This window comes from Collimonas arenae, from assembly GCF_000786695.1.
In the GTDB taxonomy this organism is placed as follows: domain Bacteria; phylum Pseudomonadota; class Gammaproteobacteria; order Burkholderiales; family Burkholderiaceae_D; genus Collimonas; species Collimonas arenae_A.
In genome coordinates this window covers 1,266,971-1,382,313 of record NZ_CP009962.1, presented here as the reverse complement: position 1 = coordinate 1,382,313, position 115,343 = coordinate 1,266,971, and the positions used below count along the sequence as shown (strand labels likewise).

The following is a 115,343-nucleotide window of genomic DNA, read 5'->3' as shown; positions in this document are numbered from 1 at the left end:
CTTCGTCGCCGTGGCGGCGGTGGCCGACTGGCGCGTAGCCAATGCCAGCAGCCAGAAATTGAAAAAAAATGCCGACGGCAGCGCGCCGGAATTAATCTTCGAACAGAATCCCGACATTTTGGCAACAGTTGCGGCGTTGCCAAAACCGCCGTATTGTGTCGGCTTTGCCGCCGAATCGGAGAACTTGCTGCAGTATGGCGAAGCCAAGCGCATCCGGAAAAATGTACCGCTGCTGGTTGGGAATATCGGCCATGACACATTCGGCAAGGACGATAATCAATTGGTATTGTTTGACGCCAACGGCCACACCGATTTGGCGCGCGCCAGCAAGCAGGAACTGGCGCGCCAGCTAATCGCCGCCATTGCTGCCCGCCTTGGCAACGGACCCCGGGTTTAGGTCTTACCTGCATCTTTTAGCATCAGCCCGTCGTCGCCCGCTTGATAGCCGATGACGGGCGCCGAAAACCAGAATCACCTGTGCTTTTGAATACCGGACGGGATTGCTCCCGTCATTTTTTTTCATTTGTTACGCTTGTTTTGTTAAGTTCATCCGCACAATTTTCATTCTTCACTTAATAGATTGTTACAACCTCAATGAACATCATCGACGTCAAAATTCTCGACCCACGCATGCAAGATCAACTGCCGGCCTACGCCACCGAAGGCAGTGCGGGCCTGGACCTGCGCGCCTGCCTGGACGTTCCGCTGACGATCAAACCTGGTGAAACCCATCTGATTCCTACCGGCCTGGCAATTCATATCGGCGACCCGGCTTATGCAGCCATGATCCTGCCACGCAGCGGCCTCGGCCATAAACATGGCATCGTTCTGGGGAACCTGGTGGGCTTGATCGACTCTGATTACCAGGGTCAGTTAATGGTTTCCACATGGAACCGCGGCACGACCGAATTTACCCTCAACCCGATGGAACGGCTGGCGCAATTGATTATTGTGCCGGTAGCCCGTGTCCGTTTTAATGTCGTAGCAGATTTCGAGAGCAGCGAACGCGGTGCAGGCGGCTTCGGCAGCACCGGAAAACATTGATGGAGAAAATAATGAGATTGACGAGCGGCCTCAGATGGCAGGGACTCAAACGCTATACTGCGATAACCTTGCCCATATTATTACTGGCAGCTTGCGCCAACACAGAAACGGCATCACCCGAGGCAGCAAAACCCACCGCGACGGTTTCCCCCAAGCCGGCGGCAGTCGTCGTGCCGCCGCAGCAGGCAGAATTGAAAACCCTGATCGGCTTGCAGGACCGCCTGTATGACGTGGCTGCCCCATTGCTGGTGAATAACGCGTTGCTATGCCGTAACAATGCCCGCAACCTGCTCGGCTTCACAGCAAAAACCAAATACTCCTTTACGGCGGAATTCCTCGCTGCAGCAAGCTCCCTCGGCTTTACCGATCAGTTGCAAATCACAGGCGTGCTGGCAGGCAGCGGCGCTGCCAAGTCCGGCCTGCAGCGTGGCGACCTGCTGGTCGCCATTCAGGACAAACCGGCGCCGGTCGGCGCCGATGCGGAACGTCAAACCGCAATGATGCTGGGTCCTCTGGTCAACGGCCGCAACAACATCAAGGTCACCGTTGCCCGCAGTGGCAGCAACCTGACCATGAACGTGCCGCTAACGCGCGCCTGCGCCTTCGGCATCGAACTCGGCAACACTGACAATGTAATCAGCTATGCCGACGGCCGCCGCGTACTGGTCAGCGCCGGCATGATGAAGTTCACCCAAAACGACGATGAACTGGCGCTGGTGATCGCCAAGGAAATGGCGCATAACTCGCTGACCCATGCTTCGCGTCAGCGCAATACTGCGACCATGACCGGCGTTATCGACAATCTGATCCGCCTGCGGCCGGATGCCACCCCACTCAGCGGCGCTGCCGGCGTCAAGCCATTCCCGCAGCAGTTGGATGCCTCCGCCGACCGTCTGGCGCTCTATATGGTTGCTCGCGCCGGCTACAAGGTCGACGACGCAGGCGCATTCTGGCAACGGCTGGCGACGCAGTATCCTGCAACTGTCCTGAACGGCTATACGGCGATCCACCCCGCCACCGACTATCGCATGAAAGCGATCGATCAAACCGTCTCGGATATCCAGGCAAAACAAGCCACCGGAACCACCATCCAGCCATAGGCAGCATGAACCATCGTCGTAAGACAATGGTTCTGCTATCAAACACTGTTCCACGGCCATTTACGGCTAAATGCAAAAAAGCCTGAATCACTTACATGATTCAGGCTTTTCGCTTTTGCGAAGCCGGCAGCTTTTACATCAGCGACCGCTTGTTCCCCTCTTATTCCACTTCAACCGTTTCCTCAGGGGCAGGCGGCGTCGACGCATCTTTTTCGGCAAAATCCAGGCTAATCTGGTCCTTGTCGTCAAGATCGACAGTCACGCGACCACCGGTCACCAGCTTGCCGAACAACAGCTCGTCGGCCAGCGCCTTGCGGATCATGTCCTGGATCAAACGAGACATCGGACGCGCGCCCATCAACGGATCGAAGCCCTTCTTGGCCAGGAATTTCCGCAAATTCTCGGTAAAGATTGCTTCCACTTTTTTCTCGTGCAACTGCTCTTCCAGCTGCATCAGGAACTTGTCGACCACGCGCAAGATGACTTCTTCGTCCAGTGCATGGAAGCTGATGATGGAATCGATACGATTGCGGAATTCAGGCGTAAACATGCGCTTGATATCCGCCATCTCGTCACCGGCTTCCTTCTTGTCGGTGAAACCAATCGAACGTTTTTGCAGGCTTTCCGCACCGGCATTGGTAGTCATGATAATGATCACATTGCGGAAATCCGCCTTGCGTCCATTATTGTCGGTCAATGCGCCGTGATCCATCACTTGCAGCAGGATGTTGAAAATATCCGGATGGGCTTTTTCAATTTCATCCAGCAGCAACACCGCATGCGGCTTCTTGGTCACTGCTTCAGTCAGCAAGCCGCCTTGGTCGAAACCAACATAGCCCGGTGGCGCGCCAATCAGGCGGCTGACCGCATGACGCTCCATGTATTCCGACATGTCAAAACGGATCAGGTCGATGCCGAGGATGAACGCCAGCTGTTTCGCCACTTCAGTCTTGCCGACTCCGGTAGGGCCTGAGAACAGGAAGGAGCCGATCGGGCGGTCGGTCTTGCCCAGACCTGCACGCGCCATCTTGATCGCCGATGCCAAAGCATCGATTGCAGGATCCTGGCCGAACACCACGTTACGCAGATCGCGATCGATGGTTTGCAGCTTGCTGCGGTCGTCCTGATTGACCGACTGCGGCGGAATCCGCGCAATCTTGGCGATGATGTCTTCGATCTCGCCCTTGCCAATGGTCTTTTTCTGCTTCGACTTCGGCAGGATGCGTTGCGCTGCCCCCGCTTCGTCGATAACGTCGATCGCCTTGTCCGGCAGATGGCGGTCATTGATGAAACGCGCCGCCAGTTCAGCTGCACTGGTCAGTGCGGAAGCCGAATATTTGACGCCGTGATGTTCCTCAAAACGCGACTTCAAGCCGCGCAGGATCTGCACGGTTTGCTCGACTGTCGGTTCGTTGACGTCGATCTTCTGGAAGCGCCGCGACAAAGCATGGTCTTTCTCGAATACGCCACGGAACTCGGTGTAGGTAGTTGCGCCGATGCACTTCAGCTGACCGCTCGATAAAGCCGGTTTTAGCAGATTGGATGCATCCAGCGTGCCGCCCGAAGCCGAGCCGGCGCCGATAATCGTATGGATTTCATCGATGAACAAGATGCCGTGCGGGCTGTCTTTCAATTGCTTGAGCACGGCCTTGAGACGTTGCTCAAAGTCGCCGCGGTACTTGGTGCCAGCCAGCAGCGAACCCATATCCAGCGAGTAGACAATCGCGTTTTGCAGGATTTCGGGGACTTCACCCTGCGTGATACGCCATGCCAAACCTTCGGCAATCGCGGTCTTGCCAACGCCAGCTTCGCCGACCAGCAAGGGATTGTTTTTACGGCGGCGGCACAAGGTCTGGATCACGCGCTCGACTTCATACTCGCGTCCGATCAGCGGATCGATTTTTCCTTCAGTCGCCAGCTTGTTCAGGTTTTGCGTGAACTGGTCGAGCGGACTTTCCTTGGCTTGGCCTTCGGCTTGCACTTCTTCAGCGCCTTCCGAGGATTTCTGCGCATCGGTTTGCTGATCCTTGCGTACGCCATGCGAAATGAAATTGACCACGTCGAGACGCGTTACGCCCTGCTGGTGCAGGTAGTACACCGCATGCGAATCTTTCTCGCCGAAGATCGCCACCAGCACGTTGGCGCCAGTGACTTCCTTCTTGCCGTTGGAAGCCGATTGCACATGCATGATGGCGCGTTGGATGACGCGCTGGAAACCAAGGGTTGGCTGGGTATCCACCTCATTTGAACCCGGCACCGTCGGTGTGTTGTCGCCAATAAAGATGGTCAGCGTTTTGCGCATATCATCGATGTTGACCGCACACGCACGCAGCACCTCTGCTGCGGACGGGTTGTCGAGCAAGGCCAGCAGCAAATGTTCCACGGTGATGAACTCGTGTCTTGCTTGCCTTGCTTCGACAAACGCCATGTGCAAACTTACTTCCAGTTCCTGCGCAATCATGCTTCCTCCATCATGCATTGCAGGGGATGCCCTGCTTTGCGTGCGTGCGTTAATACCAGTTCAACTTTTGTGGATGCAATATCTTTAGGATACACACCACACATGCCTTTGCCATCGCGATGCACCTTCAACATAATCTGGGTTGCGGCTTCACGATCCTTGTTGAAGTACTCTTGCAGTATAGCCACCACGAACTCCATTGGAGTGTAGTCGTCATTGAGCAAAAATACCTGGAACATGGAAGGCGGCTTGAGCTTTTGCTCTTGCCGCGTCGCTACTGTGCCGTCTTCGTGCTTGGTTACCATGCGCTTATTCTAAAACCTTCCGACAATTGCAGTAACATCATTAGCGCCACACTGAATTAAATAACGTTTATATCGATATTACGCGTTTTCCGATTGCTATGCAGATGACGTTGGATGAGATTAAATCAAGAGCAAAAAATAGAGGAAAACCTGAAATTTAATTGCTTTTTGGAAATTACTTGACTTTTTTATTTTTTGCGCAAAGAATGACATTCATTGGTGAGCATGTTTCCGCTTATTAATAGAAGTGAGCAAGTTCTAGAAGGGGCAGCGTTACGCGAGGCTTCTTGCTTTTACGGCTCGTGTGATTGGTCATTATTTGAAAGACGCTATTTTATGGCAACAGGTACAGTCAAGTGGTTCAACGATTCTAAGGGCTTCGGCTTTATCACTCCGGATGACGGCGGTGAGGATTTGTTTGCTCACTTTTCGGCAATCCAGATGAACGGCTTCAAGACCCTCAAAGAAGGTCAAAAAGTCCAGTTCGAAGTCACGCAAGGCCCTAAAGGCAAGCAAGCTTCTAACATCCAGGCTCCTTAATTTCGCTCCGGCGTCATTAAGCGGTTTTTGTGAAAAACCTCACTGCGGTGAGGTTTTTTTATAGCCTGTTGTTAGCGCTAACCGAGACGCCGGCGTAAAAAAGCCAGAACAAGTTCTGGCTTTTTTATTTTGCTCGCAGATTTACATGTTTTCGATCAGAACGCCGCCGAAACCCGAGCAGGAAACCTGGGTTGCGCCTTCCATCAGGCGGGCGAAGTCGTAAGTAACCCGTTTCGAGGTGATCGATTTCTGCATCGCGTCGATGATCAGGTCAGCCGCCTCCACCCAGCCCATGTGGCGCAGCATCATTTCCGCCGACAGGATCAGCGAACCTGGGTTCACATAGTCCTTGCCTGCATATTTCGGCGCTGTGCCGTGGGTCGCTTCAAACATGGCCACCGAATCCGACAGGTTGGCGCCAGGTGCGATGCCGATGCCGCCGACTTGTGCTGCCAGCGCATCGGAGATGTAGTCGCCATTCAGATTCAAGGTGGCGATGACGCTATATTCATTCGGACGCAACAAAATTTGTTGCAAAAATGCATCAGCGATCGAGTCCTTGACGATAATTTCGCGACCCGTTTTCGGGTTTTTGAATTTCGCCCATGGGCCGCCATCGATCAGCTCTGCGCCAAATTCCTTTTGCGCCAGGGCATATGCCCAGTCACGGAAACCACCTTCGGTGAACTTCATGATATTGCCCTTGTGGACAATCGTCACGGATGGCTTGTCGTTGTCGATGGCGTACTGGATCGCCTTACGCACAAGACGTTCGGTACCTTCCCGCGACACCGGCTTGATGCCGATACCGGACGTGTTCGGGAAACGGATCTTCTTGACGCCCATTTCCTTGACCAGGAACTCGATCAGCTTCTTGGCGCCTTCGCTGCCTTCTTGCCATTCGATACCGGCATAGATATCTTCCGAATTTTCGCGGAAGATCACCATGTCGGTCTTTTCCGGCTCACGCACTGGCGAAGGCACGCCCTTGAAATAACGTACGGGGCGCAGGCAGACATACAAGTCCAGCTCCTGGCGCAGGGCGACGTTCAGCGAACGGATGCCACCGCCGACCGGCGTCGTCAACGGACCTTTGATCGACACCACATAATCCTTGATTGCGGCCAGCGTTTCTTCCGGCAGCCAGACGTCAGGACCATATACTTTGGTCGACTTTTCGCCGGCAAACACTTCCATCCAGCTGATCTTGCGCTTACCACCGTACGCCTTGGCCACAGCCGCATCCACCACCTTGATCATGACCGGGCTGATATCCACGCCGGTGCCGTCGCCTTCGATGTATGGAATGATTGGATTATCTGGGACGTTGATAGAAAAATCAGCGTTGACGGTGATTTTCTTGCCTTCAGCAGGCACTTTGATATGTTGGGACATCTTTATCTCCGGAGTTGGGAGGTGAAAAGCAACGAGATGGGGATATAAAACACCTTTTAGTCTTATATAAGACATAAGACAAGCGTTTTGTATTATGCACTAGTATTTTACTAGCCGCTATGTTTTTGCGACACCTGGAGGCTGGCGGACTTAGGCTGATCGGCTGCACAAATAACTGAACTGTCTCTCTGGACCGGGCCATATTTCACCAGCGTCTTGGTCAATAGCTCGCTATTGACACTGCGAATCTGGCAAAATCTGTTCTCGCTCAATTATTTTATCGCTTCGATCCCCTAAGTCCGCCAGCCTCCTAGCGACATGCCTCTGATCCTATTCAATAAACCCTTCCAAGTCATGTGCCAGTTCTCTGCACATCCCAGCCGCCCCACCCTCGCCGACTATATCAAAATCCCCAACATTTATCCGGCGGGACGTCTTGATGCAGACAGTGAAGGCCTGCTGCTGCTCACCGACGACGGCAAGCTGCAACATAATATTAGCCATCCTGCGTTGAAACAGCCGAAGACTTACCTGGCCCAGGTTGAAGGAATTCCAGACGAAGCGACACTGGCACGGTTGCGCAACGGCGTGAACCTTGGCGATTTTGTCACCCAGCCTTGCCAGGCACGCCTGGTACAGGCGCCGGACTGGCTGTGGCCGCGCAATCCGCCGATTCGCGAACGGCTCGACAAATCCACCAGTTGGCTGGCACTGACCCTGACCGAAGGAAAAAATCGCCAGGTGCGGCGCATGACGGCGGCGGTCGGTCTACCGACCTTGCGCCTGGTCAGAATAGCCATTGGTCAGGTATCGCTGCAAAGCCATCCTTTGTGGCCGGGCGACATGCAGGAAATCGATCCGTCCGATTTAAGCACATTGATGACATTGCGCTGATACAAATCGATACATATTTACGCGTTTTTTAAAAAAAACTGTCAACCATCCGTTTACCGGCGTCGTTAATTGCAGTGATTCAAGTGAATCATCAACTGATTAACTCGCTAAAGAATGGATTTTAAAATGAACAAACTGATCGCTGCTCTGGTTGCTGGCCTGTTCGCTACTTCTGTTTTCGCTGCTGACGCAGCTCCAGCTGCACCTGCAGCTCCTGCTGCTGCCGCTGCTGAAGCATCGGCTCCTGTTGCCAAGAAGACGACACACAAAGTCAAGAAAGCTAAGAAAGCAACTAAAGCTAAAGCTGAAAAAGCTGAAGCCCCAGCTGCTGATGCTCCTGCAGCACCAGCTAAGTAATTCAAGCATCAGCTTCAAGACATAGGCAGGCTAGTCCTGCCTTTTTTACGTCCTGAAACAATTAATATCCAGCCGCAACGCCGCCAACGCCCCTCTGCCGATTTAGCTCTCTGTATAATCCTCCTACCCTACAGGAGCTTTAATCACATGAGAAAAATCCGCGCCATTTCCCTCGCAACAATCGCTGCAAGCATCGCCGCCTTCGCCGCCCTGCCAGCAAGCGCGCAGGAAAGCCAGCAACTCCCGACTACTTCCCTGAACATCGGCATCCACGTCATCAAGGCGGAAGTCGCGCACAGCGAAGACCAGCGCGAACAAGGTCTCATGTTCCGCAAAAGAATGGGCGCCAACGAAGGCATGGTATTTGTGTTCGATACGCCTGCAGGGATCTGCATGTGGATGAAGAACACATTGATCCCGCTGTCAGTTGCCTTTATCGATAAAAAAGGCGCGATCCTGAATGTCGAAGAAATGAAAGCGCAAACGCTGGATTCGCATTGCGCACAGGGCGCCGCATCTTATGCGCTGGAGATGAACAAGAACTGGTTCAAGGACAAGAATATCAAACCAGGCTCTGTGATTGAAGGCTTGCCCCAGTTATAAGCTAAGGTCTTGAAAACGGCGCGGCGGCGCAGTTGCCGCGCTGATAAGCATAATAATTAAATAATTAAAAATAAAACAGAAAAACCCTGCATAAGCGATCTTATGCAGGGTTTTTCTTAATCCAACAACAAGCTAGTAAATAGTAAAATCACCGCCGGCAAGCCGACGGATAAATACTAATTAAGCAGCCAGCGCTTTCAGAGCAGCGTTCAAACGGCTCTTGTGGCGTGCAGCCTTGTTCTTGTGGATGATCTTTTTGTCCGCGATACGGTCAATAACCGAAACGGATTTTTGCAGTACCAGCGCTGCTGCAGCTTTGTCGCCACCAGCATCGATTGCCTTGCGAGCAGCTTTGATCGCTGTGCGCAGGGTCGAACGCTGACTGGAGTTGTGCAGGTTTTGCTGAACTGCTTGACGAGCACGCTTACGTGCTTGTGCGGTATTTGCCATTTATATTTCCTAAAACGAGGTCGGGAATGCTTACGCGGCAAACCTGACCGCGGCGCAGAATTCTGTAAAGCCACGGATTATAACCAGTTTTTAAGAAACAGGCAAATATCTCTTGCTTCCGAGGCAATTCTGTCGCAAGAAAACAAACATACCAGAATGGCAAGCCAATATTGCGCCTGACTGAGGAACGTTCCGGCGGCGACTGCATCACACATGGCTTTTATCGGCAGCAGCTCATATATAAACGCATGGAGAATAGCACTACGGCAAATATGACAAAAAATCCTGACCTGTTCTACATCCCCAGAAAGCTGCGGCAGTCGGTCCGCCCCAGCTATAATGCCGCTCCATGAACTTGCATAAAACGCTTGCCACCGTCTCTGGCATGACCATGGTGTCGCGTGTGACGGGGCTGATTCGCGAAATTTTGTACGCACGCGCTTTCGGCGCTGACGGTTATACCGATGCCTTCGCCATCGCCTTCCGCATTCCCAACCTGCTGCGCCGGCTATTTGCCGAAGGTGCGTTTTCGCAAGCCTTCGTACCGATTCTGGGCGAATACAAGAACCAAAAGGGCGAAGCTGCGACCAAGGAACTGGTCGACCATGTGGCAACTGTACTGACGTGGGCCATGCTGCTTACCTGCATCATTGGCATTCTCGCCACGCCGGCGCTGGTCTATTTCATTGCCCCAGGCCTTGGCGACAATAAAGATGTGCTCGGCGCGTCGATCTTCATGACGCGGGTCATGTTTCCCTATATCGGTTTCATGTCGTTCGTGGCCTTGGCCGGCGGCGTGCTGAATACCTGGCATGAATTCAAGATCCCTGCCTTCACCTCTGTCTTGCTGAACCTGGCTTTCATCGTCGCCTCGCTGTTCGTTGCGCCCTATATGCAACATCCGATCTATGCCATGGCATTTGCAGTGCTGGTCGGGGGCATATTGCAGGTAGCGATCCAGATACCTGCGCTGATCAAGGTCGGCATGCTGCCGCGGATTGCTCTGAACCCGGCGGTCGGCTTGCGCGATCTCGGTGTGCAGCGGGTGCTCAAGAAAATGGGACCAGCCGTATTTGCCGTATCAGCGGCGCAAATCAGCCTGTTGATCAATACCAATATCGCCTCGCGCCTGGGCCATGGCAGCGTGTCCCTGCTGACCTACGGTGACCGCCTGATGGAATTTCCCACGGCCTTGCTCGGCGTAGCGTTGGGCACTATTTTGCTGCCGAGCCTATCGAAAGCCAACGCCGACAAAGACCTGCACGAGTACTCATCGTTGCTGGACTGGGGCTTGCGCCTGACCTTTCTGCTGGCGCTACCGTCCGCAGTCGGACTGGCGACCTTGTCGGTGCCACTGACCTCGACCCTGTTCCAGCACGGAAAATTCGACGCTGCCTCGGTAGCCGTCACCAGCCAGGTCCTGATCGCCTATGGCGTCGGCCTGATCGGCTTGATCGTGGTGAAGATCCTGGCGCCGGGGTTTTACGCAAAACAAGACATCCGCACGCCGGTCAAGATCGCCGTCGGCGTCCTGATCGCCACCCAGTTGATGAACTATGTATTCGTACCGATCTTTGCTGTGGCCGGGCTGGCGCTTTCGATCAGTATCGGCGCCTGCCTCAACGCTGGCTTCCTGCTGTGGAGCCTGATGCGGCGCGGCATCTACAAACCCGAAAAGGGCTGGGTCCGCTATTTCCTGCGCCTGCTTGGCGCCCTGTTCCTGATGGCTGGCGTGGCCCTCTGGGGTTCCCAGCAATTCGACTGGACCGGCGCGCATACCAGCTCGCTGATGCGGATCGGCGCCCTGTTCGCCGTGATGGCGGCTTGCGGTACGACTTACTTTGGAGCATTACTTGCCATGGGATTCCGCTTCCAGGATTTCAAACGGATTGCGCGTTAACTCACCGAGATAATCGCATCTGCGAAAATAGTTTGCTAGGATAGAGACTATGACGATCACATCTCTGGAATATTTTAGCGCGCTGGTGCAGCAAGCCAGCGACGTTCTCTTGTTCGAGGCGGCGCTGGCGATAGCGCAGGATGTCTATCCCAAGCTGGATTTCGACGCCCCGCAGAACGAACTCGACCGGATGGCCAACACCTTGCGCCAGCGCCTGGCGACGGACGCCACCGCAATTCAGAAATTGCGTTCGCTGAATCATTTCTTCTATGAAGAGCTGGGATTCGCGATCAACGTCAATCATTATTACGATACCGACAACAGCTATCTTCACCGCGTCATCGCCAAGCGCCGCGGGATTCCCATCTCGCTGGCGCTGGTCTATATGGAGCTGGCGCAGCAAGTCGGCTTGCCAGTACAAGGCGTTTCATTCCCTGGCCATTTCCTGATGAAACTCACCGTGCCATCCGGCGACATCATGATCGATCCCGCCAACGGCACCAGCCTGTCGCGCGAAGAGCTGGAAGAGCGGCTGGAGCCTTACCTGCCGACTGCCACCAATGAAGAGCGCGCCGCCAGCCGGCTATCGCTGATCAACTATCTGCAGGTAGCCCATCCGCACGACATCCTGGTGCGCGTGCTACGCAATCTGAAAGCGATCTACCAGCAAGGAAATCATTGGCAACGGCTACTGGAAGTGCAACAAAGGATTTTGATTTTACTGCCGAGCGATGCTGTCGAAAGGCGCGACCGCGGATTGGCGTTTGCACAACTGGATTGTCCGCAAGCGGCTCTGGAAGACCTGGAATATTATCTGGCGCAACGGCCACATGCAGCAGATGCGCCAGCCTTGCAGCAGCAAGTCATCGAATTGCGTGAGGCGAGCCGGCGCTTGAATTAAAAAATGCGTTACATCTCGCATTACTTGAGATCGTTGGCCGGCCACTCGCTGCGTAATAGCGACAGTTGCAGCATGTCGTGATACTGGCCCTGCCAGTATCCGGCCTGACGTGAACGTCCTTCGTCGACAAACCCGAGTTCGCGTAACAACTTCAAAGATGCAAGATTATCGGGATGGACCATCGCCTCGATGCGGTTGAGTTCCATATGCTTAAAACCCCAGCTCATGACAGCAGACAGGGTTTCTCGCATGAAGCCCTGCTTCTGCGCATGCACTGCCAGCTCATAGCCGATCATGCATTTGCGCCAGGCAGGATTCCACCGGAACAAGCCGCAGGTGCCAAGCAGCCGGGCATGTTGCCGGGTCTGAATGCCCCAGCGCGTACCGGGGTTTTCGTCCAGGCGCCAACTGGCGAATTTCCTGATCAGGCCGCGCGCGGCATCGAGGTCCGGCAGCGGATCGGTGCCGAACCAGCGCATCAACTCAGGATCGCCGTGCATGGCAAAAATATCGTCAGCGTCTTGCTCAACCGTCTCGCGCAGCAACAGGCGCTCGGTTTGAATCACTGGAAACGTATATTCTTCGCTCATTGCCTGATCATCCCGTGTTGGTGTGTTAGCCCTTGCTACGCGCCTCGATCACTTCCCACTTTTCCAGGCTCTCCAGCAGCAAGCCGTCGATTTCCGCGAACCGCTCATTCAACCGTTTCACTTCATCCGGCTTTTGCTTGTACAGATCCGGATCTTCCAGCTGGCTGGTAATGGTCTTCTGCTCCGCTTCCAACTTGGCGATCAGGGCTGGCAACTCTTCCAGCTCGCGCTGCTCCTTGTAGCTGAGTTTTTTCTGCTTGGCCACGACAAGCGCCGGCTCCGCTGCCTTCACTTCCACTTTGGCGTCACTCTTGGCCTTGGCGATCACAGCCGACTGGCTAGGACGAACGCGCTCCCAATCGGTGTAGCCGCCGACGTATTCACGCCACATGCCATCGCCTTCAGCGGCAATCACCTGGGTGACGACATTATCAAGGAAGGTGCGGTCATGGCTGACCAGGAACACGGTGCCGTTGTAATCTTCCAGCAGTTCTTCCAGCAATTCCAGAGTGTCGATGTCCAGATCGTTGGTCGGTTCATCCAGCACCAGCACGTTGGCCGGCTTGGCGAACAAGCGCGCCAGCAGCAGGCGGTTACGTTCGCCGCCTGACAGTGACTTGACTGGCGAGCGGGCGCGTTCCGGCGCAAACAGGAAGTCGTTCAGATACGTCATCACATGCTTGCGCTGGCCGTTGATCTCGACCCAGTCGCTACCCGGCGCGATGGTGTCGGCCAAGCTGGCGTCTTCGTTCAACTGCGCGCGCATCTGGTCGAAGTATGCAATCTGCAGTTTGGTACCCTGTTTGACTGTGCCGCTGTCCGGCTGGTCGACGCCGAGAATCAGCTTGAGCAAGGTGGTCTTGCCGGCGCCGTTCTGGCCGATCAGGCCAACCTTGTCGCCGCGCAGGATGGTAGCGGTGAAATTGTTGACGATCACCTTGTCGCCGTAAGCCTTGTTGACATCCGTCAGCTCGGCGACGATCTTGCCGGAACGTTCACCGGACGAGACGTCCAGCTTGACCTGGCCTTGTTGTTCACGGCGCGCACTGCGCGCCAGGCGTAAAGCTTCGAGACGCCGGACACGGCCTTCGTCGCGGGTACGGCGCGCTTGCACGCCTTTGCGAATCCAGATTTCTTCCTGCGCCAGGAATTTGTCGAACTTGGCGTTCTCGACTTCTTCGTTTTCCAGCTGCTCGGCCTTGCGTACCTGGTAAGCCGTGAAATTACCCGGGAACGACAGGATGCGACCGCGGTCCAGTTCGATGATGCGCGTGGCGACGTTATCCAGGAAGCTGCGGTCATGGGTAATGAACAGCACGCTGCCCTTGTAGTCGCGCAGCAAACCTTCGAGCCACATGATCGAACTGAAATCCAGATGGTTGGTCGGCTCATCGAGCAGCAAGACATCGGGCGTGCTGACCAGCGCGCAAGCCAGCGCCACACGCTTTTGCATACCGCCGGAGAGCTGCCCCATCAGCAAATCTTTATCCAGGTTCAAGCGGTCCAAGGTCGTCTCGACCTTGTTGGTCAGGCTCCAGGCATCGGCTGCATCGAGCTTGCTTTGAATCTCGTGCATGCGCTCCATGATGGCGTCGTCGTTGTCGCCACCGAACTGGCCGGTCAGCGCATCGTATTCGTTGAGCAAGGCTTGCATTTCGCCCATGCCGGCGGCGACAGCGTCGAATACCGACATATCGGATTCAAAATGCGGCTCCTGGTCGACATAGGCGATCTTGATCCCCTGCTGCATCACCATCAGGCCATCGTCCAGTTTGGAGACGCCGGCAATGGTTTTCAGCAGAGACGACTTACCGGTGCCGTTGCGGCCGATCAGGCCGACGCGCTCCCCGGATTCGATGGAAAACTCCGCGTGGTCCAGCAACGCGACGTGACCAAATGCGAGTTGCGCATTGGAGATAGAAATGACAGCCATAATTTGGATGAGACCAGAAAAAGAAAGACCTGCGGCAGAGTCGACACGCAGGCAATTGGATGAATGAACCGCACATTGTACCCATACTGGCGCGCCAGGTTGTAGATTTGTCGCTTTCGCCCCTTTGGGCCGTGTGTATTTGAGCACAGCGGCTGCAGCACATACTCGACTCGCCGCCCCCTTTCGGCTCGCCATCGCTCCCCAACATTACGTTACCAAATTATTCTTCCGGCAGCATTGCCAGCAGGAAATTTAAACTCTATATTGTTTCGTGGTGGAAACAATTATCCGGGTAGAGATATACGCCACTGCGTTATGCATTTGACTCGCGTCCAAAGCAATATTGTTGCAAAAAACATTGGCAACAGGCGCGTTATCGCGTCGATTGCCGCTTATATTCAAACAGGGAGAAAACCATGGATCCATTGCTAGGCCAGTTATTAACGCCCAGATATGATGCCGCGCTGGTATTGCTGTCATATCTGATTTCATTCTGGGGCGCTTTGCTGGCTCTGCAATGCGCTAAATCCATGTTCCGCAAGGACGGCACGCTGGACCTGGGCATGACGGTTTGCGCCGCAGCTTCGCTGGGCGGCATCGGCATCTGGTCGATGCATTTTCTTGCCATGCAAGCCTACCGCCTGGCCGTGCCGATTTCCTATGACGTCTGGCTTACCGCGGCATCGCTGGTGGCCGCCATCGTCATTTCCGGCATTGCGCTGTACCTGGCCGGTAGCCATGGCAAGTTCAAGGTCTCCGGCTGGCTGGCCGGTAGCCTGCTGGCCGGCGTCGGCGTTTGCGTCATGCATTACATGGGCATGTATGCAATGAACCTGCGCGCCACTATGTCTTTGAATCTCACCACAGTGTTCATCTCGTTGGTGATCGCCATTGTCGCGGCAAGCGCAGCGCTATGGCTTGCCTTTAACTTGACCCAGCTACTGCACCGGATTGTAGCGGCGCTGGTGATGGCGCTGGCGGTGTGCAGCATGCATTACGTCGGCATGTTCGCCGCCAATATGATCTGCACTACCGATGCACCGCTAATCCCACTCAAAATCGGTGGCAACTATCTCGACGTCTCGGTCTATTTCGTGGCGGGCCTGCTGTCCTTATGCATTTTCTGGGTGGTGCTGGGGCGCAGCATGGATGACAACAAGCTAGCTGATTCACTACACTGACCAGCGCAGCATAAAAAAACCGGGTGCCAGGCACCCGGTTTTTTATGGCAGTAGCGTTCAAGGTTTCGCAGCCGGCTTGCCCGGTCCGATATACGTTTCCAGCCAGCGGTTCGATTCCGCCAGCATCTGCATGATCGACTCACGCGCACGATAGGCGTGTGCTTCGTTCGGTAGCATCACCAGCCGCGCAGTCCCTCCCAGCCCCTTGATCGCAGCATACATGCGCTCGCTCTGCACCGGGAACGTACCAGGATTATTATCCTGTTCGCCATGGATCATCAGCAAGGCATCTTTGATCTGGTCGGCATAGTTGAAAGGCGACATGGCTTCATACACGTCTTTCGCCTGCCAAAAATTGCGTTCCTCGGCCTGGAAACCGAAAGGCGTAAGCGTGCGGTTATAGGCGCCGCTGCGGGCGATGCCGGCCTTGAACAGGCGGGTATGCGCCAGCAGGTTGGCAGTCATGAAGGCGCCGTAGGAATGGCCGCCGACCGCGATGCGATCACGGTCGGCGACGCCCAGCCGCACGACTTCATCCACCGCCGCCTCGGCGCTGGCGACCAGTTGCGCTACATAGGTGTCGTTCGGTTCCTTGCTTCCCTCACCGACAATCGGCACTGAAAATTCATCGAATACCGCGTAGCCCATGGCCAGGAAAGCCTGCGGCCGCCAGAAGCCGATGCGGTTGAAGCGATACGGCGAATCGGTGGTCTGGCTGGCCGCTTCCGCAGATTTGAATTCAGCCGGATAAGCCCACATCAGCATCGGCAGCGGGCCATCGCGCTTGGCGTCGTAGTTCGGCGGCAGGAACAGCGTACCGGTGAGCTCAACGCCGTCCTTGCGCTTATAGCGGATCAATTGCTTGCTCACGCCGTCAAGCTGCGGCGTCGGATGCGGGAAATGCGTCAGTGCGCGCGGCGTCGACTGTACGTCTGCGCTCAGGTCGCGCACGAAGAAATTACCGGGCTCGGTCGGCGATTCGCGCGACGTCAGCAATCGCTGGCCGTTATCGTCCAGTAGAATTTGCGGCGCTTCGTAGTACGGCGCTTGCGAATGGAACAGCCGTGTGGCCTGCCGCGTCTGCAAACTGACCTTATCCAGAAACGGCCGGTCACCCTCTGGAGATGCACCGCTGCCGATCCGGAAAATGCTATCGCCATCAGCGCCAATCAGCAAACGTGCCTCGCCGTGTTCATCACGCACCATGACTGGCCGGCCTGGGTCCTTGTAACGATCTTCAGAAGACGCTTCGCGAATCAATTGCGGCGGACGATCGGGATGATCCGGCGCGATGCGCCACTCCTTGACCTGGCGCGTCTTCCACCAGAACTCGTTGAGCAGCGCCAGTTCGCCGTTACCCCAAGAGATGCCTGCATAACGCGAATTCAGGCGCGCCAGTGTGATCGGCGCCTGCTCGAATGGCGCCGCCTGCATCAGCACCAGATCGCGCGTCTCGACCTTGCGTGCAGGATCGCCGCCGTCCTGCGCCTCCGCCCAGACCAGAGTCGCAGGCGCATCGTTTCGCCAATCGATACGACGTACGCCGACCGGCACCGCATCGTTACCAGTTGGCAGCCCCTCGACCAGCGGCAGGCTGGCAATCTGCTTCACCAGCTTGCCGTTGCGATCCAGCACCTCAATCCGGCGTGGAAAACTGGTCACCGGAACCTGATAGGAAAATGGCCGTTCGATACGCTGGCGCAGCACGTAACGGCTGTCAGGCGACGGTTCCAGCCCCAGCGTCAGCGACGGCTCGCCCAATTTGACGAGCTTGCCGTCCAGATCGATCAGCGCCGCCTGCGCGCGCAAATAATGCTCAAGGGTGAGCGCGTCATTCTCGTTCTTCAACAGATCCTGAAAAGTAGGATTGCTCTTCACGCCAGCGCCCGGCTGCGTCATCTGTACATTGGGGCCGCGTGGAATACCATCCGCAACCGGCGCTGTAGCAGACTCGTCGGCACGCAATTGCACCAGCAGTTGCCGGCTATCGGGCATCCAGCGATAACCGTTACCAGCGACCGTATTCAACGGCTTTGCAGTCAGCCGCCGCGCACGGCGCGCAGCAACATCGACCAGCCATAGCTCGTTAGTGCCGGTCTTGGCATCGACCTGATTGAAAGCGATATAGCGTTGGTCCGGCGACCAGCTTGAGCTGGCGATCGACAACGGTTGCGGCAATCCCTGCAAACGGATTTCCTTGCCGCTGGCGATCTCCATCAAAAACAAATCGTTGCCAAATGAAAAGCGGCTCTGCGCATAAGTGCGCGGGTTAATCCGCAGGCCGGCCAGTTTCAGCTCCGGCTGTGCGACAGCGTCGATGCCCGGCAATGACGGCGTCTGCGTCAACGCCAGCAAATCGCGGTGCGGACTGACAGACAGCTGCGGCGGCAGCGGCGCATCCACCACAGCTTGCAGGGGCAATGGCGGCAGTTCATAGCTTCCTGCCGTTTTCGCGGGAGTTTGCGCTTGAATCGCTGGCGGTTGCACAACCAGCAGAGAACCGATGAGGGCGAGGCCTTTGGAAGACAATTTCATATCGATTAGTAACTAAGTGAATGAAGGCGGTTATTAACGAGCGCGCCCAATACAACAGGGGCCGGATCAAATGCAATGTGATGACTACCTATTCTTTTGGCTGGCAAACACCAAGTCGGTCATTATGACTGGACTTTGCCAAACAACAACACGTACAGCATGTAAACCTGCCGTGACCATCGGCGCAGATTCGATTTCCTTACACAAACAATTCCATATTTCGATAATTATTGAATTAATTTAATGTTTCCACTAATATGCAAGCATCATGGAAAACAAATCCGCCGTTATCGCCCTTGCCGCCCTTGCCCAGGAATCGCGCCTGCAAACCTTTCGCCTTTTGGTACAAGCAGGACCTGAGGGCCTGGTTCCTACGCAGATCGCCGAAAACCTCGGCATTGCTCCATCATCCCTCTCTTTTCATTTGAAGGAGCTTGCGCATGCCGGTTTGATTACATCCGAAAAAAACGGCCGCTCCATCCTCTATGTCGCCAATTTCACTGCGATGAACGGATTGATCCAGTTCCTGACCGAGAACTGCTGCGGCGGCAATCCATGCACGCCGGTTTGCACCCCGGCCTGCGTGACTGTCGCGACTTCTACCTGAAGCACATCCGCAATCAGGAAAACTTGAACATACGTCGATATGACACAGTCTCGTCAATTAACAGGTGAATTCCTCGGTACGGCATTTCTGCTAGCGATCGTCGTCGGCTCCGGCATCATGGGAGAACGGCTGGCGGCAGGCAACGTCGCCATAGCGCTATTGGCAAACACCCTAGCGACCGGCGCCGGTCTGGTCGCGCTCATCCTGACATTTGCGCCGATCTCGGGCGCGCATTTCAACCCGGTCGTGACCTTGAGCGAAATGTGGCTCGGACACATTCCGGGGAAGCTGGCGTTACTTTATATCGCGGTCCAGATCGCGGGAGCTTTTTCCGGCGTCGCTGCGGCGCACGGCATGTTCGGCGATGCGGCCTTCTTTGCTTCACACCATGCGCGCAGCGGACCTGCCCAGTGGTGGAGCGAGTTCATCGCCACCTTCGGCCTGCTGGCTGTCATCATCAGTTGCTCTCGCAACCGGCCGGCATACACGCCATTTGCCGTAGGCGCCTACATCACCGCAGCCTACTGGTTCACATCGTCGACATCGTTCGCCAACCCGGCCGTCACCTTGGCCCGCGCCGCATCGGATACGTTTGCTGGCATCCGGCCGCAAGACGTGCCGGGCTTTATCGTCGCGCAGCTGCTCGGCGCTGCGGCCGCCGCGATCCTGTTCAAATGGTTATTCACACCAAACAAAGAGGGCTCCCATCATGGAAATCAAGATTTATCACAATCCGGCTTGCGGGACATCCCGTAATACCCTCGCCCTGATCCGCAATACGGGAATAGAACCGCACATCATCGAGTACTTGCAAACGCCGCCCAGCCGCGCTGACTTGCGTCAGATCATTCAGTTGGCGGGCCTGACGGTGCGCGCTGCAATGCGCGAAAAAGGCACGCCTTTTGCCGAGCTCAAACTGGACGATCCGTCGCTGAGCGACGACGAACTGCTCGACGCCATGCTTGCCAATCCGATTCTGATCAACCGTCCATTCGTCGTAACGCCAATCGGCGTGCGGCTATGCCGACCATCCGAGCTCGTGCTGGACATTCTGCCCTTGCCACAGTTGGGTGCTTTCACCAAAGAAGATGGCGAAGCGGTGATTGACGCCAATGGAAAAAGGATAAAGAGCAATGACTAGCAAACTCAACAATCTGCCCAACATCAGCGCACCGCATCTGGATATGCCGACGCTGCAAAAACTGGACACGCCGACAACATCGACACATGCCCCGCGCATCTTGCTGCTATACGGCTCTCTGCGCGAGAAGTCGTACAGCCGCTTCCTCACACTGGAAGCCGAGCGCATCTTGCAGCATTTCGGCGCCGAAACACGCGTATTCGATCCGCACGGTTTGCCGATGGTTGACAGCTGTACGCCAGACCATCCAAAAGTGCAGGAATTACGACATCTCTCGGAATGGTCGGAAGGCCAGGTCTGGTGCAGCCCCGAACGACATGGCGCGATCACAGGCGTGTTCAAGTCGCAGATCGACTGGATTCCATTGGAAGTTGGCAGCACCCGCCCGACCCAAGGCCGAACGCTGGCAGTAATGCAAGTATCTGGCGGCTCGCAATCATTCAACGCCGTCAACGGCCTGCGTGTCCTCGGACGCTGGATGCGCATGGTCACCATTCCCAACCAGTCTTCGGTCGCCAAGGCGTATCAGGAATTCGACGACAACGGCCGCATGAAGCCGTCGCCTTACTATGAACGCCTGGTCGACGTGATGGAAGAACTTTACAAATTTACGCTGCTGGTGCGCGACCGCTCGGCATACCTGACCAGCAGGTACAGCGAACGGAAGGAGGCCGCTCCCGAGCTGGCTATCAGCCTGACTGAGGCGGCGATGAATCATGAGATGACTTAGAGGCTGTTGCGAACACAGTTGGCTAGGCTCGCCGACGAAGACAGTACGAGCAGTACGGCTAGGAGGGTGTAGCAGGGGTTTCGGACGACACTGTCGTCTGCCTGCGGAACGACCCGGGCTTGCAAGTCCGGGCGCGCCCTGCAAGGGCAACAACGCTAGATTAATTTCACAACAGCCTCTTAGCAAGAACAGGAACCGGTCATTCAGCGAACTACTGAGGAACTCGACAAACCTAGTGCGACACCGGCGGAGACGGCGCCATGACAAGCCAGTCCCGCACTTGTTCGGCCACCCAGCGCCCGGCATCCAGGGTGAGGTCATGGCCGGCGGCGGCCTGCGTCGCCAGCGGCGCTTGCCATTGACGCGCGAGCGCTTGCGAACAGCGCGGATTGATCAAGCGGTCCGATCCGCCCGCAAGCAGCAATAAGTGGGGTAGCGGCGCATGTCTCGGCGCACAATAACGCGCTGCTGCACATAGCTGGCGCAAAGCGTTGCCCAGCGTAACCGGCTGATCACGCTGATAGCCAATCCACTCTTCCAATACAGCGGTTTTCTCAGTTCCCTGACTGCTGGTCAGCCGCAACAACAGGCGCTCCTGCCTGGCGATATTACGATTGACAATCCCCAGCAAGCCAACTGCCAGCAGCGCAGGATAGTTGCGCGGCCTGAGACGGTGGTAAAACGGGCTGACTGGCCGCAAACTGGTATTGAGGAGAACACAGCCATCGACTTCTTCCGGATAGCGGGTTGCCCAATCGGTTGCGACCATGGCGCCCAGCGACAAGGCGAACAAATTGTAAGGCGGCAAAAGATCCTGGCTTAGCAGCTGCCGACGACAGTAGTCCGTCATGTGCTCCACGCGCGCCGGGCTTCTTTTGTCGTGCAGCCTGCCGTTACCGGGCAGGTCGAGAAGTATGGTGTCGGCTTCCGGCACCACCGCGCGGAACACATCTGGAAACTGTCCCCAGTGCCGCGTCTCTCGCATCAAACCGCGCAGAAATATCCATTTAGCCATGGTAAGTACCATTATGCGGAACACTCACGGAATTGGCGGGCATCCAGTTTTTATGGGCGCCGGCAGCATGCGTCAGGAATTCCAGCCAGACCAGGTGGCTGCGCAACACGCGATGCAGCCGGCTGGTCGATTTTGGATTGAACATCCCGTGCCTGGAAAACAGCTGGCGCGGATTTTCCCTGACCCATAGCCAGGATCCCATTTCCAGCGTGAGCGGCAGAAAAACCTGTCGGCTGCCGGCCGGCATCTGCAAATAGAGGTAATCCCACAAATCGCCATGTGTCAGATACTGGCAGTTTTGTGCTTCAAATAAATAATTATTTTCGCGATAAGTCTGGTTGAACAGATCCGCCAGGGCCATGATTTCCGGCAAATGGCGAATCGGCTCCCGGCTGTGCGCGTAAGGAAACCAGATGCGGTCTTTGACGCCGAAGCCAGAATGACAATCCAGCGCAATGCTGAATTCACGACTCATCAGCTCTTCCTGCACCACGCTGCAGAGCGCCTGGGCTTCGGCCTCCATCGGCGCATCGGATCGTCCGCGATACCATGGCAAGCGGGCGCTGATCCGCTGCCCGCCAACCAGAAAATGCGCCTTCTCGCTAGCGTTGAGCGGCGCATTGCGCATCAGGTCCACGCCGCGCGGATTGCAACGCGTGCTGTCCCACATACCGGCGGGATTTACCAGAGGCATGAAAACCAGGCGTACCGACGCCAGTTGGTGATGCAGCACCGTGTCCCATTTCAGGCGGGATAGCAGGCTACGCAGAAAGGCCAGCAGAACCCGGGTGCCGATCCGCTCCAGGCCGTGAACGCCGCCGAAGAAGCCGACTGCCGGCGCCGCAGGGTCTTTGCTGCCGATGGTCAGGACATAGACCGGGAAACAATGTCCCTTCATTTCAATGTCGCATATGGTCCGGCTTTCCAGATAAGGCTGCCCATCCTGGATGATGCGTTCCAACTCGATCAGCTCGGGTAAATCGAAGTCCATTTTTGGCGCCTCCTCTGACCGGCGAATGATCGCTCGGCACAGGGTAAACTTTTGCGCCATGTTCCGGATATTGTCAAGGGAATATCTGAAAAGTGTGCGTTACATAAGGTAGGATAACGCTTTGCCAATGCGTGAATGGCACGGCACTTTCACTCCACCACAGAATCACAGGACTTCCATGAGCACCTATGCCTACCGGCTCCTCAATGTCTTCGCCGAATCCACTTTCGGCGGCAACCAGCTGTGCGTATTTGAAGATGCCCGCGGCATGGACGACGCCACCATGCGGGCTTTGGCGCTGCAGTTCAACCTGTCGGAAACCACGTTCATCCTGCCCTCTGAGCGGGCTGATGCACGCGTACGTATCTTCACACCCGATTATGAAATGCGCTTTGCCGGTCATCCGACTCTCGGCACTGCCCAGGTAGTGCGCGAACTGGCGCACACCGGCGATACGCTGTCTCTGGAGTTCACCGCCGGCGTGGTGCCGGTCAGTGCCGCAGGCGATGTCTGGACCTTGATCGCACCCCAGCCAGGCGGTCTGAAGACCGCATCGGAAAAAATGACGACGGTAGACATGGCCGCGCTGCTCGGTTTGCAGCAAGACGATTTGCTGGACGCGCCCTTGTGGGTAGATACCGGCAGCGACCAGTTGCTGGTAGCCCTGCGCAACATCGATGCGGTGCGCCGCACCCGTCCGGATGCTGCGCGGCTTGAGGCGTGGCCGGAAAGCAGCCTTGAGCGCAAGACCGTGTATGTGTTCGCTTTCGATCCCGATTTTCCGGGTCGCATCGTTTCACGCTATTTCTTTGTCAAAACAGGCGGTGGCGTGGTGGAAGACCCCGGCACCGGATCGGCTTGCGCCAACCTGGGTGGCTGGCTGATCGCCAAAGGCTATGCTTTGCCTGCACGGTACCGTATCGAACAGGGCGAAGCAGTCAAACGCCCGTCCGTGCTGCACCTTCAGGTCAATCCTGACGGTGCGATTCAGGTCGGCGGCAAAGTCATCGAACTCGGCCGCGGCAGTATAAATGTGTAAATAAATTTATAGATACGTTTGCAAATCAGCTTTTAGAACGCGAATACGCATAAACGCTTGTCGCTTCTTGTCGCTTCACACCCGCGCTTGCGACCAGCGCCGATAGCGCTTTGTCAGCCGCCTGGTGCGCAGTTGATCGCCGACCAGGCTCCACAGCGCTGAATGATTGCCTCTCGCGGTACGGCTGTCGCCCAGCAGACGTAAGCGGCGCTTGACCAGCGCCATGCGCGCCACAGCCGCCATGACCTGATCTTTCCAATCGACTTGCGGACTGTGTGCGACCTGGTCGCCACCCGCCTGCCATTGCGCCGGCAGGTCAGGGGCAATCGCCAACGCGGTAGCCATGCCGACCACTGCCACGCCACCGGCCAGTACCTGTTCCGCGACAGCCTTGCGGCGAATCCCGCCGGTGGTCATCAATGGCATTTGGGCGACTGCGGCCAGTTCTTTCGCGAACTCCAGGAAATAGGCTTCGCGCGCCAGACTACGGCCGTCTGCAGTGCGTCCTTGCATGGCGGGGCTTTCATAGCTGCCGCCAGACAGCTCAACCAAGTCTACCGGCATCTGGTTCAGCCAAAGTATCACCTGCCTGGCATCGTCTTCGGTGAAGCCGCCGCGTTGGAAATCGGCTGAATTGAGCTTCACCGCCACGCAAAAGCCGGCAGAAACTCTTGCCCTCACCGCGCGTACAACATCCAGCAACATGCGCGCCCGGTTTTGCAAGCTGCCGCCCCATTCGTCCTTACGCTGATTGCTCAGTGGCGACAAGAATTGCGATATCAGATAACCATGCGCAGCATGAATCTCGACGCCTGTAAAACCGGCCCGCTCGGCCGCTTCGGCGGTAGCCGCAAAACGTGCGATGACCTCCCGGATTTCAGCACTATTCATGGCTTTCGGTTGCACAAACAGCTTGCTGTGCTTACCCATATCCAGCGCCACCGCCGATGGCGCCCATGCGCGGCCACCCATGGCTGCCATTACCTGGCGTCCCGGATGATTAATCTGCATCCATACTTGCGCACCTTTGTGCTTTGCTGCATCAGCCCATTGCATAAAGGGCGCCAACGGCGTATCCGCCTCCAGCACAATGCCGCCCGGGCCGGTCAGCGCCGCGCCGTCGATCATGACATTGCCGGTGATGATCAAACCCGCTCCGCCTTCGGCCCAAGCATAATAAAGACGCTGGATGGCCGGGCCCGGCAATTGTCCTGCGTCAGCCATATTTTCTTCCATCGCCGCCTTGGCCAGGCGATTGGGCAGCACGCTGCCATTGGGGAGTTGCAAATTTGAAAACAAGGATGATTGCATGGCAAAACCGTTGGCAGGTGATGGAAATACTGTATCCTAAGATTAAAGTCAACTTGAAGGTCAAGCATAATGAAGATCGGGGAACTGGCGGAAAAAGCTGGCGTAGCGCCTTCAGCCATCCGCTATTACGAGCAAAGTGGCCTGCTGCCCAAACCCGGGCGTGGCGCCAACGGCTATCGCGAATATGCCGATACCGCCCTGGAACGCCTGCGACAGATCCAGATGGCGCAAGGCCTGGGATTTTCGCTGGATGCAATACGAAGCGTATTCGCCAGCCATCAAGAACTGTCCAAGGATCAGCTTTTGCACAAACTGGACGGCCGCCTACATGAAATCGATCAACTGATGAACACGCTGCGCGAGCAGCGGCAACATTTGCAAGCCTTGCGCTCAACGCTGCATGAAACCTGGGCCGCAGGTGAGTGCGCCAATGTCGCTAGCCTGGAACATGGCAGGATTGCAAAATCCGCTCAAGCGCGTCGAGCGGAAGACAACGCAGACAACTGACTGCGCAGCAATCACGGTTAATCACCGCGCATGAACCTTTACCGATTCTTGTATTCGTCATATTTGCGCGCATCTCCACGCACTATGTCTGCGGGATACTTGGCGCGATTGAGGACCATTTTTTCGGACACCGCTGCGCTCAGGTCGACATTCAGTTTATCGGCAAGGCGAATCAGGTAAGTCAGCACATCTGCCATCTCGTGCCTGACCTGCTCCAGCTTGACCGGACCGAGTTCGTCGCTGCTGCCGTTTTGAAGCCATTGAAAATGCTCAAGCAGCTCGGCGGCCTCGACACACAATGCGGAAGACAGGTTTTTGGGCGTATGAAACTGATCCCAGTCACGTTCTTCGACGAAAGTGCGTATTTCTTCGCGCAATTTGGCAAATTCTCCGCTGTCTTGTTGGCCATTCATACTGAAACTCCAAATTGAATTTCTTAGCATCTTATATGCTACCGGCGTAAAACGGGATTCACGTTACCCTGCATAAAATGACAGTTTCTCAATTAAATCTACAAAAATCCTATCGAAACTGGAAAATGTTTGTTACCTTGCTTGTAAGAATCTGTTTTTAATTGTCATATTGCGAGCTGACAAATCGCCGCCAAGCGACGGCGCCATCATCTGAGCCAAGGATGCATATGGACATGAGCGTAACTATCGGTGAGCGGCCGGAATCCATTCGCCGCGCGACCAAAATTTATGCAGCATTCCTGATCGCCGGTTTCGCCCTGTCCCCGGTCGCTTTGATTGCCTACCTGTATTTTTTCCAGGATCCGGCGCTCAAATTTGAAAACCACCTGTTTCACGAAATCGCGATTGCAGGCGCCACTATCGAAGGCCTGTTCGTGGCCTATGTGAGCTGGCGCTGCTATCTGTCGTCGGGAGAGCCGCTGTTGCGCTGGCTCACATTGGGCTTTCTTGGCTTTACCCTGATCTATGCTCCACACGGCGCCTTTACCGGCATGGCGCACCACAATATCTGGCTATTCCTGCTATACGGCCCGGCCTCTCGACTGGCTATGTCTATCCTGCTACTGATAGGACTGTTATCGTTCAACCAGGAGCCCGACACACCGGAACAACGAGTTAATCCGCGGCCATGGCTGGCCTGGATCGCGGTGTTTCTGGTCGTCGACGTTGCGGTAGCGATACTTGCTTATTCCCCGATCGCAAGCAGCCCGGCAGTACGCCTGGCGATGGAAGGTGGCGCCCTGCTGTTTTCGGCAGTCGATCTCAGCCTCATGCTGATCGGTCGGATCCGCTCGCCGCTGATGACCGTTTTCGGTATTTCGATCGCCTTGTTCGGCTTGTCGTCGCTGGCGTTCATCCTTGGCAAGCCGTGGAACCATATGTGGTGGCTGGCGCATGCGATCTTTGCCGGCGGCTTTTTCATCCTGAGCTACGGCATCATCAAGGCATTTCACACTACGCGTTCGTTTGCTAATATCTACAACCAAGAAGAAATGGTGAACCGTCTGGCGATGGCTATGGTGAGGACCGAAAGCGCCCTGCAGGAACTGCAGCGCAGCAACCAGATGCTGGAGCACCTGGCGTCAACCGATCCACTGACCGGCGCATCTAACCGGCGCCACTTCATTGAACGCGTGGATGCCGAAATCGCCAGGGCCAAGCGCGACGATCTGTCATTCGCGATGCTCGCTCTCGATTTGGACAACTTCAAGGCGATCAATGACCGCTACGGCCACCAAGTGGGCGATCAAGTCTTGCAGGGTTTCGTACAAAAATGCTCGGAAGAGATCCGCCCCTACGACAGCGTGGCGCGCATGGGCGGCGAAGAATTCATGGTGCTGCTGCCGCAGGCGACAATGGAATTGGCAGTGACGATAGGTGAACGCATCCGGCAAGCCACTGAAAACGCCGTATTCGAAAGTATCCTGGTACCCAAGCTGATACTCACGGTGAGTATCGGGGTTTCGCAGTTCGGCCAGGACGGCACGACCATCGACACGATTTTCCGTGCCGCCGACGAGCGTCTTTATCGTGCCAAAGACCAGGGCCGGAACTGCGTGATTACAGTATAGAATCCGCCGAAGCGCAATTCCTCAGGGCGAGCTAATTAGCCGGCGCCGGTATTCCGGTATTTACCGATACCGATACCGAATATGCTGGTTTGATGCGTCTTGTTCTTCACTACCCGCAGTTTTTTGGTCGGATCCAGCAAGGTGAAGCGTTCTCGGATATCGGCTTCGCTGGGCAACGAATTTGCACGCCAGCGGATGATGTCTATACCTGCATTTTTCAGCGCCTTATATTTCCGCTCATCCTCTTTACTGATGGTTTTGACGTTGTGGTTCTTATTATCAATTTCAATGACCGCAACCACTTCGCTGGCTTTGTCGCACACCACGAAATCCAGGTTCTTCGATGTCAGGGTATCCAGTCCGCCGCTGTCCTTGGTGCCAAGGCAACGACCCAGGCTGACTTGCGCCAGCACCATATGATCCGGCAAGGCGCCCACCAGCCGCCAGTACATGACCTGATCGTTATTCGACAATGGTTTTTTCCTGATGTATTCGCGGCGTTTTTGTTGTGTCGCCTGCTTCTCTCTGGTGACCACGGCTATGACAGCCAAGATGATCATCGTCAGCACGGTCAGTGCGATGACTGCTTTCATTATTCTGTTCCCCTGGTTGAACGCAGCGGCCATTATATTTCCATATAGAAATATAATGAAGATAAAATTGGTGAGTTTGGGAGGTAAAACCAGGGAATGCGAGGAGAAAACGCTGAATCACGTCATCAGGAACGGCGCAGGAATGTGATTTTTCTACAGCAATGATGCTGTCAGCTCATCGAGCAGACAGCATGGAGAGGCCAATAAAGCTGTTCAGTTATGTGTTCAAACCGAAAATCGCATCATAGCCATTCTTGGCGCGATCGATTTCATCCAGTTCGTTGCTCAGTTCCAGATCTTCCAGTTCCTCCACCGCGTTGATGAACTGCTTGCGATCAGCCGCGCCGATGACGCGGTAGATTTCCTGCTTCGCATTCACTACGGCGATCAGCATCTGCTCTTGTCGCACGAGCTTCTCTTCCACGATCGTGATCAGCAGATTGGCCATGATATCTTTGTCGAACTCGGGGATATCCTTATCTCCGACTAGTGCTGTTTTCAATCTATTCCTCTTGTGTCTATTGATGGGTATTGCCGTAAAGCGTTTGCTGTAGAGCGATTGCCGACAAGGCGCAATTTTACAACGTCTGGCATTTTACCGTTGCGCAAGGGCTGGTCTTCTGACCTGACCAGCGCCCCCGCAGCGGGCTTCCTGTCCTACTCCAGATTACGCCTGATTTACGCCTGATTACTCCTGGTGATAGCGCGTCACCAGTTCGACTTCACTCTTGGAGCCGAGGAACACAGGCACTCGCTGGTGCAGCTTCTCTGGCTGGATATCCATGATCGCTTGCTTGCCGTCGGTAGCTGCACCACCGGCTTGCTCGACGATAAAGGCCATCGGATTGGCTTCATACATCAGACGCAGCTTGCCTGGCTTGTCCGGTTCACGCGCATCGGCTGGATACATGAAAATGCCGCCGCGATTGAGGATACGATGGACGTCCGCCACCATCGAGGCGATCCAGCGCATGTTGAAATCCTTTTGGCGCGGGCCGGTGCTGCCAGCCAGCATTTCGTTGACATAACGCGTGACCGGCGAATGCCAGTGGCGAGCGTTGGACGCGTTGATTGCAAATTCCTTGGTCTCGGCCGGAATCTGCATGTCGCGTTGGGTAAGTACCCATGAACCCATTTCGCGGTCCAGGGTAAAGCAATGCACGCCGTTGCCAGTGGTCAGGACCAGCATGGTTTGCGGGCCATACACCGCGTAGCCAGCCGCAACCTGCTTGCGGCCGGATTGCATGAAGTCTTGTTCGGTCGGTGTTTTCATGCCGTCCGGCGCTTTCAGCACCGAAAAGATGGTGCCGATCGAGACGTTGACGTCAATGTTGCTGGAGCCGTCGAGCGGATCGAACAGTAGCATGTATTCGCCTTGCGGATAACGGTTCGGGATCGGATGGATCGACTCCATTTCTTCCGATGCCATGGCTGCCAGATGGCCGCCCCATTCATTGGCTTCGAGCAGGATTTCGTTGGAAATGATATCCAGTTTTTTCTGCACTTCGCCCTGCACGTTTTCGCTATCGGCGCTGCCCAGGACTTCGCCCAGTGCGCCCTTGCCGACCGCGTGGCTGATGGTTTTGCAGGCGCGGCCCACCACTTCGATCAGCAAGCGCAATTCCGCCGGAATGCTATTGTGCAGCCGTTGTTGCTCGATCAGGTGCTGCGTAAGACTAATACGTTTCATAGTGCTCTTTCTTCGTTACGGCTCTTCGCCGCCAATCATGGCATACCACTCCCTGATCCGCGGCGAATCGACAAAAATCAATTGGCGAGTGCTTTGCCAATTACCTCCAGTACATCCTTCGACAAATTAGGCGCCGCCGCCACACGTTGCAAGGCGCTACGCATTTTTTCCTGCAGTGCTGGCGCATACTTGCGCCAGCGGTCCAGGCTGCGCGACAAGCGTGCGGCAACTTGCGGGTTGACGCCATTGAGCGCGATCACCTGGTCGGCCCAGAATTCATAACCGCTGCCGTCGACCGCATGGAAATTGGCTGGATTACCGCTGCAGAAACTGAAAATCAGGCTGCGCGCGCGATTCGGGTTTTTCAACGTGAACGCCGGATGCAGCGCCAGTGCGCGAATGGTGGCGACGTCGGCAGTATAAGCTGTGGCTTGCAACGCAAACCATTTGTCGATGACCAGCGCTTCCTGCTCGAAGTCCTGATAGAACTTCTCCAGCGCAGCGGCCTTGCCAGGCGCACTGCTGTTGGTCAGCGCCACCAATGCAGCCAGGCGGTCAGTCATGTTGTTGGCGTTGTCGTACTGCTGCTGCGCCAGCGCGTGCGAGCCAGCTTCGTCGGCCTGGATCAGATACGACAAGGCGACGTTCTTCAACGCGCGCTTACCGGCAGCGTCAGCATCCGGACTATATTCGCCAGGCGTCTGGTTGGCGTGATAAGCAGCCAGCAAATCATCCTTGAGCGCTTGCCCCAGTTTGCCACGCAAATATTGGCGCGATGCATGGATCGCTTGCGGATCGATGACGTCGGTCTGTTCCGCCAACAGCAATTCCGACGGCAGCGTCAGGGCCTGTTCGCGGAAAGCGGCGTCGAGCGTGCTGTCGTTAAGGATCAAGCCCAGTGCGTTGCCCAAGGCCGCGCTATTGGAGGCAGCGTTGTTCAATACATCTTCCAGCGCCACCACATTGCCGGCTTGCGATGCTTCTTGAACAGCTGTCGTCAGCGTCAGCAAGCTGCGCGTCGCCAAACGTTGGCCTGCTTCCCAACGGTTGAACGGATCGCTGTCGTGCGCCAACAGGAAAGCCAGTTCGGCATCGGTATAGGCGACATCCAGCACCACCGGTGCGGAAAAATTACGCAAGATCGACGGTACAGGTTGTTCGGCGACATCGATAAAACGGAAAGTCTGCTGCGCCTTGGTCAGTTCAAGTACGCGGGTGGTGTCATCGTTGACTTTGCCTTTGCCGTCGCTGCTCAGACGCAGTGTCATGTCTTTGCCGCTGCTGTCGAGCAGGCCGACCGCCACCGGGATATGGAAAGGCAGTTTCTTGGTTTGCCCCGGTGTCGGCACGCAAGTTTGCGACAGCGTCAGCTCGTAAGTCTTCTTGTCCGCATCGTACTTGCTCTGCACTTGCACCCGCGGCGTGCCGGCCTGGCTGTACCAACGTTCGAACTGGCTCAGATCGCGGCCGTTGGCATCGACCATAGCAGCGCGGAAATCGTCGCACTCGACTGCGTGGCCGTCATGGCGTTCGAAGTACAAATCCATGCCTTTACGGAAGCCGTCGCGGCCAAACAAGGTCTGGTACATGCGCACTACTTCTGCGCCCTTTTCGTAAATCGTGACGGTGTAGAAATTATTGATTTCCACATACGAATCAGGACGTACCGAGTGAGCCATCGGACCGGCATCCTCAGGGAACTGGGCCTGGCGCAAAACGCGTACATCATCGATGCGCTTGACGGCGCGGCCGCTGTCGGTGCCGATCATGTCAGCCGAGAACTCCTGGTCGCGGAAGACTGTCAGGCCTTCTTTCAGCGACAACTGAAACCAGTCGCGGCAGGTGACGCGATTGCCGGTCCAGTTGTGGAAGTATTCGTGACCGACCACCGCTTCGATATTGGCGTAATCGACGTCGGTGGCGATGCGCGAATTAGCCAGCACATACTTGGTGTTGAAAATGTTCAGGCCCTTGTTTTCCATTGCGCCCATGTTGAAGTCGCCGACAGCAACGATCATGAAACGGTCCAGGTCCAGCTCCAAGCCGAAGCGTTCTTCATCCCAACGGATACTGTTGATCAACGAATCCATGGCGTGCTGGGTCTTATCCAGATTACCGTCTTCGACCCAGACTTGCAGCAAGACTTCACGGCCGGATTTCAAGGTGTATTTTTGTTCCTGACAGACCAGGTTGCCGGCCACCAGCGCGAACAGATAAGAAGGCTTATTGAATGGGTCTTCCCATTTGGCATAATGCCGGCCATCCGGCAGGTCGCCCTCTTCGATCAGGTTGCCGTTCGACAGCAATACCGGATATTTCTTTTTGTCGGCGCGCAACATGACGGTGTACTTGGCCATCACATCCGGACGATCCGGGAAATAGGTGATCTTGCGGAAACCTTGGGCTTCGCACTGGGTGAAAAAATTACCATTGGAGACGTACAAACCCATCAGCGAAGTATTCTTTTCCGGGCTGGTCAGCGTTTCAATTTCCAACACCACCTTGGCGGGCGCGGAAGCGATGCGCAATTTGCCAGTTTCCAGCTTGTACTGGCTGGCCTTCAGTTGCTTGCCGTTGAGGCGCAACTGCACCAGTTCCAGCTCTTCGCCGAACAAAACGATTTCCTTGCTCGTACTGGCCGGATTACGGCGCATCGTGATGCGAGTAGCAATACGGGTCGCGGCAGGATCGAGATCGAAACCCATGTCGACGGTGTCGACCAGAAATGCAGGGACGGTGTAATCCTTACGATGAATGGTTGGTGGTGTAGCGGAAGTATCGGTGCGCATAGGAAATGGTCGCTAAGGTGACGGGTTAATTGTAATAACTTCGATTGGCAACTATGGCTGGTAACTACAGTCGGCAACTAAGCATGTCACTACGAGCGATAGCTCGGTGACTAGCTTAGAGGCTGTTGCAAACACACCTGGGCTGTTGCTCCTCCTAGCCATCTGTGTTTGCGCAGCCTCTTAAAACCTGGCTGGTCAGTCTTAATCAGTGTAATTGGTTCTTAAAATTGCAGGCAGGCAGTGATTCTACCAATCAAAGCGAAAAGGATCATCCAATTTGAGGCAGATATGCACTACAACCGCCAACAATAGATGTCGAATTGAAAACATGGCAATAATTGGAATAAATTATCATCAAGACATCGCTCATTTGTTTTGCCGGGAAATCAAATCTCGTTAGTTACAGATAGAGACAAAGCGATAGAGCAACACTATCAAGATTTGGCTAAAATGCTAAGATCATGCAGTTCTTTCAGCCGCCAAGCCAAAAAGAACGCAAGCTCCATGCATCCGCTGCCGCCGACGCCTATCAGGTAAAACCAGGAAATGCGCCGCGCATCCCCCCACGAAGAGGAATCATAATGAATCGCATCATCAGTCTATGTATCGCCTCGCTGTTATTGTTGCTAGGCGGTTGTGCCACTGTCATTCGCAGCAATGTCACGGCCTTTAACGAATGGCCTGCGGACCTGCCGAGCAAATCCTTCGTATTCGAACACACGGACGCGCAGAACAATGACCTGGAATATCGCAACTATGAAGGCCTGGTGCGCGCGGAATTGCAGCGCCTGGGATTTGTGCAGCAGGACAATACCGCCACCGCACAATTGAAGGTTGCCCTGAACTACAGCATCGCCGCGCGCGACGTCCACGTTGTGGAGCCGGTTGTCGCTGATCCAATGTGGTACGGCGGATATGGCCCTTATGGCTGGGGACGGCCGGGATTCTATGGCCCCAGGTTTGGCGATCCGTTTTACGATCCGTTCTGGTACGCACCGCAAGTGGTCGGTCAGCGCGAATATGACTATCAACTATTCCTGCGCCGCCTGAATATCATCATCACGCGCGCCGCCGGCGGCCAAAAACTGTATGACGTCACTGTCAACAGCGAAGGCAAGATGAATTCGTTACCGGCCGTGATGCCATATCTGGTGCGTAGCGCCTTTACCGATTTCCCGGGAAAGAGCGGCGTGCCGCATGTGGTCAAGCTAAAGGTTGAGGACCAACAATAAAGCCCGGCCAAGGTAAAACAGCCTGTGCCCTCACTACGGTGAGGGCACAGGCTGTTTTTTTGCGGCTGTGACAATCAGCTATAAAACCATTCGCTGGCAAACGTGATGAAGCCTATCAGAATCACCACCAGCACCAGCACAATCAGCAGTCGTCCGAATTTAGGCGAGCCGTCGCTGCCGGTCGGTTGCTCTGCCGGATGATGCATCGGATTTTCCAGTTGGTCGTCCGGCTGCTCTTTCAAGGGGTCGTTCATTCATTCCTCTGGGGATAAACTCATGGGGAAAATTCAAGGAATCAAGACAGTGGAACCAGTGGTCTTGCGCGCCTCCAGATCGGCATGTGCCTGCCCCACATCTTTCAAAGCATAGCGCTGGTTGATTTCAATCGTGATTTTCTTGCTGTCCACCATCTGGAACAAATCCGCAGCAGCAGCATCAAGATCGGCCCGGGTCGATATGTAACTTGGCAGCGAAGGCCGGGTAATCGTCAGCGAGCCGCGCGACGCCAATTCGTTCAGGCTGAACGGTGGCACCGCACCGGAGGCATTGCCGAAACTGACCATGGTGCCCAAAGGCGCAAGGCAATCCAGCGAACCGATGAATGTATCTTTGCCGATCGAATCATACACAACCGGCACGCCTTTGCCACCGGTGATTTCACGCACCCGTTCGACAAAATTCTCGGTCTTGTAATTGATCACATGGGTGCAGCCGGCCGCTGTCGCCAGCGCCGCTTTTTCTGCCGAGCTGACGGTGCCTATCATGGTCACGCCCAGCGCTCGCGCCCATTGGCTGGCGATCAGGCCAACACCGCCCGCGGCAGCATGGAACAAGATGGTTTCACCGCCGCGCAAGGGGAAGGTGCGGCGAAACAGGTATTGTGCAGTCAGGCCCTGCAAAGTCATTGCAGCGGCCGTATCGAAACTGATGGAATCAGGCAATGTGATCAGGAACGCTGCCGGCATCACACGCGCTTCGGAATAAGCGCCATTAGGACGGGTCGCATAAGATACCCGGTCACCGACCTTGACGTGCGTCACCCCCTCGCCCACCGCTTCGATCACGCCTGCAGCTTCCTGGCCCAAGCCACCCGGCAACGGTTGCGGGTACAAGCCGGTGCGGAAGTAGACGTCGATAAAATTCAAGCCGCAGGCAGCGTGCCGTATCCGCACTTCGCCCGGGCCTGGATCGCCAACCTCCACGTCTACATAATCCATGACCTCCGGGCCGCCGGTTTTCGATATCCTGATTGCTTTTACCATGATTGCTTTCACCTCCTAATAATCCTCGATAGCTAATACTTAGATAGCTACAACTTACATTGCATGAAATTGCAAAAATTTTTATCTGACCGCGTTTCTTTTCTGCTTTTTATTTTCTATGTCTTCTTTTTCGAGATCAGATAAATCCCCACCAACACCAGACTGGTGCCCGTCAGCTGGATCGCCGTAACTGGCTCGTCCAGAATCAGCGCACCTAAAAACAAGGTCGAAACCGGCCCGACCATACCGGCTTGCGCCGCAGTCGCGGGACCAATGCGCGCCACCGCAATCATCGTCAAAAACACCGGCAGCACCGTACAAAACACGGCGTTAATCATCGACAAGCCATATACCGGCGCCGACTGTTGCAACAAAACCGGCCACGGCCGCAACACCATGAACTGCACAATGCAGGCAACGCAAGAAACACACATCGCATACGCCACCAGCCGCATCGCACCGACCCGGCTCACCAGTTCGCCCGATAGCATCAGATACAGCGCATAGCTGATTGCCGCCCCTAGCACCAAGGTACTTCCCAGGCCGATATTGGCGCCGCCCAGGCGCACATCATGCAAGAACACCAGCACCGTTCCCAGATAGGAAATCAGCAATGCAGCCCACTCCAGCCATGTCACCCGGCGCCGGTAAAACAGAAATGACATCAGCAACACGAACGACGGCGTCAAAAACAAGATCAAACGTTCCAGCCCGGCCGAAATATACTGCAGGCCGAGAAAGTCGAGAAAACTCGACAGGTAATAGCCGATCAATCCCAGCACCACTATCCGGGCCCGGTCGCGGTTCGACAACGGCGTTTCGCTACGCGCCTTCCACAAGGCCACGGCGGCAAACAACGGCAACGAAAACAGCATGCGAAACGTGATCAGCATGACCGCATCAACCGGATAGCGATAGATCAGTTTGGCGACAATCGCCTTGGCTGAAAACAGAATCGCGCCGGCAACGGCAATTGCCAAGCCGCCAAGAAAGAGTTGGCGACCGGCCGGGTATAACTTGCTGCTCATTGATTGCCCATGGGGGAATTGTAATGGGTATAGGAAGATCGCGTTGTTAAGGGATCGGAGCAAGAAAAAAACTGCTCAGCCGATCCCTCTGACAACGCCATCATGCGGTGATACGGCGTACGATTATTTGTTTACTTTTTTTTCAGCAAAGATCCCAGCACGCCGCGAATCAATTCGCGTCCAACCTGAGAACCGATGGTGCGCGCAGCGGACTTGACCACTGCCTGTACCACGCTGTCTTTATGCCCCGAACCGCCGCCCAGCAAGCCGCCCAACGCGCTGCCCCACGAACTGACAGTGGCCCCAATCGACGAATCCGTACCGGCTTGCGCGCCATCTTTGGCTGCTGGCGTAGCGCTGCGTCCCTTCAATATTTCGTATGCCGATTCGCGATCCACTGCGGCCTCATACACGCCGGCGACAATCGATGTCGCCATCAGTTGCTTGCGCTCTTCATCTGTGATCGGTCCGATCTGCGATGCCGGCGGCAGGATGAATGCACGCTCGACGATAGTCGGACGTCCCTTCTCGTCAAGGAAGGACACCAGTGCTTCGCCGACGCCAAGTTCGCCGATGACTTCTGCCGTGTTCAAGGCCGGATTGGCGCGGAAGGTATCGGCGGCGGCTTGCACGGCTTTTTGATCGCGCGGCGTATAGGCGCGCAGCGCATGCTGCACGCGATTACCCAACTGGCCCAGCACGGTATCGGGAATATCCAGCGGATTTTGCGTGACGAAGAATACGCCAACACCTTTGGAACGGATCAACCTCACCACTTGCTCGATTTTCTGCAGCAAGGGCTTGGGCGCTTCGCTGAACAGCAAATGTGCTTCGTCAAAGAAAAACACCAGCTTCGGCTGGTCCAGGTCGCCCACTTCGGGTAAATGTTCAAACAGTTCCGACAGCATCCACAGCAAAAAGGTGGAATACAGGCGCGGCGCGTTCATCAGCTTGTCAGCCGCCAGAATATTCACCACACCCTTGCCACTGCCATCGGTCTGGATCAGGTCGTCGATATTGAGCATCGGCTCGCCGAAGAACTGTTCGCCGCCTTGCTCGCCAATGCCGATCAGGCCGCGCTGGATAGCGCCGATGCTGGCGGCGGAAATATTGCCGTATTCGGTCTGGAAACTGGCAGCATTGTCACCGACGTGTTGCAACATCGCCCGCAAATCCTTCAGGTCCAGCAACAGCAGGCCGTTGTCGTCGGCGATCTTGAACACCAGCTGCAACACGCCTTGCTGGGTATCGTTCAGATTCAGCATACGCGCCAACAGCAACGGCCCCATGTCGGAGATCGTAGCGCGCACCGGATGGCCCTGTTGGCCATACACATCCCAGAAAGTGACCGGCGTCGCCGCCCACTGCGGCTCTTCGATTCCCAGCGCCTCCAGCCGCTGCTTCAACTTACCCGAAGAGGCTCCAGCCTTAGCCATGCCGGACAAATCACCCTTGACGTCGGCCATGAAAACCGGTACGCCGCGATCCGACAAAGCCTGTGCAATCACTTGCAAGGTGACGGTCTTACCGGTGCCGGTGGCGCCGGTAATGCAGCCATGGCGATTCACTAATGCGGGCAGGAGCACCAGGTCATGCTCGGCGTTTTTGGCAATCAGGAGAGGATTTGACATGGTTTGGGGTCGATTTCAGTGGATTTCAAGAAAGTGCAATATGGTAAAATTGCGCTTTGATTATAGCTAACTAGAGCAAGAAAGAACCATCATGGCTGGACACAGCAAATGGGCCAATATTAAGCATAAGAAGGCCGCAACCGACGCCAAGCGCGGCAAAATCTGGACCCGCTTGATCAAGGAAATTACCGTTGCGGCCCGTATGGGCGGCGGCGACATTGACGCCAACCCGCGTTTGCGACTGGCAATCGACAAGGCGTCCGACGCCAATATGCCCAAGGACAACGTCACCCGCGCCATCCAGCGCGGTAGCGGCGGCCTGGACGGCGTCAACTACGAAGAAGTGCGCTACGAAGGCTATGGCATCGGCGGCGCCGCCATCATCGTAGATTGCATGACTGACAACAGAATTCGCACGGTCGCCGAAGTGCGCCACGCCTTTTCCAAATACGGCGGCAACATGGGCACCGAAGGCTCTGTGGCGTTCATGTTCAAACATTGCGGCCAGTTGCTGTTCGCGCCAGGCACCAATGAGGACGCTTTAATGGAAGCGGCATTGGAAGCAGGTGCGGAAGATGTCGTCACCGACGATGAAGGCGGCATCGAAGTTATTTCGGATCCCCATGATTTTTCCGCACTCAAGGAAGCCCTGGAAAAAGCCGGCTTCAAGGCAGAAGTGGCTGAAATCATCATGAAGCCGGCGACTGAAACCGTGTTCACCGGCGACGACGCCGTCAAGATGCAAAAGCTGCTGGACGCGCTGGAAAACCTGGACGATGTACAAGAAATTTATAGCAACGCAGTAATCGAAGACTGATACACGGACTCATATGAAAATTCTGGTAGTGGGCTCTGGCGGCCGCGAGCATGCCCTGGCGTGGAAAATCGCCCAATCCCCGCGCATTCAAACGGTCTTCGTCGCACCCGGCAACGGTGGCACTGCGCTCGACCAGCGCCTGGAAAACATCAACATCACCGATCCGGCGGCGCTGGCGGATTTCGTTGAACGCGAACATGTCGCGCTCACCGTGGTCGGTCCGGAAACTCCGCTGGCAGCAGGCATCGTGAATATTTTCCGTGCCCGCGGCCTGAAGATTTTCGGCCCGACCAAGGAAGCGGCGCAGCTGGAAAGCTCGAAGGATTTCGCCAAGTCCTTCATGCAACGTCATCACATCCCTACTGCCGAATATCAAACCTTCTCCGACGTCGGCGCAGCGCATCAGTACATCGACCAAAAAGGCGCACCGATTGTCATCAAGGCCGATGGCCTGGCTGCCGGCAAGGGCGTTGTGGTTGCCATGACTCTGGAAGAGGCGCACGGCGCGGTCGACATGATGCTGTCCGATAATCGTCTCGGCGATGCAGGCGCGCGCGTAGTGATCGAAGAATTCCTCGCCGGCGAAGAAGCCAGCTTTATCGTCATGGTCGATGGCAAGAACATCCTGCCACTGGCCACCAGCCAGGATCACAAGCGCCTCAAGGACGACGACCAGGGGCCGAACACCGGCGGCATGGGCGCCTATTCGCCAGCCCCTATCGTCACCCCGGCGCTGCACGCACGCGTCATGCGCGAAATCATCACGCCGACAGTGCAAGGCATGGCCAAGGACGGTATTCCGTTCAGCGGCTTCCTGTACGCTGGCCTGATGATCGACGACAAGGGCAATCCGAAAACGCTGGAGTTCAACTGCCGCATGGGCGACCCGGAAACCCAGCCGATCATGGCGCGCCTGAAAACCGATTTGCTGATGGTAATGGAGCATGCTGTCAGCGGCACCCTGGATACGATTGAACTGGAATGGGACCGTCGCACCGCGCTGGGCGTGGTGATGGCTGCGTCCGGTTACCCGGACGCGCCGCGCAAGGACGACCTGATTTCCGGGATTCCGCCGGAGAACGCCGATACAGTGACGTTCCATGCCGGCACCACCCTCACCGGCGAACGTTTGACCACATCCGGCGGCCGCGTACTGTGCGTAGTGGGCCTGGGCGACAGCGTCAAGATGGCGCAGAAACAGGCTTACGGCGTGGTCGACCTGATTCATTTCGACGGCGCGCAGTTCCGCCGCGATATCGGCTGGCGGGCACTGAAGAAACATGCCTGATCGGTTTATCGGCTAGCTGCGTCGGTACTAAACAAGTCGGGGTCAGGGGTTTTCGTCATGCAAGACGAAAAACCCTGACCCCGATTTGAATAAACAGTTTATGCTTTTAGCGTTGCCAGACTAGCAAATTGATAGATACCTCCTTTAGCACGATGATTTCAAACACCTCTCCCGATAGTCCAGCCAATCCGGCCAGCGCGGTCAAATCCTACTTGCTCGATCTGCAAGCGCGCATCGTTGCAGCGCTGGAACAGATTGACGGCAAACCTTTCGGCAGCGATCAATGGCAACGTGCCGAAGGCGGCGGCGGCAATTCGCGGATTATCGAAGAAGGCAATGTGCTGGAACGCGGTGGCGTCGGTTTTTCGCACGTAATGGGCAGTAGCCTGCCGCCATCTGCAGCGGCTGACCGACCAGAACTGGCCGGCCGCAAGTGGGAGGCCATGGGCGTCTCGCTGGTCATGCATCCGCGTAACCCGTTCGCTCCGACCGTCCACATGAACGTGCGCTTTTTCATCGCCAGCGCCGAAGGCCAGGAGCCGGTCTGGTGGTTTGGCGGCGGCATCGATCTCACCCCTTATTACGGTTTTACCGAAGATGTCGAACATTTTCACCGTACTTGCCGTGATGCGCTGACGCCGTTTGACAGCGATACAGTGCAAGGGCCGGCGCTCTACCCGCGCTTCAAACAATGGTGCGACGATTATTTTTATTTGAAGCACCGCAAGGAGCCGCGCGGCGTCGGCGGCATTTTCTTCGATGATTTCAATGCCTTGGGCTTCGAAAAAAGCTTTGCCATGATGCAAAGCGTCGGCAACGCATTTATCCCGGCGTATGCGCCAATCCTGGCGCGCCGCAAGGATACGCCCTACGGCGAAAATGAGCGGGATTTCCAGGCATATCGTCGCGGACGCTATGTTGAATTCAATTTAGTGTATGATCGCGGCACTTTGTTCGGTCTGCAATCCGGGGGACGTACCGAGTCTATCCTGATGTCGATGCCGCCCGTGGTCAAGTGGCGCTACGACTGGCAACCAGCGGCAGGGAGCCCGGAAGCTCGTTTATATTCCGATTTCCTGATCCATCGCGAGTGGGTTTGATAAGCAGTCCGTATGACATCCAATCACACTCCACGTTCCAGGCAGTGCATAGCAGTTCTCGGCGGCAGTTTCGATCCGGTCCACAATGGTCATGTGGCGCTGGCGAAATACTTTGTCACCTTGCTGGCGCCAGATGAATTGCGGGTAATTCCTGCCGGCAACCCTTGGCAAAAACACGGACTGGAAGCCAGTCCGGAGCAACGGGTTGAGATGGTAAAGCGTGCATTTAGCCAGCAAAGCGTACCGTTGGTCATCGACCAGCAGGAAATCCTGCGACAGACCGCAACGTATACTATTGATACATTGCAAGCATTGCGCGCTGAACTCGGGCCGCAGGCGTCTATCGTTTTCCTGATGGGCGCCGACCAGTTGCAGCATTTGAATACCTGGCAAGGCTGGGACCGCCTGTTTGACTATGCCCATCTGGGCGTGGCTTCACGCCCCGGTTTTGCCATGGATGCATCGCAGGTTCCAGCCGAGGTCACGCGCGAATTTACACGCCGCGCGGCTACCCCGGAGCAGATTCGCCAGAGCGCGCACGGTTTGACCTATCTGGCGAAGAATCTGGCTGTAGATATTTCGGCAACAGAAATCCGTGCGGCGCTGCACAACGCAAAAAGACCCGACACGCTGGTCCCGGCGGCAGTACTGGACTATATTGAACAACATCATCTTTATAAGAATTAAATGGATATCAAAAAACTACAAAGTCTCGTCATCGATGCACTCGAAGACGTCAAAGCCCAAGACATTCGCGTCTACGACACGGTTCACCTGACCGGCCTGTTCGATCGTATCGCGATTGCCTCCGGTACTTCCAATCGTCAAACCAAGGCACTGGCCGCTTCAGTGCGTGACAAAGTCAAGGAAAACGGCGGCAACATTCTCAGCGTCGAAGGCGAAGACACCGGCGAATGGGTACTGGTCGACATGGGCGATATGGTGGTTCACATCATGCAGCCGGCAATCCGCGCCTACTATCGTCTGGAAGAAATCTGGGGCGACAAGGAAGTCAAGTTCGGCGCTGCCAAACGGATTTCTACGCGTACCGCTGCAGAAGAAGAGGCGCCAAAGAAAATATCCCGCCACCTCGCTTCGCAAGCGTTGAAGCCGGAAGACGACACACCGAAAAAAGCACCCGCGCGCAAGAAGCCGGTCAAGACCGATGGCGTCAAGAAGGCAGTCGGCAAAACCATCAAGGTAGCGCCATCGAAGAGTTCAGTGCCGCCTAAGAAGACTGCCGCGCCAAAGAAGGCTCCTGCCAAGAAGCCAGCGGTCAAGCGCGCTCCGGCAAAGACCAAGGCGGCTGAATAAGCTGCTGCATTCCTAGTTCTTATCGCATCGCTTATGCAGCTCATCATCGCTGCGGTCGGCCACAAAATGCCGGCATGGATTGAGAACGGCTTCGGCGAGTATGCGAAACGCATGCCGCCGGATTGCCGTATCGTCCTCAAGGAAATCAAACCCGTCGAACGCTCAGGCAGCAACACGGCCGCTTCCGCCATGGCGCTGGAGCGCAGCAGGATCGAGGCCGTCTTGCCGAAAGGCGTGCGCATCGTCGCTCTCGATGAACGCGGCAAGGACCTGACTAGCGTCCAGCTGTCGCAGCAACTTACCCAATGGCAGCGCGATGGCCGCGATGTCGCCTTCATTATTGGCGGCGCCGATGGCCTGGATCCTGAGTTCAAGGCGAACGCCGACAGCCTGTTACGCATCTCCAGCCTGACGCTGCCGCACGGCATGGTGCGCGTGCTGCTGGCCGAACAACTTTACCGCGCCTGGTCGATTACCCAGAACCATCCCTACCATCGCGTGTAATCGCCGCCTGGCGGGTGGTAAAACACCCCGGCAAACACGTAACTCTGTAATAATCGCTGGAAACATTTGACGACGCATCTGCCGTAAAGCCAGCAATGAAAAACCCTTACCAGAAAATCTATCTTGCTTCGAAAAGCCCGCGCCGGCGCGAGCTGCTAAGACAAATCGGCGTTGTCTTTGAATTGCTGTTGTTGCGCGACCAGACTCCGCGCGGCCCCGACGTCAGCGAAGACGTCTTGCCGGGCGAATTGCCGCAAACCTATGTTGCCCGGGTCACTATGGAAAAAGCGCGCGCCGCTTACCAGATGATGGTGTGGCGCAGTTTGCCGGCGCGGCCGATCCTGGCGGCCGATACGACGGTCACGATCGATGGCAGGATTCTCGGCAAGCCAGCCAATAAACGCGAAGCGGTCGAGATGCTGCGACTGTTGTCCGGACGCACTCATCAGGTGCTCACCAGCGTCGCTGTTATCCATCAAGAACAATCTTGGCAACTCACGCAGGTTTCGGATGTCTTATTCCAAAGCTTGAGCGATGCCATGATCGAGGCCTACTGCGATACCAACGAGCCTTATGACAAGGCCGGCGGCTACGGCATCCAGGGACCGGCAGCGATTTTCATCGAAAGCATACATGGCAGCCATTCCGGCATCATGGGACTGCCACTTTTCGAAACAGCACAATTACTCCAACAGGCAGGCATCCGCATTTTATGAGCGAAGACATCCTCGTCAATATCACACCGCAGGAAACCCGCGTCGCCCTGATTTTCCAGGGCGCTGTGCAAGAGCTGCATATCGAACGCACCTTGTCGCGTGGCCTGGCCGGCAATATCTATCTGGGCAAGGTAGTCCGCGTGCTGCCCGGCATGCAATCGGCATTTATCGATATAGGACTTGAACGCGCTGCCTTCCTGCACGTCGCTGACATCTGGGAAACCCGCGCCCACGACGGCCAGGCGGCCCAGCAAACGCCGATTGAGAAGCTTCTGTTCGATGGCCAGTCGCTGACGGTGCAAGTCGTCAAAGACCCGATAGGCACCAAAGGCGCCCGGCTGTCGACGCAGATTTCCATCGCAGGCCGCATGCTGGTGTACCTGCCGCAAGACCGCCATATCGGCATCTCGCAACGTATCGAGAATGAAGCCGAACGCGAACTGCTGAAGAGCAAAGTGCAAAAGCTGTTGCCGCCCGAGGAAAAAGGCGGTTTCATCATCCGCACCATGGCTGAAGACGCGCCGGATGCGGACTTGCAGATGGATATCGAGTATCTGCGCAAGACCTGGTCGTCCATCACGCTGCTAACCAAGACCAAACCGGCGCCGACCTTACTGCATCAGGACTTGAGCCTGGCGCAACGCGTGCTACGCGATTTCGTCAATGACGAGACCACCACGATCCAGGTCGATTCGCGCGAAAATTACCAGAAACTGCAGGAATTCGCCGCAAGTTACACGCCATCCGTCACCGAACGGCTGATGCATTACACGGGCGAACGGCCGCTATTCGACCTGTATGGCGTAGAAGAAGAAATCCTGGAAGCCTTGAGTCGGCGCGTGCCGCTCAAGTCGGGCGGCTACCTGATCGTCGATCAGACGGAAGCCATGACGACCATCGACGTCAATACCGGCAGTTTCGTCAACGGCCGCAATTTCGACGACACGATTTTTAAAACCAATCTGGAAGCCGCACACGCGATTGCACGCCAGCTCAGGTTGCGCAATCTGGGTGGTATCATCATTCTCGATTTCATCGACATGGAAAATAGCGAGCACAAGCTTGCTGTGCTCGCCGAGTTGCACAAGGCCTTGCTGCGCGACAGAACCAAGAAATCGGTTTCGGAATTCTCGGCGCTGGGCCTGGTGGAAATGACGCGCAAACGCACCCGCGAATCGCTGGCGCATATTTTGTGCGAACCCTGCCCTGCTTGCAACGGCAAAGGCCAGGTCAAAACCGCGCGCACCATCTGTTACGAAATCCTGCGCGAAGTGCTGCGCGAAGCCAAACAATTCAACCCGCGCGAATTCCGTATTCTGGCGTCGCAAGTGGTGGTTGACATGTTCCTTGAAGAAGAATCCCAGCATCTGGCGATGCTGGGTGATTTCATTCACAAGCCGATTTCATTGCAGGTGGAAACGGTTTATCCGCAGGAACAGTACGACATCATTCTTATGTAAGGCTTGCATGAATAACTCTTTACCGCTTTCTTCTGGCAATCCGGCAACGGACGATTCTTTCCACATTGCTTTTTGCGTGGACGATCACTATTGCCGCAGCATGGGTGCGACCATTGCATCGATCATCGCCAACAGCCCTGGCGTGACATTCACCTTTCACGTCTTTGCCTTTTCGCTTTCCGAAGATAACCGGACGCGCTTCAAGAAGCTGGAAACAATGTATGACCTGAAGACGCATATCCATATCATCGATCCGGATGTATTCAAGCCTTTCGCACACATCTCGCAATTCTCCTACTACTCGCCGACTATCTTCACGCGTTTACTGATTCCCTCCACCTTGCGCGGATTATGCGACAAGGTGTTGTACTTGGATGCTGATATCTTATGCGTCGGCAGCATGGCCGAACTGCTGGCTATGGATTTCGGCGGCGACGCGGCGATCGTGGTGCCTGATGCGGATGAAACCACCCGCAGGCGCTGTGCGGCTTTGCAACTGGCGTCGCAGAAGTATTTCAATTCCGGCGTGATGTACATGCATGTCGAGAACTGGATGGCCCAGGAAATCACCGAGAAAACCATCCATGCGATCCTGGAAAACGGCAAGGACTACCGCTTTCCGGACCAAGACGCGTTGAATGTCGTGCTTGAGGGAAAAATCCAGTACATTCCGCGCAAATGGAATTTCCTGTATGACCTGATCCATGACCTGGAAAAGGACAAGCGCCTGATGCGGGATATCGGTGAAGTCATATTCATCCACTTTGCCGGCGCAGTAAAGCCGTGGAACGATTGGTGCCTGCACGCGTCGCGCGACCTCTTCGTCAAGTATCAGGCGTTGTCGCCCTGGGCTGACCTGGCGCTCGACAAGGCGCCAAGAAACTACAAGGAGATGCGTATGTATTCGCGCTTCCTGATGAAGCGCGGGCAAGTACTGGACAGCTTCAAATGGTATATGAAATATCTTTCCGCAAGGTAATTCCAAGCAATAAGTAACACTCGGTGAGAACTTGACCGATACACGTGGCAGCAAGATACAATGCCCAAAAATTCATCATCCGTACTGTACTAACGATCTACATATGGCAATAACCAGCTCCCATGTCTTAATATGCCGCACCGACAATATAGGCGACGTCATCCTGACCTTGCCGATTGCGGCATATCTGAAACAACACTTTCCGTCGCTGAAAATAAGTTTCCTGTGCCGCGCCTATGCCGCCCCGGTGGTCAGACATTGCCGCAGTATCGACGACGTGGTGGAGCTCGAGAGCTTCCTGGATAATCCGGATGCCTACTTTGCCAAAGCGAATGTCGACACCATCATCCTAGCGCAGCCGAACAAGCGCCTGGCGGTAATTGCATTCAAGGCGCGCATTCGCAACCGGATCGGCAACGCCCGCCACAAGCTTTATCAAATGCTGTATTGCAATCGTAGAGTGCGCTTCAAGAAAGGCAATTCGGAATTGCACGAGGCGCAATTCAATTTCGAATTCCTGCGCCCTTTCGGGCTGACCACCATTCCGCAGCTGCCTGAAATCATCTCGCTCTATGATTTCGACATTCCCGAGGTTGCGGAAATAAACCGGCTGTTCCAGGCGCACCCGTTCAATCTCATCCTCCATACGAAGTCCAATGGTCACGGGCGCGAATGGCCAATCAAACATTACACGGCACTCGCCAAAGAGCTGGGTAACTATCCGGATATACAAATGTGGCTTACCGGCAGCCCTGCCGAAGGTGAATGGCTGGCCGAACATGCGAAAGAATTATTGCAGCAGCCGAACGTCAGCAATGTTTGCGGAAAATTCACGCTCGACCAACTCAGTTCGTTCATTAAGGCTGCAGATGGCTTGATCGCCAGCGGTACTGGTCCGCTTCACGTTTCAGCGGCATTGGGGCAGCGCACGCTCGGCTTGTTCCCGCCGACTCGCCCGATGCACCCGGGCCGGTGGGCGCCGCTGGGAACCCGGGCGCAAGCCCTGTCTTTGCCGATCAGCTGCGTCGGCTGCAAGGGCAGCAACGCCGCCAGTTGCGACTGTATGGAAAACATCAGGCCTGACGCCGTCGCCAAGATTGTCTTGCAATGGCGCCAGGAGGCACGTAGCAACGATGCCGCGAATGCGCCTATTTCTGCTGGTGCAGTACAGCGATAACCTGGTTAACGGTAATCGCCTTCACCCAATCCCTGCGGTTGGCGGTAGTGATCACCGTGCTGTGTTCCTTGTCGATCGGCGCCCATTCCGGATTTTTCTGGCGCATTAAGGCGATCACTGGTACATGCACAGCATTGGCCAGATGCATCACAGCGGTTTCGACCGAAATAATCAGATCACATTCCCGCAACATGGCAGGCAACTGAAAAAAATTGTCCTGCGCACTGAACAGCTGCAAACGGCCTAGCGACTTGCCGTCGAAGAAGGCTTTCGCATGCTGCATTTCCTCCGGCACGACGTTGACGATGAAACGCGTATCCCGATAGGCTTCCTCAGCTCTCAGTGCCGAGACCAATTCCACCACCCGTTCCAGCGGCCAGCAGCGTTTATGGGTTTTGGCATAGGGATTGATGAAGATCAGCTTGGCCGGATAAACCGATTGTCCGTTGTCGCGTTCAAATTTCCACAGCTTCAGCTGCTCTTGCGCGTAGCGGTCCCACTGCTCTGGAATCCGTACAAAGGGCAGGCGCGAGGATGGCGTACTCTCCATGCCAAACAGGCGGTTGAACCAGGCCGCATACACCGCACTGATATGCACGCCCGGCTCGGCGACGCCGTCGGGATTGAAAGAGGCATCCAGCTTACGATACGCCAAGCGCTTATGCAGTGCGAGAATTCCAGCCGGCTTCTGCATGCCCGCTACAAATCCGCGCGGGCTGATCTGGCGCGCCAGTTTTGCATACATTGGCGGCCGCAGCGTCGACAATGACACAACCAGCGGATAATCCTGCTGTTGCGCCTCGACGATAGATTGCTCGAACAAGGCCGGACTGTAGGTCTGCTGATAGATCTTGGCGACGAAAGGACATTCTGCCAACCAGTCGTACAGGGCATATTTTTTCAGAAACGGCCATGCGGCTTCTTTGTCGGTGCGCCTGACCTCGTCTACCCAGATATGGATCTTGATATGCGGAAAGGCCTGCGCAAAAGCCTGGAAGCAGTTTTGCAGGTAGGTGAAATCACCAAGGGCAAGATGGGCGATGAACAGAATTTTATCTGCTGTCTTTAATCTTTCGGCCGGGACGAGTTGTGCTGTCATGAAATTTTCTTTTTGATTGTCTTGCAGACGATATTCTCCGGATGCTGCACGCCATTGATCTCAGGCCTGCGGCTCGAGATCGCCAGGATTACATCTCGACGTTCACCGCTCCCTTGGAAAACTGGAGATGATACAAATTCGCATAGGCCCCCTGCTTGCTCAGCAACTCCTGGTGAGTCCCGATCTCCACGATACTGCCGTTCGACAGCACGGCGATACGGCTGGCGCGCTCAATGGTTGACAGTCGATGGGCGATCACAAACGTTGTGCGGCCCTGCATCAGTTGGTCCAGCGCTGCCTGCACCGCGCGTTCGGACTCAGTGTCGAGCGCCGAAGTGGCTTCATCCAGAATCAAGATCGGTGCATCCTTGTAGATGGCGCGCGCCATCGCCAGCCTCTGGCGCTGGCCGCCTGACAGGCGCGAACCATTGTCGCCAACCTGGGTGGCGTAGCTTTCCGGTAAAGAAGTAATCATCTCTGCCAGATGCGCAGCCTTCGCCGCAGCTTCAATCCGTTCCTGGCTAGGGGCCTTGTCGCCATAGGCGATATTGGCGGCGATCGTGTCGTTGAACAGCACGACATTCTGGCTCACCATGGCTATCTGCGCCCGCAAGCTGTCCAGCGCGATGCTTTCGATCGGCAAGTCGTCCAGCAAAATACGGCCTTCGGTGGCCGAATAGAAACCCGGAATCAGGTTGACCAGAGTTGATTTACCGCCACCCGACATGCCAACGAAAGCGATGGTTTCGCCCGGCTTGACGTCCAGGTTGATGTTCTTCAAGGCAGGTCTTTCCTGGCCGGGATAGGAAAAGCCGACATTGGAGAATTCAATTTTCCCCATCGCTCGCTTCTCCAGCTGGATACCGCCGCTACGTTCGACCCGACTGTCGATCAGTTTGAATACCGCTTCCGCCGCTGCCATTCCGCGCTGCAACGGGCCATTCACTTCAGCCAGTTGCTTGAGCGGCACCTGCAGAGCAATCATCGCTGCCAGGAACGAAATGAAATCGCCGGCGGTAAGCTGGCCATGACTGGCTTGGACCAGACCCATCGTGATCATCACCGACATTGCGCAAGCCATCATGATTTGCGTGACCGGCACGGTGGCGGCAAAGGTGCTGGTCATGCGCATGCTGTAGCGGCGTATCTCTTCGGCGGACTCCGCAAAGCGCTTACGCTCGTAGTCCTCGCCGCCGAACACCTTGATCACTTGCTGGGCGCGGGTGGTTTCTTCAATCACCTGTGTTAGCTGGGCGTTGACGTCGAGCGAATCCTTGTTGAGCTTCTTCAGGCGCTTGGCGGTGGTGCGCACCACCAGCATCATCAGAGGCATCAAGACAAGTGCGACTATCGTCAGTTTCCAGCTGATGAACAGCATGTAACCCATCAAACCCGCAACAGTAAGAGCGCAGCGTACGATCGAGGTGAACAGCTTGCTGATCATTTCAATGATTTGCTGTACCTCAAACATGATCGAATTGATCACGCGGCCTACCGTATGGGTGGCATGGAAATCAATCGAGACATTCAAGATGCGATTGAACATCTGCTGGCGCAACGTTGTCAGCACCCGGGTAGATACCCAGTTGGTCATATAGGTGGTCAGGAAAGTCGACGCGCCGCGCGCGACGAATGCGCCGATCACGGCTAGCGGCACCACCCATATCGGAAAGGTCTGCTTTTGAACAAAGCCCTTGTCCAGCAGGATCTTGAAGATGTAGGCAACCAGCGGCTCGGTTGCCGCGGTCACTACCATCCCCAGAAGGCCCAGCACCAGGCGCTTCTTGTACGGCTTGTGCAAAGCTGCAAGCCGCTTGAAGATCGTTGTATAGGAATATACGTTCATAAGTCTGCTTTAAATTTTCTACTCTTTGTCTACTCTTTGTAGCCATGGAGAATTGCTTCTCCTGCAGCAGAGTCGAGGGATGTTCCGAATAGCGCCGATTGACGCTGGCGCACAAAATATGTCGAGCGCGGCCTCAATACTCCACAGCGACCATTCCCGAACCGATTCTCTCTACCAGGGCAAACTGCAAACCGTCGCTCGGCGACACTCTCCAGTCGTCGCCGAACAGCATTTCGCAAGCCACGCCCTCGCCTGTGTAGCGCAGAGTCAAGGGCAAGCCGTTGTCCGAACGGTGCGGTGCCAGCATATCCCGCAATTGCACCACGTCGATCTTCTTTTCTGAAGATGTCAGCGACAGCACAAACTGGCGGCCATAGTGAATACGTGCGGTAGCGATGTCCATCACTTTTTCGGCGGAGGCCCGCAAGCCGCCGTTAAAGCGGTCTTCCGAGACCTTGCCCTGTACTACCAGGAACTCGTCTTCCTTGAAGAAAGCCTTGTTCGGCTCGAACTGTTCGTTGTAGACAGTTACGTCAAGCGTTGCGCTGCCGTCATCCAGAGTGACGATCATCATTTTTCCACGCTGCGTCATTTGCGTCCGCAAACCAGAGATGATGCCGGCCATGGTACGCGGCTCACGCGATGGCTCCAGACTGCCAAGCGGCGTGCGTGCAAAGCGGCGCGCCTCTCCGGCATAGGCATGGAACAGATGCCCGGACAGATAAAAACCGAGGGCAGTCTTCTCTTCGGTCAGTTTCTGCTTATCGGTCCAGGGTGTTACCTGTACATATTCGATCGGTGCTTCGAGATCGCTGTCGTCGCCGCCAAACAGGCTGACCTGGTTGGCCGACGCCAGTTTCTGGTCTGCGGCCTCCATCGCGCGCGGCACCGACGCCAGCAGGATCCCACGGTCGACCTTGAAACAGTCAAATGCGCCAGCGCGTATCAGCGACTCAATGGTACGGCGGTTGATCTGGCGTTTGTCGACCCGCAGGCAGAAATCGAATAAATCGACGAACGGCTTTTCCTGGCGGGCAGCGATGATGGCTTCAATCGCGTTCTGTCCTGAGCCTTTCACGGCTCCGAGTCCGTAGCGGATAAAGGTCGCCTTCTTGCCCGGCTCGCCTTCCGGCGTGAAACGGTAGTCCGATGCGTTGATGTCCGGCGGCAGCAAAGTCAGCTTGCAGATAACCAGCGCGTCTTCCACCAGGATCTTGATCTTTTCGGTATCGTCCATCGCCAACGACAAGTTGGCGGCCATGAACGCTGCAGGGTGATGCGCTTTCAGGTAGGCTGTGTGATACGACAGCAAGGCATAGGCGGCTGCGTGCGACTTGTTGAAGCCGTAGCCCGCGAATTTTTCCATCAAGTCGAAAATTTCGTCGGCCTTGGCCTCGGACAAGCCGTCCTTGGCTGCACCGTCACGGAAAATCTGGCGATGTTCCGCCATCTCTTCAGCCTTCTTCTTACCCATTGCCCGCCGTAGCAAATCGGCGCCGCCGAGCGAGTAGCCGCCGACCACCTGCGCCATCTGCATCACCTGCTCCTGATACACCATGATGCCGTAGGTTTCAGACAAGATGCCTTCGGTCCGCGGGTCAGGGTAGTCGAAGCGTTCGCCGTGCTTACGTTTGCAGAAATCAGGGATCAGGTCCATCGGGCCCGGACGGTACAAAGCCACCAGCGCGATAATGTCTTCGAAGCGGTCAGGCCGCGCATCTTTCAACATGCCTTGCATGCCGCGGCTTTCCAGCTGGAACACGGCCACGGTTTTGGCGGCGGTCAGCAATTCATAAGAAGCACGGTCGTTGAGCGGCAATTTTTCCAGGCTGAAATCCGCCATGGCTGGATCAAGCTGCTTGATGTAGCGCACTGCACGATCGAGGATAGTCAACGTGGTCAGGCCCAAAAAGTCGAACTTGACCAGGCCGACTGCTTCCACGTCGTCTTTATCGTATTGCGAGACCACGCCGGCATCGCCGCCTTGCGTGTATAACGGGCAGAAATCGGTCAGCTTGCCCGGGGCGATCAGGACGCCACCGGCGTGCATGCCGATGTTGCGGGCGATACCTTCGACTTGCTGCGCCAGGTTGAGCAGTTGCTTGACCTCTTCTTCGTTTTCCAAGCGTTCCGCCAGCATCGGCTCTTCCTGGATCGCATCGGCGATCGTCACGTGCTTACCCGGCTTGAACGGGATCAGCTTGGAAATGCCGTCACAAAAATTGTAGCCAAAATCGAGCACCCGGCCGACGTCACGGATCGCGCCCTTGGCGGCCATGGTACCGAAGGTGGCGATCTGCGACACCGCATCCTTACCGTACAAATCCTTGACGTGCTGGATGACGCGGTCGCGGCCTTCCTGGCAAAAGTCGATATCGAAGTCGGGCATCGATACCCGCTCAGGGTTGAGGAAACGTTCGAACAGCAGGTTGTATTTGAGCGGATCCAGATCGGTAATCTGCAGCGAATACGCCACCAGCGAACCCGCGCCGGAACCCCGCCCCGGTCCGACCGGTACCCCGTTCTGCTTGGCCCAACGGATAAATTCCGCAACGATCAGGAAGTAACCGGGGAATCCCATCTTGATGATGGTGTCGGTTTCAAACTTCAGCCGGTCCTGGTAACGCTGGCGCTGCTGCTCGCGCTTGGCTTCGTCGGGGAACAGATGCACCAGGCGCAACGCCAGGCCTTCCTGCGATTGCTGGATCAGGAATTCGCCGATGGTCATGCCGTCCGGCGTAGGGAAATCCGGCAGTTGCGGCTTGCCCAGCTGCAGTGTCAGGTTGCAACGCTTGGCGATTTCGATGGAATTCTGCAAGGCCCCCGGCATATCGGCAAACAGCTCCGCCATTTCTGCCTGAGTCTTGAACGATTGCTGCACGTTGAAGCGGCGCACGCGGCGCGCATTGGCCAGCATCTCGCCTTCGGCGATACAGGTACGCGCTTCGTGCGCGATGAACTCTTCTTTGTCGAGGAACTGGGTCGGATGAGTGGCCACCACCGGCACACCGAATTTCGCCGCCAGCGCCACCGCCTGGCGCACATGCACCTCCATATTCGGTTGTTCGGCGCGCTGCACTTCTACATAGAAATTGTCCGGGAAGATAGTGGACCAGCGCTGGAGGCAGCGCTCGGCCGCCTCCGGATTGCCATTATCGATGGCAATGCCGATATCACCGAAGTGCGCGCCGGATAACGCAATCAAGCCGTTTCCATCGCCATGATCCTTGAGACCGGCCAGCCATTCGGCGCGAATTTCAGCGCGGCCGCGATGCAGGTTTTCCAGCCATGCACGGGACAGCAATTCGCATAGCTGCAGATACCCTTGGCGATTCTTGACCAGCAATAACAGGCGCGATGGCTTGTCATGGTCGTCGTCGTTGGTAATCCAGACGTCGCAGCCGATAATCGGCTTGATGCCTTTGCCCCGCGCAGCCTTATAGAATTTGACCATGCCGAACAAATTGGCGAGATCGGAAATGCCAAGTGCAGCCTGGCCATCGCTGGCTGCAGCTTTCACTACGTCGTCGATGCGTACAAGGCCATCGACAATGGAATACTCTGAATGGAGGCGTAGGTGAATAAACTGCTGAATAAATTGCGGTGTCGTCATGGGCGGTATTTTACCCCGAGGCCAGACAGACTTTCGTCAAAATTGGGCAAACCTGTGTCCGGCGTTTATAATACTGATAAATCAACGACTTACCGAGAAATAAGCCATGCAGTCCAGTCATCCTTTCGTCAATATCGCGGCCTATAAATTCGTCACCTTCACAGATACAGAGCAAAAACGTCCTGAATTTCTTGCAATTTGCAAGAAATTGCAACTAAAAGGCACGATCTTGCTGACTCCCGAAGGAATCAACCTGTTCCTGGCCGGCCTGCGCGAGCAAATCGACCAGTTTCTGGCTTGGCTGCGCGCCGACGAGCGCTTTGCGGATCTGGAAGTAAAGGAAAGCTATTCGGAAAAGCAGCCGTTCACCCGCATGCTGGTCAAGCTGAAAGCTGAAATCATCACGATGAAGCACCCGCTGATCAAGCCGGAACTGGGCCGGGCTCCGGCGGTGCAGGCGCAGACTTTGAAGCGCTGGCTGGATCAAGGCCATGATGACAACGGCAAACCGGTGGTGATGCTGGATACCCGCAACGCATTTGAAGTCGACGTCGGCACGTTTGAAAACACTATCGATTATCGCATCGAGAAATTCAGCGAATTCCCGGCCGTGATCGCCGAGCACAAGGATGAGCTGGCGGACAAGACCATTGTTACCTTTTGCACCGGTGGCATCCGCTGCGAAAAAGCCGCGATCCACATGCAAGACATCGGCTACGACAGCGTCTATCAGCTGGAAGGTGGCATCCTGAAATATTTCGAAGAATGCGGCGGCGCCCATTACGACGGCGATTGCTTTGTATTCGACTATCGCACCGCACTCAATCCGCAGCTGCAAGAAACCGCTACTGTTCAATGCTATGCCTGCCGCTCTGTGGTAACGCCGCGCCAGCAGCTTTCGCCGCAGTATGTTGCCGGCAAATCCTGTCCGCATTGTCTTCCGGAAGCCGTTCCGGTAGCGACGGAGGCCACAGCAGCGCATTAAACCCCAAAAGTAAAAAACAACAAAAAGCCCGCCTGTCAATCCAGCGGGCTTTTTGCTTTCCGGGCGGACAAACTTGACGCATGACTGCTAGCCCTGCCCGGCCGTCAAATCAAAGCGATTGCTGCTTGAATTTCCGCGCAGTCTCAGCAACCCGCTGGCCAAACAGGCTGGCGGTCTCGAGATCACCAGCGGCGGGACCTTCTTGCGGCGACGAGTCGGACGGGCTTTGCGCCAGCGCGCCGGAGAAGCCGCCGACAAAATTCACATCGTTACGTGTCGCGGCTTTGCTGTTCGACGGCATCAGGCCGGTGCCCACCCATACCATGCTGTGCTGCATCGCGAAGGTAATCAGGTAACTCATGGTGGTGCCCTTGTCGCCATTCATCGTGGCCGAATTGGTAAAACCGGCAGCGACTTTATCTTTCCATTTTTGACCAAACCATTGCTTGGACGAGGTATCCGCAAATTTCTTGAACTGCCAGGAAACCGTGCCCATGTAGGTTGGCGTGCCAAAAATGATTGCGTCAGCCGCTTCCAGGGATGCCCAGGCCGCTTCGCTAAGGTTGCCTTCGGCGTCGATGGCGACCAGTTCCGGCGTCGCTCCCTGCGAACGCAAGACACCGGCGTGCACTGCTTCAGCCTGGTTTTTGGTATGGCCGTAGCCGGAGTGATAAACGATAGCAACTTTGGTCATGACAATACCCTTTTTGATGTAAAACTCAGTTAAAAAATAAACAACGAGAAGAAACAACGAAAATAAATGGCGATAAATAGCGACAATCGGCTTTGCAAAATCTCACTGTCCGGCGAACGAAAAACCAGATAAGCAGTCAAGTTATGCATGCCGTCCAACGTCGAAATTCGATGATGATATATCTGGAAATTTATTTCACTATAGAAATTCTCTATAGCTATCCATTACTTTAATTGGCACTATAGCTGCAAGGAATGGCTTTAGACAGTCGCAAAATTTCGATATATCATTCAATTTATCTGAATGAAATTTTTACAATATTCACCGGCATTAGCTACTGTCTGCATGCAACCTGGCTGGTATTTACGGTTTTCTCTACAGTTACTCGTTAAGTAATAATGAATCTGACGCTGGAAGCTTTGCAAATCCTCGACACGATAGACCGCAAAGGCAGCTTTGCCGCCGCCGCTATCGAGCTGGATCGCGTGCCGTCAGCACTCACTTACAGCGTGCGCAAGCTCGAAGAAGATCTGGATGTGCTGCTATTCGACCGCCGCGGCCATCGCGCTAAACTCACCGTCGCCGGCCTTGAACTGCTGACTGAAGGCCGCCATTTGCTGCTGGCGGCGCAAGAACTGGAGCGCAGGGTCAAGCGTGCTGCGACCGGCTGGGAAGTTGAGCTTCGCATTGTCCTTGACAGCATCATCCCGTTTGACAGCTTGCTGCCGCTGATCGAAGCCTTTGACCGTGAGAATGCCGGCACCCGCCTGCGCATTTCGCACGAGGCCCTGTCAGGCGTCTGGGAGGCCTTATTATTCGACCGCGCCGACCTGGCGATTGGCGCTCCGCATAGCGGCCCCGACAGTATCCGCATGAGCGGCGGCTTCCAGACCCGTCAGCTAGGCATGATCGATTGGGTCTTTGCAGTAGCACCCGATCACCCCTTGGCAAATGCGCCGGAGCCGCTTACTGCCAGCCTGGTGCAACAATATCGCGCGGTGGCGGTGGGCGACACTGGCCGCACCCTGCCCAGCATTAATTCAGGCCTGTTGAATGGCCAGGACATCCTCACCGTGCCGTCCATCACGGCAAAGCTGGAGGCCCAACTCAGCGGTCTCGGTTGCGGCCATTTGCCGCGCTGGATGGCCGCGCCCTATTTTGCTTCAGGCGCATTGATCGAAAAACAAACCACCGAAGCCAAACCCAGCGACAAGACGCAGATTGCCTGGCGCACGCCGGTCGTGGGGAAATCTCTCAAGTGGTTCATTGCGCAACTCAGCGAACCGGCGACGCAGCGCGCGTTGCTTGGAGCAACCGCCCAGGCATTGCCATCGCCAGGGCAGCAACCTCATCATGAATCGACCAGCAATGTCTAATCAAGCAACTTATACCGGCCGCTTCGCCCCATCGCCCACAGGCCCCTTGCACGCCGGCTCTTTGGTAGCCGCGATGGCTAGTTACCTGGACGCGAAGGCGCACCATGGCCGCTGGCTGCTGCGCATGGAGGATGTCGATGAAGCCCGTACTGCTGCCGGAGCGGCGGAATCGATATTGGCGGATATAAGCGCGCTCGGCATGCAGTGGGATGGCGAAGTAATGCTTCAAAGCCAGCGTGGCGTGGCCTATGAAGCGGCCTTCGACTGTCTCGGGCGGCTCGCCTATCCTTGCGGATGCACGCGCCGTGAGATAGTCGACTCGCGCATTTGCGTCGCTGCCGACGGTGCGGCGGTCTATCCCGGCACCTGCCGTAGCGGCCTGCCGGTCGGCAAGCCAGCTCGCGCTTACCGGATGCGGGTGCCGGACCCGGGTCACATCGATGAGCTGATCATTTTTGACGATCGCTGGCTTGGCCGCATGCAACAGCATCTGGCGATCGAAGTGGGAGATTTTGTATTGAAGCGCGCGGACGGTTTTTGGGCCTACCAGCTGGCGGTGGTGGTCGACGATGCCGAACAAGGCGTGACGCATGTAGTGCGCGGCGCGGATCTGCTGGATTCAACCGCACGCCAGATTTACCTGCAGCGCCAGTTGCTGCTGGCCACGCCGCTATACCTGCATGTACCGGTCATCACCAATGCCGACGGCGAGAAACTATCGAAGCAGAATGGCGCACAAGCCATCGACATGACACAGCCGCTGCAAGCGCTCAACAAGGCGGCCTGGTTTCTGGGGCTGGATATCGGACATGTCGAGAATATCGCCGCGTTCTGGCCGCTGGCCATTGCCGCATGGGCGAATCTTGAAGCGACTCGCCCGGGTGATGCAACGATTGATTAACGCTTTGGCACGCCGCCCAGCAACGCTGCCAGCTTGACCTTGGGCGACTTGATGGAGCTGCCGGCCGGCGCCGCAGCGGATGGTTCGACTGCCGAGAGTGTCGGCTCATAGGGCTTGAGGAACCATGGGTCGATTTTTTCTTTCCGACCGGTTGGCGTCGATGTATAGGCGCTGCGCGTGTGTTGCTGGCTGCGGCCGGACGACACAGACGATGCACCGCGTCCATCGTTACGATCACCGCCACGTTCACTCCGTTCGCCGCGGCCATCGGCGCCGTCACGGCGTCCTGAACGTTCACGATCCGAGTTGGATGGCTTGGCGACAAATCCGGTCAGTTCAGTGCGCACGAATTTGTGCTTGATCATCTTTTCGATATCGACCAGCAAACGCTCGTCCTTGTCGGCAAACAGGGAGATCGCATCGCCGGAAGCGCCGGCACGGCCGGTACGGCCGATACGGTGCACATAATCTTCCGCGTTGTAAGGCAGGTCGAAATTGATCACGCACGGCAGTTCGGCGATATCCAGGCCGCGCGCTGCGACGTCGGTCGCCACCAGCACCTCGATTTCGCCCCGCTTGAATGCTTCCAATGCGGCCATACGCTCGTTCTGTGTCTTGTCGCCGTGAATCGCCGAGGCCTTGACGCCTTCGTTTTCCAGATGACGCGACAGTTTCGAGGCCCCGATCTTGGTGTTGGAAAAGACGATAACCTGCTTCAGGTTACGTTCACGAATGATGAACGATACTGCCTGGGCCTTGGTTTGATCCTCGACCCGGTACATGGTTTGCGTGACGTTATCGGCGGTGGCGTTGCTGCGCGCGACTTCAATCGTCACTGGATTCTTGAGGAAAGTAGCTGCCAGCTTTTTGATTTCGCCAGAGAAGGTCGCCGAGAACATCAGGTTCTGACGTTCTTTCGGCAACAGGTTGATGATGCGCTGCAAATCGGGCAGGAACCCCATGTCGAGCATGCGGTCGGCTTCGTCCATTACCAGGATCTGCGTCTGCGACAGGTTCAAGGTCTTTTGCTGGACGTGGTCCAGCAAGCGGCCCGGCGTAGCGATGACGATCTCAATGCCTGAACGCAATGCCGCAGTTTGCGGCCCGATATCAACGCCGCCGAACACCACGGTCGAACGCAAAGGGGTGTGACGGCAATAGGCCTTGACGTTTTCCGCCACCTGGTCTGCCAGTTCACGCGTCGGCGTCAGGATCAGCGCCCGTACCGGATGGCGCGCCGGCGAGGCGCTGGTATTGGCGTGCGCCAGCAACAGCTGGATGATCGGCAAGGAAAAACCGGCTGTTTTACCGGTTCCGGTTTGCGCCGCGCCCATCACGTCGCGGCCTTGCAGCACAATCGGTATCGCTTCCGCCTGGATCGGGGTCGGATGCACATAGCCTTGATCGTTGAGCGCGCGCAGGATATCCGGCGATAGCCCGAAGTCTGCAAAACGAACGGAAGGCGTAACCGGCACTGCTGGATCAGCCTCGATCTGGACTGGCGTTTCGGCTGGAATTGCGGCTTGAGTTGCAGCTTGATTTTCGGACTGTATGTCTGACATGGTAGTTGGCGGCCTTCGGTGCAAGATACACTCAAACAACGAACACATGTTCGTAAAAAGGCACTAATGCTTTCAATTGAATTCGTGAATTTCGTGTCAGCTCACTCATGATGAGCCAAATGATTGTGGAGACGCTCTCAGCGTCGCAAGCCAGGTTGCCATTTAAACATCATTCCCGACGCACTTTGTACCACAGTCGCGCATTATACGCCTAGCTGGGAATTTGCTCAGATTCAGATACCAAGTTCATTCAATGGCCAGCGTGGCCGCACATTGAAGGCATAGGACCGCTGCGCCGCTTCCGGATTGATTTGCAAGCGCATGGCGCCGGCGAATGCAATCATCGCGCCATTGTCTGTACAAAATTCCAACTCCGGGTAATACACGCGGAAACGCCGCTTTTCCGCTGCGGCATTCAGCGCCGTACGCAATTGCTGGTTAGCACCTACGCCGCCTGCGATCACCAGGCGCTTGAGCCCGGTCTGCTTCAACGCCGCCAAACATTTCGCCACCAGCACTTCTACCAGCGCATCGACAAACGCGCGTGCAATATTGGCTTTGTCTTGCTCGCAGATATTCGTTTGATGGTTCTTGACCAGCGTCAGCACGGCCGTCTTGAGGCCCGAGAAACTGAAATCCAGGTTTTTCGAATGCAACATCGGCCGCGGCAACTGGTAGACCGAGGGATCGCCAAATTCGGCCATGCGTGAAATCGCCGGCCCACCAGGATAGCCAAGACCGAGCAATTTGGCCGATTTGTCGAACGCTTCTCCGGCAGCATCGTCCAGCGTTTCGCCCAGCAACGTATATTGTCCGACGCCATCAACGCGCATTAGTTGCGTATGACCACCCGATACCAGCAAGGCAACAAACGGGAAGGTCGGCGGCTGGCTCGCCAGTAGCGGTGACAGCAAATGCCCCTCTAGATGATGTACACCCAGCATCGGTTTATCCAGCGCTAGGCCAAGGCCGCATGCGATTGATGCCCCGACCAGTAGCGCCCCGGCCAAACCCGGCCCCTGGGTATAGGCAATCGCGTCAATGTCCTGACGGACGACGCCGCTTTCGGACAATACTTGTTGCAAAAGGGGAATAGCGCGCCGGATATGGTCGCGCGACGCCAGTTCAGGCACTACACCACCATACTGCTCGTGCATCGCTACTTGCGAATACAAGGCGTGCGCCAGCAAGCCGCGCTCGGTGTCATAGAGCGCGAGGCCGGTTTCGTCACAGGAAGATTCAACACCGAGAACAATCATGAATGAGACAAATGAAGGGGCCAGTAAATAGGCAATGCCGCATTGTAAAGGAAAGCGCGACCGCTACTTGCGACGGATGTGATTAATCCTTGCCGAGTTGCTGCATCGCTCGCCTGATGAAGACAAGTTGCTGCGAAAACCGGGTGCAAGCTGTGCAAGTCCACAGATGTACACGCACCCGAGCGCGGGTGAGCAGCGAAAGGTTGCTATCCTGCGCCTGCGACAGGAGTTGCTGGGTATCGCGGCAATGTGGGATCAAGCGTTTATATGACATAAAAGTAAATGTAAGGCTTGGCTGACTGTACAACAATAGTAATTGGTCGCGCTAAGGACCAAATGCTTACACTCAATGAAATTGAAATAGTTCGGACATTTCATTTCTTCTTATCTAGTCCAATAGGCTCAGAATTCAAGCCCGCGCCCCGAACCAGCTTATTTGCAAGCACTCCTTGAGCCGGGTACGGGCTCGATGCAGCAGCACCCAGGCATTCGCTGCCGTAATATCGAGTTCCTTGCAGATCGCGTCGGTATCCAGTTCCAGCCACTCACGCATCATGAAAATGCGCCCGGTCTTCGGCGGCAGCTTATCAATGCATAATTGCAAAATATCGAAAAACTCTTTGCGCTCCAGGGTTTCATCCGGATTTCCCCAGCTAGGCGCGGCTTCCATTGCATGCCCGGAAGAGGTAAACAACGCATCGAACATCTCGGCGTCGCTGCGATCGTCATCCTCGTCGTTACCTAACTGCACCTCGCGTTTGCCGCGTCTTAGCTGGTCCAGCAATTTGTGCTTGAGTATACCGATAACATAGGTCTTGAACGAAGACTGCTGCTGGAAGCGGTCTGGATGTTCGAGTACAGCAATAATCGTTTCCGACACGGCGTCTTCGGCCAGGGCGTCGTTGCGCAACTGCAGCGCAGCAAAGCGCACTAGCTGCGGCCGCAATATTTCAAGCTGACGAGGATCGAATGCCATATAAACCCGAAGAAGAAACATTACCAAGCAAGCATCGCAGAGATACTCTACCAGACATAAACAACCGTTTTGAGCGACGATTCTACCCGATAGGCCTCTACCTCCGCTGGTAAAGTAAAATCCCTATCCATATTCCCCTGCCTGGTCCAATCCGGAAAATCACATTCGTATCCATCCATGACAAATACTCCTTTAGCCCCCCCCTTTCCTGCCGCTCGCTTCATCAAGGAGATCGGCCGTGGCAAGGACGGCGCGCGCAGCTTGTCGCGCAACGATGCCCGTGATCTGTACGCAGCGATGCTGGACGGCCGGGTCTCCGACCTGGAGCTGGGCGGCATCCTGCTGGCGATGCGCATCAAAGGAGAATCGGTTGATGAAATTGCCGGTTTCCTGGAGGCCGCCGAAGCATCGTTTAGGCAAATCCAGCTACCGGAAACGCCTATTGCAGCGGCAAACAGCGCATCGTCTTACGCACCGGTAGTGATTCCGAGCTACAACGGCGCGCGCCACATGGCCAATCTGACCCCCTTGCTCGCCATGCTGCTGGCGCGTGAAGGCGTGCCGGTCTTGGTGCATGGTGTGCTGACAGATCCCGGTCGCGTCACCAGTGCCGACATTTTCCAGGCGCTGGGGCAATCGCATTGCAGCAGTATCGAACAGGCGCAAACGTGTTTTGAAAAGCGCTTGCCGGCATTCATGCCGATCGAAGCGCTGGCTCCGAAAATGGCGCGACTACTATCCATGCGCCGGATTCTGGGAGTCCGCAACTCTACCCACACTCTGGTCAAGATCATGCAGCCGTTCGCGGTACCCGCCTTGCGCCTAAGCTCCTATACACATCCGGAATACCTGACCATGCTGACGGCGTACTTCACGACGACCGCCGCTGCGGAACGCGGAGATGTGTTCTTGATGCGCGGGACCGAAGGCGAAACGGTGGCAAACGCCAGGAAGGCGCAGAAAATCGACTGGTTTCATGCCGGCACCCAAACCACGCTGGTTGAAAAACAAGAAATTGCCAATGACATCCCGGCTCTGCCGGAGCAACGCGATGCTGCCAGCACCGCCAGCTGGATCCAACAGGTTCTCATGCAAACAGCACTTGTTCCAAAACCCGTTTCTGCTCAGGTCGAACAATGTTTGATGGCTTGCCGGGTCTTGCGGACTCTCTAAGAGGCTGTTGCGAAATTAACCTGGCGTTGTTACGTCGGGGCGGCCATCCGCTCCTAGCCGTACTGCTCGTACTGTCTTCGTCGACACGCCTAGCCAGCTTAATTTCGCAACAGCCTCTAAATAATCGGATCAAGCCGTATCGAAAAATACAGCAGACAGAACAAGGCTGATTCCCCAAGGGAACTATTTTTCACATAGACGAACAAAGCACACTGAACTGCGGCGTCACATGGTAAAAGCGTGGATGCATGTACTATCTGTCAATCGACATGATAAAAATTGCTCTAACAAAATATCGCAATCCAATGTTCTTAGGTATTACCTTAAGTAGGTAAGATAGCGCAACGCCAATATAATCAATATAAGGAGAGTGCGCTTAACAAGTGCAAATGCGAGAAATACGGCGGAGCTCGCCATCCGCCCTTCAGCAATACCCATTCATCTGCCGATACGGCATCTTGTCCGGCGTAGTTTCAGATAATTTTGACGCCGCAAGACTAACTTTCTGGAGGATCCATGGATTGGACTCTTCCGCCCTTTGCACTGGCACAGCCCATTCAATGGAATGCGCTGTTACTGTTCGGCAGTTTGCTGCTGTTCGGGCTGGTGGGCGGCCATATCGTAACGAAAAACCCTTGGTTTCCACGCATCACCGGTTATCTGATCGTCGGCTTCCTGCTCGGTGTAGGCGGCTTTAATTGGCTGTCCGGCGATGTACTGAAGTTGGCGAATATCTTTTCCGACATGGCGATGGCGCTTGTCATTTATCAGCTTGGACGCTATGTCGACATCGGCTGGCTACGTCGGGAAAAATGGCTGTTGGCGACCGTCATGCTGAGCGCCGTGCTGTGCTTCACCTTCGTCAGCGGCGCTTTGATCTGGCTTGGCACCTCGCGCGTACTGGCGCTGCTAGGCGGCGTACTGGCAATCGCCACCGCCCCGGCAGTAGTGATGGTAGTTGTGCGCGATCTCAAGGCAGAAGGCCAGGTAACACGCCGCCTCGCTGCCATGACCGCATTGAATAATTTTGTGGCCTTGTTGGCCGCATATGCTTTGTTGCCAGTAGTCGCACATGAAAGCGCCACTCCCTTCGGCACCTTGGTGGCGCATACCTTGTATTCGCTATGTGGTTCGCTGGTGCTGGCCTATCTGACTTATCGCCTGATGATTCCGCTTGCGCGCTTGCTGGGCCGTCAGCCAAGCCGCCAGTTCGTGCTGGTGATCGCCGTCATCACACTGGCGATCGGCGCAGCGCATGCACTTCAGCTACCAATATTGCTGACCATGCTGATCTTCGCCATCATGTCGAAAAACCTTGATCATCAGTACGACTTGATGGAGCTTGAATTCGGCGTCGCCAATGAATTGTTTATCGTGATGCTGTTTATCACGATCGGCGCGTCAATCCGGCTGTCCGACTTGTCCATGGTCGGCGCATCGGTGGCAGTACTGATCGCGGCAAGGTTTATCGCCATGGCTTGCGGGGTGTTTTCCTTCGCCCATTTCGCCAAGATGAAATGGAAACAGGCGGCGCTGATCACATTGGGAACGCTTCCCATGACGGAAGCGGGGCTTGGGTTGATGCAAACCACCGCCTATCTCTACCCAAACACCACAGCTGACGTTTTACCTCTGTTGGCCGGTTGCCTGATCGTCCTGGAATTACTAGGACCGATTGCCACCCAGTTTGCCTTGATCAAATCGGGCGAAAGCGGACGTGAGTGAAAGTGAGAATTAAAGGTGAATCGATGACTGACAATACGCAAACCCACGATGTCGATGTGGGCGAAACAAAAGCCGAGATTCTGCCGTTTACCAGTTCTTCCCCGTTTACCATGGGAATCGAACTTGAACTACAACTGGTGAACCGTCGCAACTACAATCTTGCCAGCGACGCTGTCGATCTGTTGACATGGATCGAGCCGCGCGATTTGCAAAAACAGATCAAGCTGGAAATGACGCAAGGCATGATCGAGTTGAATTCCGATGTCCACACGCGGGTTGACCATCTGATCGAGGAATTGAAAGGCTTGCGCGCTGCATTGAACCGTGGCGCGCAATACCTGAACATCGATGTCTCCGGCGGCGGCGCCCATCCTTTTCAGCATTGGAACGAACAACGTATTACCCCTAGCGAGCGCTTCCATCATTTACATGAAAAATACGGCTATCTGGCAAAGACCTTTACGGTATTCGGCCAGCATATCCACATCGGCGTGCCAAATGGCGACGACGCGCTCTATCTGACTCATGCATTTTCGCGCTTCGTCCCGCACTTCATCGCACTCTCAGCTGCTTCGCCGTTTTACCAAGGTGCTGATACCCAGTTTGAGTCTTCGCGCAGCAACGTGGTACGCGCTTTCCCCTTGTCTGGCACCGCGCCTACGCTCACACGCTGGACTGACTTCGAATCCTATTACGACGAATTGTTGCGCATCGGAATCATCGGTAGCATGAAGGATTTTTACTGGGATATTCGCCCCAAGCCGGAATACGGCACAGTTGAAATACGCGTGTGCGACACGCCCCTGACAATTGAGCATGCAGCGCACCTGGGCTGCTATGCGCAATTGCTGGCTCGCTGGATTTTGACGGAACGGCCCTATGTCATCACCAACGATTTCTACCTGTTGTATCAATACAACCGCTTTGAAGCTAGCCGTTACGGCCTTGGCGGCTCTATGGCGCTACACAGCAGCAATCCTGCCGACTCATCGAAACTGCCGATCTATGAACATCTTCTGAGCCATTTACAAGACTTACAGCGGTATACTCAGAACGATGCAGAGCAACTGGCCTTGAAGCGCCTGCGCCATATGGCAGAGGGACGCTTAAGCGATGCCAGCTGGTTGCGGCAAACGTTTGTCCAGCGCGGCTCGCTCAATGACATGATGCGGTTGTCGTCAGAGTTGTGGATGGGGCAGGAACCTCCGCCGTACTACCAATAGAAGCAATAGATAATAAAAAATACTCACACTGATCAATGCAAAAACAATTTGATGTCGCCGTAATCGGCGCAGGCGCTGCGGGCATGATGTGTGCGGCAGTCGCTGGACAACGCGGGAAAAAGGTTGTTGTGATTGATCACGCTACCAAGCTGGCGGAAAAAATCCGCATTTCTGGCGGTGGCCGTTGCAATTTCACCAACATCAACGCCGGACCACAGAATTTCCTGTCGCAAAATCCGCATTTTTGCAAAAGCGCCCTGTCACGCTATACCCCGCAAGATTTCATCGGCCTGATGAAACGGTATCGGATCGGGTATCACGAGAAACATAAAGGACAATTGTTTTGCGATGACTCCTCAGAGCAAATCATCACCATGCTCAAAGCCGAGTGCGACCTAGGTAATGTCAGCTGGCGTATGCCATGCAGCGTCGCCAACATCGGCCAAAGCGGCGATCTGTTTCGGATCGACAGCAGCGCAGGCGAGATACTCGCAAACAATGTCGTCATCGCTACCGGCGGGCTCTCTATTCCTAAAATCGGCGCCACCGATTTTGCCTATCGAATTGCCCGCCAATTCGATCTGCGCATGGTCGAGCCACAGCCCGGATTGGTGCCACTGACCTTCGATTCCGCTGCCTGGCAACCATTTCTGCCATTGGCTGGCATTGCCTTGCCTGTCGAAGTCGCCACCGGAGATAAAAAAAGCCGCGGGGAATTCAAAGAAGATTTGCTATTTACCCACCGCGGCCTTTCCGGTCCGGCGATTTTGCAGATTTCCAGTTTTTGGAAAAGCGGCACTCCACTGCAGCTTAATCTTTTACCGGAAGTCGACATTGCCAAGACCCTAACCGAAGGCAAATCCTCGATTAAAAAAAATCTTGGTAACGTCTTTGCCCAATGGTTGCCGACAAGGCTTGCCCACGGCATCATCGAAGCAAATAAACTTGACCCGGCGGCCCGTCTTGCCGATACTCCCGACCGCCTGCTGCGAGATTTGGGAAGCGCCATTAATCGCTGGGCCATCCAACCGAATGGTTCCGAAGGCTATCGCAAAGCAGAAGTTACTCTTGGCGGAATCGACACAAAGGAACTATCTCAACAGAGCATGGTGTCAAATCGGATTGCAGGCCTGTATTTTATTGGCGAGGCGGTTGACGTAACAGGATGGCTTGGCGGCTATAACTTTCAATGGGCCTGGGCATCTGCTACGGCGGCGGGACTTGCGATTTGAACTCAATATTATCTAAGCAGAGTTATGCTGCTGTAGAATAATATTCAATAAATGATAATAAGATTAACTGTACTTGTTAAATAACCTATTACCCATGTCCAACAATTTTTCAAATAATACTAGTATTGCCCCAGCCGACGATGTTGAGCTGATAGATATTGCCGCTATTTGGACCAGCCTCAAACGGCATTGGTTTCTTGTACTGGCGTGCATAGCAATTGTCTTGGTTGCCTCGTTCGGATTCTGGTATGTAACACCCGCGCAATGGAAAGCTTCCGCAACCTTGCAAATTGGTCAATTGCCGCTGACTCAGATGACTTTAATCGAATCAACGGCACAAGCGGCAGAGCGCTTTAATCAACGTCAGCTACAAGATCAAGCGCTGACAACCGCAGGATTACCCTTGGACGAATTGACGGATGGACGTACACGTCTTCTACGCAAGACGCTTAAAGCTATTCCCGGAAAAAATACCAACTTCATTGACGTTAGCGTTGCGGCCTATTCAAGAGAAGAAGCAAAAACCTATCTCAATGCGGGAGCACTTGCTTTAATTAAAGCGCACGATGAGCGCCTAGCACCACTGATGAAAAATCTGGACGATCGGATTTCAACGAATAAAAATCAGACGACTGCGGCAATAGATGAAAAAGCACGCCTGGAAGCCAGCTTGAAGAACATGGTGGCATCGTCCAATGGCGCTAAATTTGAACCAAGCGTACTGGCAAATAACCTGATCTCGAAACAGGATGACGTAATTCGTGGATTAACGGCGGAACGTGCGACGCTATTAGACCTGCATACAAAAACCAACACGTTCCCAACGATGATTGTTGATGCGATTTATGTCCCGGCTCGCCCCGCCTCCCCAAAATTGTCCATATTTCTCATTATCGGCTTGATTCTTGGTGCGCTTGCAGGCACCTCACTAGCTTTGTTTCTTGACCGCAATCACTCGAAAGCCTCGCACTAGCAAGAATGTTGCAAATAAACGGCAATATTCAAGCAGACCGGGATAACACTTCCAATTATCCGTTTTCCCGGCTATACTCTCGCTCTTCCCTACACAAACTTGGTTTGAATTTACATGACCACAATTCGTCTTAAAGAAAACGAGCCCTTCGAAGTTGCGATGCGTCGCTTCAAGCGCACTATTGAAAAAACAGGTCTGCTGACTGAGTTGCGTGCACGTGAATTTTACGAAAAGCCAACAGCTGAGCGTAAGCGCAAGCTGGCAGCTGCTGTGAAACGTCATTATAAACGCATTCGCAGCCAGCAATTGCCGAAAAAGCTGTACTAATATTTGCACTAATTCTTCATCGCACTCTGTGCGTTGATTGAATTGCGTTACAAACCCGCTCCGGTGTTGCTCCGCAGCGGGTTTTGCCGTTTATCGCACCGAGAGTGGTCGCGATAACGCCAGCGCCGACCCGCGCAACCGGCATAACAATCCAGCAATTTTGTTTTTCCCGTCTACAATGAAAAACACCACCAAATGGAGAACTGCATGGGCTTGAAAGAACAGATTACAGAAGACATGAAGGCGGCAATGCGCGCCAAGGAAACTGTAAAGCTAGGCACCATCCGGCTGATTACAGCCGCTATCAAGCAAAAGGAAGTTGACGAACGTATCGAACTGGGCGACGCCCACATACTTGCAATCATTGAAAAAATGATCAAGCAGCGTAAAGATTCGATCAGTCAGTTTGAGGCCGGTGGCCGACAGGATCTGGCCGATATCGAAAAAGCCGAACTGGTGATTCTTTCCACCTACATGCCAGCCGGCTTGTCCGAAACGGAAATCCAGGCTGAAGTCGCCGCCGCCATCACCGCTAGCGGTGCCGCCGGGGCACAAGATATGGGCAAAGTGATGGCCATATTGAAACCAAAACTTGCCGGCCGCGCCGACATGACCGCGGTTTCAGCATTGGTAAAAGTCGCGCTCAGCAAAAACTGAGCCATTGAATTTCTGATATGGCGCAGCCTGCCGTCGAGTCTACGTGATCCCGCAATCGTTTATTCAGGACCTGCTTAACCGTGTCGATATAGTCGACGTGGTGGGCAAGTACGTGCAGCTGAAAAAAGGCGGCGCGAACCTGATGGGCCTGTGCCCTTTCCATAACGAGAAATCGCCGAGCTTCACTGTCAGCCCGACCAAGCAGTTCTATCATTGCTTTGGCTGCGGCGCACACGGTACCGCAATCGGCTTTCTGATTGAATATTCCGGCCTCGGCTTTGTCGAAGCCGTAAAAGATCTGGCGCAGGGCGTCGGCATGGTGGTGCCGGACAACGATGACAAAATCCCGCCTGCGCAACGGGCAGAATACCAGGCAAAAAGCCTGGCTTTGTCAGACGCCATGAGTGCAGCTTGCGATTTTTACAGGCAACATTTGCGCAACGCGCCAAACGCCGTCGACTACTTGAAGCGCCGGGGCCTGACGGGTGAAGTTGCGGCAAAATTCGGCCTGGGTTATTCACCTGACAACTGGGATAGCTTGCGCCAGATATTCCCGGATTATGAAGTCACCGCACTGGTCGAAGCCGGTCTGGTAATCGATCGCACTGACGAAGAAGGCAACAACCGCAAGCGCTATGACCGGTTTCGCGATCGCATTATGTTCCCCATACGCAACACAAAAGGCCAGGTCATCGGCTTTGGTGGTCGTGTATTGGACAGCGGCGAACCGAAGTACTTGAATTCGCCGGAAACACCCTTATTTCAAAAGGGTAATGAGTTATACGGTTTATTCGAAGCACGGCAAGCAATCCGGGATGCCGGGTATGTACTGGTGACCGAAGGCTATATGGATGTGGTGGCATTGGCCCAACTAGGATTCCCGCAAGCGGTAGCCACACTGGGGACTGCCTGTACGCCGACTCACGTGCACAAATTGCTGCGCCAGACTGATCACGTGGTGTTCAGTTTCGACGGCGACCGTGCCGGTCGCAAAGCGGCAAGACGCGCATTGGATGCCTGCCTGCCGCATGCCACCGACAACAAGATCATCAAATTCCTGTTTCTCCCGCAGGAGCACGATCCCGACAGTTATGTGCGGGAAATGGGAGCTGAAGCATTCGAGCGTCAGATCCATGACGCCATGCCGTTATCGCAGTTTTTACTGAACGAAGTAACCACCGAAACCGATTTGAACACATCCGAAGGACGTGCGCGGGCGCAATACGATGCCAAGCCTTTGCTGCAACTGCTGCCTCCCTCGTCGCTGCGCTTACAGATAGTCCGCGGCCTGGCTCAGTTGACGCAATCAACGCCCAGCGAAATCGAGTCGTTATTTGAATTGAGCAAGCCTATCGCTGCTGCACGCCGAGCACCGCCGCGCAGCAACCGACAGGCGCCAGTGGGACTGGAAAGGCAAATTATCCGTTTGCTGGTAGCGCATCCGGCCTTCGCCTCGGAATTGGATGACGCTGCGCTGGACGCCCTCGCCAATTTCGCGCCAGACCGGGCAGAAATGCTGGCGCGCTTGATTACGGCAAGCCATGCCATGGGCGATCAGGCAAATTTTGCAACACTGGCCGAACATTTGCGTGAAGGCGGCGAAGATTTTGAATCGCTGATCGCGGAAATCGCGGCAGAATCGGAATCCGAAACGGAAGCGGCACGATTAGAGCTGGCGGGTGCGATTCGCCAGACTAAAATGAAGATATTGAAGGACGAACTCGACCAGTTGGCAGCAACCGGACTCGGTAACGAAGAAGCCCGCAATCGTTATCGGGAGTTGATGCAAAAGCAAGAACAGTTACGTCGGGAGGCTGAATCAGAGATGAATTTACGTTAAAAATGCCTAATATATAAGCACAAGCTCGGCACAAGCCAAGCATAAAATCAGCATATCAGGGCGAAAACTGAAAATCCGGCGGCGCGGCAAAGCCGCTTGCATTGGAGGATAGCACCTCCATATGCTATAATTAAAGGCTTTAGATTCAAAGCCTTAGAGGCAACCAAGTCGGGTGCCATTTTGGCGCTCGATTGATAGTAGCACCAGATTGATTTAGATGGATAGGAACGGCGTGACGAAAGTAGTAAGAACCGGTGCTCAGGTAATTCTGTCAGCGATTTAAGCTTCTCGACATTCGAACGGACAGAGTACAAGCAGCGGCACCCATAGCGAACATCAGTGTAACCAGATTGGTATTTGATTCCATGGCGAATGCAATGAAGAGACCTGCGAAACCCCTGACACTTTCCGTTAAAAATGCGAAGCCGGCAGCAGCCAAATCGAGCACATCTTCTTCACCACCGAAGTCCCCCGTAAAAAAGACGGCTGCCTCATCCAAATCGTCGCCACCTGTCAGTAAGCCCGTTAGCAAGAAAGTAGTTTCTAAAGCAACTGCAACGACCACGAAAGCATCAAGAGCTGTTGCAAAACCAGTATCTGTGAAATCGAAAGCCCCTGTGACAAACAAGAAACCACAACTCAAAGTCGTCAAATCAGCCAAAAACGTAGCGGCGGCCCCTGTCAAAGCCGACGTTAGCGTGATGATAGGCTCAGGCGTAAGTCAAACCACGGATGCCGCAACTCTTGCGGCGATTGATACCTCCGGCTATATCCTGCCGTCGGTTAAGGTGCCAGGACGTCGTGGTCGCAAGCCAAAAGAATTCCAACCTGAGAACGATGAAGTCGCGGCGCTGAATGCGGTCGAACGCGCTGAATTGAAGGCAGTAGACAAAGCCAAGGCCAAGGATCGCAAAGCCAAGGAAAAGGCTTTGCTGAAGGATGCGTTTTCATCCGACACCGAAGCAAGCGAAGAAGAACTCGAAGCGCGCCGTCAAAAACTCAAGACCCTGATCAAGATGGGTAAGGAGCGCGGCTTCCTGACCTTCGCAGAAATCAACGATCACCTGCCTGAAAACATTATCGATCCGGAAGCCATCGAAGGCATCATCGGTACGTTCAGCGACATGGGGATTGCTGTCTCCGAACAGGCGCCAGACGCAGAAACGCTGCTGTTGTCGGACAATGTGGCGACAGTCGCCAGCGATGACGACGCCGAAGCAGCTGCTGAAGCGGCGCTGTCGACGGTCGACTCCGACTTCGGCCGCACCACCGACCCGGTTCGCATGTACATGCGTGAAATGGGTTCGGTCGAACTGTTGACGCGCGAAGGCGAAATCGAAATCGCCAAACGTATCGAAGACGGCCTGAAAGACATGATCCAGGCAATCTCGGCCTGCCCGACCACTATCGCTGAAATCCTGTTGGCCGCCGAGAAAATCGGCAAGGATGAAATCAAGATTGATGAAATCGTCGATGGCCTGGTTGACCCTAACCAGAGCGACGATGCGGTAGCTGTCAGCGCAGCCGCTGCGGCCACCAGCGACGAGGAAAACGACGAAGACGAGGAAGAGGAAGAAGAAGACGAGGAAGAAGAGGACGCCAGCTCGACCTCCGGCGCCGCAGGCTTCTCGGCGGAACAACTTGAGCAACTGAAGCGCGATGCGCTCGGCAAGTTTGAAACCATCTCGACCCAGTTCGACAAGATGCGCAAAGCTTTCGAAAAAGAAGGCTACAACTCCAAGCCCTACGTCAAGGCGCAGGAAATCATCTCGAACGAGTTGCTGGGTATTCGCTTTACCGCCAAGGTTGTCGAAAAACTGTGCGACACCCTGCGTGGTCAGGTCGATGAGGTGCGCCAGATCGAGCGCCAGATCCTTGACGTTGCGGTGAACAAATGCGGTATGCCGCGTCCGCATTTCATCAAGGTTTTCCCGGGAAATGAAACCAATCTGGACTGGGTCGACGGCGAAGTCGAAGGTAATCACGCCTACAGCATTGTCCTGGGCCGTAACGTGCCTGCAGTGAAAGAACTGCAGCAGCGCCTGATCGATTTGCAGGCGCGCGTCGTGCTGCCTTTGCCAGACCTGCGCGGCATCAACAAGAAGATGGGCGCCGGCGAAAGAAAAGCGCGTATGGCCAAGCGCGAGATGACCGAGGCCAACTTGCGGCTGGTGATCTCGATTGCGAAGAAATACACCAATCGCGGCCTGCAATTCCTGGATCTGATCCAGGAAGGCAATATTGGTTTGATGAAGGCAGTCGACAAGTTCGAATATCGCCGCGGCTATAAATTCTCGACCTATGCAACCTGGTGGATTCGCCAGGCCATCACACGTTCGATCGCCGATCAGGCGCGCACTATCCGGATTCCGGTGCACATGATCGAAACGATCAACAAGATGAACCGCATCTCGCGTCAAATCTTGCAAGAAACCGGCGCCGAGCCGGATCCTGCAACACTGGCGATCAAGATGGAAATGCCGGAAGATAAAATCCGCAAGATCATGAAGATCGCCAAGGAACCGATTTCGATGGAAACACCGATCGGCGACGACGACGATTCTCATCTCGGCGATTTCATCGAAGACAACAACACGCTAGCGCCAGCCGATGCCGCTTTGCACGCATCGATGCGCGGTGTAGTGAAGGATATCCTGGACTCACTGACCCCGCGTGAAGCCAAGGTATTGCGGATGCGCTTCGGCATCGAAATGTCGACCGACCATACCCTGGAAGAAGTCGGCAAGCAATTCGACGTCACTCGTGAACGGATTCGTCAAATAGAAGCCAAAGCGCTGCGCAAGCTGCGCCACCCTTCTCGTTCCGACAAGCTGAAGAGCTTCCTCGAAGGTAATTAAGTCTTGCAGTGAATCATTCATGACTTTTGGATGATTCACTGCAATTCGACTACCTTTTGTTCTGGTATTTTCCTATAATACGAGATTGATTTTTGATTCTGTCATACCGAGTGTAGCGCCATATCGCCGCACGGCAAGTAAGGCGTGACAGTGCCCTAAGGAATTGGGCCCCTAGCTCATGCTTGGTTAGAGCAGCGGACTCATAATCCGTTGGTGCCCAGTTCGACTCTGGGGGGGCCCACCAGCAACACCGCAGTAAACATAAGGCTCACAGCGATGTGAGCCTTTTTGTTTTCTGCCGTATTATCCATTTTGCGCCATTGGCTCCTCTTCATCACATGCCAGCGTACTGCTCCACCGTATATGTTAAGTCAGCGATACGAAGCCAGCAGAGATAACACGCTGCGCGCGGGGTTTTCCCATGTGGTTTGGTTTCCTGCCTGATTACGAAGCAGCCACGCTTAATACGCATGCCACGCCCGCTTTCAATCCCCCCTTTCCATATATCCAAATGCTGCACGCAGCAAATGCGGATATTGCATCGAGTATCAATGCGGCACGAACATCGTCGCCAAGTCAATCCCCAATAGACAACGCTTGAACACTAGATGCTTTACGGCAAGCATCTTCCGCAACTACAATTACGTCCGTTATTTCCATAAAACAACATCCTGCTACCAGAACGCTGGCGGGAACCTCCCACTTTTTTAGTCAAATAACCAAGCTCCCTTGAGCTCAAAGGCAGTGCTTTAACATGAAAAATCATAGAATTCTTCTCGCTCTCGCTTTAGTAGGCGTCATGCTGAGCCAGTCCGGTTGCGGCGGCGGAGGCGGATCAAGCGACAACTCAGCGCCTGCGCCAAACTCGATTGCCGCTCCAACTCCGGCGGCAGCTGTCAGTATTTCAGCACTGTCAGCTTCGAGCGCATCCGCCGGTGCTATCGTCAATCTCACTGGTACAGGCTTTCAAAAAGTAACCGCAGTCAGCATCGGCGGCGTTGCCGTCACGTTTTCTATCGTTAGCGACAGCCAGATCGCAATGACGATTCCGGCCACGGCAGTCAGTGGTGTGATTACCCTATCCGGCCCGGGATTCTCGGTGCAATCGACTGCGACATTTGTTTCCAGCCTGCCGGCACCGCTGGTTACAAGCGTATCCTCCAGCAACATCGCTGTCGGAACCAATTTCACGATCCAGGGCCAGAACCTGAACCGGATCAGCGCCTATCAGATCGCCGGCGTCAATCTGACCGTCGTCAACAGCTCCAGCACCACGGCGACCCTGACCATGCCGACGCAGGCAATTTCCGGTACGCTGACGCTGATCGTGAACAGTGCGCCAGTGAATACCTCCTATCAGCTTTACGGCTATGTGCCGGCATCGATTGTTGCGATACTGCCGCAAAGCGGCGTCATCGGCAGCAACGTCACAATCAACGGTAGCGGCTTGGCTGCGGTCAAGAATATCCGCTTTGCTAACGGCACCGTTGCTTCTGTAACCACTGCTTCCAACAGCGCCGTCACATTCGTCGTACCGCCTGGTGCGGCTTCGGGCACCCTGATTGCTGTCGATCCCCATCAGGAAGTGATCAGCGCCAGTGCCTTTTCAGTTGTCCCGACGGTCACGGCGACCGCTCTACAGAGCGTCAGCAACAACGGCACCGTGGTGTTAACCGTTACCGGCACCAACCTGAACACTGTCACCAGCGCCACCGTCGGCAGTGTGACCGCCGCCATCGTCAGCAGCAGCACTACACAACTGGTGTTGAGCGTAGCCCTGGGAAGCAGCGGCACGCTGACATTGACCGCACCCGGCCAGGCAGGCATCAATGCCGGCACAATCGACAACACCGGGAATGTGGGCTTGTGGATTAGCAACGTCGACTTTGTACATGTATTCGATAAAAGTTCTACCGACCTGACGCTGCGCCTCACACCAGGCCGGCCTGCCCTTGTACGTGCAACCGTACTGGCACCCGCCGCCGGTGCTAAAAGTCCGGTAGTAAATTTGTCGGCTACCAGCACAACTGGCGTCGCACTTGGTACGCTGGCGATGAACGGCCCTGCCAATCTGCCTACTGCAAAAGACGACTACAACCTGAACAGTACTTTCAACGCCGTACTGCCTGCGGCCTGGGTGCAACCGGGCGTCAAGGTCAGCATCAAGATAGCAGCCAGCGCCAACAATAGCCCGGCCAGCCAAGACGTTTCGCCGGTGGTTGGCGCGCCGACCAGCATACGCGTAGTGCTGGTGCCATTGACAGTTGGTAGCGCCACAGGGGTATTGCCACAGAATCTGTCCGATGTGCAGAAAGCGCTGGCCCGTGTCTATCCTTACGCAAACGGCAATATCAAAGTACAAAGCCGCCTGCCTCTCACTATCACAGGCGCAACGACTACCACTTCCATGAGTTGGGGAACGACATTAAGCCAGCTGGAAAGCACCCGTGAAGCCGAAGACCCGAACGCCTTCTATTACGGCTTTGTTCCCATGTACACGCCGATACCGTCGTCATTTATCGCCGGCCTGGGTTATGTCGGAAACCGGGCGCAAGGGAACAGTTCTGCGGTCGCTGCGATCGGCCTGGACTGGACCAGCAGCGCCGGCCAAGGCGATCCGTTCAACAATAACTGGCCGCAATGGCAGGCCATCATGGTGCATGAAATGGGCCACAACCATTCCCTGAGCCATGCACCTTGCGGCGGCGCAGGGAATCCAGATCCAGCCTTCCCCAACACCAACGCCGACTTGAGCTCGCTGGCTGTCTACAATAGCTTGTACGACAGCGACACCCAGGTAGGTACACTGAGCTCGCCGCTTACACCAAGCAACACGCAAATGAAAGATGTCATGGGTTATTGCGGCGGTACCTGGTTCTCTGATTTCAGCTATGTCCGGGCGCAACAGTTTGCCGAATCCCGTACTGCAGCGATTCCACAACCTCTCGTATTGAATGCTGCTGCAGATGTCGCGACCGCCCCGGACGGCTATCTGACCATCGCCGGCGAGATCACTGCGCAAGGCGTGCTGTTGCATCCGGCTTCCGCTTCAGCCACTAAATTGCGCATCGATACAGCCACCGCCAAATCGACCTATGCTGTGCGCTTGCGCACGGTATCCGGCCAGACCTATACCTTGCCGTTTGAACCGGTCAGCGTTGCCGATACGACTGATAAAACCAGCCACTTCTGGGTCAGCCTGCCCAATCCCGGAGAAATCGCCACGATCGATGTGCTGAATAACGGACAAGTGCAAACACTGCGCCAGCCGGGTCAGGTACAACGTGCGAAAGCAGCGAGCACTACCGCGGGCAATGCCCAGGCAATGGCGTCATCGGTGGGCTGGAACGTCCAGAACGGTAAATTGAACGTCACCTGGAACGCTGCGCTGGAACCGTTCTTGTCATTGATGTACATCTCCCCAAGCGGCGCCAAAACCGTACTCGGCAATGGCCTGCAAAACGGTAGCGCGACATTTGATATCAAGAGCCTGCCAAGCGGCGGCCGTTTTGACCTGAGCCTGTCTTCAGCAATGCAGGCGCGCCTGGTCAGCTTCCCTCACTGATCCGGCGACCGGATTTCTGACGCAGCGAAGCTGTCGCGTAAAAAAACGCCAGGGAGATTATTCTCCCTGGCGTTTTTTTATTACAGCGGCTAACCGGTTACCACGCTTAGAAGGTGTAGCGAGCACCCAGCGTGAAGAAACGCCCCACCGCGCCGGACTGATGCAGAGACGGGTTATAGTTGACGCGGCCATAGGTTTGCACATCCAGCGGCGCCAGGCGGTCAAACAGATTGGCGACCGCCGCCGTCACTTGCCATTGCTTGGTCACGTCCCAGCGGCCAAACAAATCGACAGTCGTAAACGACGCTACACGACAACCCATCAGCGGATTTTTTGTCACAGGATCCAGATCCAGACAAGGACCGCCGGCCTGGTTCTTGTCCTCTATTCCGCTCACATAATTGAGCGAAGTGGTGACATTGAACGGACCACGGTCCCAGGCGACGGATGCCGATGCACGAGTGCGCGGCGTGCCGCCATTGCCTGACAGGTTCTTATCGCCATGTGTGCCGACAAAATTTTGTGTCACGCCGTTGGTAGTGCGCTTGAATTCGAACATCTGGGAAACCGTCAAGCCGGTCGTGATGCGACCATACGAATTCAGATCAAAGCGGCTGCGCATATCGATGTCAACGCCGCTGGTACGTGTCTGACCGGCATTGATATAAGGCGCTTTGACAAGCAGGATGGGACCAACCAGTCCCGGAAAGTCCGCAGTCGGTTCGCCACGTACCACTGTCGCATCCGGGAATAACGACGGATCGGCAATGATCGAATCGGCGTCGGATCCGGTGATTTCATTCTTGCGGACGATGCGCCAGTAGTCCACCGAAATACTGGTGTTCTTGATCGGCTCGAGGATGAAACCCAGGCTGTAGCTTTGCGATTTCTCCGGTTTCAGGTTCTTGTTGCCAACGGTGATCGCGCCAACATTCTTACCATCGGTACAATCCGCCGAGAGATTCGTGACAGGGCAACGCACCGGATCGCGATTGTAAGTTGTATAAGCTGAGACCGCGCTATCGCCGCTTTCAGCCGGACCAGGCGCACGGAAACCTTCTGCATACGTACCGCGGAAAGCCAGTTGCGGGATAGGCGTAAATTTGAAGCCGATCTTGGGCGTAGTCGAATTACCGAAATCGGAGTACTGATCGGTCCGCAAGGCGAGCTGGAATTCCAGCTGCTTAATAACCGGCAATGCCAACTCCGTGTACAGGGAGCTGATGTTGCGCGAAGCGCGGGCAGAAGCATAACCCAGTCCGACGATGTCGTTGATGTTGGTGAACGGCGTCGCTTCGCTGTCCGTCGATTCGTGGCGGAGTTCGCCACCGATCGCGATACCGATTGGACCGCCTGGCAGCCGGCCGAATTCACGCGTCCCCTTGAAATCCCACAAGGCGAGTTTGGTGGTAGCTGAATTTTTCAACTCCGGCGAGACGAACCCCAATGTCTGCGCGGAATTCAGCGCGCCAGCCTGGCCGATGCGGAATGAACCGTTATTGATCGCGGTCTGCAACGCACTACTGCGGTAGTAGCCATTCTGGGTGCGTTCTGTTTTGCTTTGCGCATACAGGATGCCGCTGTCGTAGTCCCAGCCGAACGATGTACCCTTCACGCCTACCAGCAAACGCGTTACGGTGGTATCGAGATCGGAGGTGCGCGGACGGTTTGGATCAACCCAGCGCGGACGGGCCCGCGCATCGGAAAATGGATTGTCTGGATGACCGATAGGTAACAGCAACTGGTTGGGGCCGGTACCGGTATCGAAGACGCGTTGATTGATCAAATCGAAACCGGCGCCGGTCAACGCAGATGGCGTGGTCAGCGTCTTGGCCTGTGAATTGAACAAACCCGCCTCGGCATACGCTTGCATGTCGCCGCTAATTTTCAACGTGCCGCGACCAAACAGATTGATATTTTGCGTTTCCGGCTGCACCGTCTGGTAACCACCCTTGATCGGGTCCCACAGGCAGCCGCCACCGGAATTGATCGACGTACCGCGGTCGATATAAGCGCAACCAGGCAGGTTCTGAATGCCTCGACCAGGAATAGTGTTGCCGGCGGCATCCACCGGACGTACGGTACCAACCAAACTGTTGCCGCCAGTGTTGCTGCTGGTCGTAGCGCCGGCGCGCTGATCACGGCCTCCCCACGGACGCGCATCAGCCTGTCCGAGATACTCAGGGCGATCTTTTTGCCAGATTGCGTTGCTCTGCTTGGCATCGATACTGAAGAAATAGTTGTACTTGTCATCTTCCAGATTACCGAAACCGAAAGTGCCTGATACGCTTCTCAATGTGCCATCTCCATGGCCGGAAGTGCCCAGCGAACCGGAAATGGTCTTGCCTTCATAGGTTTCACGCAAGATGATGTTGACCACGCCAGCAATCGCATCCGAACCGTAGATCGCAGAGGCGCCGTCTTTCAGCACTTCGATGCGGTCGACCGCGCCGAGCGGGATCGAATTCAAATCGACAAAGCTGCGTTGACCGTCATCGCCCAGACCGTAAGGTGCAGTGCGGCGGCCATTAATCAGCACCAAGGTTGAATTGACGGAGAGTCCACGCAACGACACACCCGAAGCGCTGCCGGCGAAACCGTTGGTGAATGACCCGCTGATGGAGCCGTTGTTGTCGGCGGAAAGACTGCGCACTACATCGGCGACCGAAGTCTTACCCGATTGCTGGATATCCTTGCGCGTCAGGATTTGCGTTGATGCCGGTCCTTCCTGCTGCGTCCGTTTGATATTCGAACCTGTGATTTCAACCCGTCCCATCGGTTTGTCATCGTTTGTCTCCTCTGCATATGAGGCTGGCGACATCATGCCGACCCCGACTGCCACGCTACCGGTAAAAAATGCCAGCCGCAATGACTGTGACAATTTTCGTTCCCTGAACATAAGCAAAACTCCCTATCGTTTTTAGAGTTAAGAATTTAATTATTTGTGTAATCAAACCAGGCTGATTAGATCGCCTTGTGGACGACTTAATGTGCGTTTTGACATCTCTGCTAAAGCTCTGACAGACAGGCAAACCAAAAAACCTCCAGAAGGTCGTTCTCATCATCTGGCCCTCCCCAAACCTGCCGCCGGTTGCATTAATTAGTTTTTGCGCAACTAACGACAGCACAATGTTGTGAACGCAAATAATTGCCAAACGCCAAAACATCGCGTCGTTAATCTATCCTAAAGATAATATTTTTTGTTACAAATTATTGAAATTAGTTACAACTTGTAATATTTAGTTACATATTTGAGACATCAACTTATCCAAATACGTCGTTTATGTCGTAAAAAGACAAGTGAAAATGGCGATACGCTCGGTGAGTAAGAGGAACTAGTCAGACGATATGTCTATTTGGGAGCATCTATGGCGCTATGCAGCATTTTTTGTAATGCAAGCCTTCAAATCGGAAATTGATGTAACTACACACTGGCATAACTTGCCAGTCATACTTGTGGATACAAGTACAATTTCCACACTCTGTTTGTTTGGGTAAAAACAAGTTATTAACTGGCAACTCAGAAGAAAACGGCCACGGCTTTTTCGGTTAATATCACCTACTTTGATTTCAGGACGCCCTGTAGATTTCAGCCGGATTCCCTTGCCGGAAGGCATTGGACGCGACCTGCCAGAGTCTGACATTTGGTGTGCCCTCTTAGAATTCCAGACGTCGATTTTTCATTGAATTTGAGTATGCATATAGCAGTTTTCAGTTGGTTCGGATGGTCCTTGCTTTGGCTGGTCCCTTTGCTGGTTCGTGCAGTAAAAGCGCGCCGCTCAGGAGTAAATGTGCTGCGTGGCCCAGGCTCTATCCGCTTGTGGCTGGGAACATTGCTGATCATTTGCGGCAGCAGCGCGCTGGAAGCGGTCTTGCGTACCAGTGAAGCCGGCCCGCCTGATGGCGACATGGCCGGATACGCGATCGCCCAGGCCCTGATGCACATGCTTGGCGGCGTCGGCGGCGTACTCCTGATGATGGCCGCCAGCGTCCTGGCGCTGTCATGGCTGTTTGGTAGCGCATGGCTACAATCTGTCGCTGGCATCTTCCCTGCGCTGCAACGCTTTTTCCCAGATAAGGCGCAACAAACCGAAACGCCGCGTGAACCGCGGGTGGTTCCCGCGCCAGTGCCAGTAGCACATTCAACAATTAGGCAGGCTAGAGCCCGAGAAAGCATTGCAGCGCCGCCGCGCAACAGAAAATCCTGGCAATTGCCGTCGATGTCGGAACAGCCAGAAGTGCCTGGAAAACGGCCTGCAATATCCGCCAAACGCACAGAAGTGAACACGTCGGCCAGAAGCATGGCGGAGTGGGCGACGGTCGAGCGCATCATTCCGACGCCAGCAATGCTGGCACGCGAAAAAATGGCGCAGCAAGCCCGTGCCGCCAGCGCGGCCCGAAAGGACGCGATGCACAGCCGCCAAACCGAACGCAACCAGAACCGGCTTGCGCCGCAGACCCGGATAATCAGTACGCGCCCCGCTACGCCACCGTCCGCAGCAGCAGGTACGACAGCAGCAACTGCAATGGTCCGCAACATGTCTGAGGACATCACCACAATTACTTCTAATACAGCTGTAGCAGCGCTAGCCACAATGCCTGCCAGTACGCCGGATACCGCTGTGGCGCCGATGGCAGACGCAGGCGTTTTTTCGCCAAACGTCCCTGCGGCCAGAACTCTCGCAGAAACAGAAACACCTGTGCAGGTCGTCACGACTTCACAGATACAGCCGATTCCGTCTCCATCATTTGAAACTGCGGCTGCGCATCCCGCTATCGGCCGTACCGAGAGCACTCCCCCACAAGTCGCCACAGTGGCGCCGCACTCAACGCCTATCCAAGCACCGGTTGCGATGGCGGGCAATAGCGACAATGGCGAAAACAATTTTTCATTTCAACCCCTGCATGAACTCCGGATCGATTTGCCCGGCCTCGATTTGCTCGATCCTGCAATCAATGAAACGATCGACATCCCGGTGGAACGCCTGGCAGAAACCGGTTTGCTGATCGAACAGCGCCTCAAAGAATTCAAGGTGCCGGTGACCGTGCTGGGCGCCGACGCAGGCCCGGTGATTACGCGCTTCGAAGTGGAACCCGCGTTGGGCGTACGCGGCAGTCAGATCGTCGGCCTGATGAAAGACTTGTCGCGGGCCCTGGGACTGACCTCGATCCGTGTGGTGGAAACCATTCCCGGTAAAACCTGCATGGGGCTGGAACTGCCCAATCCGCAGCGGCAAATGATCAAGCTGTCGGAAATCCTGGAGTCGTCCGCCTATCAGGATTCAGCATCGCACCTGACGCTGGCGCTTGGCAAAGACATCACCGGCAAGCCGATTGTCGCCGACCTGGCACGCGCACCGCACATGCTGGTGGCCGGCACCACCGGTTCCGGTAAATCGGTGGCGATCAATGCCATGATCTTGTCGCTGCTGTATAAAGCCACGCCGGAAGAAGTGCGGCTGATCATGATCGATCCCAAGATGCTGGAATTGTCGGTCTACGAAGGCATCCCGCATCTGCTGGCGCCAGTCGTCACCGATATGAAACTGGCCTCCAACGCGCTGACCTGGTGCGTGGCCGAGATGGACAAGCGTTACCGGCTGATGTCTGCGCTCGGCGTGCGGAACCTGGCGGGCTTCAATCAAAAGATCCGCGACGGCAATCTGCGCGGCAAGAAAATCAGCAACCCATTCTCGCTTACGCCTGATGCGCCGGAGCCGCTCTCCACCCTGCCGCTGATCGTTGTCATCATCGACGAGCTGGCCGACCTGATGATGGTGACCGGTAAAAAAATCGAAGAGCTGATCGCCCGCCTGGCGCAAAAGGCGCGAGCCGCCGGCATCCACCTGATCCTGGCAACGCAACGGCCTTCAGTCGACGTCATCACCGGCCTGATCAAAGCCAATATTCCGACCCGGGTAGCATTCCAGGTGTCGTCGAAAATCGACTCCAGGACCATCCTCGACCAGATGGGTGCGGAAGCCCTGCTCGGCCATGGCGACATGCTGTTCCTGCCACCAGGATCGGGCTATCCGCAACGGGTACACGGCGCCTTTGTCTCGGACGCAGAAGTACACCGGGTAGTCGAATATCTGAAACAATTTGGCGAACCCGAATACGAAGAAGCGATTCTGGCCGGCGTACCGGCCGAAGGCGCCAGCACCGATCTGCTGGGCGATAGCCAGGATGTCGAAGCGGATCCCTTGTATGACGAAGCGGTCGCCTTCGTCGTGCGGACCCGGCGTGCCTCAATTTCTTCGGTGCAGCGGCAATTCCGCGTCGGCTACAACCGCGCAGCGCGGTTGGTTGAGCAAATGGAATCCGCCGGCATCGTTTCGTCCGTGGCGACCAACGGTAGCCGTGAAGTGTTGACGCCGGTCCAGGCCGAATAAAAATATCCCGATAGCGCAAGCTGTCGGGATAACTCAACCATCTCAGTCAAGCTTAAACCGCAACCCCAGCGCCAGTACATTATTGCGCAGGCCACCGCCACCCAGTTGCGCGTCGTAGTTGAAATACCAGCCCCAGCGCTTATCCACCGCCGTATTCAAGCCCAGCCCGAGCCAGCCCGTGCTGCGCGCCAAACCGATCCCCTGCACCGTAAATCCCGCCGCCGGCGCACCGACGTAAGCCGCGTTGAAATCCAGGCTGCCATCGTTGAATGCATGCTGCCATGCGGCGTAGGCTTGCAATACGCTGGTTCCGCCGGCCCATTGGAAGCTGGTGTCGCCACGTACACCCAGCAACCCCGCCGTTTGCTGGTACGCCTGGCTAGCCGCAGTCAAACCGAAGACGCCGCCGCTTTCCGTAAAGCCGCCGCGTTTGAGCCGGTCATAGGCCACGCCCGCATACGGCGTCAGCCGGGTGCTGCCGGATAAGGGCAAGACATAGCCGCTTTCCGCATAAGCCGACCACAGATTATCCGTATGTCCCGCCCCCAGCTTCTGCGTGCCATTACCGATCACGGCCTCGCGCGTCACCGTGCTGTTGACCGTCGCTGCGCCCACCCGCCCCGAAACATACCAGCCCTGCTCGCCAAAGGCATGCCGGCCATACAGCGAGACGCCGGTATCGTGACTCTTCGATTGCCCACCCAGCCGGTCGAAGCTGGCCTTGCTGTCCGAATAGGCGAGCGCGGCGCCGACAATGGTGCCGTCGCCGAGCCGGGTATCGACGCCGAACTGGCCGCCCCACAAGGACGTATTGCCCGTGGCAAATCCGCTCTGCTCCAGCTTGCCGGAAGCGCCGATGGCGCTGACCCAGAGGCCGGTGCCGTCCGGGCCGCCGGGCTGACTGCCCAGCATCGCCAGGCGGTTCGCCAGATCGCGATTGATCGCCTGCGACTGCTGGAAGGTCAAGGCTTGCGCCGAGGCATGGATCTGGCCGGATAGGCTGTCCAGCACCTGCCCTGCTACCGCCACGCTGGCGCTCTTCTGGATCGCTGCGGCGCTGGCCAGGAATTCCCCATTGGTCCCGCCAGTGTTGCCGCTGGCGACCATCTGGTCTGCCGCTTTCAGGCCGGTTTCCAGGTTGACGGCGGCGTTGTTGCGGGTCGCATCGCTGCCGAAAGCTTGCGCTGCCACAACCGCGACATTGGTGCGGCTGATCTGCAAATCCACTTCCTTGGCCTGATACGACAAACTCGCGGCAATGAACACGCCCGGCGTAAAACTGACGCCATCGGCTTCAAAGCTGAGGTCGCTGAACTGGCCGCTGACGCCGCCGGTGGCTGTGAGCACCTTGCTGGGGGTGCCTGCTTGCTGCGTCACATAGCCGGAAGGATTGCTGTTGCCGGCTGGCGTGGTGGCGATCAGATGAGAATTGCCGAGGACCGCCGCACCGCCCACCGCCAAGGTCGTATTGAGCTGGTTGGCCAGCACCGCGTTCGGCGTCGCTACATAATTGCCGCCGATGACGAGGCCAGCGCCGCTATTGGTGAAGCGGCCGCTGTTGTTGACATTGCCGTGGACGGTGCCGCCATCGCCGGCCAGATTGCCGAGGTTGCCGATATTCACATTGGCGGCCACGGCGCCGGTGATATTCAGGGTGCCGCCGAGGATATTGCTATCGCCCAAGTAAGTATTGTTGCCGGCCAGCGTCAACTGGCCGCTGCCGCTCTTGTTCAGGCCGGCATCGCCACCGATATTGTTCTTGAACACCGACGCGGCGTTATCGAACTGGACATTGACGTTGGGACCCAGCGCCAGGCTCTGCGCAAACAACCCGGGACCATTGACTGCCTTGCTGGCATTGAGCAAACCCCAGCCATAGGTCGCCGTATCGTGCATGTCAGTCGCGGTCGAGAGGATGGTCTGGCGGATCAGGTCGGCGTTCATCCAGGGAAAGGCTTGTTGTACCAGCGCCGCCGCGCCGGTGACGGCGGGTGCGGCAAAGGAGGTGCCGAAGACACGGCCACCGCTGCTGCTGGAAATGAAATCCCCCGGTGCAGCCAGACACCAGTTGGCGGCGACGCCGCAGCGGTTGGCGTAGCTGGAAATCATGCCCGGCACCGTGTCGCTGCTGGAATAGCCGTTGCTGCCGCCGGCGGCGTTGACGGCCGTCACGGCTAGCCAGCCGGTTTGCAATTCCGAAAAGAACTTTGGCAACATAGCGTTCAGGTTCGGTTGAGCCGCGCCGTCGTTACCTGTCGACCAGATAAACAATCCATGCTGGGCGACATACGGCTTATATAAATTATGCAAAGCCAGCGCCTGGCCCACGGTAACATTTTCGGGACTGATGCCGCTGGACTGGTTGAAGATTCTCACCCCTTTGGCGAACATGTCTTGGTACATCTGATTATTCAGCATGAGATTGTCGCCAGTGGTGCCGGCCGCAGCCGCATGCACGAATACGCCAGGTGCAACTCCCAAAGTGCGACCCGCCAGCGCTTCCGCTACTTTTGCGCCGTGCATATTGCCGTTGGCGCCAGTAGGGTTATAGACAGTCTTACTGATACGTCCCGCAAACTGCGGATCGCTTACATCGAAATCGGTATCGACCACGCCCACTACGACCCCGGCGCCAGTCAAGCCCTTTGCGCGTGCGGCAGATACATTACTGGGATCCAGCACATTGAGCATAGCTGGCGGCTTCGGCGGCGGCGTTACGACCGGCGGTAGTGTAATCGCATTGCCGCTGCCGTTACCTGACGGCGGAGCAGGTGTAACAGGTGGTGGTGTGGTCGGCACCACGGGCTTGTCCGGGTTGGCATTGCTGCTGCCACCCCCTCCACCGCCACAACCCGAAATCATGACCGACACGGCCATGGCGATCATCGACAACGAATATCTGGCAGACAGTTCCTTGTTCATAACATCCTCAGAATATTTGCTTCTATCATTGGCCCGACAGGCCATCCGTTTACAGTGTTAACGGACGCAGCCGGACTTTCTTGAACGCAAATAACGAGTTTGTTGCGCGTCGCCTATCCAAATTCAGATGAGCAATGAATGACTAAAAAACAGTTAGACTGACACGCCTCGCATCACCAGGCCAACCCAGTGCGAGGTCGATTCATCGAGGCTGGAAGATCTTTTTCGCTCCGGCTCGGATTTCCCCAGCGCGCTGTTGTAGATCACCTTGTTGGCGCGTCTCGCCACGCGTTGCCTGATGCGTCCGGTTTGCAGGTCGCCGTAGACAACGATTTCATGGAACATGGCTTTCAGCGACAGGTCGCCATGCATGTCCTGCTCCAGCTGACGCCAGATACCGCACTCGTTCCAGCGCCGGAAACGCATATAGGTGGTGTTCCATTTACCGAACTCGGCAGGCAGGCTGCGCCATATCGATCTGTTGCTTATAATCCAAAGCACGGCATCGATAAACAAACGGTTATCCCGTCCCTTCGCGCCTGGATCGCCTTGCTTCCCGACGAGTAAAGGCGCCAGCTTCTGCCATTGTCCGTCATCAATTTTCATCGTTGAATTCCTGTAGTTGTATTTCTTTGCAACCGCAGCGTCAGGCCGCTTCAGCCGTCTCAAACAAAGCCATGTCTTCGCTGCACATGAGTTTTTCAATGTCGATCAGAATCAGCATGCGTTGCTCCACCGTGCCGAGACCGCTCAGGTATTCCGCAGACAAGTTGGCGCCGAATTCAGGGGCCGGCTTGATTTCGTCGCGACTCAAGGTCAACACATCGGATACACCATCGACCAGGATCCCTACCACGCGCTGCGCAATGTTCAGGATGATTACGACGGTCTGCTGGTTGTACTGGATATTCTCCAGGCCGAATTTGATGCGAAGATCGACAATCGGCACAATGATGCCGCGCAAATTGGTCACACCCTTGATGAATTCAGGGGCGTGGGCAATCCGGGTCACTGCTTCATAATCGCGAATCTCTTGCACCTTCAGAATATCAATGCCGTACTCTTCACTGCCCAGCGTGAAGACGAGAAATTTGTGTCCTTCCGAATCATCCTGCACTGCCAGAACCCTGTTGTGATCGTTCACCATGCCACTCTCCTTTCCTTCATAACATCCTGTTGATTTGTCATGCTGCCGCCAACAACGGTGCCTTTTCCAGGTTGGCGCGCTGCAGCGCCGCGACATCCACAATCAAGGCCACGCTGCCGTCGCCAAGAATGGTGGCAGCCGAGATGCCAGGGACTTTGCGGTAGTTGGTTTCGAGGTTTTTCACCACCACTTGATGCTGGCCGACTAGCTGATCTACCAGCAGGGCGAAGCGCTTACCCTCGCCGTGCAGTATCACCACAATGCCTTGGGTAGGATCGGTACGGGCATCGGCCACATCGAATACGCGATGCAATTCGGTCAACGGCAAATACTCGCCGCGTACATGCAAGACCTGTTCTGCAATGCTGACCGAGTGAATGTCTTCCGCTCGCGGCTGCAAGGATTCGATCACATAGTTCAGCGGCAGGATATACACCTCATTACCGACCTTGACCGACATGCCGTCCAGGATCGCCAGCGTCAGCGGCAACACAATCTTGGTGGTGGTGCCATTGCCTTGACGTGAAGCAATCTCGACATGGCCGCCCATTTCCTGGATGTTGCGCTTGACCACATCCATGCCGACGCCACGACCTGAGACGTCGGTAATTTTCTCTGCAGTGGAAAAACCCGGAGCAAAAATCAACTGCCAGACTTCGTCATCGCTGATCGCATCGGTGACAGGCATACCCTGCTGGATCGCCTTGGCCAGGATCTTTTCACGATTCAGGCCAGCGCCGTCGTCGCTCACCTCAATCACGATATTGCCGCCCTGATGCTGGGCCGACAACAGCAGCTGACCAACAGGATCCTTACCCGCGGCGATGCGCAGCTCCGGCTTCTCGATGCCATGGTCCAGGCTGTTGCGCACCAAGTGCGTCAGAGGATCGATGATGCGCTCAATCAGACTCTTGTCCAGCTCAGTCGCTTTACCGAAGGTCACCAGTTGCACCTGCTTGCCGAGCTTGTCAGTCAGATCGCGCACCAGGCGTGGAAAGCGGCTGAAGACATAATCCATCTGCATCATGCGGATCGACATCACCGATTCCTGCAGATCGCGGGCATTGCGCTCCAGTTGCCCCATGCCGTTCAGCAAGCGTTCATGCAGTACCGGATCCAGCGTCGCCGCGGTTTGCGCCAGCATCGACTGGGTGATGACCAGTTCCCCCACGAGGTTGATGATCTGGTCGACCTTTTCGACGTCGACGCGGATGGAGCTGGACTCTTTCGCGCTTGCCGGTGCGACCTGGCTAGTTGCAGCAGGGTTGGCTTTCGCGGGGGGCGCTGAAATCGGCGTGACTTTCGCCGCCGCAGGTGATGACAGCGGCGATGGCGATACCTCCGAAATCTGCACGGCAACCGGTTGCGCCGAAACAGCGGCCTCCTGGACGATATCGATCTGCTCGACATCGATAATGAAACAGCACACGGCGATAATGTCGTCGGCCTGGCAGCTGGTTTCCAGCCACAGCGTCAAACTGTCGCTAGTGTGCGTCTGGGCCACCACCTCTCCCAGATTTTCCAGTTCCGAACTAAGCAGCTTGCAGTCACTTTCCGACACATTGGTGAAACGCACACGCAATTGCGGCGTTTCGATCGCCGCGGCAGGCGCAGGCGCCGCTACCGGAGCAGCACTGGCAACAGAAACCGGCGTCGCCTTGTCAACACCCGACTGTCCGGCATTTTCTTCCAGCGCCAATTGTTGCAACACCGCGCAAATGCGCGCGACCATCTCGGGTTCCGGCTCACCACCCGCCCGATAAGCGCTTAGCTGTTCTTGTAGCACGTCTTTGGTTTCCAAAAAAGCGTCGATCATTTCCTTGCGCAGCCGAATTTCTCGATGCCGTGCACGGTCCAGTAAATTTTCAAGAAGATGGGTGGTGTCGGTCAGGGCGACAAAGCCGAACGTCGCGGCGCCGCCTTTGATGGAATGCGCGGCGCGGAATATCGCATTCAGATGCTCGTTGTCGGGTGCATCAATATCCAGTCCCAGCAGCAATTGCTCCATCTCGGCCAGCAATTCGTCCGCCTCTTCAAAGAAGGTCTGATAAAACTCGGTAATGTCCATATTCTTTCTTATCTCCTTACTGCCTTGAACGATTGCTTATTCCAGCAGGCTGGCGACAACTTCCAGCAAAGTAGCAGGCTCCACCGGCTTTCTCAGCCAGCCATTGGCGCCCGCCTCGCGTGCTTCGTTTTTTTCGGATTCGCGTGCTTCGGTGGTAAGCACCAGCACCGGCGTCTCCGCATAGCGGCTCATTTCCCGCAATGCACGAATCAACTTCCCGCCTCCCATGGCTGGCATATTCCAATCGGTCAGCACCAGGTCGATGGCGGCCGAACGCGCCTGCTGTAACGCTGCCTCGCCATCTTCCGTGAGCAGCACCTGATAGGCGCGCTCAGCCAGAATGGATGAAATCAATTTGCGCATCACTGCGGAATCGTCTACTACCAATATTGTTTTCGTTGTCATGTCGAATCGCCGTTTACGGTTTTTCAGAATGCGCCGCGCTGCTATCTGGTGGTTTCGGCACGCCTTCGCGCAACTGCCCAGCGCCGTCCTTCCCCAAATCAATCTTGACGCCGGCGCTACTGCCGCTCGCATTCTCTTGCTCGATACGCGCTTGCGCCCGGCGATTCAAGACAACAATGCTGATGCGCCGATTGATCGGATCCAGTGGATCAGCCTTGTTCAAATCCATGGTCGATGCCACACCCATCACGCGCAACACCTTTGGGTCCTCCATACCGCCTGCGATCAGTTCGCGGCGCGAAGCATTGGCGCGGTCGGCCGACAATTCCCAGTTGCTGTAGTACTTCGAAGCCTGCACATAGGGCGTGGCGTCGGTGTGACCTGCCAGCGTGATCTTGTTCGGCAATTCATTCAGCACCGGCCCGATCTCATGCAGGATCACACTCATGTATGGCTGCACCTTGGCGCTCGACAGGTCGAACATCGGTCGGTTGCGGCTATCGACGATCTGGATCCGCAAGCCTTCGCTAGTGATATCGATCAGCAATTGCGGCCGGAACTGCTTGAGCACCGGATTGCTATCAATCAGCCGTTCCAGGCGGCGCTTCAGTACGCGCAGTTTTTCCGTATCGGCAGCGTCGGTGTTGGTGCGTTTGTCGTCGCCGTCGACCTGCGTGAAATCGGTGCCGCCACCGGGAATCACACTACTGCTGGAGCTGCTTTTCTCGCCGCCACTGATGGCGACCCTGAGCGGCATCTTGAAATACTCTGCGATGCCTTCGCGTTGCTTCGGCGAGGAGATCGAGAGTAGCCACATCACCAGGAAGAACGCCATCATCGCCGTCATGAAATCGGCGTAGGCGATCTTCCAGCTGCCGCCATGGGCCTGGTGCTTGCCAGCCGTGACTCGCTTGACGACGATGCGCTGTTTAAGCTTGTTCATAGGTCTTCCGTCTTAAGCCGGTGCACACTAGCGACTCTTGACTTGGCGCACATGGTCATCCAGTTCCGTAAACGACGGTCTTTCTGTGGAATACAGTACCTTGCGGCCGAACTCCACCGCCAGTTGTGGCGCATAACCGTTCAGGTTGGCAAGCAAGGTCACCTTCATGCATTGATACACTTTGAGCGACTCCGCCACCTGGTGCTCGATCAAGGTCGCCAGAGGGGAGACGAAGCCGTATGCCAGCAAAATACCGAGGAAAGTACCGACCATCGCATGGGCGATCAGCTCACCCATTTCCGACGGCGGCAGATTGGCTGAAGCGAGCGCGTGCACCACTCCCATTACCGCCGCCACAATGCCGAACGCCGGCAGCGCGTCGCCTACCTTCGCCAGGCTATGCGCCGGCACTTCAGCCTCGTGCTTGTAGGTATCGATTTCATGATCCATCAGTGATTCGATTTCGAAGGCGTCCATATTGCCGCTGACGATCAGGCGCAAATAGTCAGTAAGGAATTCGATCACCCGCGGATCATGCTGCACCAGCGGATACTGCACAAATATAGGACTGTTCAACGGATCGTCGATATCGGCTTCCAGCGCCAGCATGCCGTCCTTGCGCGCTTTCGCCAAGAGCACATAGAGCAAGGCCATCAGTTCCATGTACAAGGCCTTGTTGTGCTTGGAACTGCGCAGCAGTTTCGGCAACTCCCTGACGGTTGCCATGATGGCCTTGCCATCGTTGCCGACGACGAAAGCGCCAATCCCGGCGCCGCCGATCATCAGCAGTTCCACCGGCTGGAACAGCACGCCAAGATGGCCGCCCAGCATGGCATAGCCGCCAAACACAGAAGCTATAACGACGATATAGCCAACAAAAACTAACACTATTGATTCCCCTTGAAATAAACCTTGAACGGCAGCGCTAACCGGAACTGCTCACCTGATTCAGGCGACATGCCCTTTCGCCGCGGTGGCGATCCGCGATGGCAGCGGTGTATAGCTGTGCGGCAGATCGCTGGTGGACTTCAAATCTCTCGCGGCAAGCGGGGAAACCAGTTTGCGCGTCTTGCCGGCGCGCGACGGCGGCCGGCACAAGACGCAGACAAAGCCATTCTGCAAGTCGTGTGCGTGCGCCACGAACTGCCCGCTGCAACGGCTGCATGTACTCAACTGCAGCATGCCGCTGTCGAAGAAACGGGTCAGTGTCCAGGCCCGTGTGAAATCCAGCACCGGCTGGCCTCCCTGGCGTTCGACCTGTTCCAGATAGAGCCGGTAGCTCTTCACCACGGCGACGATCTGCTTGCCGTCGCCATGGGTCAGCATGAAACGGTAAATGTTGTAGAACATCGATGAATGGATATTCGACAGCCAGGTCATGAACCAATCGGTAGAAAATGGCAGCAAACCCTTGGGAGGAGAAATTCCTTTGATTTCCTTGTACAGCTTGATCAGGCGGTCGCGGCTGAGAGAGGTTTCCGCCTCCAGGAATTGCAGACGCGCGCCGAGTTTGATAAGGTCGATCGCCAGCTGGATTTCCTGCGCTTCCTGAATCACGCTTTTGTTGGTGGCCATGATTACCGGATTCCTTCCAGCGGTTGTCCCGCCAGCAGGATAGAGGCATGCGCCTGTTGCAATGCATGGTCTTTTTCGGTGTGCGTCAATGAGGACAGAATCGCGTGGTCGTCGAACCTGAAGCGACACAAAAGCAGACTGGATGCAGCTAGCTTGACTACTTGCGACAAAGAGAGATTGCCGAGCAATTCAGCTAATTCACGGCTCAATCCCATGCGAAACATGGCGGTAGCTTTGTCCTCGCGCAGCAGGCGCTGCGCCAACAGCAAATAAGAAAGATTCACTTCGCTGATTTCATTTACAAATCCATTACTGTCCATGCTTTCCCCCAGACTAAAGCTGCTTATGAATGTTTACGGCAAGTTGTGAGCAATCTTTTAGTTTTTCTCTAATCTCGCTGCTTCGAATGCCATTATGAAATATTTCCTTTAGGAAAAAAGTCGGTAAGGTTCTCGATATCAGTGAAATATTTGGCTGGAGAGATGTAGGAATGATTCCTACATTTGGGCGCGTTGGACTTATAAGCAGCGCCAGAGAAAAGGAATGTCGAAACGACGGAACGGTAAAAGAGGTTTACCTCGAGGTCGTAGACGTCGCCATTACGGAGCGCGGCGTCTTGATCTGCAGTGCAAGCCGTTCCAGCGCATGCTGCAGACGCGTACATGCTTCGTCCAACGTCTCTGAGGCGTTATTTCGGGATTGGTTCTCTATTTCTGCAGCAGATTGCGAAATTTCTGTTTGCCGCAATACCGCGGCAGCGCCGCGCAAGCCATGCGCGATACTGGCGGTCTCGCTCATTTGCTGATTTTTTATACTGAGCTTGAGGCAGATCAGCTGCTGGTAACCGAATTGCAGCAACTCTGCCAGCAAGTCGTCGGCTGAGTCGCCTGAGTCGGATAAGGCCGATGCGGAAGACTCGGAAGTGGCCGCCTGCGTCAGAAAAGGGGCCAGTGTTTGCCGCAACTGCAAACGGCTGATGGGCTTGGTCAAGACCGCCGTGCAGTCCAGTCCGCGTGACTCGTTCTGCAAATACTCGAGCGACATGCCGCTATATAAAATCATCGGAATAGGCGGAAAGCCAGGCGCATCGGCTTCCCAGCGTCGCACCCGATGCAACAGTTCGACGCCCGTCATGTCTTCCAGCACATAGTCGGTGATCACAGCAACCGGCCGGGTATGCGTCAGCCACAGCAGGGCCTCGGCGCCAGTAGCAACCAGTTCGCTTTGCCAGCATTCCGCCGCCAGCTGCGCCTGCAGCATGCGGCGATTGATCGGATGGTCTTCGACAACGAGGATTAGTGCGGAACGCATCGCCACTCCCTAGGGCCTGTTGGCATATGATTTGGGAGATGCGTTCAAGTCAAACCGTGTGCTGGCAAGGCGCTTGGCGTAGCTGGGGCTGAAGCCCCGGCAAGCCATGCAACGCCGCCAGCGCACGGTTTGACTTGAACCCTCCGGGAACGGCTGCAGGCGTCGCATGCCGTTGTTACAACGGGGCGGCCATCCGCTCCTTGCCCTAGCCCCGCTACGTCGCGTCGCTATGCCTAGGTCCGCAACGCCTGCCGCGCGTTCGCACTCCAAAATCATATACCAACAGGCCCTAGGCCAAGAGAAAATATCCCGCTGTGACATTAGCGCAAGCCAAAGGTGCCGGCCCGCGCAGAAAAACCATAGAGAAAGTACGTCGACAAGGGTAGCGCTCACGGTTTGTCATGGTGGAGCTGCGCCTCAGACGCCGTCATCGCACCATCAGCGCTCAGTGTAGCAAACACCTGCCTAGGGATCGATACACCGCGATTAGCGCACATTCAGAGGGATGCTCAGATTGACAACAGTGCCGACGCCCACCTCGGAATCGATGCGGATGCTGCCGCGTATCAAATCGGTAAACTCCTTGGCCAGTGACAAACCCAGTCCCAGGCCGCGGCTACGTCCGGCGCGTACCGATTCGGACTGATAGAAATATTCGAACAAATGTTTCAATTCGCTCTTGGAGATGCCCGGGCCGCTATCCAGCACCCTGATCTTGAGCTGCTCTTTGGCCGTAGTGACCTCTATGGCTACACCGCCGGTGACGGTGAATTTGACGGCGTTATCCAGCATATTGTTCAGAATCTGCGACAGCCGCACCCGGTCACACAGGAAATTGGCGGGCAAGTCCGGCGCCAGCCGCATCTGGAAACTCAGGCCCTTTTTGTCGGCATTGATTTTATGCATGGAGCCGACGTATTCAAAATAGGCCAGCGTATCGATATTCTCGTGGAAGATCACTACCCGGCCCGCTTCGATACGGGCCAGGTCGAACAGCGTGTTCAGCAGGCCATGCAGATAAATCGCACTTTGATGAATCAGGTCGCCGAATTCGCGGCTCTGGGGATCGCTGCTGGTGTCCCTTACCAGCTCGGAATAGCCATGCACCCCGCTCAAAGGCGTACGTAACTCATGCACTACCGTCGCCAGGAAACGCGATTTGCGCTTGTTGGCGTCGGTGGCGCGGCGTCGCAAGGAGTTGTACCTGTGCACTACCTGATACTGACGCTTGATGATGCGGTACGCCAGGCTGATCAGCAGCAGGATCAACAGCGTCGGCACGCTGGCGTACATTATGTAGCCCATCAATTTCGGGCTTTCCTGGGCCGGCAGAGGGTCCGGGTCCGGCAGCTTGACCGACAGCAGCAGCGGATAAGGCTCCAGTTTGCGCGAGACCCAGGAATACGGTTCATCGGAAAATTTCTGTGCGCCGGGCGATTGTGCGCCGAACAATTGATTCCTGTTCAGTTCGCTATCATCCATCCCCATCACGCTTTCATCTATCCTCCGCAGGATCATACGCTCGCTCAGCGGCTGGCTCTCGGTGGCGATACCGTTGCTATCGACCGTCAGCCGCTCGTCGGCACGCATGCTGTCGACATTCGCGTACAGGGCCGGCAAACGATCCACCGCAAATTCCATTTCTATCATGCCCGCGAAATCGCCCTTGGCTGAAAATATCCGGCGCGCCATGTGCAGCAACCACTGATCGCTGCCAGGTAATCTGCGCGGACGGGAAAGCTGCAGCGAATCATCCAGGTGATCGCGATGGGCGATATACAAATCATTGGCGCTCCAGTCCGGATTGACGGCATTGATCTGGCGAGTAGAGGCAATCAGCCGGCCGCTCGGGTCTACCACGTTCAACTGGGTATACAAACTGCCGAAAATTTTACTGTAGCGCTGCAAGTCAATCTTGCCGTCGGCGCTCTGGTAGTCGTCGCGCAGCAGCTTGAGAAAACGGTCACGTTCATCGATGGCGCGCACCACCCGCTGGGTGAAGTCGCGCACCATGATGGTCTGGCTGAACTGGATGGTTTTGACGTCGCGGTCATAGTCTGAGCCGATTTGATAACCTGCATACAGCCAGACATAACCGATGGTCAGGATCGCGATCAGGACGATCGCGTACACCAGGCGCATAAAGCGCGTTCCGCAGAAAATATTTTCCGTTTTTGAAGCAGCTAGCAGAAGGCGCCAGACAGAACTAAATCTTTGCATTGCGATGGGCATTCATTCTATTGAAAAACGCGACAGGAAATACCGCACAACACTCGGTCCCGGCCGAAGACAATCGTATCATCGCCGGCCCAGCCCGAGCTGTTCCTTATTATCCCGCATCGCGCCGGCAGCCCGCCGTTTCAATTGATGCCGGCCAAAGCCGGCTGCTCGTCGACGCATTTTTGTGGTTGCTCCAAAAACGTCACACTTGCCTCCAGATGCGCTTCGAGCCTGTCGGGATACCCCTGTCCGGCATCGTCCGCCAGCTGGAAAATGCTGACGGCCTGCAGCAACTCGGCAGCCTGTTCCTGCAAGCTATGCGCCGCAGCAGCGGCTTGCTCCACCAGCGCAGCATTCTGCTGGGTTGTCTGGTCCATCTGTCCCACGGCCTGGTTGACTTGGGCGATACCGCTGCTCTGCTGCTCGCTGGCGGCAGCGATATCAGCCATGATATCGACCACCCGCCGGATCGAACCGACGATTTCACTCATGGTCTTGCCCGCGGCTTCCACTTGGCGGCTGCCGGCATCGACATGGTCCACCGAGGCGCCGATCAAGACCTTGATATCTTTGGCGGCGATTGCCGAACGTTGGGCAAGATTGCGTACTTCCGCCGCTACCACGGCGAAACCGCGCCCCTGTTCACCGGCCCGTGCGGCTTCCACCGCCGCGTTCAGCGCCAGGATATTGGTCTGAAACGCGATGCCGTCGATGACGCCTATGATATCGCTGATCTTGTGAGAACTATCTTTGATCAAGCCCATGGTGGCCACCACTTCGGACACCATCTGGCCGCCGCCGGCCGCCACGCTCGCGGCATTCTCCGCCAACTGGTTGGCCTGGAGCGCGTTGTCCGCATTTTGGCGGACGGTTGACGTCAATTGCTCCATCGACGCTGCCGTTTGCTGCAGGCTGGCCGCCTGTTCTTCGGTGCGGCTGGACAGATCCAGGTTTCCGGCAGCTATCTGGCGCGAGGCTGTGACGATATGATCGGTGCCGCTACGGACCCGATTGACTGTACCTTGCAAGGCCAGGTTCATTTCCTTGATGCCCTGCATCAGCTGCCCGGTTTCATCCTTGCTCCTGACGTCGATGACGGAAGTCAGGTCTCCCTGCGCCACGCGGTGCGCCACCGCGACCGCCGCATGCAACGGCTTGACGATGCCGCTAGTCAGGCGCCAGGCAAACAGCGCACCCAGCAAAATCGCCAAAGCGCCGAAGACCACCAGCAACATCCTGCCGGAGCGATAGTTGCCGGCAATATCCAACGCAGCGCCGTCAATCGCCTTGCGCTGGACATCGACAAATTTCTGCAGCTTGCTCATGTATTCCTTGCGCGCCGGATCCAGCTGCTGGTCGATCATGGCGGTGGCCGCTTCCGCCGTGCCATATTGGCGCGTGGTCAGCACTGTCTCCCGCAACTCCGTATAGGCAGCGCGGGCCGCGGCAATTTCCCCCAGGGCCTGGCGTCCTTCATCATTCGACAGGCCATGCAGCTTGGTTTGCAATTCCGACGCCCGCTCGGAATTGGCGCTCATCGCCGCCTGAAAATATTCTTGCGTACGGCTGTCGTCGCTACGCACCACCGCCATGGTGCGCACCGCGTTGGTCGCCACCAGATCCTGCCACTCCATTGCCAGCCGCTCTCGCTGCAACAGTTGCGACACCATGTTCTCGACCGCGGCGCCAGTCTGCTGCAGGCGCCAGATGCCGATCCCAGCGATCAGCATCACCAGCAACAAAATGCTGGTAAAGCCGATTGCCAGCCGTATCCCTATTCTTGTATCCGCAAAGCGCATGCCGTCTCCTTTTTCTGCTGTCCGGTGCTATTGAGCGCCTTAACTGGCGAGCTTGTTGATCAGGCCGATCTCATCGCTTGACATCAGTTTGTCGATATCCAGCAAAATCAGCATGCGGTCTGCCAGCGTACCGAGACCGATCAGGTAATCGGTATTGAGGACCGTGCCCATTTCCGGCGCCGGCTTGATTTGTTCGCTGGACAGGGTAATCACATCAGAGACGCCGTCTACCACCATGCCGACCGTACGCTGGCCAAGATGGAGGATGATCACCACGGTGAACTGGTCGTAAGCAGTCGCATCCAGTTTGAACTTGATGCGCATGTCGATGATCGGCGTGATCACGCCGCGCAGGTTGACCACGCCCTTCAGGAAATCGGGGGCGTTAGCGATCTGGGTGACGTTGTCGTAGCCGCGCAGCTCCTGCACCTTGAGAATATCGATGCCGTATTCTTCTTTACCCAGGGTAAAAGTCAGGAATTCGTGGCCAGCGACCTCATGTTGTGCAGCGGCACGGCGCATCTGGACAGGTGTTTGGGCGAGCGTCATAAACTGGATCCTTGATAGATTGAAATGCACTGGCTGCCGCGCCGAAGAAAAACCGGCATCCCACAGCATGTTAGTGGCTCAATATAAACAGGAGTAGCGACGATCGATGATGCAAAAAGAATGTGAAACAGCCCTCTCCTCAGTGCTTGAAAACGCTGTCATGTTGCTGCCAACCGATGGCTCGGATGGCCGGCCTCAAGTGGCTCATTCCAGCAGGCGGTGCTTGATGGCGTAATGGGTCAGTTCGGCGTTGGTGCGCACACCCATCTTTTCAAACACGCGGGAACGATAGACGCTGACTGTCTTGGGGCTGATGGAGAGATTCCTGGCGATCTCGGTCCGGGTCTGGCCGGAGGCGATCATTCGCACAGTCTGGAATTCGCGGTTGGACAACTGCTCGTGCGGCATCAGGTCATCTTCTTCAATCACATGATTCGCCAATGACTCGGCCAGGCCTTTACTGATGTATTTGCGGCCACGCGCCACCACCCTCACCGCTTCCACCAGTTCGTCAGGTGCGCCATCCTTGGTCAGGTAGGATGCGGCGCCGGCCTTCAAGGCACGCACCGCAAACTGTTCCGGCCCGTGGCTGCTGAGCACCATGATGCGCAGCATCGGTTCGCGCTTCTTCAACAGATGCAGGATCTCGATACCGTCTTTACCCGGCATGGAAATGTCCAGTAGCAGGACATCGCATGGCTGTTCTCTCAGGATATCGGTGATGCCGTTGTAGTCGCTAGCCTCGCCGACCACGGTAATACCGGGACTGGCATTCAGAATATGCTGTAGCCCGCGCCTGACAATCCGATGATCATCTGCGATCAATACCCGAATCGGTGATGCTGCTTTCATATTCATGACTCTTTGTACAATCAAAATTCACAACCAAGGGCTGTGCATTATCGATCCACGATCAAGTCAGCACAATACGATACGGCAACTATATCGACAAAATACACACATTTTATTGCCATACTTAAACATATTACCCGATTCACAACAACCGGACCTGCTTGTTAATAATTAAACAGGCCGCGCCTGTGTCGAATCGTGCTCAAGCATATGAACCCAGGCCAGCAATTCCGCTACCGCCTCGTATAGTTGCGGCGGGATTTTCTGGTCCAGATCGGCATACATGAGCAAATTAACCAAATCGGGTGAGCTATGGATAAACAGACCGTCTTCCCGCGCGCGCTGCATGACAGCCTCCGCCACAGCGCCGTAGCCCGTCGCCGCCACTTCCCTGCGAATTAAACGCTCACGTTCCATAGCCAGTCATGATGTTTCGATGCTCCTTTACCATACGAACATTAATTATCACAATTACAATCAATGCATCCCACAGGCAATAAATATTACCCCAATACAAATAGTGGCTTTTGTTTTAATTTTATTTTTAATCTAAGAATCTTCATCTGTGCCCGATTGTGGCAATTGCGCCACTTGCACAGCGCTTACAGGCAAGCCGGCGGCTGAAAACCGTTGCCGCAATTGCGTGCTTGCTGTGCGCATGGAATGAAGCGTCGCCGCCTCCGCTACCGCCAGGTCAATACGCCAGCCATCCTTTGCCAGGCTTAGGCGCAACACGAGGTTGCCAAGCCTGGGCAGAGTCATGGCAAGACTGGTGCTCCAGTCGCACGCTATGGTTTCTGTACCGCTTTCAGTATTGCCATGCCTGCGGTGTCCCTGCTCAGTAATTTCCCATTCCATGCCGGCGCCCGGCCACGCTTCGCCGTTCCAGCGAAACTGTGACAGCGCCAGCAGTTCAAGCTGCTGCCGCACCAACGGTATGGCTTCTACTGGAATGCCTGCCTGGGCATGGCCGACGCCGGTTCGGCTATCCCCAGGTGACGGTGATAAGGTCGGGTCGTCGCTGACGGACTGCCGGAGAAGATTTGCTTGCGGCTCTTGCCGCAATTGCGCCAGCGAACGCTGGCCGGAGAAAAATTGCAGCAGATGCGACTCATAAAACAAACCGCTGCCGGCAACATTGCGCGCCAGCGCAGCTGCCACCAGCGACGTTTCCGGTGCGCTTGCATCAGCCCACAACGGGGCTGCGCCTTGAACCGCTTCCGCCTTGGCGGGCGCTGTTCCCAAGATCTCGCTGATGATACGTGCGGTCGCACTCAGTCTGGCATTATCGTTACGCGAGGTCGCCATCGGTATAGTTGGCGGCAGCGCGGACTGACCCGTATCGATGCCGAGCTGACGTCCGACAGCTGCACGCGACGGCAAGCGGGTATCGTTCTCCGCCGCTTCGGTATCGGTGATGGCATCCGGTTGCTGGATGCCAATCTGTCCCTTGATCGGCACCAGGTCCGAACGCTGTGCCGGGGACGTGGACAGCAATTTGTCGATCAGGGGCGTGCCGCCATTCATCGCTTCCCGCCCAAATAGCTACGCAGATTCAAGCCAGGGTTACTGGCCGTAGGCATGGTTGAGATGCTGTTGCCGATGCATATTGCCCAGCAAGCTGCTCAGCTGCGCCAGCTCCGGCGCGACAATATCGCGGATTTCCGCATCGTCGGCCAGAATCCGGCTCAGCAAATTATGTTTGCGCATCAGTTGCGACGGCTCCAGCGGCGCTGGCAGCTCGATGCCCTTCAAGCGTTCTACAAATGAGCGGAACTGCTGCCCCAGGATCACCAGGGCGTCCCAGTCGCCGGCACGCGCGCGCTCCAGCATGCGACCGGTCAAGGGCGCGATCTGCTCGTAGCATTCCATCAGCTCAAGTTGGGGCGTCATGCTATCCCTTCGCCGAAAGATTGGCGTCTGCAAAACTTGCAGCAGGCTGGTTGCTGCTTGGTGCGCCGTTGATTTCGCGCCAGGCGGAAGCAATGTTTTCCAGCAGACGGTCAGCCTCGTCGAGCATGGCGGGATCGTTATGCAAGTTGGCCAGCAACAGGCGCTGGTTGATGTAATCGTAAAGCGCCGACAGATTCGCCGCCAATTCGACGCCGGCAGCGCCTCCGGCTTCCGGATCAAGACTGGCCTTGAGGCCGCTGTCGATGATACTGACCGCTTTCGAAATGGCATTGCCTTTGGCAACCACCTCGCCAACCGCCATATGATGCCGCGCCATGCTGATGGCTGTCTTGGCGCCATCGAACAGCATCGTCACCAATTGCTGCGGCGATGCACTCAAGACCGCACTTTCGATGCCGATCCGTGCATAGGCCCGGGCGCCAGGATTTACGATTGGGTTAGGTGCGGATGATGTGTACATAGACCGTGACCTTAGTTGTCATATTGGCTTTAGCTGCTTTAAGTTGCAGTTCTTAAGTTGCTTTATTTGGAGGAACTGCCATTGATCGCAGTAAACTGCTGGGTCAGATAGCTGCTGGTCTGGTTCATGCTGGCGACCAAACCGTCGAGCGCCGTAAATTGCGCCGTATAACGGGCGATCGTGGCGCTGATCGTCGCCTGTGTGCTTGTCATTTGCGTAGCGAGGGTTCTCAAGGTGCGCCCCAGGCCGTCTGTCGCCGCCTTCAGCGGACCGCTGCTGCCAGTCATGGTGGTCAGGAAAGTCGACATCTGCGAACCGAAACCGGTCTTCCCGTCAGCGCTGGAAAACAGGTTTTGAACGCCGCTCAGATTCGTGTTCAGCGCAGCAGTCAACTTGGCAGGATCGCTTGCCATGGTGCCGTCAATCTGGAACGTTATTCCGATCTGCGCCAGCATCGTGAACGAGGTTCCGTTGCCATTATTACCTGCAGACTGCGGTGTATTCATGGCGTCGCGAATACGGCTCTGGATGTTTCGCAAAGTTGAATCGCCGGTCAGCGGAGATTGAGTTTGCGCTGCGACGTTGAACGCTGTCAGTTGCTTGGTCAGGTTTTGGAAAGCGTTATAGCTGGAAACAAAATTCGTAATGGCAGTTTGTATGACTGCGGTATTGCTTTGCAATGTCAGGGTACTGCTGCCAGTGCCGCTCAGATTCATGGTGACGCCTTGCACTGCTTCCGTGACAGTATTGCTGGCGCTGGTGATGGCGATGCCGTTGACCGTCAGTTGCGCATTCTTCGCTTCCACCGTCTGCTGCATATTTTGCGTCGCGCCGGGATCGTTGGCCAGCAGATTCGACAACGCCGCGTCGCCGCTGACCGCAATGCGCATGGTCGAACTCGCCCCGGTCTGGTTCGAGGTCAGCACCAAGCGGTTAGGACTGCTGCTGCCGTCATTGACGATGGTCGCAGTCACGCCCAAGGCAGTATTCTTGTTGATGGCGTCGCGGATCCCTGCCAGCGTGTTATTGCTGGAGTCGATCGTGATGGAAACGGGCTTGCGCGTGCTGTCCGCTGCAAACGTGGCGCCGCTGTACTTTCCTGTGGCGGGATCGAGCTTACCGCCGGAGATGCTGCCAAAATCCAGCGTCACCGTACCGGAACCTATGGCCGCAGTCGTGCTCGCCACGCCCGCAGTGGCCATCGATTGCGCTTGCGCCAATTGACTCACATTGATCGCTACCGAACCGCTGGCGGCGTTGGCGGCTGCGGTTGCGCTCAATACAGAGGTGTTGCTTGCAGTGGCCGTAATATTTTGAAACAAGGCCGGCTTGCCCAACTGTGCAGCCGCCGCCTGCAAGGCGCTCAGGGCGCTCTGCACCGTGCCATAGGCAGACAGTTGGGTGTTATAGGCGGATTGCCGATTCTGCATTGCAGTCAGCGGCAGATTTTCTGCGGCAGTGATATTGCTGAGCAAAGTAGCCAGCGGTAGTCCAGACGCGGAACCCAGGGAAGTCACTAGAGCCATATCAATTCCTTTTTACTAATTTACGTTTTCCAGTTGCGCTGAATTGCGTGCTTACGCGGTTTTCTCAAGCAATACGCCTTTGAGCTGGTCCATGACCTTGCTCACCCTTACCACTTCCTCGCTCGGGATTTGCAAGATCACCTTGCCATCCTGCTGATCCACTACTTTCAAAATTACGTCTTTATAGTCAGGGTCGATCTGAAATTCCACGCTGACTGCCTTGAGTTGCAAGCGGCGGTTAATGTCATCAATCTTGATTTGGAACTGCGAAAGGTCAGATACAGCGTTCAACCCGTCGCCTGCCGCAATGGACTCTTTTTGCATGTCTGCGCCGCCATGCGTAACAGCGGATTGCGCTGCAGTATGCTGTGCAGCGATGGCAAGCGCAGCCTGCGCTGAAGTCTCGGCTGCCTGTAACTTGTTTGCAGAATCTATCGGCATTGACATTGCACCCTCTTCCGTATTTTCCCTGTCCGCTCAGGTCTGCCATTGCAAACCTGACTGGACAAAGCGTGGCTTCAAAACGGGTTGGCCGCACGACCAGCCAACCCAAGCTTCCTGTGCATTTACGCAGACGGCTTCAGCAACCGTCTGCGCAGTACTAAGCCAGGCTTATTGCAGCAACGACAGAACGCCCTGTGTCGACTGGTTCGCCTTGGACAACACTGACGTACCGGCTTGTTGCAGGATCTGCGCACGTGTCATGTTCGACACTTCTGTTGCATAGTCTGCGTCCTGGATACGTGAACGCGAAGCGGACAGATTGGTGACAGTGGAGCCCAGATTCGAGATCACCGAGTCAAAGCGGTTTTGCACCGCGCCCAGCGAACCGCGCAGGCTGTCGACTTTGGCCAGCGCATCGTCAATTGTCTTGAGCGGATTGGCTGTTGCAGTCAGACCTGCGGCCGCGTCTGTCGCGTAAGCAGCCTGCGCTGTTGTTGCCGAAGCCGCTGTTGCCAGAGCTGTTGTGTCCGTCACTTTACCGGTTGTTGCATCGACTTTTGTCGCATCGATCTTGTACAGGTTGCCGGCTTTGTCCTGCACGGCGTAGTTGGCATAGGCGCCTGTGTTCGCTGTATATGCACCGTAGCCGCGCAACGTCAGGTCTGATGTGGCGGTTCCAGCTGGCAAGCCGGCGATAGTGGTGCCGCTCAGGTCAACAGCAACAGTCTTGGTTGTGCCGGCAACGGAAGTATCCGTGAAGCTGGTGATGGCGTCGGACAAGCCAGTTACGTTGAAACCTGTCAGGTTCAAAGCTGAAGAGTCAATCTTCTTCAGCCCGATGCTGATGGTCTGGCCGTCGTTGGCGCCGATCTGGAAAGCCAGGTTGGCGTCCTTGGACAATACCTTGACGCCGTTGAAATCGGTTTGCGCAGAAGTGCGGTCGATTTCAGCCAGACGCTGGGTGATTTCAGCCTGGATCGATACCTTGTCGGCTGCGGAGTTGCTGCCGGTGGTCGCTTGCACTGTCAGGTCGCGGATGCGTTGCAGGTTGTTGTTGACTTCATTCAACGCGCCAGCTGTAGTTTGCGCCAGCGAAATGCCGTCGTTGGCATTACGCGAAGCTTGCGTCAGGCCGTTGATGTTACTTGTGAAACGGTTGGCGATGGCCTGGCCTGCTGCGTCGTCCTTGGCGCTGTTGATACGCAGGCCGGAAGACAAACGCTGGATCGCAGTGCTTAACGCGTTTTGCGACGTGACCAGATTGTTTTGTGCTACCAGCGAGAGAGTATTGGTATTGATGACTGACATGGCATGACTCCTGTTGCTAAAGTTTATGGGTTCCGGCTAAGCCGTAACGCTGGACCCGCCCCCTGGTAGAAGCACCCGGGATAAGCAAGCCATCGTTATTCAGGTTATCGGCAGTTGCCTGGAAAACATTTAGGCCCTGTCATAAAAAAAGCCAGGGCGTTGCCAATTCCCCCTGTCTAGGCTCCCAGCAAGCCCCCCAGGCTCTGCCTGGCCTGATCCAGATCAACGTAATAACAGCCAAAATGATTGACTGCGCCATCCGCGCCCTGCACGCTACGGCTGAACACCACCCGCAAATCCACCTGCAAACGCCCTGAAGAGCGAAAATCCAACACCGCCGCCGGCAACACCGTTCCCACCGGCAGGGCCTGCAGCGAAACATAAGAGGACCGCAAACCGATGCCGCGCGCACTCAGGTCATGCACATCCAGCACGAAATCATTGCCGTCCCGGCGCTTGGCTCGGACCACGCAGGCCTCCACCGGTTGCAAGCCGATACGGATAAATTTCTGATGCGGAAAATAGGCTATGCAAGCCGGAATCGCCGCTGCCAGCGCGTGTGGCCACGGGCTCATGCCGCTGCCCGCCACGCTGGTCACGAAGCGCACCCCGGCGCCGTCCAGCGAACCGTCGAAACACAACTGGTCTCCCGGCATGTAGAGCGCCCCGCTACCGTCTGCGTCGCCGGCATGGATGAAAATATCGTGCGCCAGCGCCACCGCCACCAGGCGTGTAGCAAGACTCTCTCCACCGCTCAGCAAGCGCATGGTCAGCGGACTGTTCTGGCGCTCCAGCTCGCGCAAGATACTTTCGATATCGGCTGCTTCTTGCAGCAAATAGCTTGCGCCGTGCTCTAAACAAGCTTGTTCCAAAAACGTTCCTTCAGGCCGGCATGTTCATGATTTCCTGATACGCAGCAACCACCCGGTTGCGTACCTGCAGCCCCATCTGGAAACCGACGTTGGCCTTTTGCAAATCGATCATGACGTCGTTGAGCGACACGCCCGGTTTACCCAACTCGAAAGCCTCGGCCTGGCCAGCCGCGTGCTGCTGGCCGTTGCTGATCCGCTCCAGCGATTTCTTCATTTCGTCGGCAAAGCCGCCACCGGCAATCCCGTTGATCGCAGCCGCGCCCGTGCCGCCGCCGGCGATTTGCGCCGTCGCAGTCAATTGCTGTAACACTGATTCGATAGCCGATATGGCCATATTGCATCCTCTTTACTAAGTTATCTGGGCTTTGTATCGTCGCACCAGTGCTGGCGACCACACTTATCAGCGCTTGTCTTTCTTCAAGCTTCAAAGCGTAACAGCAAAGATTTTTTTGCATAACGGCAAATGATGGGAAAAATCCCGGCTATTCAAGCGATCAAAAAACAGCTCCGCCGTTGACAATCGTTAGGGTCGGCACAGGCTGCATCCTTTCACGTGATTTACTTTTGTCGACATCTGTTACCTCCCTTCTAAGGAAAGCTTGCTGTATGTCAGATACACAGAAGCACATCGCTAGCATCAATAGCCATCGCCAGTCGTCATCCGCGGTGGTTGCATGAATACGGCTGTAAATATGGCTGCAAACTCATCTGCAAATCGCACCAACCTCGCCGGCGACAAGAAACTGCCATTGCTGGAACAATTGCGCGCCAATCCGAAATTGCCGATGATGGTAGGCGCCTCGCTTGCCGTCGCCGCCATCGCCGCCTTCTGGCTGTGGAGCCGCGCACCCGATTATCGCGTCCTGTACAGCAACCTGTCGGACCGCGACGGCGGCGCCATCATCGCCTCGCTGCAGCAGATGAACATCCCTTACAAATTCGCCGAAGGCGGCGGCGCCGTGCTAGTGGCTGCCGAACAGGTACATGAAGCACGCCTGCGGCTGGCCTCGCAAGGCTTGCCCAAGGGCGGTTCGGTCGGTTTCGAGTTGATGGATAACCAGAAATTCGGCGTCAGCCAGTTTGCCGAACAAGTCAATTACCAGCGCGCCCTGGAAGGCGAACTGGCGCGTTCGGTGGAATCAATTTCTGCAGTCGAAGCCGCACGCATCCATCTGGCGCTGCCAAAACCGTCCCTGTTTGTACGCGACCAGCAAAAACCCAGCGCCTCGGTAGTGATCACGCTGTATCACGGCCGCTCGCTCGACGATGGCCAGGTCAGCGCGATTGCCCATCTGGTATCCAGCAGCGTGCCGGAACTGAACGCCAAGAACGTCACCATCGTCGACCAGAGCGGCAATTTGCTGTCCACGCCCAGCACAGGTAACCGCGGCCTGGACGCCAGTCAGTTGAAGTATTCGCAAGAGATCGAGCAAAGCTATATCCGCCGCATCGAAGCGATCTTGCAGCCTATCGTCGGCGCCGCCAACGTACGGGCGCAAGTCGCAGCCGATATCGATTTTTCAACGGTTGAGCATACCGACGAAAAATACAGTCCTAACCAGGATCCGTCCAAGGCCGCAATCCGCAGCCAGCAATCAAGCGACGCCAACCAGCAAGGCGCAACGCCGCCGGGCGGCGTGCCAGGCGCCTTGTCGAACCAGCCGCCGGTCAATCCTACGGCGCCGATCAGCGCCGTGCCTGCGAATCAAGCTGGCGCTGCCGGCGGCCAGGTGAATCCGGCCGTTGCTGCAAATGCCGCAAATGCTGTCAGCAGCGCTGCGCGCAGTGGTGGCGGTTCCAGCAATGTACGGCGCGACGTCACCACCAACTATGAAGTCGATCGCTCCATCAGCCATGTGCAGCAAAGCGCCGGCGCCATCAAGCGTCTGTCGGTGGCAGTAGTGGTGAACTATCGCGGCGCAGCCAACGCCCAAGGCAAGGCCGGCGCACAGGCCTTGCCGCCTGCGGAAATGGAACAGGTCAAGAACCTGGTCAAGCAAGCCATGGGCTACAGCGCCGAGCGCGGCGATTCGCTGAATGTCGTCAACAGCCAGTTTGCCGGCGAAGCGCCTGAGCCGGAATTGCCAGTCTGGCGCCAACCGGACAACGTCGAACTGGCCAAAGTCGCCGGCAAGTACCTGTTGCTGGGCATAGCCGCACTGTGGCTCTGGTTCGGCATCCTGCGGCCGCTGCTGCGCAGGTATTTGCAAGCGCCCCAACCTGCCGCAGCCGGTACCGCTGCAGCAATCGGCCCGAAACAACAGCTGTCGCCGGAACAACTCAAGCTAGGCGAAGAAGCAAGGCAGCGTGCGGCCGACCGCCATCAGGACAACCTGCAGCATGCGCAAGGCCTGGCCACGAGCGATCCACGCCTGGTCGCTACGGTAATCAAGAATTGGATGGGCAATAATGAGTGACGACGGAATCAGAAAAAGCGCCATCCTGCTGATGTCGCTGGGCGAAGACGGCGCGGCTGCGGTGTTCCAGCACATGACGCCGCAAGACGTGCAAAAGCTCGGCATGGCGATGTCCAGGCTGCGCCAGGTAACGCGCGAACAGATTGCGGAAGTCATGGAAGAGTTCCGCCTCGAAACCGAACAGTTCTCAGCCCTCAACCTGGATTCCGGCAGCTATATCCGCGCCGTTCTGAACAAGGCCCTGGGCAACGATCGCGCCGCCAGCCTGATCGAAGATATCCTCGAATCCGGCAACAATTCGACCAACGGGATCGATACCCTCAACTGGCTCGAAGCCAACGAAGTGGCAGAGCTGATCCGCGATGAACATCCGCAAATCATCGCCACCCTGCTGGTCCACCTGGATCGCAGCAAAGCCTCCGAAGTGCTGGAACTGTTCACCGAACGCCTGCGCCACGATGTCATCCTGCGCGTGGCTACTTTCGGCGGCGTGCAGCCCGCAGCGCTGACCGAACTGACCGATGTGCTGTCCGGTCTGCTGTCCGGTCAGGGCGTCAAGCGCAGCCGCCTGGGCGGCGTGCGGGCTGCGGCGGAAATCCTCAACCTGATGAGCAGCACGCAGGAAGAAATCGTGATCCAGCATGTGCGCGAACACGACGGCGACCTGGCGCAACGCATCATCGACGAGATGTTCCTGTTCGAAAACCTGCTGGAAATCGAAGACCGCGGCATCCAGCTGTTGCTCAAGGAAGTCGAATCGGAGTCGCTCATCGTCGCCCTCAAGGGTGCAGCGCAGGAATTGCGCGAAAAATTCTTGCGCAATATGTCGCAGCGCGCCGCCGAAATGCTGCGCGAAGACCTGGAAGTACGCGGCCCGGTGCGCGTCTCGCAAGTCGAAACCGAACAAAAAAATATCCTGCAGATCGTACGACGGCTGGCCGATTCCGGCGAGATCGTGATCGGCGGCCAAGGCAACGATGCGTATGTCTGATTCCACCCGTAACCAGGGCCAGACGGCGCCGCGGCATGATAACGCTGGACCGATGCGTCCCGCCAGTCTGGCCAGGCAGCAGATGACGGCCTGGCAACGCTGGGAAATGGGTGAAGTCCGGACGCTTTCCGGCCAAGACGGATCAGATGTCCCCGAACCATCGCAGGCAGAGCCGGCGCTATCCGGGCTGGAACCGAAACTACTGATAGATGAAGCCGAATTGCAGCGTCTGCGCCAGCAGGCGCAAGACGCCGGTGCTGCGGAAGGCCACCGGCAAGGACATGCCGCCGGCTGGCAGGAAGGTTATAACGCCGGACTCGACATGGCCCGCAGCGAAGCCGACAGCTTGCGGCAAATCGGCCTGGCGATGCCTGCCGCCCTGCGCCTGGCAGAAAAAGAAGTGGCCGACGACTTGATGACGCTGGCGCTCGACATTGCACGCCAGGTAGTGCGCCAGGCTTTGTCGGCAGAACCGCAACTGATCCTGGCCGCCGTACGCGAACTGCTGCAAACCGAACCGGCATTGAGCGGTACGCCACGCCTGCTGCTGCATGCGGACGACATGCCGCTCATCCAGCAATATCTGGCGGAAGACCTGCAAGCAGCCGGCTGGCTGTTGCGTGCCGATCCTGGCATCACGCGCGGCGGCTGCCGGGTACAGGCCAACAGCGGCGAACTCGACGCCACCTTGGAAACTCGCTGGCAACGCGTCGCTGCTGCGCTCGGACGCAGCATTCCCTCCCATGACTGACATCGCCATTCCCGACAACAATCGCCACCTGCAAGCCTGGCGTCAGGCGCTGGCCAACGCCGGCACCGGCGTCGGCCGCAGCGTGCCGATCCGCACCTATGGCCGCCTGACCCGCGCGGTCGGGCTGGTGCTGGAAGCGGTGGGCCTGCGGCTGCCGGTGGGCAGCGATTGCCTGATTGAGCTGCCGCCCGGTTATGCCCAGCGCACTACCGAAGCCGAAGTCGTCGGCTTCGCCGGCGATCGCTTGTTCCTGATGCCGCAAACCGAAGTGGCCGGATTGTTGCCCGGCGCACGCGTTTATCCGCTTGAAGCCAGCCCCGCCGCCGGCAATGGCGCAACGCCAACCGAACCGGGCAGCAAGCGTTTGCCCGTCGGCGCCGGTATGCTGGGGCGGGTAGTAGATGCCGCCGGCCGGCCGCTGGACGGCCTCGGTCCGCTCGATTTCAGCTGCGAAGCGCCGCTCTCCGCTGCTCCCATCAACCCGCTGGCGCGTGCTCCTATCGACAGCGTGCTGGACGTCGGCGTGCGCGCCATCAACGCCCTGCTCACGGTAGGCCGTGGCCAGCGCATGGGCTTGTTTGCCGGCTCTGGCGTAGGGAAAAGCGTGTTGCTCGGCATGATGGCGCGTTACACCAGCGCCGAAGTCATCGTGGTCGGCCTGATCGGCGAACGCGGCCGCGAAGTCAAGGATTTCATCGAAAACACCTTGGGCGCGGAAGGCCTTGCGCGCGCCGTCGTGGTGGCGGCGCCGGCAGATACCTCCCCGCTATTGCGCTTGCAAGGCGCAGCCTATGCCACCTCGCTGGCCGAATATTTCCGAGATCAGGGCAAGGACGTCTTGCTGATCATGGATTCGCTGACCCGCTACGCCATGGCGCAACGTGAAATCGCGCTGGCGGTGGGCGAGCCGCCGGCCACCAAAGGTTATCCGCCATCAGTTTTCGCCAAATTGCCGGCGCTGGTGGAACGCGCCGGCAACGGCGCCCGCGACGCCAACGGCAAAGGCGGCGCGATTACCGCCTTCTATACGGTGCTGACCGAGGGCGACGACCAGCAAGATCCGATTGCCGACGCCGCCCGTGCAATCCTGGACGGCCACGTCGTGCTGTCGCGTAGCCTGGCTGAATCTGGCCACTATCCGGCAATCGACATCGAAGCATCGATCAGCCGCGCCATGACGGCGCTGATCGCGCCGGCGCAGTTCGATTCCGTGCGACGCTTCAAGCAAATGTTATCGCGCTATCAACGCAACCGTGACCTGATCAGCGTCGGTGCCTACGCTCCCGGACATGATGCGCAACTGGACAAGGCGATTGCCCTGTATCCCAAAATAGAAGCATTTTTGCAGCAAGGCATGGAAGAGCGCGCCGGTTATCTAGAGGCGGTCACGGAACTGGGAGACTTGTTTCAGCCGGAATAATGTCTTGATGGAAGACGTCCCTGTATTTTTTTAAAGGGCAACCGTTAACACGAAGATAAGCCGCACTAACGATCTGTAATTAGCGCTCCACCTCTGAGGGGAAAACATGTCAAATACATTACCGCTCGCCATGTTGATCGAACTGGCCCAGAACAAGACCGACGATGCGACGCGCCGCCTGGGCCAGTTGCAGCGGGCGCAGATCAGCGCCGCTGAAAAGCTGGAACTGCTGATTCAGTATCGCCAGGAATACTGCGACCAGCTGCAGCTGCAGATGCAGGACGGCGTGTCTTCTTCGCGCTGGCGCAATTTCCAGCATTTCGTCGGCACCCTGGACGACGCCATCGAACAGCAACGCGCAGTCGCGGCGCAAGCCGATACCCGGCTGGCTCTTGGCCGCAGCGACTGGCAAAGCAACAAGCGCCGGCTGAGTTCGTTCGACACGCTGGCCGAACGGGTTAAACAACAGCAGGCGCAACTGGCCAACAAGCGCGAACAGCGCGCCAGCGACGAATATGCAGCACGGCAATTCCGCGTGCGCATGATCGCAGCCGCAGAATAATCACTCGGGAAATTCTCATGTCTTTACTTGTATCAGCCAACACCGCCGCTTTGCAAGCCGGACCATCTGCCAGCGGCAACAACGCCAGCCAGCAGCAAGGCGACGCCGGCAATTTCGGGCAAGTCCTGAACCGTTCTCTGGCAAGTTCGGATAAGCCGGTCGACGCCACCGACAGCGCCGCAAAACCCATCGAGCGCAGTGCACCGAAGCGTGCAGCGGCCAGCGACAAGGACAACGAACAGCAAGATGCCGGCGCCCTCCCGGTGCTGGCATTCATGCCATTGCCGCCTGCTGCGGTCAGTCCGCTGCAGGTCAGGGCGGCGATCGGTAGCGACAGTCAGCCATCGTCGGCGGCAGAAAAACAGCTCAACGCCGCCATCGCGGCAGCCGGCGGTAAAGCCGGTGAGACGGCAGCAGCACCAGTAGCAACGCAGCCGGCTACAGAAGGTACGGACAAAGATGTGACGACGGCGACAGCTGCGGCAGTTCCGATGGCTGCGCTGGCGTCAGCGAGCGCTCCTGACGCAGCGCAGCCAACCCGCGCTGCCACCACCGGAAAAGAACCCGGCATTGAAGTCGCCACAGTGCCAGCCCATAACTCAGCGTTGGAACTCAAGGGAACCATGACCGGAAATAACGCCGGCCAGCAAGCGGCGCATGACGAAGGCTTTACCGACAAGCACGGTACAACGGACAAACCTGGGCGTCCAGAAAATCGCAGCGTTCAAGAATTTGCAGCGCGCCATATGGATATCGCGCCGACTACCGGCAGCGCGGCTAGGGACAGCAACGGTTCCACACACGCCAATCCAATGACTCCCGACATGTCTGGCCAGGTCAATCCAGCCGCGGCAAACAGCCATTCTTTAGCAACGACCACCTTGTCGATCCCGACGCAAGCGGCGCCTGCAAGACTGGCGCTAACGCCATCGGTTGGCAGCGACGGCTGGGCGCCGGCGCTCGGCAAACAAATGGTCTGGCTGGGCAATAGCGGTCATCAAAGCGCCGAATTGCATCTCAACCCGCCCGATCTCGGGCCGCTCAAAGTTACCCTGACCATCAATGACAACCAGGCCCAGGCCATGTTCGTCTCGGCGCACCAGTCGGTACGCTCGGCGCTGGAAGCCGCCTTGCCGCAACTGCGCAGCAGCCTGGCAGACAGCGGCATCAACCTCGGCAATACCTCGGTCAGCGCCGATACCCAACAGCAAAGCGCCTTCGCCCAGAGCCAAAGCCAACACCAGAGCGGCCAGCACGGCCCATCCGGCCAGTTCCAGCGCAACGCCGGCAACCTCGACCTGAATCCCAGGGTAGAGCGCAATGCAACCCTTGCGACAGTCAGCAGGAATGGCAATGGCAAGGTCGATATTTTTGCTTAACGGAAAAAAAATACACACACCTGGCGCAACAAACGACGGATCTGAAGCGCTTTATCCCTTTACATCAGCAGATAGTTCGCGCCCTTTTTGGCAAAGAATGAAGGCTGGATTTCGATGCAGGAAAAACCATGGCAACAATCGCGGAAGACGTAGTGGCGGCACCCAAGAAGAGCAAGCTAGGACTGATATTAATTGTAGTGACCGCAGCCCTGGCAGCGGCCGGCGCTGCCTATTACTTCACCAGCGTGCAACCTCGCGGCAAAGCCGCCGCGGCGACACAGGTTCCGGAAACGCCGATTTTTGTAGCGCTGGATCCATTCACCGTCAACATGCAAGCGGATGACCGTGACCGCTTCCTGCACATCGGCCTGACCCTGAAAGTGGCGGACGCCAAGAGCCAGGCGCAGATCATCCAGTATCTTCCGGAAACCCGCAGCCGCATCCTGAGCCTGCTATCGAACCGCGATCCCGCTACGCTGGTGACGGCGGACGACAAGAACAAGCTGGCTGCTGAAATTCTCAAGGCGCTGAACAAGCCGCTGGCCAGCAGCCAACCGCCGCAACACATTACCAATGTGTTGTTTACCGCCTTCGTGGTGCAGTGAATTTATTTTGAGATCCATCAATGGCTTATGAACAGCTACTGTCGCAAGACGAAGTAGATGCGCTACTGCAGGGCGTCACCGGTGAAACCGATGCCGCCGCCGCACCCGCGCCCGATACGGCTGGCGTGCAAGCCTATAACCTGGGTAGCCAGGAACGTATCGTGCGCGGTCGCATGCATACGCTGGAGATCATCAACGAGCGCTTTGCCCGCCAGTTGCGCAGCGCATTGTTCAATTTCATGCGGCGCAGCCCCGACGTCTCGGTCGGCGCGGTGCATGTGCAGAAATACAGCGAATTCATCCGCCACCTGCCGGTGCCGGCCAATATCAACCTGCTGCATATGAAACCCTTGCGCGGCACGGCGCTGTTCGTGTTCGATCCGAACCTGGTGTTTCTGGTGGTAGATAACCTGTTCGGCGGCGATGGCCGCTTTCACATGCGGGTCGAGGGCCGCGATTTCACCCAGACCGAGCAACGCATCATCACCCGCCTGCTGAACCTGGCGCTGGACAGCTACGGCAGCGCCTGGAATCCGATCTATCCGCTCGAATTCGAATATGTGCGGGCTGAAATGCATACCAAGTTCGCCAATATTGCGACGCCCAATGAAGTCGTGGTCAACACCACATTCCATATCGAGTTCGGGCCGATCGGCGGCGCTTTGCATATCTCCATTCCGTATTCGATGATCGAACCGATCCGCGATCTGCTGTCGAATCCGGTGCAGGACGAAGTTGAAATCGACAAGCGCTGGGTCAAGCAATTGTCGCAACAGGTGCAAAGCGCAGATGTCCAGCTGAAAGTGGATTTCATGCAGATCCCGTCGACCATCGGCCAGTTGCTGAAACTAAAAGCCGGCGATGTACTGCCGATCGAGATGCCGGACACGATTATCGCCAAGGTCGACGGCGTGCCGGTGATGGAATGCGGCTACGGCACGTCCAACGGCCGCTACGCGCTGCGGGTAGAAAAAATGATCAATCACCGCGAAAGTGATTTAAAGGGAAACGAAAATGAGTGATGAAAATAAGCCGGATCCGAACATCGACATCGCCGACGACTGGGCCAGCGCACTAGCGGCTCAAACCGCGGCGTCGCAGCCTGCCGCAGCGCCGGCCCCGGAACCTGCCGCAGCGACAAGCAAAGTATTCCAGCCCTTGAGCGGTGATGCCAAGGAAGTCGCCAAGACCGATATCGACATGATCCTTGATATCCCGGTGCAAATGACTGCCGAACTGGGTAGGACCAGGATCACCATCAAGAATCTGCTGCAACTGGCGCAAGGTTCTGTCGTCGAGCTCGACGGCCTCGCCGGCGAACCGATGGATGTGCTGATCAATGGCTACCTGATCGCCCAAGGCGAGGTGGTGGTGGTCAACGACAAGTTCGGGATCCGCCTGACCGACATCATCACGCCATCCGAACGCATCCATAAGCTGAACCGATGAAAACTGCGCGCAGTTTGTGGTTGG

General features: G+C 56.2%; 104 protein-coding genes and 1 tRNA gene (2 of these 105 running past the window's edge). 53 read left to right on the top strand and 52 right to left on the bottom strand.

Annotation, left to right across the window (positions count from 1 at the left end):
* The 3 genes from coaBC to LT85_RS06225 form a co-directional block, all read left to right on the top strand.
* Nucleotides 1–397, top strand: partial view of a bifunctional phosphopantothenoylcysteine decarboxylase/phosphopantothenate--cysteine ligase CoaBC gene (coaBC, locus tag LT85_RS06235; protein WP_038486595.1) — the 3' end only. The gene continues 830 nt to the left of window position 1, outside the view; the window shows 397 of its 1,227 coding nt (coding positions 831–1,227); the start codon falls outside the window, past its left edge; it ends in the stop codon at nt 395–397.
* A 197-nt stretch (nt 398–594) separates the two neighbouring features.
* A complete protein-coding gene (gene dut, locus LT85_RS06230; protein ID WP_038486591.1) occupies nt 595–1,044 on the top strand; it encodes a dUTP diphosphatase in 450 nt (149 codons plus the stop codon).
* Between the two features lie 11 nt (nt 1,045–1,055).
* The gene (locus LT85_RS06225) at nt 1,056–2,144 is read left to right on the top strand and encodes a M48 family metallopeptidase (RefSeq protein WP_253273679.1); all 1,089 of its coding nucleotides are present in this window, start codon (nt 1,056–1,058) and stop codon (nt 2,142–2,144) included.
* 160 nt (nt 2,145–2,304) lie between these two features.
* Here the strand turns inward: LT85_RS06225 and clpA are convergent, their stop codons facing one another.
* Nucleotides 2,305–4,605 (bottom strand): ATP-dependent Clp protease ATP-binding subunit ClpA, encoded by a 2,301-nt coding sequence (gene clpA / locus LT85_RS06220; protein ID WP_038486588.1) that lies wholly within the window; start codon nt 4,603–4,605, stop codon nt 2,305–2,307.
* Nucleotides 4,602–4,910 (bottom strand): ATP-dependent Clp protease adapter ClpS, encoded by a 309-nt coding sequence (gene clpS, locus LT85_RS06215; protein ID WP_038486586.1) that lies wholly within the window; start codon nt 4,908–4,910, stop codon nt 4,602–4,604. Before clpS ends, clpA begins: the two co-directional genes overlap by 4 nt.
* Nucleotides 4,911–5,246: 336 nt before the next feature.
* On the opposite strand from clpS, the gene cspE reads away from it, so the two are divergent.
* Nucleotides 5,247–5,450, top strand: coding sequence for a transcription antiterminator/RNA stability regulator CspE (gene cspE / locus LT85_RS06210; protein ID WP_009665919.1), 204 nt, complete (start codon nt 5,247–5,249; stop codon nt 5,448–5,450).
* 141 nt (nt 5,451–5,591) lie between these two features.
* Here cspE and icd read toward each other — a convergent pair whose 3' ends face one another.
* Nucleotides 5,592–6,845, bottom strand: a complete 1,254-nt coding sequence (gene icd, locus LT85_RS06205) for an NADP-dependent isocitrate dehydrogenase (protein ID WP_038486581.1) — start codon at nt 6,843–6,845, stop codon at nt 5,592–5,594.
* Nucleotides 6,846–7,163: 318 nt separating this feature from the next.
* Between icd and LT85_RS06200 the strand changes: the two genes are divergently transcribed.
* From LT85_RS06200 to LT85_RS06190, 3 genes are all read left to right on the top strand, one after another.
* Nucleotides 7,164–7,739: a pseudouridine synthase gene (locus tag LT85_RS06200; RefSeq protein ID WP_038486578.1), complete on the top strand. Its 576-nt coding sequence runs from the start codon at nt 7,164–7,166 to the stop codon at nt 7,737–7,739.
* A gap of 126 nt (nt 7,740–7,865) precedes the next feature.
* Nucleotides 7,866–8,096, top strand: a complete 231-nt coding sequence (locus tag LT85_RS06195) for a hypothetical protein (RefSeq protein ID WP_038495228.1) — start codon at nt 7,866–7,868, stop codon at nt 8,094–8,096.
* Between the two features lie 147 nt (nt 8,097–8,243).
* Nucleotides 8,244–8,699, top strand: coding sequence for a DUF192 domain-containing protein (locus LT85_RS06190; RefSeq protein WP_038486576.1), 456 nt, complete (start codon nt 8,244–8,246; stop codon nt 8,697–8,699).
* Nucleotides 8,700–8,879: 180 nt separating this feature from the next.
* On the opposite strand, the gene rpsT is transcribed toward LT85_RS06190, so the two are convergent.
* The gene (gene rpsT, locus LT85_RS06185) at nt 8,880–9,149 is read right to left on the bottom strand and encodes a 30S ribosomal protein S20 (protein WP_038486574.1); all 270 of its coding nucleotides are present in this window, start codon (nt 9,147–9,149) and stop codon (nt 8,880–8,882) included.
* A 349-nt stretch (nt 9,150–9,498) separates the two neighbouring features.
* On the opposite strand from rpsT, the gene murJ reads away from it, so the two are divergent.
* A complete protein-coding gene (murJ, locus tag LT85_RS06175) occupies nt 9,499–11,049 on the top strand; it encodes a murein biosynthesis integral membrane protein MurJ (RefSeq protein ID WP_038486570.1) in 1,551 nt (516 codons plus the stop codon).
* Nucleotides 11,050–11,098: 49 nt separating this feature from the next.
* Nucleotides 11,099–11,950, top strand: coding sequence for a SirB1 family protein (locus tag LT85_RS06170; RefSeq protein ID WP_038486568.1), 852 nt, complete (start codon nt 11,099–11,101; stop codon nt 11,948–11,950).
* Between the two features lie 20 nt (nt 11,951–11,970).
* On the opposite strand, the gene LT85_RS06165 is transcribed toward LT85_RS06170, so the two are convergent.
* Both LT85_RS06165 and LT85_RS06160 read right to left on the bottom strand, forming a co-directional pair.
* Nucleotides 11,971–12,540, bottom strand: a complete 570-nt coding sequence (locus LT85_RS06165) for a GNAT family N-acetyltransferase (protein ID WP_038486565.1) — start codon at nt 12,538–12,540, stop codon at nt 11,971–11,973.
* 25 nt (nt 12,541–12,565) lie between these two features.
* Nucleotides 12,566–14,473 carry an ATP-binding cassette domain-containing protein gene (locus tag LT85_RS06160; RefSeq protein WP_038486563.1) on the bottom strand — a complete coding sequence of 636 codons (1,908 nt, stop codon included), beginning with the start codon at nt 14,471–14,473 and terminating at the stop codon, nt 12,566–12,568.
* A gap of 416 nt (nt 14,474–14,889) precedes the next feature.
* On the opposite strand from LT85_RS06160, the gene LT85_RS06155 reads away from it, so the two are divergent.
* The gene (locus LT85_RS06155; protein ID WP_038486562.1) at nt 14,890–15,654 is read left to right on the top strand and encodes an MHYT domain-containing protein; all 765 of its coding nucleotides are present in this window, start codon (nt 14,890–14,892) and stop codon (nt 15,652–15,654) included.
* A gap of 57 nt (nt 15,655–15,711) precedes the next feature.
* On the opposite strand, the gene LT85_RS06150 is transcribed toward LT85_RS06155, so the two are convergent.
* Nucleotides 15,712–18,189, bottom strand: coding sequence for a S9 family peptidase (locus tag LT85_RS06150; protein ID WP_052134769.1), 2,478 nt, complete (start codon nt 18,187–18,189; stop codon nt 15,712–15,714).
* 268 nt (nt 18,190–18,457) lie between these two features.
* Here LT85_RS06150 and LT85_RS06145 point away from each other — a divergent pair, with 268 nt between their 5' ends.
* The 4 genes from LT85_RS06145 to arsH are packed head-to-tail and all read left to right on the top strand — an operon-like array spanning nt 18,458 to nt 20,667.
* Nucleotides 18,458–18,796, top strand: a complete 339-nt coding sequence (locus LT85_RS06145; RefSeq protein ID WP_038486560.1) for an ArsR/SmtB family transcription factor — start codon at nt 18,458–18,460, stop codon at nt 18,794–18,796.
* Nucleotides 18,797–18,835: 39 nt separating this feature from the next.
* A complete protein-coding gene (locus tag LT85_RS06140) occupies nt 18,836–19,552 on the top strand; it encodes an MIP/aquaporin family protein (protein ID WP_038486558.1) in 717 nt (238 codons plus the stop codon).
* Nucleotides 19,506–19,937 carry an arsenate reductase (glutaredoxin) gene (arsC, locus tag LT85_RS06135; RefSeq protein WP_038486556.1) on the top strand — a complete coding sequence of 144 codons (432 nt, stop codon included), beginning with the start codon at nt 19,506–19,508 and terminating at the stop codon, nt 19,935–19,937. Before LT85_RS06140 ends, arsC begins: the two co-directional genes overlap by 47 nt.
* Nucleotides 19,930–20,667, top strand: a complete 738-nt coding sequence (gene arsH / locus LT85_RS06130; RefSeq protein ID WP_038486554.1) for an arsenical resistance protein ArsH — start codon at nt 19,930–19,932, stop codon at nt 20,665–20,667. Before arsC ends, arsH begins: the two co-directional genes overlap by 8 nt.
* Nucleotides 20,668–20,899: 232 nt before the next feature.
* Here the strand turns inward: arsH and LT85_RS06125 are convergent, their stop codons facing one another.
* Complete coding sequence (locus tag LT85_RS06125; protein WP_038486552.1) at nt 20,900–21,682, bottom strand: alpha/beta fold hydrolase; 783 nt, start codon at nt 21,680–21,682, stop codon at nt 20,900–20,902.
* Complete coding sequence (locus LT85_RS06120) at nt 21,675–22,673, bottom strand: M14 family zinc carboxypeptidase (protein ID WP_052134767.1); 999 nt, start codon at nt 22,671–22,673, stop codon at nt 21,675–21,677. The genes LT85_RS06125 and LT85_RS06120 overlap by 8 nt, the downstream gene beginning before the upstream one ends.
* Before the next feature lie 178 nt (nt 22,674–22,851).
* On the opposite strand from LT85_RS06120, the gene LT85_RS06115 reads away from it, so the two are divergent.
* Nucleotides 22,852–23,712, top strand: coding sequence for a PhzF family phenazine biosynthesis protein (locus tag LT85_RS06115; RefSeq protein ID WP_038486550.1), 861 nt, complete (start codon nt 22,852–22,854; stop codon nt 23,710–23,712).
* Between the two features lie 75 nt (nt 23,713–23,787).
* Here the strand turns inward: LT85_RS06115 and LT85_RS06110 are convergent, their stop codons facing one another.
* Nucleotides 23,788–25,023: an NADH:flavin oxidoreductase/NADH oxidase family protein gene (locus LT85_RS06110; protein ID WP_172656949.1), complete on the bottom strand. Its 1,236-nt coding sequence runs from the start codon at nt 25,021–25,023 to the stop codon at nt 23,788–23,790.
* A gap of 69 nt (nt 25,024–25,092) precedes the next feature.
* Here LT85_RS06110 and LT85_RS06105 point away from each other — a divergent pair, with 69 nt between their 5' ends.
* Nucleotides 25,093–25,530, top strand: a complete 438-nt coding sequence (locus tag LT85_RS06105; RefSeq protein WP_052134765.1) for a MerR family transcriptional regulator — start codon at nt 25,093–25,095, stop codon at nt 25,528–25,530.
* Between the two features lie 38 nt (nt 25,531–25,568).
* On the opposite strand, the gene LT85_RS06100 is transcribed toward LT85_RS06105, so the two are convergent.
* Nucleotides 25,569–25,943 (bottom strand): nucleotide pyrophosphohydrolase, encoded by a 375-nt coding sequence (locus tag LT85_RS06100; RefSeq protein WP_038486548.1) that lies wholly within the window; start codon nt 25,941–25,943, stop codon nt 25,569–25,571.
* Between the two features lie 227 nt (nt 25,944–26,170).
* On the opposite strand from LT85_RS06100, the gene LT85_RS06095 reads away from it, so the two are divergent.
* Nucleotides 26,171–27,574: a GGDEF domain-containing protein gene (locus tag LT85_RS06095; RefSeq protein WP_038486546.1), complete on the top strand. Its 1,404-nt coding sequence runs from the start codon at nt 26,171–26,173 to the stop codon at nt 27,572–27,574.
* A 35-nt stretch (nt 27,575–27,609) separates the two neighbouring features.
* On the opposite strand, the gene LT85_RS25260 is transcribed toward LT85_RS06095, so the two are convergent.
* The 4 genes from LT85_RS25260 to pepN all read right to left on the bottom strand — a co-directional run bounded on the left by LT85_RS25260 (nt 27,610) and on the right by pepN (nt 32,646).
* Nucleotides 27,610–28,167 carry a DUF2726 domain-containing protein gene (locus LT85_RS25260; protein WP_172656948.1) on the bottom strand — a complete coding sequence of 186 codons (558 nt, stop codon included), beginning with the start codon at nt 28,165–28,167 and terminating at the stop codon, nt 27,610–27,612.
* Between the two features lie 217 nt (nt 28,168–28,384).
* Entirely contained in the window at nt 28,385–28,669 is a 285-nt protein-coding gene (locus LT85_RS06085) for a hypothetical protein (RefSeq protein ID WP_038486544.1), read from the bottom strand.
* Nucleotides 28,670–28,855: 186 nt separating this feature from the next.
* A complete protein-coding gene (locus LT85_RS06080; RefSeq protein ID WP_038486542.1) occupies nt 28,856–29,857 on the bottom strand; it encodes a class 1 fructose-bisphosphatase in 1,002 nt (333 codons plus the stop codon).
* A 77-nt stretch (nt 29,858–29,934) separates the two neighbouring features.
* On the bottom strand, nt 29,935–32,646 hold the full coding sequence (gene pepN / locus LT85_RS06075; RefSeq protein ID WP_038486540.1) for an aminopeptidase N: 2,712 nt from the start codon (nt 32,644–32,646) through the stop codon (nt 29,935–29,937).
* 581 nt (nt 32,647–33,227) lie between these two features.
* Between pepN and LT85_RS06070 the strand changes: the two genes are divergently transcribed.
* Nucleotides 33,228–33,878 carry a DUF4136 domain-containing protein gene (locus LT85_RS06070; protein ID WP_052134760.1) on the top strand — a complete coding sequence of 217 codons (651 nt, stop codon included), beginning with the start codon at nt 33,228–33,230 and terminating at the stop codon, nt 33,876–33,878.
* Between the two features lie 74 nt (nt 33,879–33,952).
* Here the strand turns inward: LT85_RS06070 and LT85_RS06065 are convergent, their stop codons facing one another.
* From LT85_RS06065 to LT85_RS06050, 4 genes are all read right to left on the bottom strand, one after another.
* Nucleotides 33,953–34,132, bottom strand: a complete 180-nt coding sequence (locus LT85_RS06065; protein ID WP_038486538.1) for a hypothetical protein — start codon at nt 34,130–34,132, stop codon at nt 33,953–33,955.
* A 33-nt stretch (nt 34,133–34,165) separates the two neighbouring features.
* Nucleotides 34,166–35,140: a quinone oxidoreductase family protein gene (locus LT85_RS06060; protein ID WP_038486536.1), complete on the bottom strand. Its 975-nt coding sequence runs from the start codon at nt 35,138–35,140 to the stop codon at nt 34,166–34,168.
* Between the two features lie 116 nt (nt 35,141–35,256).
* Complete coding sequence (locus tag LT85_RS06055; protein ID WP_038486534.1) at nt 35,257–36,168, bottom strand: DMT family transporter; 912 nt, start codon at nt 36,166–36,168, stop codon at nt 35,257–35,259.
* A gap of 131 nt (nt 36,169–36,299) precedes the next feature.
* A complete protein-coding gene (locus tag LT85_RS06050; protein ID WP_038486532.1) occupies nt 36,300–37,799 on the bottom strand; it encodes a helicase HerA-like C-terminal domain-containing protein in 1,500 nt (499 codons plus the stop codon).
* Nucleotides 37,800–37,890: 91 nt separating this feature from the next.
* On the opposite strand from LT85_RS06050, the gene LT85_RS06045 reads away from it, so the two are divergent.
* The 10 genes from LT85_RS06045 (at nt 37,891) to LT85_RS06000 (ending at nt 47,154) form a co-directional block, all read left to right on the top strand.
* Nucleotides 37,891–38,616: a YebC/PmpR family DNA-binding transcriptional regulator gene (locus LT85_RS06045; RefSeq protein ID WP_038486530.1), complete on the top strand. Its 726-nt coding sequence runs from the start codon at nt 37,891–37,893 to the stop codon at nt 38,614–38,616.
* 13 nt (nt 38,617–38,629) lie between these two features.
* A complete protein-coding gene (purD, locus tag LT85_RS06040; protein WP_038486528.1) occupies nt 38,630–39,904 on the top strand; it encodes a phosphoribosylamine--glycine ligase in 1,275 nt (424 codons plus the stop codon).
* A 152-nt stretch (nt 39,905–40,056) separates the two neighbouring features.
* Nucleotides 40,057–41,004: an oxygen-dependent coproporphyrinogen oxidase gene (gene hemF / locus LT85_RS06035; RefSeq protein ID WP_038486526.1), complete on the top strand. Its 948-nt coding sequence runs from the start codon at nt 40,057–40,059 to the stop codon at nt 41,002–41,004.
* Nucleotides 41,005–41,016: 12 nt separating this feature from the next.
* Nucleotides 41,017–41,691 carry a nicotinate-nucleotide adenylyltransferase gene (locus LT85_RS06030; RefSeq protein WP_038486524.1) on the top strand — a complete coding sequence of 225 codons (675 nt, stop codon included), beginning with the start codon at nt 41,017–41,019 and terminating at the stop codon, nt 41,689–41,691.
* Nucleotides 41,692–42,318 carry a ribosome silencing factor gene (gene rsfS, locus LT85_RS06025; protein ID WP_038486522.1) on the top strand — a complete coding sequence of 209 codons (627 nt, stop codon included), beginning with the start codon at nt 41,692–41,694 and terminating at the stop codon, nt 42,316–42,318. It abuts the gene before it with no gap.
* 33 nt (nt 42,319–42,351) lie between these two features.
* Nucleotides 42,352–42,822 (top strand): 23S rRNA (pseudouridine(1915)-N(3))-methyltransferase RlmH, encoded by a 471-nt coding sequence (gene rlmH / locus LT85_RS06020; protein WP_038486520.1) that lies wholly within the window; start codon nt 42,352–42,354, stop codon nt 42,820–42,822.
* Between the two features lie 95 nt (nt 42,823–42,917).
* Nucleotides 42,918–43,538, top strand: coding sequence for a Maf family protein (locus LT85_RS06015; RefSeq protein ID WP_038486519.1), 621 nt, complete (start codon nt 42,918–42,920; stop codon nt 43,536–43,538).
* The gene (rng, locus tag LT85_RS06010) at nt 43,535–44,998 is read left to right on the top strand and encodes a ribonuclease G (RefSeq protein ID WP_038486517.1); all 1,464 of its coding nucleotides are present in this window, start codon (nt 43,535–43,537) and stop codon (nt 44,996–44,998) included. The genes LT85_RS06015 and rng overlap by 4 nt, the downstream gene beginning before the upstream one ends.
* 7 nt (nt 44,999–45,005) lie before the next feature.
* On the top strand, nt 45,006–45,977 hold the full coding sequence (locus LT85_RS06005) for a glycosyltransferase family 8 protein (protein WP_038486515.1): 972 nt from the start codon (nt 45,006–45,008) through the stop codon (nt 45,975–45,977).
* Between the two features lie 103 nt (nt 45,978–46,080).
* Nucleotides 46,081–47,154 carry a glycosyltransferase family 9 protein gene (locus tag LT85_RS06000; RefSeq protein WP_038486513.1) on the top strand — a complete coding sequence of 358 codons (1,074 nt, stop codon included), beginning with the start codon at nt 46,081–46,083 and terminating at the stop codon, nt 47,152–47,154.
* Here the strand turns inward: LT85_RS06000 and LT85_RS05995 are convergent.
* From LT85_RS05995 to dnaE, 3 genes are all read right to left on the bottom strand, one after another.
* Nucleotides 47,126–48,253: a glycosyltransferase family 9 protein gene (locus tag LT85_RS05995; protein WP_038486511.1), complete on the bottom strand. Its 1,128-nt coding sequence runs from the start codon at nt 48,251–48,253 to the stop codon at nt 47,126–47,128. The genes LT85_RS06000 and LT85_RS05995 overlap by 29 nt on opposite strands.
* A gap of 88 nt (nt 48,254–48,341) precedes the next feature.
* Entirely contained in the window at nt 48,342–50,099 is a 1,758-nt protein-coding gene (gene msbA, locus LT85_RS05990) for a lipid A export permease/ATP-binding protein MsbA (RefSeq protein ID WP_038486509.1), read from the bottom strand.
* Nucleotides 50,100–50,232: 133 nt separating this feature from the next.
* Nucleotides 50,233–53,712 (bottom strand): DNA polymerase III subunit alpha, encoded by a 3,480-nt coding sequence (gene dnaE / locus LT85_RS05985; protein WP_038486507.1) that lies wholly within the window; start codon nt 53,710–53,712, stop codon nt 50,233–50,235.
* A gap of 106 nt (nt 53,713–53,818) precedes the next feature.
* Between dnaE and LT85_RS05980 the strand changes: the two genes are divergently transcribed.
* Nucleotides 53,819–54,697, top strand: a complete 879-nt coding sequence (locus tag LT85_RS05980) for a sulfurtransferase (RefSeq protein ID WP_038486505.1) — start codon at nt 53,819–53,821, stop codon at nt 54,695–54,697.
* 109 nt (nt 54,698–54,806) lie between these two features.
* Here the strand turns inward: LT85_RS05980 and LT85_RS05975 are convergent, their stop codons facing one another.
* A complete protein-coding gene (locus LT85_RS05975; RefSeq protein ID WP_038486503.1) occupies nt 54,807–55,391 on the bottom strand; it encodes a flavodoxin family protein in 585 nt (194 codons plus the stop codon).
* A 398-nt stretch (nt 55,392–55,789) separates the two neighbouring features.
* Here LT85_RS05975 and LT85_RS05970 point away from each other — a divergent pair, with 398 nt between their 5' ends.
* Both LT85_RS05970 and gluQRS read left to right on the top strand, forming a co-directional pair.
* Nucleotides 55,790–56,767 (top strand): LysR family transcriptional regulator, encoded by a 978-nt coding sequence (locus LT85_RS05970; RefSeq protein ID WP_038486500.1) that lies wholly within the window; start codon nt 55,790–55,792, stop codon nt 56,765–56,767.
* On the top strand, nt 56,760–57,668 hold the full coding sequence (gene gluQRS / locus LT85_RS05965; RefSeq protein WP_038486498.1) for a tRNA glutamyl-Q(34) synthetase GluQRS: 909 nt from the start codon (nt 56,760–56,762) through the stop codon (nt 57,666–57,668). The genes LT85_RS05970 and gluQRS overlap by 8 nt, the downstream gene beginning before the upstream one ends.
* Here gluQRS and LT85_RS05960 read toward each other — a convergent pair.
* The 4 genes from LT85_RS05960 to LT85_RS05950 all read right to left on the bottom strand — a co-directional run bounded on the left by LT85_RS05960 (nt 57,665) and on the right by LT85_RS05950 (nt 61,465).
* Nucleotides 57,665–59,230: a DEAD/DEAH box helicase gene (locus LT85_RS05960; RefSeq protein WP_081992104.1), complete on the bottom strand. Its 1,566-nt coding sequence runs from the start codon at nt 59,228–59,230 to the stop codon at nt 57,665–57,667. The two genes, gluQRS and LT85_RS05960, sit on opposite strands and share 4 nt — an antisense overlap.
* A gap of 233 nt (nt 59,231–59,463) precedes the next feature.
* Nucleotides 59,464–60,489, bottom strand: a complete 1,026-nt coding sequence (gene tsaD, locus LT85_RS05955) for a tRNA (adenosine(37)-N6)-threonylcarbamoyltransferase complex transferase subunit TsaD (protein WP_038486496.1) — start codon at nt 60,487–60,489, stop codon at nt 59,464–59,466.
* A gap of 82 nt (nt 60,490–60,571) precedes the next feature.
* On the bottom strand, nt 60,572–60,763 hold the full coding sequence (locus LT85_RS27290) for a zf-HC2 domain-containing protein (protein ID WP_081992103.1): 192 nt from the start codon (nt 60,761–60,763) through the stop codon (nt 60,572–60,574).
* Between the two features lie 135 nt (nt 60,764–60,898).
* A complete protein-coding gene (locus LT85_RS05950) occupies nt 60,899–61,465 on the bottom strand; it encodes a sigma-70 family RNA polymerase sigma factor (protein WP_038486494.1) in 567 nt (188 codons plus the stop codon).
* 177 nt (nt 61,466–61,642) lie between these two features.
* Between LT85_RS05950 and ybiB the strand changes: the two genes are divergently transcribed.
* The 8 genes from ybiB to dnaG all read left to right on the top strand — a co-directional run bounded on the left by ybiB (nt 61,643) and on the right by dnaG (nt 70,615).
* Entirely contained in the window at nt 61,643–62,638 is a 996-nt protein-coding gene (ybiB, locus tag LT85_RS05945; RefSeq protein WP_038486492.1) for a DNA-binding protein YbiB, read from the top strand.
* Between the two features lie 516 nt (nt 62,639–63,154).
* Nucleotides 63,155–64,363 carry a cation:proton antiporter gene (locus LT85_RS05940; protein WP_038486490.1) on the top strand — a complete coding sequence of 403 codons (1,209 nt, stop codon included), beginning with the start codon at nt 63,155–63,157 and terminating at the stop codon, nt 64,361–64,363.
* 23 nt (nt 64,364–64,386) lie between these two features.
* Nucleotides 64,387–65,586 (top strand): YbdK family carboxylate-amine ligase, encoded by a 1,200-nt coding sequence (locus LT85_RS05935; protein WP_038486487.1) that lies wholly within the window; start codon nt 64,387–64,389, stop codon nt 65,584–65,586.
* Nucleotides 65,587–65,621: 35 nt separating this feature from the next.
* The gene (locus LT85_RS05930) at nt 65,622–66,818 is read left to right on the top strand and encodes an NAD(P)/FAD-dependent oxidoreductase (protein ID WP_038486485.1); all 1,197 of its coding nucleotides are present in this window, start codon (nt 65,622–65,624) and stop codon (nt 66,816–66,818) included.
* A 94-nt stretch (nt 66,819–66,912) separates the two neighbouring features.
* Nucleotides 66,913–67,791 carry a Wzz/FepE/Etk N-terminal domain-containing protein gene (locus tag LT85_RS05925; protein WP_038486483.1) on the top strand — a complete coding sequence of 293 codons (879 nt, stop codon included), beginning with the start codon at nt 66,913–66,915 and terminating at the stop codon, nt 67,789–67,791.
* Between the two features lie 114 nt (nt 67,792–67,905).
* Nucleotides 67,906–68,118, top strand: a complete 213-nt coding sequence (gene rpsU / locus LT85_RS05920) for a 30S ribosomal protein S21 (RefSeq protein ID WP_005665410.1) — start codon at nt 67,906–67,908, stop codon at nt 68,116–68,118.
* A 207-nt stretch (nt 68,119–68,325) separates the two neighbouring features.
* Nucleotides 68,326–68,775: a GatB/YqeY domain-containing protein gene (locus LT85_RS05915; RefSeq protein WP_038486481.1), complete on the top strand. Its 450-nt coding sequence runs from the start codon at nt 68,326–68,328 to the stop codon at nt 68,773–68,775.
* A 43-nt stretch (nt 68,776–68,818) separates the two neighbouring features.
* Nucleotides 68,819–70,615 carry a DNA primase gene (gene dnaG, locus LT85_RS05910; RefSeq protein ID WP_038486479.1) on the top strand — a complete coding sequence of 599 codons (1,797 nt, stop codon included), beginning with the start codon at nt 68,819–68,821 and terminating at the stop codon, nt 70,613–70,615.
* A gap of 271 nt (nt 70,616–70,886) precedes the next feature.
* On the opposite strand, the gene LT85_RS27080 is transcribed toward dnaG, so the two are convergent.
* The gene (locus LT85_RS27080; RefSeq protein WP_156117447.1) at nt 70,887–71,243 is read right to left on the bottom strand and encodes a hypothetical protein; all 357 of its coding nucleotides are present in this window, start codon (nt 71,241–71,243) and stop codon (nt 70,887–70,889) included.
* On the opposite strand from LT85_RS27080, the gene rpoD reads away from it, so the two are divergent.
* The 3 genes from rpoD to LT85_RS05895 all read left to right on the top strand — a co-directional run bounded on the left by rpoD (nt 71,233) and on the right by LT85_RS05895 (nt 77,038).
* The gene (gene rpoD / locus LT85_RS05905; protein ID WP_156117446.1) at nt 71,233–73,473 is read left to right on the top strand and encodes an RNA polymerase sigma factor RpoD; all 2,241 of its coding nucleotides are present in this window, start codon (nt 71,233–71,235) and stop codon (nt 73,471–73,473) included. The genes LT85_RS27080 and rpoD overlap by 11 nt on opposite strands.
* A gap of 165 nt (nt 73,474–73,638) precedes the next feature.
* Nucleotides 73,639–73,717: transfer RNA gene (locus LT85_RS05900), tRNA-Ile, on the top strand.
* A gap of 510 nt (nt 73,718–74,227) precedes the next feature.
* The gene (locus LT85_RS05895) at nt 74,228–77,038 is read left to right on the top strand and encodes an IPT/TIG domain-containing protein (RefSeq protein WP_038486475.1); all 2,811 of its coding nucleotides are present in this window, start codon (nt 74,228–74,230) and stop codon (nt 77,036–77,038) included.
* Between the two features lie 106 nt (nt 77,039–77,144).
* Here the strand turns inward: LT85_RS05895 and LT85_RS05890 are convergent, their stop codons facing one another.
* Nucleotides 77,145–79,919 (bottom strand): TonB-dependent receptor, encoded by a 2,775-nt coding sequence (locus LT85_RS05890; RefSeq protein WP_253273676.1) that lies wholly within the window; start codon nt 79,917–79,919, stop codon nt 77,145–77,147.
* A gap of 814 nt (nt 79,920–80,733) precedes the next feature.
* On the opposite strand from LT85_RS05890, the gene LT85_RS05885 reads away from it, so the two are divergent.
* Nucleotides 80,734–83,430: an FtsK/SpoIIIE family DNA translocase gene (locus tag LT85_RS05885; protein WP_038486471.1), complete on the top strand. Its 2,697-nt coding sequence runs from the start codon at nt 80,734–80,736 to the stop codon at nt 83,428–83,430.
* 42 nt (nt 83,431–83,472) lie between these two features.
* On the opposite strand, the gene LT85_RS05880 is transcribed toward LT85_RS05885, so the two are convergent.
* From LT85_RS05880 to fliE, 23 genes are all read right to left on the bottom strand, one after another.
* Nucleotides 83,473–86,352: an autotransporter family protein gene (locus tag LT85_RS05880; RefSeq protein ID WP_253273675.1), complete on the bottom strand. Its 2,880-nt coding sequence runs from the start codon at nt 86,350–86,352 to the stop codon at nt 83,473–83,475.
* A gap of 153 nt (nt 86,353–86,505) precedes the next feature.
* The gene (locus LT85_RS25255) at nt 86,506–86,958 is read right to left on the bottom strand and encodes a transposase (RefSeq protein WP_052134754.1); all 453 of its coding nucleotides are present in this window, start codon (nt 86,956–86,958) and stop codon (nt 86,506–86,508) included.
* A gap of 40 nt (nt 86,959–86,998) precedes the next feature.
* On the bottom strand, nt 86,999–87,499 hold the full coding sequence (locus LT85_RS05870) for a chemotaxis protein CheW (RefSeq protein WP_038486466.1): 501 nt from the start codon (nt 87,497–87,499) through the stop codon (nt 86,999–87,001).
* Between the two features lie 37 nt (nt 87,500–87,536).
* Nucleotides 87,537–89,567 (bottom strand): chemotaxis protein CheA, encoded by a 2,031-nt coding sequence (gene cheA / locus LT85_RS05865; protein ID WP_038486464.1) that lies wholly within the window; start codon nt 89,565–89,567, stop codon nt 87,537–87,539.
* A gap of 36 nt (nt 89,568–89,603) precedes the next feature.
* Entirely contained in the window at nt 89,604–89,972 is a 369-nt protein-coding gene (locus tag LT85_RS05860) for a response regulator (protein ID WP_038486462.1), read from the bottom strand.
* Between the two features lie 13 nt (nt 89,973–89,985).
* Complete coding sequence (gene motB, locus LT85_RS05855; protein ID WP_038486460.1) at nt 89,986–90,915, bottom strand: flagellar motor protein MotB; 930 nt, start codon at nt 90,913–90,915, stop codon at nt 89,986–89,988.
* 27 nt (nt 90,916–90,942) lie between these two features.
* Entirely contained in the window at nt 90,943–91,803 is an 861-nt protein-coding gene (gene motA, locus LT85_RS05850; protein WP_038486458.1) for a flagellar motor stator protein MotA, read from the bottom strand.
* 60 nt (nt 91,804–91,863) lie between these two features.
* Nucleotides 91,864–92,490 carry a flagellar transcriptional regulator FlhC gene (gene flhC, locus LT85_RS05845; protein ID WP_038486456.1) on the bottom strand — a complete coding sequence of 209 codons (627 nt, stop codon included), beginning with the start codon at nt 92,488–92,490 and terminating at the stop codon, nt 91,864–91,866.
* Nucleotides 92,491–92,492: 2 nt separating this feature from the next.
* Nucleotides 92,493–92,810, bottom strand: coding sequence for a flagellar transcriptional regulator FlhD (flhD, locus tag LT85_RS05840; RefSeq protein ID WP_038486454.1), 318 nt, complete (start codon nt 92,808–92,810; stop codon nt 92,493–92,495).
* A 253-nt stretch (nt 92,811–93,063) separates the two neighbouring features.
* Nucleotides 93,064–93,801 (bottom strand): Hpt domain-containing response regulator, encoded by a 738-nt coding sequence (locus LT85_RS05835; protein WP_038486452.1) that lies wholly within the window; start codon nt 93,799–93,801, stop codon nt 93,064–93,066.
* A gap of 486 nt (nt 93,802–94,287) precedes the next feature.
* Complete coding sequence (locus LT85_RS25250; protein WP_052134753.1) at nt 94,288–95,943, bottom strand: sensor histidine kinase; 1,656 nt, start codon at nt 95,941–95,943, stop codon at nt 94,288–94,290.
* A gap of 218 nt (nt 95,944–96,161) precedes the next feature.
* Nucleotides 96,162–97,820, bottom strand: coding sequence for a methyl-accepting chemotaxis protein (locus tag LT85_RS05825; RefSeq protein WP_081992097.1), 1,659 nt, complete (start codon nt 97,818–97,820; stop codon nt 96,162–96,164).
* Between the two features lie 39 nt (nt 97,821–97,859).
* A complete protein-coding gene (locus tag LT85_RS05820) occupies nt 97,860–98,369 on the bottom strand; it encodes a chemotaxis protein CheW (RefSeq protein WP_172656946.1) in 510 nt (169 codons plus the stop codon).
* A gap of 204 nt (nt 98,370–98,573) precedes the next feature.
* Nucleotides 98,574–99,221 carry a response regulator gene (locus LT85_RS05815; protein ID WP_038495192.1) on the bottom strand — a complete coding sequence of 216 codons (648 nt, stop codon included), beginning with the start codon at nt 99,219–99,221 and terminating at the stop codon, nt 98,574–98,576.
* A gap of 171 nt (nt 99,222–99,392) precedes the next feature.
* Complete coding sequence (locus tag LT85_RS05810) at nt 99,393–99,638, bottom strand: EscU/YscU/HrcU family type III secretion system export apparatus switch protein (RefSeq protein WP_038486450.1); 246 nt, start codon at nt 99,636–99,638, stop codon at nt 99,393–99,395.
* A gap of 132 nt (nt 99,639–99,770) precedes the next feature.
* Nucleotides 99,771–100,748 (bottom strand): flagellar hook-length control protein FliK, encoded by a 978-nt coding sequence (locus tag LT85_RS05805; protein ID WP_038486448.1) that lies wholly within the window; start codon nt 100,746–100,748, stop codon nt 99,771–99,773.
* Nucleotides 100,749–100,787: 39 nt separating this feature from the next.
* Entirely contained in the window at nt 100,788–101,114 is a 327-nt protein-coding gene (locus LT85_RS05800) for a flagellar protein FliT (RefSeq protein WP_038486446.1), read from the bottom strand.
* 1 nt (nt 101,115) lies between these two features.
* Complete coding sequence (gene fliS, locus LT85_RS05795; protein WP_052134749.1) at nt 101,116–101,595, bottom strand: flagellar export chaperone FliS; 480 nt, start codon at nt 101,593–101,595, stop codon at nt 101,116–101,118.
* Nucleotides 101,596–101,657: 62 nt separating this feature from the next.
* On the bottom strand, nt 101,658–103,121 hold the full coding sequence (gene fliD, locus LT85_RS05790) for a flagellar filament capping protein FliD (protein WP_038486444.1): 1,464 nt from the start codon (nt 103,119–103,121) through the stop codon (nt 101,658–101,660).
* A 51-nt stretch (nt 103,122–103,172) separates the two neighbouring features.
* Nucleotides 103,173–103,445 carry a flagellar protein FlaG gene (locus LT85_RS05785; RefSeq protein ID WP_172656945.1) on the bottom strand — a complete coding sequence of 91 codons (273 nt, stop codon included), beginning with the start codon at nt 103,443–103,445 and terminating at the stop codon, nt 103,173–103,175.
* Between the two features lie 288 nt (nt 103,446–103,733).
* Nucleotides 103,734–104,873 (bottom strand): FliC/FljB family flagellin, encoded by a 1,140-nt coding sequence (locus tag LT85_RS05780; protein ID WP_038486439.1) that lies wholly within the window; start codon nt 104,871–104,873, stop codon nt 103,734–103,736.
* Nucleotides 104,874–105,049: 176 nt separating this feature from the next.
* Nucleotides 105,050–105,745, bottom strand: a complete 696-nt coding sequence (locus tag LT85_RS05775) for a flagellar brake protein (RefSeq protein WP_038486437.1) — start codon at nt 105,743–105,745, stop codon at nt 105,050–105,052.
* Between the two features lie 10 nt (nt 105,746–105,755).
* Nucleotides 105,756–106,079 carry a flagellar hook-basal body complex protein FliE gene (gene fliE / locus LT85_RS05770; RefSeq protein ID WP_038486435.1) on the bottom strand — a complete coding sequence of 108 codons (324 nt, stop codon included), beginning with the start codon at nt 106,077–106,079 and terminating at the stop codon, nt 105,756–105,758.
* 358 nt (nt 106,080–106,437) lie between these two features.
* On the opposite strand from fliE, the gene fliF reads away from it, so the two are divergent.
* From fliF to fliO, 10 genes are all read left to right on the top strand, one after another.
* Nucleotides 106,438–108,162 (top strand): flagellar basal-body MS-ring/collar protein FliF, encoded by a 1,725-nt coding sequence (gene fliF / locus LT85_RS05765; RefSeq protein WP_052134747.1) that lies wholly within the window; start codon nt 106,438–106,440, stop codon nt 108,160–108,162.
* Nucleotides 108,155–109,153, top strand: coding sequence for a flagellar motor switch protein FliG (gene fliG, locus LT85_RS05760; RefSeq protein ID WP_038486433.1), 999 nt, complete (start codon nt 108,155–108,157; stop codon nt 109,151–109,153). The genes fliF and fliG overlap by 8 nt, the downstream gene beginning before the upstream one ends.
* Nucleotides 109,146–109,904, top strand: coding sequence for a flagellar assembly protein FliH (fliH, locus tag LT85_RS05755; RefSeq protein ID WP_253273674.1), 759 nt, complete (start codon nt 109,146–109,148; stop codon nt 109,902–109,904). Before fliG ends, fliH begins: the two co-directional genes overlap by 8 nt.
* On the top strand, nt 109,897–111,324 hold the full coding sequence (gene fliI / locus LT85_RS05750; protein WP_038486429.1) for a flagellar protein export ATPase FliI: 1,428 nt from the start codon (nt 109,897–109,899) through the stop codon (nt 111,322–111,324). Before fliH ends, fliI begins: the two co-directional genes overlap by 8 nt.
* A 106-nt stretch (nt 111,325–111,430) precedes the next feature.
* The gene (gene fliJ, locus LT85_RS05745; protein WP_038486428.1) at nt 111,431–111,886 is read left to right on the top strand and encodes a flagellar export protein FliJ; all 456 of its coding nucleotides are present in this window, start codon (nt 111,431–111,433) and stop codon (nt 111,884–111,886) included.
* A gap of 17 nt (nt 111,887–111,903) precedes the next feature.
* Complete coding sequence (locus tag LT85_RS25245) at nt 111,904–113,265, top strand: flagellar hook-length control protein FliK (RefSeq protein ID WP_052134743.1); 1,362 nt, start codon at nt 111,904–111,906, stop codon at nt 113,263–113,265.
* A 128-nt stretch (nt 113,266–113,393) separates the two neighbouring features.
* Nucleotides 113,394–113,870 (top strand): flagellar basal body-associated protein FliL, encoded by a 477-nt coding sequence (gene fliL / locus LT85_RS05735; RefSeq protein WP_052134741.1) that lies wholly within the window; start codon nt 113,394–113,396, stop codon nt 113,868–113,870.
* A gap of 20 nt (nt 113,871–113,890) precedes the next feature.
* On the top strand, nt 113,891–114,892 hold the full coding sequence (gene fliM, locus LT85_RS05730) for a flagellar motor switch protein FliM (RefSeq protein WP_038486426.1): 1,002 nt from the start codon (nt 113,891–113,893) through the stop codon (nt 114,890–114,892).
* Nucleotides 114,885–115,319, top strand: coding sequence for a flagellar motor switch protein FliN (fliN, locus tag LT85_RS05725; RefSeq protein WP_038486424.1), 435 nt, complete (start codon nt 114,885–114,887; stop codon nt 115,317–115,319). The genes fliM and fliN overlap by 8 nt, the downstream gene beginning before the upstream one ends.
* On the top strand, nt 115,316–115,343 hold the beginning of the coding sequence (fliO, locus tag LT85_RS05720; protein WP_081992090.1) for a flagellar biosynthetic protein FliO. 452 nt of this gene lie beyond the right edge of the window; only the first 28 of its 480 coding nucleotides appear in the window; its start codon is at nt 115,316–115,318; its stop codon lies beyond the right edge, outside the window. The genes fliN and fliO overlap by 4 nt, the downstream gene beginning before the upstream one ends.

Bases quoted from the DNA above. Each gene is read 5' to 3' on its own strand.
- LT85_RS06110 (WP_172656949.1), bottom strand. From the start codon at position 25,023: ATGCAATCATCCTTGTTTTCAAATTTGCAACTCCCCAATGGCAGCGTG.
- tsaD (WP_038486496.1), bottom strand. From the start codon at position 60,489: ATGATTGTTCTCGGTGTTGAATCTTCCTGTGACGAAACCGGCCTCGCG.
- arsC (WP_038486556.1), top strand. From the start codon at position 19,506: ATGGAAATCAAGATTTATCACAATCCGGCTTGCGGGACATCCCGTAAT.
- LT85_RS06055 (WP_038486534.1), bottom strand. From the start codon at position 36,168: ATGAGCAGCAAGTTATACCCGGCCGGTCGCCAACTCTTTCTTGGCGGC.
- LT85_RS06165 (WP_038486565.1), bottom strand. From the start codon at position 12,540: ATGAGCGAAGAATATACGTTTCCAGTGATTCAAACCGAGCGCCTGTTG.
- LT85_RS06015 (WP_038486519.1), top strand. From the start codon at position 42,918: ATGAAAAACCCTTACCAGAAAATCTATCTTGCTTCGAAAAGCCCGCGC.
- LT85_RS05975 (WP_038486503.1), bottom strand. From the start codon at position 55,391: ATGACCAAAGTTGCTATCGTTTATCACTCCGGCTACGGCCATACCAAA.
- LT85_RS06045 (WP_038486530.1), top strand. From the start codon at position 37,891: ATGGCTGGACACAGCAAATGGGCCAATATTAAGCATAAGAAGGCCGCA.
- fliS (WP_052134749.1), bottom strand. From the start codon at position 101,595: ATGTACACATCATCCGCACCTAACCCAATCGTAAATCCTGGCGCCCGG.
- LT85_RS06115 (WP_038486550.1), top strand. From the start codon at position 22,852: ATGAGCACCTATGCCTACCGGCTCCTCAATGTCTTCGCCGAATCCACT.
- rpsU (WP_005665410.1), top strand. From the start codon at position 67,906: ATGACCACAATTCGTCTTAAAGAAAACGAGCCCTTCGAAGTTGCGATG.
- LT85_RS06065 (WP_038486538.1), bottom strand. From the start codon at position 34,132: ATGAACGACCCCTTGAAAGAGCAGCCGGACGACCAACTGGAAAATCCG.
- fliM (WP_038486426.1), top strand. From the start codon at position 113,891: ATGGCTTATGAACAGCTACTGTCGCAAGACGAAGTAGATGCGCTACTG.
- LT85_RS05950 (WP_038486494.1), bottom strand. From the start codon at position 61,465: ATGGCATTCGATCCTCGTCAGCTTGAAATATTGCGGCCGCAGCTAGTG.
- fliG (WP_038486433.1), top strand. From the start codon at position 108,155: ATGAGTGACGACGGAATCAGAAAAAGCGCCATCCTGCTGATGTCGCTG.
- flhD (WP_038486454.1), bottom strand. From the start codon at position 92,810: ATGGACAGTAATGGATTTGTAAATGAAATCAGCGAAGTGAATCTTTCT.
- LT85_RS25260 (WP_172656948.1), bottom strand. From the start codon at position 28,167: ATGAAAGCAGTCATCGCACTGACCGTGCTGACGATGATCATCTTGGCT.
- LT85_RS06080 (WP_038486542.1), bottom strand. From the start codon at position 29,857: ATGAAACGTATTAGTCTTACGCAGCACCTGATCGAGCAACAACGGCTG.
- LT85_RS05935 (WP_038486487.1), top strand. From the start codon at position 64,387: ATGACTGACAATACGCAAACCCACGATGTCGATGTGGGCGAAACAAAA.
- LT85_RS06120 (WP_052134767.1), bottom strand. From the start codon at position 22,673: ATGGACTTCGATTTACCCGAGCTGATCGAGTTGGAACGCATCATCCAG.
- LT85_RS05800 (WP_038486446.1), bottom strand. From the start codon at position 101,114: ATGACGCCCCAACTTGAGCTGATGGAATGCTACGAGCAGATCGCGCCC.
- LT85_RS05805 (WP_038486448.1), bottom strand. From the start codon at position 100,748: ATGAATGGCGGCACGCCCCTGATCGACAAATTGCTGTCCACGTCCCCG.
- flhC (WP_038486456.1), bottom strand. From the start codon at position 92,490: ATGGCCACCAACAAAAGCGTGATTCAGGAAGCGCAGGAAATCCAGCTG.
- LT85_RS27290 (WP_081992103.1), bottom strand. From the start codon at position 60,763: ATGTCATATAAACGCTTGATCCCACATTGCCGCGATACCCAGCAACTC.
- LT85_RS25245 (WP_052134743.1), top strand. From the start codon at position 111,904: ATGTCTTTACTTGTATCAGCCAACACCGCCGCTTTGCAAGCCGGACCA.
- LT85_RS06030 (WP_038486524.1), top strand. From the start codon at position 41,017: ATGACATCCAATCACACTCCACGTTCCAGGCAGTGCATAGCAGTTCTC.
- LT85_RS06105 (WP_052134765.1), top strand. From the start codon at position 25,093: ATGAAGATCGGGGAACTGGCGGAAAAAGCTGGCGTAGCGCCTTCAGCC.
- LT85_RS05980 (WP_038486505.1), top strand. From the start codon at position 53,819: ATGCAGTCCAGTCATCCTTTCGTCAATATCGCGGCCTATAAATTCGTC.
- LT85_RS06195 (WP_038495228.1), top strand. From the start codon at position 7,866: ATGAACAAACTGATCGCTGCTCTGGTTGCTGGCCTGTTCGCTACTTCT.
- LT85_RS05815 (WP_038495192.1), bottom strand. From the start codon at position 99,221: ATGAAAGCAGCATCACCGATTCGGGTATTGATCGCAGATGATCATCGG.
- LT85_RS06095 (WP_038486546.1), top strand. From the start codon at position 26,171: ATGGACATGAGCGTAACTATCGGTGAGCGGCCGGAATCCATTCGCCGC.
- LT85_RS05885 (WP_038486471.1), top strand. From the start codon at position 80,734: ATGCATATAGCAGTTTTCAGTTGGTTCGGATGGTCCTTGCTTTGGCTG.
- LT85_RS25255 (WP_052134754.1), bottom strand. From the start codon at position 86,958: ATGAAAATTGATGACGGACAATGGCAGAAGCTGGCGCCTTTACTCGTC.
- LT85_RS06060 (WP_038486536.1), bottom strand. From the start codon at position 35,140: ATGGTAAAAGCAATCAGGATATCGAAAACCGGCGGCCCGGAGGTCATG.
- LT85_RS05925 (WP_038486483.1), top strand. From the start codon at position 66,913: ATGTCCAACAATTTTTCAAATAATACTAGTATTGCCCCAGCCGACGAT.
- icd (WP_038486581.1), bottom strand. From the start codon at position 6,845: ATGTCCCAACATATCAAAGTGCCTGCTGAAGGCAAGAAAATCACCGTC.
- fliF (WP_052134747.1), top strand. From the start codon at position 106,438: ATGGCTGCAAACTCATCTGCAAATCGCACCAACCTCGCCGGCGACAAG.
- LT85_RS25250 (WP_052134753.1), bottom strand. From the start codon at position 95,943: ATGCGCCTGGTGTACGCGATCGTCCTGATCGCGATCCTGACCATCGGT.
- LT85_RS06190 (WP_038486576.1), top strand. From the start codon at position 8,244: ATGAGAAAAATCCGCGCCATTTCCCTCGCAACAATCGCTGCAAGCATC.
- LT85_RS05880 (WP_253273675.1), bottom strand. From the start codon at position 86,352: ATGAACAAGGAACTGTCTGCCAGATATTCGTTGTCGATGATCGCCATG.
- rsfS (WP_038486522.1), top strand. From the start codon at position 41,692: ATGGATATCAAAAAACTACAAAGTCTCGTCATCGATGCACTCGAAGAC.
- LT85_RS05960 (WP_081992104.1), bottom strand. From the start codon at position 59,230: ATGTCAGACATACAGTCCGAAAATCAAGCTGCAACTCAAGCCGCAATT.
- LT85_RS05940 (WP_038486490.1), top strand. From the start codon at position 63,155: ATGGATTGGACTCTTCCGCCCTTTGCACTGGCACAGCCCATTCAATGG.
- LT85_RS05820 (WP_172656946.1), bottom strand. From the start codon at position 98,369: ATGACGCTCGCCCAAACACCTGTCCAGATGCGCCGTGCCGCTGCACAA.
- LT85_RS06150 (WP_052134769.1), bottom strand. From the start codon at position 18,189: ATGAAATTGTCTTCCAAAGGCCTCGCCCTCATCGGTTCTCTGCTGGTT.
- LT85_RS06005 (WP_038486515.1), top strand. From the start codon at position 45,006: ATGAATAACTCTTTACCGCTTTCTTCTGGCAATCCGGCAACGGACGAT.
- clpS (WP_038486586.1), bottom strand. From the start codon at position 4,910: ATGGTAACCAAGCACGAAGACGGCACAGTAGCGACGCGGCAAGAGCAA.
- LT85_RS06140 (WP_038486558.1), top strand. From the start codon at position 18,836: ATGACACAGTCTCGTCAATTAACAGGTGAATTCCTCGGTACGGCATTT.
- LT85_RS06050 (WP_038486532.1), bottom strand. From the start codon at position 37,799: ATGTCAAATCCTCTCCTGATTGCCAAAAACGCCGAGCATGACCTGGTG.
- LT85_RS06070 (WP_052134760.1), top strand. From the start codon at position 33,228: ATGAATCGCATCATCAGTCTATGTATCGCCTCGCTGTTATTGTTGCTA.
- LT85_RS06200 (WP_038486578.1), top strand. From the start codon at position 7,164: ATGCCTCTGATCCTATTCAATAAACCCTTCCAAGTCATGTGCCAGTTC.
- clpA (WP_038486588.1), bottom strand. From the start codon at position 4,605: ATGATTGCGCAGGAACTGGAAGTAAGTTTGCACATGGCGTTTGTCGAA.
- arsH (WP_038486554.1), top strand. From the start codon at position 19,930: ATGACTAGCAAACTCAACAATCTGCCCAACATCAGCGCACCGCATCTG.
- LT85_RS06160 (WP_038486563.1), bottom strand. From the start codon at position 14,473: ATGGCTGTCATTTCTATCTCCAATGCGCAACTCGCATTTGGTCACGTC.
- fliL (WP_052134741.1), top strand. From the start codon at position 113,394: ATGGCAACAATCGCGGAAGACGTAGTGGCGGCACCCAAGAAGAGCAAG.
- pepN (WP_038486540.1), bottom strand. From the start codon at position 32,646: ATGCGCACCGATACTTCCGCTACACCACCAACCATTCATCGTAAGGAT.
- ybiB (WP_038486492.1), top strand. From the start codon at position 61,643: ATGACAAATACTCCTTTAGCCCCCCCCTTTCCTGCCGCTCGCTTCATC.
- fliH (WP_253273674.1), top strand. From the start codon at position 109,146: ATGTCTGATTCCACCCGTAACCAGGGCCAGACGGCGCCGCGGCATGAT.
- LT85_RS05895 (WP_038486475.1), top strand. From the start codon at position 74,228: ATGAAAAATCATAGAATTCTTCTCGCTCTCGCTTTAGTAGGCGTCATG.
- LT85_RS06155 (WP_038486562.1), top strand. From the start codon at position 14,890: ATGGATCCATTGCTAGGCCAGTTATTAACGCCCAGATATGATGCCGCG.
- motB (WP_038486460.1), bottom strand. From the start codon at position 90,915: ATGAACAAGCTTAAACAGCGCATCGTCGTCAAGCGAGTCACGGCTGGC.
- LT85_RS05995 (WP_038486511.1), bottom strand. From the start codon at position 48,253: ATGACAGCACAACTCGTCCCGGCCGAAAGATTAAAGACAGCAGATAAA.
- cspE (WP_009665919.1), top strand. From the start codon at position 5,247: ATGGCAACAGGTACAGTCAAGTGGTTCAACGATTCTAAGGGCTTCGGC.
- gluQRS (WP_038486498.1), top strand. From the start codon at position 56,760: ATGTCTAATCAAGCAACTTATACCGGCCGCTTCGCCCCATCGCCCACA.
- LT85_RS05810 (WP_038486450.1), bottom strand. From the start codon at position 99,638: ATGGAACGTGAGCGTTTAATTCGCAGGGAAGTGGCGGCGACGGGCTAC.
- LT85_RS05825 (WP_081992097.1), bottom strand. From the start codon at position 97,820: ATGCGCTTTGCGGATACAAGAATAGGGATACGGCTGGCAATCGGCTTT.
- cheA (WP_038486464.1), bottom strand. From the start codon at position 89,567: ATGGACATTACCGAGTTTTATCAGACCTTCTTTGAAGAGGCGGACGAA.
- LT85_RS05785 (WP_172656945.1), bottom strand. From the start codon at position 103,445: ATGCAAAAAGAGTCCATTGCGGCAGGCGACGGGTTGAACGCTGTATCT.
- dut (WP_038486591.1), top strand. From the start codon at position 595: ATGAACATCATCGACGTCAAAATTCTCGACCCACGCATGCAAGATCAA.
- LT85_RS05930 (WP_038486485.1), top strand. From the start codon at position 65,622: ATGCAAAAACAATTTGATGTCGCCGTAATCGGCGCAGGCGCTGCGGGC.
- LT85_RS05860 (WP_038486462.1), bottom strand. From the start codon at position 89,972: ATGACAACGAAAACAATATTGGTAGTAGACGATTCCGCAGTGATGCGC.
- dnaE (WP_038486507.1), bottom strand. From the start codon at position 53,712: ATGACGACACCGCAATTTATTCAGCAGTTTATTCACCTACGCCTCCAT.
- LT85_RS06100 (WP_038486548.1), bottom strand. From the start codon at position 25,943: ATGAATGGCCAACAAGACAGCGGAGAATTTGCCAAATTGCGCGAAGAA.
- LT85_RS06145 (WP_038486560.1), top strand. From the start codon at position 18,458: ATGGAAAACAAATCCGCCGTTATCGCCCTTGCCGCCCTTGCCCAGGAA.
- LT85_RS05835 (WP_038486452.1), bottom strand. From the start codon at position 93,801: ATGCGTTCCGCACTAATCCTCGTTGTCGAAGACCATCCGATCAATCGC.
- LT85_RS05780 (WP_038486439.1), bottom strand. From the start codon at position 104,873: ATGTCAGTCATCAATACCAATACTCTCTCGCTGGTAGCACAAAACAAT.
- LT85_RS06000 (WP_038486513.1), top strand. From the start codon at position 46,081: ATGGCAATAACCAGCTCCCATGTCTTAATATGCCGCACCGACAATATA.
- LT85_RS06170 (WP_038486568.1), top strand. From the start codon at position 11,099: ATGACGATCACATCTCTGGAATATTTTAGCGCGCTGGTGCAGCAAGCC.
- fliJ (WP_038486428.1), top strand. From the start codon at position 111,431: ATGTCAAATACATTACCGCTCGCCATGTTGATCGAACTGGCCCAGAAC.
- fliD (WP_038486444.1), bottom strand. From the start codon at position 103,121: ATGGCTCTAGTGACTTCCCTGGGTTCCGCGTCTGGACTACCGCTGGCT.
- LT85_RS06225 (WP_253273679.1), top strand. From the start codon at position 1,056: ATGAGATTGACGAGCGGCCTCAGATGGCAGGGACTCAAACGCTATACT.
- fliI (WP_038486429.1), top strand. From the start codon at position 109,897: ATGACTGACATCGCCATTCCCGACAACAATCGCCACCTGCAAGCCTGG.
- LT85_RS05915 (WP_038486481.1), top strand. From the start codon at position 68,326: ATGGGCTTGAAAGAACAGATTACAGAAGACATGAAGGCGGCAATGCGC.
- LT85_RS05870 (WP_038486466.1), bottom strand. From the start codon at position 87,499: ATGGTGAACGATCACAACAGGGTTCTGGCAGTGCAGGATGATTCGGAA.
- msbA (WP_038486509.1), bottom strand. From the start codon at position 50,099: ATGAACGTATATTCCTATACAACGATCTTCAAGCGGCTTGCAGCTTTG.
- LT85_RS06125 (WP_038486552.1), bottom strand. From the start codon at position 21,682: ATGGCTAAATGGATATTTCTGCGCGGTTTGATGCGAGAGACGCGGCAC.
- murJ (WP_038486570.1), top strand. From the start codon at position 9,499: ATGAACTTGCATAAAACGCTTGCCACCGTCTCTGGCATGACCATGGTG.
- rpsT (WP_038486574.1), bottom strand. From the start codon at position 9,149: ATGGCAAATACCGCACAAGCACGTAAGCGTGCTCGTCAAGCAGTTCAG.
- fliE (WP_038486435.1), bottom strand. From the start codon at position 106,079: ATGGCCATATCGGCTATCGAATCAGTGTTACAGCAATTGACTGCGACG.
- rlmH (WP_038486520.1), top strand. From the start codon at position 42,352: ATGCAGCTCATCATCGCTGCGGTCGGCCACAAAATGCCGGCATGGATT.
- LT85_RS05970 (WP_038486500.1), top strand. From the start codon at position 55,790: ATGAATCTGACGCTGGAAGCTTTGCAAATCCTCGACACGATAGACCGC.
- rng (WP_038486517.1), top strand. From the start codon at position 43,535: ATGAGCGAAGACATCCTCGTCAATATCACACCGCAGGAAACCCGCGTC.
- purD (WP_038486528.1), top strand. From the start codon at position 38,630: ATGAAAATTCTGGTAGTGGGCTCTGGCGGCCGCGAGCATGCCCTGGCG.
- hemF (WP_038486526.1), top strand. From the start codon at position 40,057: ATGATTTCAAACACCTCTCCCGATAGTCCAGCCAATCCGGCCAGCGCG.
- fliN (WP_038486424.1), top strand. From the start codon at position 114,885: ATGAGTGATGAAAATAAGCCGGATCCGAACATCGACATCGCCGACGAC.